This window comes from Streptomyces sp. NPDC006487, from assembly GCF_042870555.1.
Classification (GTDB): domain Bacteria; phylum Actinomycetota; class Actinomycetes; order Streptomycetales; family Streptomycetaceae; genus Streptomyces.
Map to the genome: position 1 here is coordinate 1 of NZ_JBIAHN010000021.1, position 108,823 is coordinate 108,823.

Consider the following 108,823-nt stretch of genomic DNA (forward strand, 5'->3'; position numbering starts at 1 on the left):
CCCCCCCCCCCCCCCCCCCCCCCCCCCCCCCCCCCCCCCCCCCCCCCCCCCCCCCCCCCCCCCCCCCCCCCCCCCCCCCCCCCCCCCCCCCCCCCACCCGCAGCCAGCCCCCGACCCCAGCCCCAACCACACCCCAGCCCCGCCGGCGTCGGCGTCGGCGCCGCACCAGGCGACCGACCCCGGAGGGGGTCAGCGGCGGCGGGACCGCCAGAGGAGGTAGACCGCTGAGGAGACCGCCGCGACCCGCGCCAGCCAGGGCAGCAGGTCCCGGAAGGTACCGCTCAGGGCCTCGTCGGCCAAGGGCGCACCCCACCGGCCGTTCAGACGGCCCCACAACCACCCCACGGCCCCCGCGAAGACCACCCCGGGCAGCCCGAAGACCACCCACTTCCGCTCCGAGGCACCCAGCACACGCGAGGCGTACGCGAGCAGCCAGCCCGCGGCGAGCAGCAGCCAGTAGCCGGAGACGGCCCCCGCGATCAGGGCCACCGCCGCAAGCATCAGGAAGGCGTACGGCTTCCGCTTCGGCGCGGCCGCCACCGGAGCGGCGGTGGCTGCCGCGGCTTCCGCCTTCGCCCGGCGCCGCCGCTCGCGCAGGTGGCCCACGAGCGTGCTCCGCCCGCCCTCCGGACCGGCTCCGGCGGCTCCGGCGGGATCGGCGGCCGCGGCACCGCCAGGTTCGCCCGGCCCCGGAACCGGGCCCTTCAGGAGTTCCGGGATCTCGATCCCGCCCGCGAAGCCCTCCACCGTCGATCCCGGCCCGACCGTCCACCAGTCGGGCTCGAGCTTCTCGCCCGGACCCAGCTCGTCGAGCCCCGCGAGGTGCGGCGGCGCGGCCCCCCGCTGCACGGGCACCGAGGGAGCGGAGGAACCGGAGGGAGCCGACGGCGGGGCGGGAGCCCAGGGAGCCGCATCCGCACCCGCGCCCGCGCCCGCCGCGCCCGCCGCCGGAAGCGTGTCCAGGACCTCCTCCGGCGTGCCGATCCGCTCCAGGATGCGCCGTACCGCCGCCGGCGTCTCCGGTTCGTACGTGGCCCGCCGCCGGTCGATCTCGTCCCGCAGCCCCGCCACCAGCCGCATCCGGTCCCCGGACGACAGCTGCCTGCGCTGCGCCAAGTCCCCGACCCGGCTCAGATATTCGTAGACCAGATGGTCGCTCTCGATCCCCACGCCCCGGCTCCTCCCGTGCCACCTCCAGCGAAGGTAGCGCGTGCGCCCGTGGAGCGGCCGGGGGCGCAGCGGATACCGTTGACCGGATGGGGACCGGCCGACTGACCGGCCGACGCGACCAGGAGGCGACGACCGTGCCTGACCCGAGCACCGCGGGAAGCGCTCCGCGCTCCCTCGCCGAAGCGCTGCGCGCCCGTGACGACGACGGCCTCGGCGCCCTGTTGCGCGCCCGGCCGGACCTGCTGAGCCCGGTCCCCGGAGACGTGACGCAGCTCGCGACGCGGGCCGGGACGCGGGCTTCGGTGGTGCGCGCGCTGGACCGCCTGGACCGCTTCGCCCTGCAGACCGCCGAGGCGCTCGCGGTGGGCCCGGAGCCCTGCCCGTACGCGGTACTGGAGTCCCTGCTCAGCGGTGACACCGGCACCACCTCCGGCGCGGACAACGGGGCCCGCGCCGAACTCCCCCGGGCCCTGGCGACCCTGCGCGAGCAGGCCCTCGTATGGGGCGACGACGAGCGGCTGCGCCTGGTGCGCACCGCCCGCGAGCTGCTCGCCCCCTCCGCTTCGCGGCCCTCCCCCACCGGGCTCGGCCCGACCGTCGCCGAGGCCACAGCGGGCATGTCGCCGACCCGGATCCAGGAGATCGTGGCGGCCGCCGGGCTGCCCGCGACGCACGACCCGGTGTCGGCGGTGACCGCGCTGACGGGCCTGTTCACCGACCCGGAGCGGATGTCGGCGCTGCTCGACGAGGCTCCGGCGGAGGCCCATCAGGTGCTGGGCCGGCTCGTCTGGGGCCCGCCCTACGGGGAGGTGACGCCCCATCCGACGCCTCCGGTGCGCTGGCTGCGCGACCGGGGTCTGTTGCTTCCGGCCACGGCGCGCACGGTGCTGCTGCCGCGCGAGGTGGCGCTGTACCTGCGCGGCGGGCTCGCGCACCGGGCGACGGAGCCGCTGGCCCCGGCCGTTCCCGCGCACCGCGAGCACCGTCCACAGCTTGTGGACGCGAACGCGGCGGGCCAGGCACTGGCCGCGCTGTCGACGGTCGAGGAGCTGGTGAAGTCCTGGGAGCACGCCGGTCCGCCCGTGCTCCGGGCGGGCGGCCTCTCCGTACGCGACCTGAAGCGGGCGGCGGCCACCCTGGACACCGACGAGCCGTCGGCGGCGTTCTGGATCGAGCTGTCCTACGCGGCGGGCCTGTTGGCCAGCGACGGCGAGGCCGACGAGCGGTACGCCCCGACCCCCGCCTTCGACGTCTGGCTGGAACTCCCTCCCGCCGAGCGCTGGTCGGTGCTGGCGGCGGCCTGGCTGACCGCCACCCGAACCCCGGGCCTGGTCGGCGAACAGGACGCGAAGGGCCGCACCCTGTCGGCGCTCGGCGCGGAACTGGACCGCTCCGCCGCCCCCGAAGTGCGCCGCCGCATCCTGAGCCTGCTCGCCGACCTCCCCGAGGGCGGTTCCCCGGACCCGGCCGTGGTCCTGGCCCGCCTGGCGTGGGAGCGGCCGGTGCGCGGTACGAGCGAACTGCGCTCCCGCCTCGCACGCTGGACCCTGACCGAGGCGGAGGTCCTCGGAGTCACCGGCCGGGGAGCGCTCGCCGCGCCCGGCCGGGCGCTGCTGGAGGGGCGCGACCCTGCGCCGCTGCTCGCGCCGCTGCTGCCCGAGCCCGTGGACCACGTACTGCTCCAGGCCGACCTGACGGCGGTGGCCCCCGGGCCGCTGCGGCGGGCGCTCGCCGAGGTGCTGGCCGTGCTGGCGGAGGTGGAGTCCAAGGGCGGGGCCACCGTGTACCGCTTCACGCCCGGGTCGGTGCGCCGCGCCCTGGACGCCGGTCACACCGCCGTCGACCTGCAGTCCTTCCTCACCGAGCACAGCCGGACCCCGGTGCCGCAGCCGCTGTCGTACCTCATCGACGACGTGGCCCGGCGGCACGGACACCTCCGGGTCGGCGCGGCCTCCTCGTACGTGCGCTGCGACGACGACGGCATGCTGAACGAGATCCTCGCCGACAAGCGGTCCGCCGGCCTCGGGCTGCGCCGCCTCGCCCCGACCGTCCTGGCCGCGCAGGCCGAACCGACCGCGCTGCTCGACGGGTTGCGGGCCATGGGGTACGCCCCGGCCGCGGAATCCCGTACGGGAGACGTTCTGGTCTCCCGCGCCGACGCCCACCGCACCCCCGCCCGCGCCCTGCCCGTACCGGTCCCCGACGGGCCGCCGGTCCCGGACAGGACGCTGCTGGGGGCGGCCGTACGGGCGATCCGCGCGGGCGACCTGGCGGCGACGGCGGTCCGCAAGGAGCCGGCCCCCTCCGGCGCCCCGGGTGTCCCCGGTGAACTCCCGCGCACGAGCGCGGCGGAGACCCTGGCGACCGTGCAGGCGGCGGCGCTCACCGGGTCGGCGGTGTGGATCGGCTACGTCAACGCCGACGGCGCCGCGAGCCAGCGGGTCATCGCCCCGGTCCGGGTGGAGGGCGGCTTCGTCACCGGCTACGACCACACGGCGGACGAGGTACGGACCTTCGCGCTGCACCGGATCACGGGGGTCGCCGAACTGGCGGAGGACCAGGTCTAGTCGGGGCCGCCCGAGGGAAGCGCCGAGGGCGTCCGGGGAGAAATCCGCTGGCCTCGGCGGAGCGTCGGCCCGCACCCTGGAGCCATGTCCGACGCAACCCCCACCGGCCCCATTGGCACCACCGGCCCTATTGGCACCACCGGCCCCATCAGCCCCGCCGGCCAGGTACCCCGTCATCAGATCCGCGCCTCGTACACCGCCGACACGCTCACCGTGTACCAGGCGTACCACCCGCGGATCGGGGTGCCGGCCGCCCGTGAGGGCCGCTTCCCGCCCGTCTGGAAGCGCGAGCGGATGACCTGGGTCAAGCCCTCGTTCCTGTGGATGATGTACCGCTGCGGCTGGGCCACCAAGGCCGACCAGGAGACGGTCCTGGCCGTCGAGATCACCCGTGCGGGCTTCGACCGCGCGCTGAGCGAGGCCTGCCTGTCGCACTACGCCCCGGACGTGCACGCCGACCGCGAGGCCTGGAGCCGGGCGCTGCGCGCCTCCCCGGCCCGCGTCCAGTGGGACCCGGAGCGGGACCTGCACCTGAACCCGCTGCCCTACCGCTCGCTCCAACTGGGCCTGTCCGGGCCCGCGTCGCGGGCCTACGCCGACGAGTGGACGGTCTCCATCCGCGATGTCACCCCGCTGGTGCGGGAGGTCCACGGCCTGCTCCGCGCGGGCGAGGAGGAAGCGGCGCGGGCCCTGCTGCCGGTGGAGACGCCCTATCCGGCGGAGCCGCCAAAACACCTGGTCAGGTAGCGGAAAACAGGCTGCGAGAGCTTTTTTTCCTGTTGCACGGCGGTGACATTCCGGCGACGGATTGGGGATGCGATCTGTGTGAGGATCAGCTCATCGCAGGAAGCGACCGGGGGGAAATAACCGGAACGCCGGCGAGAACCAAGCACCATCGGACCGGCCTTCAGTAGCCGGCCACCTCGCGCAGCCTCGCTTTTCTCTGCCTCACCTCCGCACTGCCTCTGCATTGCCTCCGCACTGCCTCCGCACTGCCTCTCGGCCTTCTCGGCCTCTCGGCCTCTCGGCCTCCACTTGTGTTCTTGATGATTCCTGGGGGGAATCCGCCATGTCCGCTCGCTCCGCCGTCTTCCGCTCCGCCGCCCTCCGCTCCGCCACCCTGCGCACCGGCTCGGCCGCCGTGGTCGCCGCCGCCGTCGCCGGCACCTTCCTGGCGCCTCTGTCGGCCTCCGCCGACGAGGGCAACCCGAAGGCCCTGAAGACCGCGATGAGCGCGCCGGTCCCGAGCGGACCGCTGACCCGGGGCGGGGCCACGGAGACCTTCGACCTGACGGTGACCAACACGACGGACAAGTCCTCCTCCTACCACCCGTGGATGCTCCTCGACCCCACCGGCGCCAGCCCGCTCCAGAAGGCCGACGTGATCTACAAGGTCGAACCGGTGAGCGCCCCGGCGACCTCCTTCTCGATCGGCCAGCAGGACAACGGATGGCAGGGCATGTTCTACCCGGCGGGCACGAACTCCTCACAGGGCTTCGAGATCCCGGCCGGCGGCAAGCTGGTCTGGAAGGTCACCATCGGCCTCGGCAAGAGCTACCCGACGATCAACGGCGACTTCACCCTGCGGGCGGCGAGCTTCCAGAACGAGATCGCGGACGGCGGCATGGGTTCCCTCACCTTCAAGACCAGCCCGGCGGGCAAGCCCGGTGCGCTGGAGACCTGGTTCGACAAGGCCGCCCCCTGCGCGGACGGCGCGTCCCCCGACTGCCGGGAGCTGGACCTGCACTACCGGGTCACCGGTGACGGCGTGTTCGGCTCCGGGCTCGGCACCTGGCTCGAGGTGGCCACGGCCGACCTCGACCAGCAGCCGGCAGCCGACCTCCGGACCCGCATCAAGGTCGACGGCGCCTGGAAGGACCTGAAGGGCACCAGCGGCAGCCTGCCCGTCATCGCCAAGGGCTTCGGCGCCGCCTCCGGCGACCACATCGTGCGCTTGCAGGTCAAGCTCGGCCCGAAGGCGACGCTCAAGAAGCTCACCCCGATCAAGGTGATCACCGACGTCGGCCTGGCCGAGGGCAACACCTACCCCTTCCAGTCCGCCGAGGGGAAGTTCGAGCTCGGCCCGAAGACCACCACCCCGCCCACCACCCCGGCGCCCACCTCTCCGGCCCCGACCTCCCCGGCGCCCACCACCCCGGCCCCGGCCTCCCCCACGACCACCGCTCCCGCGGCCACGACGACCCCGGCCACGGGGAACACCCCCGCGCCGACCGGCTCCCTCGCGCACACCGGATCGGACTCGAACACCGGCCTGTACTCCGGCCTGGCCGTCGTCCTCATCGGTCTCGGCGGCGCGGCCGCCTGGTTCGCCCGCCGCCGGCGTACCGTCCGCGGATAGTCATCCCGCACCACCACCCCGAAGGGGCCCGGCCCGTGCACCGCACGGACCGGGCCCCTTCGGGCGTGCTCACCTCGCCGCGTACGCGATGCGCTCCGCGTCGAACGGCCAGACCGTGGCGAGCCAGCGCGCAACGGTCTCGTACACCGTCTTGTCGAGCGCGGCCCGGTCGGCGCGCACCCAGGAAGTGACGTGCACGCGCCCCGGGTCCGCCTTCGCGGGGTAGATGTAGAGGCACCCGATGACCTCGCCCTCCCCGTCCCGCTCCCCCTCCAGCACGCTGTACGTGAATCCCCGCCGCTCGGCGAAGTCCCGTGCGTGGCGCACCAGGTCGGCGAGGTTGGCCTCGGGGGTCATGCCCTCCTGCGGAGGCCAGTCCCCCAGGAATCCGGGCGTCGCCCGCACGTGCGCGATGCTCCCGCTCCAGGCGGCGAGGTCGCCCTCGTTGTGCTGGGGCCCGAGGGGCTCCAGCCGGAAGCCCTCCCCGACGAGCCGGACGGGCACCTCGAACTCCTCGGCCGGCGGTACGAAGCTCTGCTGATCGCTACTCATGCGGCGACCCTACGCAGACGTTCCCCCGGCACCCACGGGATTTCGGGCCGCCGCCAGCCGGAGCAGCTCGTCGACGGACCACTGGTCGTAGACGTGCTCCCCGTACTTGGCGGCCAGCACCCTGCCGTCCCGCCCGATCAGCAGGTCGGCGGGCAGCCCGAGCCGTCCGTTCGGCTGCCGCGGGGAGGGAAGCCGCTCCCGGCCGCGCCCCACCTCGGCGGCCGACCGGGCGATCGCCCACAGCACCGGCCCCCAGGCGCGCGGGTCCAGCAGGGAGCGCGGGGAGGACTCGACGCCGAACTCCCGGTACAGCCGCTGCCGCGGATCGGCGATCACGGCGAAGGGGAAGTCGGCGACGTGCGGGCGGAGTTCCTCCGCGGAGGAGTGGAAGAGCACGACCTCGCGGATCCCGGCGGCCTCGATCTCCGCATGGCGCCGGACGACGGACCGCAGGTGGAGGTGGCAGACGGGGCAGCCGGCGAAGCGCCGGAACTGGAGGTGGACGAGCCGCTCCGGGTCGGGGACGGGGACGGAAACAGATGCGGAGACGGAGGCGGCCCCTGCCGCAGGGTGGGTGACGGACGTGAGCAGGCGTGCGGGTACCACGGAACCGGGTTCGAACATGGGAAACCCTCCCTCGACAGGCGTAGGCGTATGCCGTACGCCTACCTCTCCAGCGTAGGCGTATGTCGTACGCTGTCAACCGTCATGCCGCGCCCCCGCTCGCACACTCCGGACCAACTGGCCGCCGCCGCCCTCGCCGTCATCGACCGCGACGGGCTCCCCGGCCTCTCCATGCGCGCCGTCGCCACCGAGCTCGGCATCAGCCCCATGGCCCTGTACCGCTACGTCCCGAGCCGCGAGGAACTCGAAGCGCTCGTCGTCGAACTCGTCCTCAGCGCCGTCGACACCACCCCGCCGCCCCCGGGCCCCTGGCACGGCCGGATCACGGTCCTGGCCCGCCGCCTGCGCGACACCATGACCGCCCACCCGGCGACGCTGCCGCTCACCCTGACCCACCGGCACCGCTCGCCGAGCGGGCTGCGCTGGTCGGAAACGGTGCTCGGAGTCCTCACCGAGGCCGGCATCGAGGCCGAGGAGCGGGTCCTCGCGCTGCGTGCCCTCGTCGCGTACGTGATCGGCGCCACGCAGCTGGAACACCTCGGGCCGCTGTCCGGCCCCGGAACCACCGCCATCGCCGGTCTCCCCCCGCAGGAGTTCCCGTACATGACGGCGACCGCCCGCGACGCCCGCTCGGTCACCCCGGACCGGGAGTTCGAGGGCGGCCTGCAGCTGCTCCTGCGCGGCCTGGCATGATCCGCCGGTGACCACCGCGACTTCTCCCGCCCGATACGTCCTGTTCGATGTCGACGGCACCCTCGTCGACGCCGTCGCCAACCAGCGCCGGGTCTGGGCGGTCTGGGCCGCCCGCCACGGACTGGACCCGGACGCGGTGTACGCCGTGGCCCTGCGGACCCGCCCGATGGAAACCTTCGCGGCCGTCGCCCCGGACCGGGACCCGCACGCGTGCCTGGCCGCGCTGCACGAGCTGGAGGACGAGGACGTCCGCTCCGGCACCTATTCCGCCTTCGACGGCGCGGCCGAGCTGCTGACGGCCCTGCCCCCGGGGAGCTGGGGACTGGTCACCTCCAACTACGCGCACCGGGTGCGCGGCCGCTTCGCCCGCACCGGTCTGCCCGTCCCCGAGGTCCTCGTGGACGCCGCGTCCGTGGCGGAGGGCAAGCCCTCCCCGGTCCCGTACCTGCTGGGCGCCGAGCGCCTCGGCGCGGCCCCGCCGGACTGTCTCGTCATCGAGGACGCCCCCTCGGGCGTCAGGTCGGGCCTCCGGGCCGGCATGACGGTGTGGTCCGTCAACGTCCCCGCCCCGCCCCCGGGCACCCACCGCCACTTCGCGACGCTCCGCGAGGCGGCCCCCGCCGTCCTCGCCTTCGTCACCGGCGGAGCCTGACCGCGAGCGGAGCCCCGGCAACCGCACCGCACGGCACCGCACCGACGGGACCCCGCGCAGCCCAGAACCGCCCGGCCCGCGGAGCGATACGGCAGACTGGAGGTTTGGCCGCCCGCGTCCGGGCGGTCCTCCCCCGCAGGAAAGGACGCGCGTGAACGGGCCCCTGATCGTCCAGAGCGACAAGACGCTCCTCCTCGAGATCGACCACGAGCTCTCCGCGGCCGCACGGCGTGCCATCGCGCCCTTCGCCGAGCTGGAGCGTGCTCCCGAGCACATCCACACGTACCGGATCACGCCGCTCGGGCTGTGGAACGCGCGGGCCGCCGGGCACGACGCCGAGCAGGTCGTGGACGCGCTCGTGGAGTTCTCGCGCTACCCCGTCCCGCACGCGCTGCTCGTCGACGTCGCCGAGACCATGGCCCGGTACGGCCGGCTCACCCTCTCCAAGCACCCCGTCCACGGGCTGGTGCTGACCAGCACCGACCGGCCGGTGCTTGAGGAGATCCTGCGGTCGAAGCGGGTCGCCCCGCTGGTCGGTGCGCGCCTGGACGCCGACACCGTCGCCGTGCACCCCTCCGAGCGCGGGCAGATCAAGCAGACCCTGCTCAAGCTGGGCTGGCCGGCCGAGGACCTCGCCGGGTACGTGGACGGCGAAGCGCACCCGATCGAGCTCGACGAGACCGGCTGGGCACTGCGCCCCTACCAGCAGCAGGCCGTCGAGGGCTTCTGGCACGGCGGCTCCGGCGTGGTCGTGCTGCCCTGCGGCGCCGGCAAGACGCTGGTCGGCGCCGGTGCGATGGCCAAGGCCAAGGCGACCACTCTGATCCTGGTCACGAACACCGTCTCCGCCCGCCAGTGGAAGCACGAGCTGATCAAGCGGACCTCGCTGACCGAGGAGGAGATCGGCGAGTACTCCGGTACGCGCAAGGAGATCCGGCCCGTCACGATCGCCACGTACCAGGTCCTGACCACGAAGCGGAAGGGCATCTACCCGCACCTGGAGCTCTTCGACTCCCGGGACTGGGGCCTGATCCTCTACGACGAGGTGCACCTGCTGCCGGCTCCGGTGTTCAAGTTCACCGCGGACCTGCAGGCACGGCGGCGGCTCGGACTGACGGCGACGCTGGTGCGCGAGGACGGCCGCGAGTCGGACGTGTTCTCGCTGATCGGGCCCAAGCGGTTCGACGCCCCGTGGAAGGAGATCGAGGCCCAGGGCTACATCGCCCCGGCCGACTGCGTCGAGGTCCGGGTGAACCTCACGGAATCGGAGCGCCTCGCCTACGCGACCGCGGAGACGGAGGAGAAGTACCGCTTCTGCGCGACCACCGCCACCAAGCGGAAGGTCACCGAAGCGCTGGTGCGCAAGCACGCGGGCGAGCAGACGCTGGTCATCGGGCAGTACATCGACCAGCTCGACGAACTCGGCGAGCACCTCGACGCTCCCGTCATCAAGGGCGAGACCTCCAACGCGCAGCGCGAAAAGCTCTTCAACGCCTTCCGCGAGGGCGAGATCAGCGTGCTGGTCGTCTCGAAGGTCGCGAACTTCTCCATCGACCTGCCCGAGGCCACGGTCGCCATCCAGGTGTCCGGCACCTTCGGCTCCCGCCAGGAGGAGGCACAGCGGCTCGGCCGGGTGCTGCGCCCGAAGGCGGACGGCCACGAGGCGCGCTTCTACTCGGTCGTCGCGCGCGACACCATCGACCAGGACTTCGCCGCGCACCGCCAGCGCTTCCTGGCCGAACAGGGCTACGCCTACCGGATCATGGACGCCGACGAGCTGCTGGCCGGGGACTGACGGACGGGATGGCCGGGAACTACGCTGGTCGTATGCCCCACCAGGAGATCTACGAGGTCCTCTTCACGGAGTCCGCTGGCAGGGATCGGGACCAGCTCGAACCCGTGCGCCGCGCCTCCTTCGAGAAGGCGCTCGAAATCCTGGCCCGCGACCCGTACACGGAGCTGTCCCGGCCGACAGGAGCGGGCGAGCAGGACCGGGAGATCCGGCTCACCTCACAGATCGTGGCCGAGTACGTGGTGTCGCGCGGTCGGCTGCTGCTCGTGGTGCTGCGGGTCTTCGACGACGCGGACATCTTGCTGCCCGAAGGGTGAGCGCAGGCGCAGGACGGCGGCGAGCAGGGCCGTGAGCAGCGGGACGGTCCAGACCCACAGGTGGGGCCAGTCCAGCAGGAGCGAGCGGCCGCCCGCGGGCGGGTGCCGGGACCAGAACTCGGCGGAGGCACCCGGCAGAACCAGCAGCCCGAGCAGGCCGCTGCCCGCGAAGGCGCCCAACGCGGTCAGCCCGGCCCTGACCCGGCCGGTCAGCAGGAGGTACGGGATCAGCAGCGCCGGGGTCAGGGTGATCCCGGCGGCCGTGCCCAGCACGAAGCCCTTGCCGAGCGCGCCGCGCGGCCGGTGCAGGTCCCACAGGACGGAGCAGGCCAGGGCCAGCGCGATCTGGCCCGACAGCGGGGTCTGGAACAGCGGCTCCAGCCACAGCCCGGCGACGGTGGCGGCCAGCACGGGGCCCGGCCGGGCCCGCAGTCCCACCGGCCGGCACGAGAGCAGGATCAGCAGGGCGAACAGACCGGCGCTGCCCACCACCAGGACGGCCTTCAGTACGCCGGTCGGCAGCCAGGCGGCCGGGGCGAAGAGGATGGCCGCGAAAGGCGGATACGCGGCGGGCGGGCTCCACTCGGCCGCGGAGAGGCCGGGGGCGAGGGCATCGGCCACCGGGATGCGCAGGGCGACGCAGAGCACGCCGAGCACGAGCAGCAGGCCCGCGAGCAGCACACCGGCGCGGGGCGACGGAGAGCGGCTGGGCTCGGAACTCCGGGTCACGGCGCGACCCTAGTGGATCAACGCCCCGGGACCCGCGCGGAGTCCTCCGGCTCCGGCTCGGCGCCGGGCCTCAGCCGCGCGTTCAGTGACGTATGACGCCCGCGTCCTCGGCGTATTCACCGAGGACGACCACGCTCACGGCGGTCGCAGCGAAGACCTTGGCCGCGCGCAGGACGCCGCCGACGCTGTGGCGGGGACGGGAGACGGAAGTGGCGGTGGCGCCGCGAGGGCGGCGACCCTGGACCGGGGTGTAGGTTGCGGTGCTCATGTATCCATGGTCGGTTTTCGACCGGCTCGGCACATCGCCCTGAGGACTGAACCTCCAGGTCCCCCGCCTCCTCCTCCCGGCCCATGCCTCCCCCTACGGGCTCTGTCCGAAGGAGGACACGGACCGAACACCCCCCGTACGGGGCCACCGCCCCGAGGGACTTCCGGCCCCCTTAAATCCATTCGCGCAGCGCCCTCGCGATGGCTAGAATCTCCGCTCTTGCCGCCTCCCGCCGCGTCACCGGGAGCGCCGCCCGCCGCTCGGCAACCGGCGGGCCCGTCCGCCCGCATCACGCAGGTCCTCAGCAGATGGAGGCAGTTCCGTGCCCGCGCACGCCCACGTCACCGACCCCGACGCCGACCCCGACGCCGACCCTTACGCCGACGCGGCCGCCGCCACCGACCCCCTGGGTCGCGAGCGGGCCCACCTCGCCGCCTCCCGGTCCGCGCTCCGCGCGATGCGCGAGGACGTCCAGAACCTCGACATCCGCGACGTCACCGCGAACTGGGTCAACGCGATCGTCCTCCAGGCCCAGATCGACGACCGGATCAAGGCCCTCGCCGACCTCGCCCACACCCCCCTCTTCTTCGGCCGCCTCAACTACCTTCACGCGCCCGGCGCGGAGCTCGCCGAGGGCGCGGAGGGCGAACAGTTCTACATCGGCCGCCGCCACGTCCACGACGCGGGCGGCGACCCCATGGTGATCGACTGGCGTGCGCCGGTCTCCCAGCCCTTCTACCGGGCCTCGAAGAACGATCCGCAGGACATCGGGCTGCGCCGCCGCTTCGGTTACACGGGCGGCGAGCTGACCGCGTACGAGGACGAGCACCTCTCCGACCCGGCCGAGGCGGCGGCCGTCAGCAAGCTGCTCCAGCAGGAGATCGAGCGCCCGCGCGTCGGCCCCATGCGCGACATCGTGGCGACGATCCAGCCCGAGCAGGACGAGATCGTCCGTTCCGGCCTGTCGGGCTCCGTCTGCGTGCAGGGCGGTCCCGGCACCGGAAAGACGGCCGTCGGCCTGCACCGTGTCGCGTACCTCCTGTACGCGCACCGCGACCGGCTCGCCCGCACCGGCACCCTGGTCATCGGGCCGAACCGTTCCTTCCTGCACTACATCGAGCAGGTCCTGCCCGCCCTCGGCGAGCTGGAGGTGAAGCAGGCCACCGTCGACGACCTGGTGGCCCGCGCGGACCTGGAGGTACGCGGCGTGGACGCCGCCGAAACCGCAGTGGTCAAGGGCGATGCCCGGATGGCGGAGGTACTGCGCCGCGCGGTTCACTCGCACGTGTCGGAGCCCGTCGAACCGCTGATGGTGGTCCGCGGATCGCGCCGCTGGCGGGTGCCCGCGTACGAGATCGCCGAGATCGTCGCCGAGCTCCAGAACCGCGACATCCGCTACGGAGCCGCCCGCGACGCCCTCCCGCAGCGGATCTCGCACGCCGTTCTCGTCCGCATGGAGCAGGCGGGCGAGGCGCCCGACGACCGGGTGCAGGACGCGGTGGCGCGCACCCCCGCCGTGAAGGCCGTGGTCAAGGCCGTGTGGCCACTGGTCGAACCGGCCAAGCTGGTGCTGCGCCTCCTCTCCGACGCGGAGTTCCTCGCGGAGCACGCGGAGGGGATCCTGTCGGAGCAGGAGCAGCGGCTGCTGCTGTGGGCCAAGCCGGCGCGCAGCGTGAAGTCGGTGAAGTGGTCGGCGGCGGACCTGGTCCTCATCGACGAGGCGACCGACCTGGTGGAGCGCACGCACTCGCTCGGCCACGTCGTCATCGACGAGGCGCAGGACCTCTCCCCGATGCAGTACCGGGCGGTCGGCCGGCGCTGCACGACCGGCTCGGCGACGGTCCTCGGGGACCTCGCGCAGGGCACGACTCCGTGGGCGACGCGCAGCTGGGACGAGGCGCTGGGGCATCTGGGCAAGCCGGGTGCGGTGCTGGAGGAACTGACGGCGGGCTTCCGCGTGCCGCGCGAGGTCATCGCCTACGCCTCGCGGCTGCTGCCGGCGATCTCGCCGGGCCTGTCGCCGGTCTCCTCGGTCCGCGAGACCCCGGGCTCGCTGATCGTCTCCCCCGTCGACTCCCCCTCCGCCCTTCCGGCGGCGGTGATCGCGGCCTGCCGGGCCTCTCTCGAGCACGAGGGGTCGATCGGGCTGATCGCGGCGGACGCGTGGATCCCGGAGCTGGCGGAGGCGCTGCTGGCGGCGGGCCTGCCCTACCTCTCGCCCGGCGAGGAGACGACTGCGCAGTCGCGGCTGACGCTGGTGCCGGCGTCGCTCGCGAAGGGTCTGGAGTACGACTACGTCGTGCTCCACGAGCCGGCGGACGTGGTGGCGGGCGAGCCCGACGAACGCACCGGCCTGCGGCGCCTCTACGTCTGCCTCACCCGAGCCGTCTCGGGCCTCACCCTCCTCCACACGGCTCCCCTGCCGGGGGCTCTGGCGTAGCCCTGCGGGGCTGTCCCCTCCCCGCCCTTCGCCCGTTCCCCGGGCTCTGCCCGGACCCGGTCCTCAAACGCCGGACGGGCTGGAAAGATCCAGCCCGTCCGGCGTTTGACGCGCGGGGTCCGGGGCGGAGCCCCAGGGGGTCCGGGGCACAGCCCCGGGGAACGGTGGAAGGGCGGGTAGGGGACAGCCCCGCAGGGCCGACCCCCTCGCCCGTCCGGTCAGGACAGGGCTGCGCGCCATTCGGCGACGGCCGCCGCCGAGGCCGGGCAGTTCCACCCGTCAGGCCGAGCCGCGCTGCCGATGTGGAAGGCGTCGATGCCCGCCTCGCGCAGCGCGGGAAGGTGGGAGAGGGCCAGGCCGCCGCCCACCAGGATGCGCGGCTCGTAGCCGGGGGCACCCGCCTTCGCCGCCTCCGCCAACAGCACCGGCAGACCCTCGTCGACCCCGCCCGCCGCGCCCGCGGTGAGGTAGGTGTCGAGCCCGGGCAGGTCCGCGACCGCCTTGCGGAGCTGGTCCCGGTCCGCCGCGCGGTCGATCGCCCGGTGGAACGTCCACCCGCAGCCGCCGAGCTCCGCCACGACCGCCTCGACGGCGGTGAGGTCGGGGCTGCCGTCGGGGTTCAGGAAGCCCAGGACGAACTCCTCCGCTCCCTCCGCACGCAGCGCCCGCGCCTCCTCCACCAGGCGTTCCACGTCCTGCGCGGAGCCCGCCGAGAAGCCGTCGGCCTTCCGGAGCATCACGCGCAGCCGGATGTCGACCGCCGCCCGGATCGCCGCGAAGGTCTCGCGCGACGGGGTGAGCCCGTCGGCGGCCATGTCGGTGACCAGTTCGAGTCGGTCCGCCCCACCGGCCTGGGCCGCGACCGCGTCCTCCACGTCGAGGGCGATCACCTCCAGGAGCGCACGGTTGCTCATGTAATCCCATCCTTCGTCCCGCATTGCAAAATAGGTCTAGTCCAATATCCAGGGTACGGGCCTCCGCCCACCCTCCACCAGCACAATCACGCCACCACCACAATGTGCGCATGACATCCGCCATGACTTCCGACACGCACCGCGAGCAGAGCCTGCGCGCCCGCTGGCAGGCCACCACCGCCGCCGCCGGAGCCACCCCAGGCCTCGACCCCGCCCCCTACGCCGACCGCCTCCTCACCGCCTGGGCGGAGCCGCAGCGCAGGTACCACACCACCGCGCACCTGGCCGACGTACTCGCACGCATCGACGTACTCGCGGACGCGGCGGCGAACAGGGCCGAACAGGCACCGGACCGCCCCGCCGTCGAGCTCGCCGCCTGGTTCCACGACGCCGTCTACCGCCCCGACCGCTCCGAGAACGAGGAGCGCAGTGCCGCCCTCGCCGAGCGCGCCCTGCCCGAGCTCGGCATCGACGAGGCCCGCACCGTCGAGGTGGCCCGCCTCGTCCGGCTCACGATCACCCACGACCCCGCGCCCGGTGACGCCAACGGCGAGCTGCTCTGCGACGCCGACCTGGGCGTCCTCGCGGGCACGGCGCAGGAGTACGCCGCCTACGCGGCAGCCGTGCGCGCCGAGTACGGCTTCGTCCCCGACGAGGCCTTCCGCGCCGGCCGGGCCGCCGTGCTGCGCCGGCTGCTGGAGCTGCCCCGCCTCTTCCGCACCGCCTACGGAGCCGCGCACTGGGAGGCCCCAGCCCGCGCGAACCTGGCCGCGGAGCTGGCCGACCTCGGCGAGGCGGACCTCGGCGAGAGCGGCGCCACCCGGCCACCGGGAATGTGATCCCGTTCGCCGTGGTTGAGGTAGTTCATGCCCGCAGCAGCCGAACGCACCCGTATGCCCGTTGCCGTCTACATCCTCGGCCTCTCCGTCTTCGCACTCGGTACCAGCGAGTTCATGCTCTCCGGGCTGCTGCCACCCATCGCCGAGGACATGGGCGTCACCATCCCCCAGGCGGGCCTGCTCATATCCGCCTTCGCGATCGGCATGGTCGTCGGTGCGCCCCTGCTCGCCGTCGCCACGCTGCGGCTGCCCCGGCGCACCACGCTGCTGTCCCTGATCAGCCTCTTCGGTCTGGGGCAGGTCGCGGGCGCGCTGGCCCCCTCGTACGAGCTGCTCTTCGCCTCCCGCATCGTCTCCGCGCTCGCCTGCGCCGGCTTCTGGGCGGTCGGCGCCGCCGTGGCCATCGCCATGGTCGAGCAGCACCAGCGGGCCCGGGCCATGGCCGTCATGATCGGCGGACTGTCCATCGCCAACGTCCTCGGCGTCCCGGCCGGCGCGTTCCTCGGTGAGCACCTGGGCTGGCGTTCCGCGTTCTGGGCGGTCGGCGCGGCCTCCGCCGTCGCGCTGGTCGGCATCCTCGCGCTGATCCCGAAGATCCCGCTGCCTGCCGCGAGGCCGACGCTCGCGCGCGAGCTGCGCATCTACCGCGACCGCCAGGTGTGGCTGTCGATCGGCGTCACGGCGCTGGCCGCGGGCGGCGTCTTCTGCGCCTTCAGCTACCTGTCCCCGCTGCTCACCGACGTGGCCGGGCTCGATTCGAAGTGGGTCCCCTGGATCCTCGGCCTCTTCGGGATCGGCGCGCTGGTGGGCACCACGGTGGGCGGGCGGATCGCCGACGCGCACCTGTTCGGGGTGATGCTGTGGGGCATCACCGCCTCCACCGTCTTCCTGGCGGCGCTGGCCCTGCTGGCCTCCACGGCAGCGGCCGCGATCGCCCTCTCGTTCCTGATCGGCTTCTCGGCGTTCTTCACCGCCCCGGCGCTCAACGCCCGCATGTTCAACGTCGCGGGCGCCGCCCCGACCCTGGCCGGCGCGACCACCACGGCCGCCTTCAACCTCGGCAACACCGGCGGCCCGTGGCTCGGCGGCACCGTCATCGACGCCGGGTACGGATACTCCGCCACCGCCTGGGCGGGCGGCGCGATGACCGTCACCGCCATCGCCCTGGGCCTCGTAGCGCTGCGCCTGGACCGTCGTACGGGGTCCCGCGCGGCCCGCCCGACCCGCGTGGTGGCCGCCTCGTCCCCGGCCCCGACCCGCTCGGGCGCGACCGAGAAGGTCTGAGGGGCCGGCGGGCCGCCGCTCAGCGGCAGAGCTCGAAGAGGTCGTCCTCGAAGGTCGCGAACTCCGCCTGCGCCTCCGCGACGATCTCGCGGGCGGGCCTGCGCGGGGTCGTCGCGTGCCGCCCGGCGAGCTCGGCCAGGGCCGCGTCCGGACGGGCTTCCCGGTCCGGGTGCAGGGCCGCTTCGAGCGGCCCGAAACCGTCCGCCAGCACCCACAGGAAGTCCGACAGGTTCCCTGCCACCACGCCGACCTCGCCCTCCGAGCCCATGAACACCACGGGCTGCGCGTCGAGCGGCAGTCCCGGCCGGACGCACCAGATCGCGGCGAGGCCGCCGGTGCCGTCCTGGCCGAAGACCCGGTAGGCGTCGCCGTCGAGCTCGTGGTTCGCCGTCCAGTGACGCAGCCAGTCGGTGGTCTCCGCGGCGGGGCAGAAGGCCTCGTAGGGCTCGAAGTCGACGCCCTCGCCCTCGTCGCCGTAGTCGAACGCGACCCGGGACACGTCGGCCAGGGCGGGCGGGAAGCGGCGGTCGTCGCCGATGATCGTCTCTGTCACCGCCGCAGGCTACTCGGCGCCACTGACATCGCTCCCGGCCGGCAGCACGGGGGGAACCAGCAGCCGGCACACCCGCGGCACCCGCGGCACCCGCAGCGAACAGCGCCTACGCCGGCCGCCCCTTGGGCCGCCGCAGCCCGGCGGCCGTGATCCTCCGGACCAGCTCCTTGCTGCCGATCTCCACCGCGCCCGCACCCACCGCGTCCGCGTACCGCTGCTCCGGGACGTCGTAGTGGTCGCGTTCGAAGGCCTTGGGCGGGCAGCCGATCGATGCCGCGAAGGCGTGCAGTTCCTCGAACGAGGTGTCGCTGACCAGGTGCGACCACATGCGGCCGTGACCCGGCCAGTCGGGCGGGTCGATGTACACCGTCACCGGTGGCTCATTCGCCGTACCCGAAGGCCGAGCCGCTGCCGGAGCCGCCGCCGGAATCGCTCCCGGAGCCGAGGCCGCCGAGAACCGGTGCGAGGCCGCCCACCGGCGCCACCCGCACGCCGGCCTCCGAGCACACCCACATCGGGTCCGGTCCGAGCTCGGGCTCCACGTCCAGCGCGTGCGGCTCACCGTGGTTGCAGACCGGGCACAGCGGCCAGCGCCCGTACTTCTCCAGCAGCGCGTCCTTCACGTCCTGGGCGACGAGTCCGGCGAGGTAGTCGACACCCTCCGGCCACTCCTCCACCCACCAGCGGCGGTGGGTGACCGCGTCCTCGACGAGGGAGACGACATCGGCCTCGGCGACCTCGCCCGCGACGAGATCGGCGAGTACCAGGGCGCGTGCGGCGTGCAGCGCCTGTTCCAGGGGGGTCGCGTGGTCCATGGACACATTGTGGACCCGGACGGGCCCCGTGGCGAAGGTCCCCTTCCACCGGTGACTTATGGCGTCTTGACGTTCCCGCCCCTCTGAAAATAAGTTTCAAGCGTGAGCAAGAACGTGAAAGAAACCTTCAGCGGCGACGTGGACACGACGGTCCCCGTCCCCGTCCCGGCCCCCGCCGCCCTGCGGGCCCGCGTCCGCAGCCTCGGCCCCTCGATGACCCGCTCCATGCAGGCCGTCGCCGAGGCCGTCGCGGAGGACCCCGCGGCCTGCGCGGCGCTCACCGTCAGCGACCTCGCCGCCCGCACCGGCACCAGCGAGGCCACCGTCGTCCGCACCGCCCGCCTCCTCGGCTACCCCGGCTACCGCGACCTGCGCCTCGCGCTCGCCGCCCTCGCCGCCCAGCAGGAGTCCGGCGCGGCCCCCGCCGTCACCGTGGACATAGCCGTCGACGACTCCCTCGCGGACGTGGTCGCCAAGCTGGCCCAGGAGGAGGCGCAGACCCTCACCGACACCGCCGCCGGACTCGACGTCGCCGCCCTCGGATCGGCCGTCGCCGCCCTCGCGGGCGCCCGCCGCATCGAGATCTACGGCGTCGGCGCCTCCGGCCTCGTCGCCCAGGACCTCGCGCAGAAGCTGTCGCGCATCGGGCTCATCGCCCACGCACACAACGACCCGCACCTGGCCGTCACCACCGCCGTGCTGCTGCGCCCCGGCGACGTGGCCGTCGCCATCACCCACTCCGGCGGCACCGGCGACGTCATCGAGCCGCTGCGGACCGCCTTCGAGCACGGAGCCACCACCCTCGCGCTCACGGCCCGCGCCAACTCCCCCGTCGTCCACTACGCCGACCTCGTGCTGGCCACCTCCGCCGCCCGCGAGACCCAGCTGCGCCCGGCGGCCATGTCGAGCCGGACCAGCCAGCTCCTCGTCGTCGACTGCCTGTTCGTGGGCGTCGCCCAGCAGACCTACGAGACCGCGGCGCCCGCGCTCGCGGCCTCCTACGAGGCGCTCGCGCCCCGCCACCACACCCCCGTACCCACCGCCAAGCGCAACAGCACCACCCGTTAGCAGCCAGTAGCCCAGGAGCCGAAGCCCATGACCGCGTACGCCGAACTCCGCGCCCAGCTCGCCACCTTGACCACCGAGGCCTTCCGCCCCGAACTGGCCGAGATCGATCAGCTGCCCACCCTCGAGATCGCCCGCCTGATGAACGCCGAGGACGCCACCGTCCCGGCCGCCGTCGCCGGCGAGCTGGAGACGATCGCCGCCGCCATCGACGGGATCGCCGAGCGGATGGCCCGCGGCGGACGCCTGATCTACGCGGGCGCCGGCACCGCCGGCCGGATGGGCGTACTGGACGCCAGCGAATGCCCGCCCACCTTCAACACCGACCCCTCGGAGGTCGTGGGCCTGATCGCGGGCGGCCCCTCCGCCATGGTCAAGGCCGTCGAAGGCGCCGAGGACTCCAAGGAACTGGCCGCCGGGGACCTGGCCGCGCTGGCCCTGACCGCCGAGGACACCGTCATCGGGATCTCCGCCTCCGGGCGCACCCCGTACGCGATCGGCGCCGTCGAGTTCGCCCGCGACCGCGGCGCGCTCACCGTCGGCCTGTCCTGCAACGCCGGTTCCGCGCTCGCCGCCGCCGCCGACCACGGCATCGAGGTCGTCGTCGGCCCCGAACTCCTCACCGGGTCCACCCGGCTGAAGGCCGGCACCGCGCAGAAGCTCGTCCTCAACCTCATCTCGACCCTCACGATGATCCGGCTCGGCAAGACGTACGGAAACCTGATGGTCGACATGCGCTCCTCCAACGAGAAGCTGCGCGCCCGCGCCCGCCGCATCGTCTCCCTGGCCACCGGCGCCCCCGACGCCGAGATCGAGGCCGCGCTCACCGCGTCCGGCGGCGAGGTCAAGCAGGCCATCCTCGTCATCCTCGGCGCAGTGGACGGCCCCACGGCCGGCGAACTGCTCACCGCCTCCAAGGGCCACCTCCGGGCCGCCCTCGCCCGGACACCGCGCTGACCCACCCCTGCCACCAGGCCACCCCCGCTGACCCCCAGCAGCAAGGCGAACACCACATGTCCACTGACAAGAACCGCGCCACAGCCGCCGCGATCCTTCCCCTGGTCGGCGGTCCGGACAACATCCTCTCCATCGCGCACTGCATGACCCGCCTGCGGATCACCCTGCGCGACCGCTCCCTGGTCCAGGACGAGGCCCTCAAGGCCGTCCCCGCCGTGATGGGCGTCGTCGAGGACGACACGTACCAGATCGTGCTGGGACCGGGCACCGTCGCCCGCGTCACCCCCGAGTTCGAGGCCCTGGTCGCGGAAGGCCGCTCGACCGCCCCGGCGCCCGCCGCCCCCGCCACCCCCCACACCGTGACGGCCGACGAGCTCGCCGCCCAGGGCGCGGCCATCAAGAACGCCCGGAAGGCGAAGAACTCCACCCCCTTCAAGCTGTTCCTGCGCCGCATCGCGAACATCTTCGTCCCGCTGATCCCGGCCCTGATCGGCTGCGGCATCATCGCCGGCCTCAACGGGTTCCTCACCAACATGGGCTGGGTGCCGGCCGTGGTCCCCGCCCTCGCCGCGATGGCGAGCGGCTTCATGTCCCTGATCGCGGTCTTCGTCGGCTACAACACGGCCAAGGAGTTCGGCGGCACCGCCATCCTCGGCGGCGCGGTCGCCGCGATCATCGTCTTCCCCGGCGTCGCGAAGATCGACGCCTTCGGCCAGCAGCTCTCCCCCGGCCAGGGCGGCGTACTCGGCGCGCTGGCGGCCGCGCTGCTCGCCGTCCAGGTGGAGAAGTGGTGCCGCAAGTGGGTCCCGGAGGCGCTCGACGTCCTGGTCACCCCCACCCTCACCGTGCTGATCTCCGGCCTGGTCACCATCTTCGGCCTGATGTTCGTCGCCGGTGAGGTCTCCACGGCCATCGGCACCTTCGCCACCTGGCTGCTCGCCACCGGCGGCGCCTTCGCGGGCCTGGTCCTCGGCGGGCTCTTCCTCCCGCTGGTCATGCTGGGCCTCCACCAGGCCCTGATCCCCATCCACACCACCCTGATCGAGCAGACCGGCTACACCGTGCTGCTCCCCATCCTCGCCATGGCGGGCGCGGGCCAGGTCGGCGCGGCCATCGCCGTCTACTACAAGCTCCCGCGCAACCGCTCGATCCGCGCCACCATCAAGTCCGCCCTCCCGGCCGGCTTCCTGGGCGTGGGCGAACCCCTCATCTACGGCGTCTCCCTCCCCCTGGGCCGCCCCTTCGTCACCGCTTGCATCGGCGGCGCCGCGGGCGGAGCCTTCGTAGGCCTGTTCAACCAGCTGGGCACCGCCTTCGGGTCCACCGCCATCGGCCCCTCCGGCTGGGCGCTGTTCCCCCTGCTGGACGGCAAGTCGGGCATGGGGATGACCATCGCGATCTACGCGGGCGGCCTGGCCGTCGGCTACCTCGTGGGCTTCGCCGCCACCTACTTCTTCGGCTTCACCCGGCAGATGCTGACCGAGTTCAACGCCGCCCCGGACGCCGAGCCGGGGCAGGCCCGTGACGCGGAGCCCGCGAAGGAACCGGCCCTGGCCTGACGGACGGCCTGACGGCACGAGGCTCCCGGCCGGTGGACCCACACCGGCCGGGAGCCTTCGCTGCTTCACGTCACGTAAGGCAGTTCACATCACGGGCAGTTGGACGGAGCGGGCTTGCCCGCGAAGCGGTCCGCGATCCAGCCCAGGTACTCCGGCTCCGCGACGTTGGGGATCGTCTGGTGCGTCGCCCCCTGGTACTTCGTGTACTCGACCGGCTTGCCGAACCGGCAGGCCCGCTTCACGTACTCGTCCGTGGAGTTCGGGTTGATGACCGTGTCGGCCGTGCCCTGCATCACCAGGATCGGCGCCACCGAGGCGACCAGGCCCGCGGTGTTCTCGCGGAAGCGCTGGTGCCAGATCTCCGGCACCACGCTCAGCGGCTGGAACAGCGTGTCCAGCTGCCCCGCGTTGCCCACGTTGTTCTGGATCACGTCGGCGAGGTGCTCGATGCACATCACCCCGTCCCCGCGCAGCGCCTCCAAACCGGCCGGCTTCAGCACGTCCTCGGCCTTCAGCCCGGGGTAGGCGGCGAGGAAGCCCCGGTAGACGTTGACGCGCAGCGCCGCGTTGTGGGAGGGCGAGGTCGGGGACGTCGGGCCGGGCAGCACCAGGCCGCGGAAGTCCGGCCCCAGGTTGGCGGCGGGCGCCAGCGCCGCGATGCCGACCAGCTTGGTCTCCGGGGTGTACGCCTTGTAGTTCTGGGCGATGAACGCCGCCGCGCCGCCACCCTGCGACCAGCCCAGGACGGCCGCCTTGTCGTTCGCGCGGGTGTCGGTGATCTGGCGGGCCGCGCGGACGGAGTCCAGGACGTTGTTCGTCTCGGTCACCGCGACCGTGTACTGGTGCACGCCGGGAGTGCCCAGGCCCTGGTAGTCCGTACCGACCACGACGTCACCCGAGTCGAGGAACTGCGTCAGCGCCGGCACGCCGACGTCGATGCCCCACGGGCTGTCGTAGGTGTAGTAGCCGACGAGGTCGGTCGCCGGGTTCGGCACCGCGGAGGGCGCGCACTGGCGCGGTCCGCCCACGGTCCCGTGCGCCCAGGCCACGACGTTGCGGCCGCTGCGCGGCGCGGGGGCGTCGGGCCAGGCCACGATGCCCGAGACGGCGACACGGGTACCGGTCTGCAGGGTCGACAGGTACAGGATCCGGCAGGCGCGCGCACCGTCGGGGGCGTCGACGCGGCGGGCCCAGATCAGGTCCCCGTGATCCCCCTCGGGCAGCGGGGACGGCGGGTCGTAGAACTTCTCGCCCTCCGGGCCGATCGGAACGCCCGGGGCGCACTGCCCCTTGCCGCCCTTGCCGCCGTCCGGGTTGGTGCTCGCCGTCGCGGTCGCGGCCGTTCCGCCGCCCAGCGCGAGGATCGCGGCCACACCGGCCGCGGTGATCGCGGAAAGCCGTCGTCTCATCTCATCGTCCATTTCGCTCGGTCACTCGGTACCGGGACGTGAGACTAGGAAGAAAGGGATGAAATGTCGCTTACCGTGACGAAGTGTCCGTCAGTTGTTACGGCCGCCAGGGCGACCGGCCCCCAATGGCCGCACCCCGGCCCGGCCCGGCCCGGCCACGCCCCGGCCACGCCCCGGCCACGCCGCGGGCACGCCGACGGCCCGACAATGACCCGATGATCGACTCGATACCGGCCGTCGTGCCGTCCGGCCGGATGGCCGCGCTCACCCAGCCCTCGTACGACCTCCCCTGCGGGTTGCGCCTGCGCCCCTGGGAACCCCACGACGCCCCCGCGCTCGTGGCCGCGTACGCCGACCCCGACATCCGCCACTGGAACCGCCCCGACCCGCTCACCGAGGACGGGGCCGTCACCCGCATCGGCCGCTGGCGCGAGCGCTGGCAGGCCGAAGCCTCGGCGGTCTGGGCCCTGGCCCCCGCCGACGGCGCCCCCGCGGTCGGCCTGATCGCCCTCGCCGACATTGACCTGCGCGGCGGCAGCGCCGAGTTCGTGTACTGGCTCCTCCCGGCCGGCCGCGGCGCCGGAGCCACCGCCGAAGGCCTGGCCGTCCTGACCCCCTGGGCCTTCGGGGAACTCGGCCTGCACCGCCTGTACATCACCCACTCCACGGCCAACCCGGCCTCCTGCCGCGTCGCCACGACCTCCGGCTACCCCCTGGAAGGCACCATGCGCGGCGCCCTCCTCCACGCGGACGGCTGGCACGACGAACACCTCCACGCCCGGCTGAGCACGGACTGAGGGCGGGCCGTCACCCCATCGAGCGAACCCGGCGCGAAAAGGCACCCAGAGGTGTGCATATGCCTAGAGCCTATGCACATGTACCTCTACGCCCCACACGCCGAACACGGCGGTGGCATCGGAAGTAGCATGGGTGGCATGAGCGATGCCACCCAGAAGTACTCCATCTCGATGCCCCGCGACATCGCCGAGGCCGCTCGCGCCCGCAGCGGCCCGTCCGGCCTCTCCGCCTACGTCACGGCCGCCGTGGCCCGCCAGATCGAACGGGACAACCTGGCGGAGCTCGTCGCCGTGGCGGAGGCGGAGCACGGACCGATCACCGCGGAAGAGATCGACGCGACCCGGGAAGAATTCCGCCGCGCCCACGGAGACCCGTCCGACAGCGGCGCCGAGAAGAGGGACGTCGCATGACGCCGAAGCCGACCAAGCCCGGAGGCACCCTCGTGCTGGACAGCGAGGGACTCGCAAAGGCGGTACTGCGGGATCGCACGATCACTCGCTGGCTCGCCCTCGCCCTCGCTGACGACATGCGCGTCATCACCAGCACCGCCACCCTCGTCGAGGTGGTCCACCCGAAGATCAACATGCCCGCCCTCATGTGGGCGCTGTCCCGGGTGGTGGTCGAACCCGTCACCGAGGAGATCGCCCACGCCGCGACGGCCCTGCTCCGCGAGGCCGGCCTGCACGGGCACAAGTACGCCATCGACGCGATGCTGGCCGCCACCGCACTCGCGGCGCCCGGCCCGGTCACCGTCCTCACCTCCGACCCCGAGGACCTCACCGCACTCTGCGGCACGCGCCTCGCCGCCGTGCAGGTCTAGCGGTCTCCGCTCGCCGGATTCACGGCGTCTCGGACGCGCCCGGGGGCCGGTAGCGGATCCGTTCGGCCTTGCGCAGGGCGTCCAGGGTGTCCTCGACGCTCAGGAGGACCGTCGTCTCGAACGAGCCGAGCGCACCGCCGCCGCTGATCGCCAGGGCGACCGCGGCCATGGACACGTCGTCCGGTGCCTCCCACAGGTTGTAGCCGTCGTGCGTGCCGAAGGCGTACCAGAAGCCGTGCAGCTTCCCGCCGACGGACTCGATGTACGACCGGGCGGCCTGCGAGCGGTCCTCCGGGTGGGCCGTCAGCCTCGCCCAGGTCTCCGGCGTGTAGCTGAACCTCGACAGATACAGCGGCATCGCGTCACCTTCTTTCGTCGCGTCGACGATGCCCATGCCGGACGGCGGAAGGGGCGGACCGGATCGCGGCCGTTCCCCCGAACGGCCGGGGACGGCCACCGCCACGGCCCAACGCGGCTGGGCCGTCTCTTCCTAGGCCACCGCCGCCGGTGTGTGGATCCCGGTGGCACCCGCCGTGAGGGCACGGTGGGCGGCGGCCAGGCGGCGGACGGCCTCGGTGAGCCGGGCCGGCGGGAGCGTGTACGGGAGGCGGACATGGCGCTCGAACGCGCCGCCGACCCCGAACCGCGGCCCCGCCGCGATCGTCACCCCGTGGTCCGGCGCGATCGCCGCCAGCCGCGATCCGACCGGCTCCGGGAACCGTGCCCACAGCGTCACGCCGCCCGCCGCCCGCGGCGCGTGGACCTCGGGGAGATGCTCGGCCAGCGCCCCCAGCAAGGCGTCCTGCTGCGTCCGCAGGTGGAGCAGCGCCTCGGGCCGCCTGGTCTGACCGCCGTCCAGGAGCACGGCCGTGGCCAGCTGTTCCACCACCGGGGTACCGAGATCCGTCGCCGGGCGGGCCCCCGCCACGCGCTCAAGCAGCACGGGGACGGCGCGGATCCAGCCGATGCGCAGGCCGCCCCAGATGCTCTTGGACACCGAGCCGACGCTGATGGCGGTGGAGTGGGTCGCGGCGAAGGGTTGCGCGGCCGGGTCCACGGCCGGGTCCGGGTCCGCCGCCTCCGGCCCCAGGTCCGCCAGGGTCTCGTCGATGATCGTGGGGCAGGCCGGCCGCAGGCTCCGGCGCACGCTCGCGGGCATGTACATCCCGGTGGGGTTGTGGAAGTCCGGGATCAGGTAAGCCAGTTGCGCGGACCGTGCCGCCGCGAGGAGCTGCGGCACGTCCCAGCCGGACGGGCCCAACGCCACCGGCAGCAGCCGGGCGCGCGCGTCGGTGAACGCCCTGATCGCGTGCGGATAGGTGGGGTGGTCGATCAGCACCTTGTCGCGCGGCGACAGCAGCGTGCGCGCGAGCAGACCGATCGCGTTCTGCGCACCATTGGTGATCATGACGTGGTCGGGCGAGGTGGGCAGCCCCCTGCGGCCGTACCACCCGGCGACCGCCTCGCGCAGTTCCGCCGTGCCGTACCGGTCGTACCCGTGCCGCTCGAAGTGGAGCGGCAGCCGCTCCAGCGCCGTCGCGAAAGCGGCGTGGAGGATCTCGGAGGGCGCGGGAGGCGCGGCGAAGGACAGGTCGATGCCCTCCGAGTCCCCGCCCGCGTCCGCACCGTCCCCGCGCCGCCCGGCGGGCGCGTCCTCGTGCGGGAGCCGTACGGTCGCCCGCGCGCGCTCCCTCGTGGCCAGGTAGCCGTGGTCCACCAGCGTGCGGTACGCGGCCCCGACCGTGGTCCTGCTCGTACCGAGCGCGGTGGCCAGGTCCCGTTCGCCCGGCAGCGCAGCCCCGAGGCAGAGCCGCCCGTCCAGGATCAGCAGCCGCAGCCGGTCGGAGAGCCGCTGGTGCGCCGGCCCGGGCCCCTCCCGCCAGGTCCCCACCATGCGTCCGACCGCGTGCGCGCTGATCTTCATCCGGCCAGCGTAAGCAATCTGGCTATCGAATCCGGGTCCAGATCGAGGCGAAGCTGAGGCCATGCCCCGCATGAACGCCTACGGCCGGCTCCGGGCGGGCCGCACCGCACGCCGCGTCCCCCAGCTCCTCCTCGGCCTGGCGGGCTACGGCGCCGCCGTCATGACGCTCGTCGAGTCCGGCCTCGGCACGGCGAGCTGGAGCGTGCTCACCGACGGCACGGCCAAGTCCCTCGGCATCTCCTTCGGCTGGGCGACGAACCTGATCTCGCTCCTGGTGCTCCTCGCCTGGATCCCGCTGCGCGAGCTCCCCGGGCTCGGCACCGTCCTCAACGTCGCGATCGTCGGCTTCGCCGCCGACGCCACCGCAGCCGTACTCCCCGCCCCCGAGGGGACGCTCGCCGCCCTCGCGTACCTCGCCCTCGGCCTGGTCGCCCTCGGCTTCTTCGACGCGCTCTACCTCGGCGCGCAGTACGGCTCGGGCCCGCGCGACGGCATCATGACCGGCCTCGTCCGCCTGACCCGCCTGCCGGTCGCGGCCGTACGCACCGGCATCGACGTGACCGTGGCCGGCCTCGGCTGGCTGCTCGGCGGCACCCTCGGCCCCGGCACCGTGCTCGTCGCCCTGGGTACGGGCCCCCTGGTCGGCTGGTTCCTCCCGCGCCTGACGGTCCGCCTCGAGGATCCCTCAGGGGTGCGCCCGCTCGTGCAGTACGGCGGCCAGCCGTAGCGCGGTGTCCAGGTTGCAGCGCCCCAGATCGACCAGCGGCAGCCCGTACGACCCGGCCGCCGACACCCCGTCCACCCCGAGCGAGGGGAACACCACCCCTACGTCCGTCAGCGCGGCCTTCAACTGCCCCACGGCCTCCTCGGCCGCCAGCATGCGCTCCATCGGCGTGAGCACCATGACATGTCACCTTTCGCTCTGAGTAATCGCGTTCAGCACTCAGCGTGGCGACGCACTGACTAGCCTGCAAGGGTCGCTCTACAACAACCGAACCTGTTGTCAGGGGAGTTGCCGTGCCCGATTCCGGAGGCGTCGACCCGTTCTCCTCACCCCGCACCATGCTCGGCTCCGAACTGCGCGTCGCCCGCAAAAGGGCCGGCCTCAGCCAGGACAAACTCGGCGAGCCCCTCTTCGTCAGCGGGTCCTTCATCGGCCAACTCGAAGCGGGCACCCGCCGGATGACCCCGGAACTGGGTCGCGAGATGGACAAGATCCTCGGCACGGATGACTTCTTCACCCGCAACTGCCAAGCGGTGACGAAGTTCAAGTACCCCGACCACTTCACGGAGGCCGCCGAGGCCGAGGGCCTGGCGAAGGCCATCCGGGAGTACGCTCCCCTGCTGATCCCGGGCCTGCTCCAGAAGGAGGCCTACGCCCGGGCCATCTTCCGCGCCTACCAGCCGACGGCGACGGAGTCGGCCATCGACGCCCTGGTCGAAGCCCGACTGGCCCGCGCGGCCCTGCTCGCAGAGCCAACAACCCCGTTGTTGTGGTGCGTGCTCGACGAGGCGGTGCTGCGTCGCGTCGTCGGGAGCCGGTCGGTGATGGCCGAGGCGCTGCGGCACCTCGCGGACCTGATCCGGTCCCACCGGATCATCCTTCAGGTGCTGCCGTTCAGTGCGGGGGCGCATGCGGCTTTGGGAGGTCCGCTCAAGCTAATGGCCTTCGAGGACGCACCGCCACTTGCCTACGTGACGGCCCTCGGCACAAGCCAGTTGCTGGACGATCCGGCCACAGTCACCCACCACACCCTGACCTACGATCTCCTCACGGCCAGCGCGCTGTCACCACGCGAATCACTGGCCCTGATCCAATCCGTGGCGGAGGATTACGCACATGACGAGCACGTCTGAGTACGACCTGTCGACGGCCAGCTGGCACAAGTCCAGCTACAGCGCGGGCGACGGAAGTGACTGCCTGGAGATGGCCACCTGGCGCAAGTCCACCTACAGCGACGGCACCGGCGGCGACTGCCTCGAAGTCGCCGATGGCCACCCCAACCTCGTCCCCGTCCGCGACTCCAAGGTCCCCGACGGCCCCCACCTCACCTTCGGCGCCCCCGCCTGGTCCGCCTTCATCGCCGCCCTCGCCTAGACAAGGACCCGGGCGGGCGTTCCGCGACCCTTTTCCCGGAAGGGCGTCCCGAGGCCGTCCTTACCGATCAGACTGTTGTCATGCCCGAGACATCATGGTCGGACTCCCGGATAGGCCCGTACGTCCTGCTGAAACAACTGGGCGGCGGCGGCATGGGGGACGTGTACCTGGGGCGCTCACCGGGCGGGCGGCTGGTCGCCGTCAAGGTCGTACGGCCGCATCTCGCAAAGGCTCCGGAGTTCCGGCGCCGGTTCGCCGCCGAGGTGGCGGCAGCCCGGCAGGTCGGCGGTTTCTACACGGCGATGGTGGTCGATGCCGATGTGACGGCCGACGTACCGTGGCTGGCGACGGCGTACGTGCCCGGACCGTCCCTGCAAGAGGCGGTGGACGCCTACGGGCCGCTGCCGGCCGGAACGGTGGCCGCGCTCGGCGCCGGACTCGCCGAGGGGCTCATCGCGATCCACTCCCACGGCCTGGTCCACCGCGACCTCAAGCCCGGAAACGTCATCCTCGCCGAGGACGGCCCCCGCATCATCGACTTCGGCATCGCCCGTGCCCTGGACGCGGCCACCCGCCTCACCGCGCACGGAGTGATCGGCACCCCCGCCTTCATGTCTCCGGAGCAGGCCACCGACGGAGAAGTCGGCCCGAAATCAGACGTGTTCAGCCTGGCCGGCCTCCTGGCGTACGCCGCCACCGGACGCAGCCCGTTCGGCGGCGTCGCCACCTTCGCGGTCCTGCACCGCGTCGTCCACGAAGAACCCGACCTGACCGGCGTCCCGTCCGAACTCGCCGAGCTGCTTCTGCCCTGCCTTCACAAAGACCCGGCGCAACGACCTACGACAGCACAGCTGTTGAGGCGGTTCGCGGCAGCGGCGGAGTCGTACGCGCCCGCCGCACGCCGGAACCCCGATCAGATCACCACGATGATCGTGGAAAGGGGTGTGCTGGCGGCGACCTGGATCATGGACGAGCCGGCCGGAGCCCCGGTCTCGGCGGACGAGCGCGTGCGCTGGGCGCTGCTGGCCGAGGTCGCCGACGCGATGGGCGCGCTGTACGCGAGGAGAGCGAGCGCGGACCGGATCGTACCGGTGGTCCTGCCGTCGCTGCCGGGGGAACTGGCAGGGGCGGACCGGGTGACGGTGACCCGCTGGCACAAACGGCCCGGAGAGACGGTCGCGACGGGAGAGGCGCTCTTCTCGGTGACCGACGGGCGGCTGCGCGCGGAGGTCGTCTCCCCGGCCGCGGGCGAACTGCGGGAGACCGGCCCGGTGGCCGGGGAAACCGTACGGGTCGGTGACCTGGTGGGGGTGGTGAGGGGACCGAAGGCTGCCAGGCCCGCTGCCAAGAGCAAGAAGGCGACAACGGCCAGGCCGAAGGCCCGGCCCAGAACGCCGACGAAGGCGCCGACGAAGCCCGAGCCAAGGGTGGGGGCGATGCCGACCTCGATGCCTGGGCTGGGAATGCCCCCGAGACCGGCCTTGAGGTTCGAGCCAACCCCGACCCCGACCCCGACGCTGAAGCGCGACGACAGGGTGGGGTGCCTCGGCTACGGGCTCATCGCCCTGTTCATCGGGAGCCTCCTCTACGTGTTCGGTGGCGCGTTGTACTCGCAAGACATCTTCGAGGCCGAGGCGGGCGACTGCGTCCGCATGGAGGACGGCGAAAAGGGCGGTGCCTACGTCGAGCCCTGCGACTTCCCCATCTGGTGGAACAAGACGTACAAGGTGCTCTCGGTCGGCGAGACGCGCTGCACCGGCGGCCAGGTGCTGTCCTGGGCGAACGACGACGAGAAGAAGTCGATCACGCTGTGCCTCCCGGAGGTCAGCCCCTGGGACGGCGAGCCCGTCACCTGATCCGCCGTTTCGCGGCCGTAGTCCGCGTAGTGGGTGGCGGGGGCGTCGGGGTACCGGATCTGCGCATCCGCCCGCCTCCGCCAGTCGGTGTTCGGAACCTTGCGGTACCGGACCGCGCCGTTCTCACAACGGGCTCCCCCATCAGTCAGATTCATGACTTCCGGCTGCTCGACTCGCCACGAACACCGATGGTCGTCCTGCGGATCTAAGGCCGCTCCACCGGCGGCGCCACCCGCGCGAAGTGGCGGGCCGTCGGCACCATCGCCGCGGCCGCCGGTACGAGGAAGCACGCGGCCGCGCACACGCCGAGGACGGGCGTGACGCCGAAGGCGTCGATGGCCGGTGCGATCAGGGCGAGGCCGACCGGGGCCAGGCCGTAGGAGACGAGGAAATCCAGCGAGGAGACGCGGGCCAGCCGGTCCGGGGCGACTTCGCGCTGGGTGGCGGTGAACCAGGGCACGTTGAAGAGCTCGATCCCGATCCCGGCGACGGCGTAGGCGGCGACGACCACCCCCGGGTGCACGGGCAGCGCCAGGCTCAACGGGGCGCATCCGTACGCCGCCAGCCCCGCGAAGGCGGCCCAGCCCTGTGAGCGCGGCCGCCGGCGGGCGATGACCAGGGCCCCGCCGAGCGCGCCCACTATGTACGCCGTCATGGCCGCGGCGAGCACCCATTCGCTGTCGTAGCGGTCCCGGCTGATCAGGGGCAGGGCGACGCTGGTGGCGGAGTAGCCGAGGGCGATGACCGCGACGAGGGCGGCCAGTCCCGCGAGGAACCAGGGGTGGCGGCGGGCCTCCCGCACGCCGTCCACGAACTCGGCGCGGAAACTCGGGCGCGGCGCGGGGACGGCGCCGCCGGCCGTGCCCTGCCCCTCGCCCGGGACGAGCGCGGCGACCAGCCAGAGCAGCCCGATGCCGAGCAGCAGGGTCCAGACGTCGAGGAAGGCCGCGAGCAGCGCGGTCAGGGCGGGGCCGGCGAGCGTGGAACCCCGTACGGCCATGGTCATGGCGGCATTGGCCTGCTGGCGCCGCCCGGGGTCGACGGTCTCGGCGGTCAGCGCCTGGAACGCCGGTCGGCAGGCGCCCTGTCCGGCTCCGGCGAGGGCGGCGGCGGCCGTCATCAGCAGGAGCGAGCGGCCCAGTCCGGCCGCGAGGAGGGGGGCCGCGACCGCCGCCGCCAGGGCCGACCAGAGGACGACCGCGCGGCGGGAGTGCCGGTCGGCCAGGACGCCGCCGACGGTGACGGCGGCGAGGAATCCGACCGTACGCGCGGCGAGGACCAGGCCGAGCCCGGCGGCGCTCAGGTCGCGGTGGAGTACGGCGAGCCCGAGGACGAAGGGCAGGGCCCAGGTCGCGAGGCCGGAGGCGGTGGTGCCCGCCCACAGGCGCAGGAACGGGACGTCGAGAAGGACCGAACGGGCGGGCGGGTCATCGGTCTTGGGCGCCGGGGGCATGGGTGTGGTCGCCACGGTGTGGTTGCTCCTTGGGGGTGGAGTGGGGGCCCGGTGAACCGCCCCCCGGGGTTCTTAATGAAAATGAATACCATTACAGTACCCTTCGAACGCGGCGGCCTTGCCCGGTGCACGACAACGCCCGCATTCGCTCCATCCGCCTGCCCAGACCGGAGAACCCATGCGCCACCCCGCTCGCCTCGGCATCGCCCTGACCATCGCCCTCGCCACCGCCGCCTGTTCCGCACCCGCCGGCGGCGGCTCCGAGGCGGACGGCGCCAAGCCGTCCACCCAGGACTCTTCCCTCACGAGCTGCGGCCGCCAGGCGACCTTCGCCGCGCCGCCCAAGCGGACCGTCGCCCTGGACCAGACCTCGACCGAGACCCTGCTGGCTCTCGGACTCCAGGACTCGATGGCGGGAACCGCCAACCTCAAGACGAAGATCCCCGCCCCCTACCGGGCCGCGTACGCCAAGGTCCCGGTCATCGCCCCGAAGATCGCGACCGGCGAGCAACTGCGTGCCGCCACCCCCGACTTCGTCGTCGGCGGCTCCGCCGACCTCTTCACCGAGGACCGGGCCGGCACCCGCGAGGAACTGGAGGCCCTCAAGGTCCCGACCTTCGTCAGCGCCGTGGACTGCCCCGAACAGAACCCGGCCGGCCGGACCCCCTTCGAGCTCCTCTTCTCCGACTACGAGAACCTCGGCAAGGTCTTCGGCGCCGAGGAGCGGGCCGCCGAACTCGCCGCCGACCAGCGCACCGCCGTCGCCAAGGCCGGGGAGAACGCCGCCAGGGTTCCCAAAGGCGCCGAACAGCCCACCGTGGTCTACCTCTACTCCGTCTTCAACGGCATGCCGTACGTGGCGGGCAGGACCGGCCTGCCCAGCGAGATGAGCCGGATCGTCGGCGCGAAGAACGCCTTCGACGACGTCGACGAGGACTGGCCGGAGGTCTCCTGGGAGGAAGTCGCCAAACGGGACCCCGACTTCATCGTGATCGGCGACCTGTCCGAGCGCGGCCGGCCCGGCGACAGCGCCGCCGAGAAGCGCGCCACCATGACCGGGCACCCGGTCGTCTCCAGGCTCGCCGCGGTCCGCGACGACAAGATCCTCGAAGTGCCCGGCATCGAACTGGACCCTTCCGTGCGCTCGGTGCACGCCCTGGGACTGCTGGCGGCGGGCATGAAGGACCTCGGGTATGTCCGCTGACACGGTGGCCCCGAGCGGGCCCGTGCCGGCCGTTCACCGGTCCGCGGCCACCGGGGCGGGCCTCTTCCTCCTCGCCACCGCCGTCCTGGCGGTCTCGGTGGCGGCGGCCGTACGGATCGGCGTCGCCGACGTGGGCTGGGCCGGCCTCGGCCGCGTCTTCGGCTCCCGGCTCGGCCTGGACGTCGCACCGTTGCCCCCGCTGCTGGACTCGCTCGTCTGGGACCTGCGGCTGCCGCGCGTGCTGATGGCCGCCCTCGTCGGAGCCTCGCTCGCCGTGTGCGGAGCGGTGCTCCAGGCGGTCACGCGCAACGCCCTCGCCGATCCCTACCTGCTGGGCGTCTCCTCGGGCGCGTCCGCGGGAGCCGTCACCGTGGTCGTCCTCGGGATCGGCGCGAACACGCTCGGGGTCACCGGCGGAGCGCTCGCCGGCGCACTGCTCTCCTTCGGGCTGCTCCTGCTGCTCCTGCGGCGCACCGGGCTGGACTCGGTCCGCATCGTCCTGACCGGCGTGGTCATCGGGCAGCTCTTCACCGCGCTGACCTCGCTCGTCCTGATGGCCTCCGCGGACGCCGACACCACGCGGGCCGTCACCCACTGGCTCCTGGGCTCGATGGCACCCGCCCGCTGGGACACCGTCGCGGTCTGCGCGGTCGTCACCCCGCTGGGGCTGGCCGCGGCCTGGCTCCGCTCGAACGCCCTCGACGGGCTCGCCTTCGGCGCCGACACCGCCGCCTCCCTCGGGATCGACGTGCGGCACACGCGGATGCTGCTGCTCGTGGTCACCGCCGTGCTCACCGCGGTGGCGGTGGCCACCGTCGGCGCCATCGGCTTCGTCGGACTGATCGTCCCCCACGGGATCCGGTTCCTCGTCGGGCCGCTGCACCGGGTGCTGTTGCCGTACACGGCGCTGGCGGGCGCGGTGTTCCTGGTGTGGACGGACGCGCTGGCCCGGGTCGCCTTCGGACCGCGCGAGGTTCCCGTCGGCGTGATCACCGCACTGCTCGGCGTACCGATCTTCCTCCTGGTCCTGCGCAAGCGGGGGGAGCTGTGAGGATCACCGCCGAAGCCGTGAGCTGGTCGATCGCGGGCACCCCGGTCGTACGGGACGTCAGCGCCGACATCACCTCCGGCGAGACCGTCGGGCTGCTCGGCCCCAACGGCTCGGGCAAGTCCTCGCTGCTGCGCTGCCTGGCCGGCCTGCGCGCTCCCGACACGGGCGCGGTCCGGTACGACGGGGAGTCCGTACGCGGCTGGAGTGCGCGCCGGATCGCCCGGCAGGTGGCCTTCGTCGCCCAGGACGCGGGCGCGGACAGCGATCTGGCGGTCGCGGACATCGCCGGCCTGGGGCGGACCCCGTTCCGCGACCGCTGGCGCGGGCCGGACGCCGCCGACCGGGCCGTGGTCGCCGCCGCGCTGGAACGCGTAGGACTCACCGCACTCGCCGACCGCCCCTGGAAGGCCCTTTCGGGCGGGGAACGGCAACGCACGCACATCGCCCGCGCGCTGGCCCAGCGGCCGTCCGCCCTCCTGCTCGACGAGCCCACCAACCACCTCGACGTGAAGCACCGGCTCGAACTGATGGAGCTGCTGTCCGGCACCGGTCAGACCGTCCTGGTCGCGCTGCACGACCTGTCCCTCGCCGCCCGGTACTGCGACCGGCTGCTGCTCCTGCACCACGGCCGCCTGATCGCCTCCGGCCCGCCCGCCGCCGTCCTGACGGCGCAGCGGCTCGCCGAGGTCTTCGAGGTGGACGCCGAACTCACCGCCGACGCCCTCGGCCACCCGCAGGTCGGCTATCGCGGACCGCTCCGCGCGCGGACACCGGCACCGACACCGACACCCGTTCCGTGAAGAGGAAACCCATGACTCCGACCACCGCCCCCGCTCCCGCCCCCTCCGTCGACGCGCTCATCGGAGCCGTACTGGCCGGCGAGCACGGCCCGCTGCCCTCCTCGCTCGTCGCGACCAGCGTGTTCTGGATCCACCACGGCACCCGCCTGGCCGGCGGCGACACCACCTACCTCAACCAGTACGTCCTGGTCCGCCTCGGCGGCTCCTTCGGCGGCTGCGCCTTCGAGGCCGGGGAGATGGACCCGTCGATCTGCCGCGACTCTTCCGGCACCCCGCTCGACGTCCTCCTGCGCGAGGCCCCGCGCCCGCTGCGCATCGCCGCCCTCGACGCCTACCTCTCCGAGACCCGCCCGCACCGCGTGGCGGCCGAGCAGGGCGACTCCGAACCCGTCACCCTCCCCACCGGTACCCCGGAGATCCGCGCCCGGGCCCGCGACGCGGCCATCGCCGGACTGCTGGACATCGAGGAGGGCGCCGAGGTCGGACTCATCGGCGTCGTCAACCCGCTGGTCGCGGCCATCCGCGAGCGCGGCGGCCGGCCGCTGCCCTGCGACCTCAACCTCAAGGCCACCCAGTGGGGCGACCCCGTCACCGACGACATGCGCAAGGTGCTGGACCGCGCGCAGGCCGTCGTCGCCACCGGAATGACCCTGAGCAACGGCACCTTCGACACCATCCTGGAGCGCTGCCGGGCCCGGGGCATCCCGCTGGTCGTCTACGCGCAGACCGGCAGCGCCGTCGCCCGCGCCTTCCTCGGCTCCGGGGTGACCGCCCTGTCCGCGGAGCCCTTCCCCTTCTCCCAGTTCAGCGCCGAGGAGACGGTGCTGTACCGCTACCGGACGGCGGGCGGCGCGTGATTCCCGGCGCTCCCCGCGCCGGCACCGGGCAGGCACCCTGCCACCACGGCGAGATCCTCCAGGGCGTCTTCCTCGACGACACCGGACGCCGGTGCGCGGGACTGGTCACCCTCCCCATGGCGGGCCCCGGCAGCAGCGCCGCGTTCGTCCGCCGCCCCGGCGCGGCGCCGGAGGCGCTGACCGTCGTACCCGCCGACCGCACGAAGGCGGCGCGGGCCGCGGCCCTCGCGGTCGCCGAGTGCGCGCGGCGGACCGGTCAGCCGCTCTGCGGCGGGGAGTTGCGGCTCACCGGTGAGATACCGGTGGGCCTGGGCATGGGCAGCTCCAGCAGCGACGTGATCGCAGCCGTGCGCGCGGTCGCGGACTCGTACGGGCTGCGGCTGGACCCCGCGACGGTCGCCGGGCTTGCCGTACGCGCCGAGCTGGCCTCCGATCCCCTGATGCTGGGCGGCCGGCCCGTGCTGTTCGCCCAGCGGGAGGGCCGGGTCCTGGAGGTCCTCGGCCCGGCCCTGCCTCCGCTGGTCGTGGTGGGCTGCGCCCTCGGCGGGGGCACGCCCGTCGACACCCTGGCGCTGCCGGCCACCGCCGTTGACGACGGCGAGGTACGGGCCTACGAGCGGCTGCGCGGCCTGCTGCGCCGGGCCGTCGCCACCGGCGACGCGGAGCTGCTCGGCGCGGTCGCCACCGCCAGCGCACGGCGCGGCCAGCGGGTGCTCGGCCACCCGGAGTTCGACGCGCTGACCGCCCTCGCCCGCCGGGCCGGAGCCGTCGGCGTGCAGATCGCGCACAGCGGCGCGGTGGCGGGCGTGCTCTTCGATCCGGCCGCCCCCGGGCTTCGCCACCGCGTCCGCGGCTGCCTGCGCGCCCTGGAGGCCCGCGGCATCCCCGCGACCCGCACCTTCACGACCGGCACCACCCCTGCGAAGGAGATCCCCCACCATGGACCAGCACATCGCGGAGTCGATCGGCCGGCCGGACCTGATACGCCTCGACGACCGGCTCGTCTGCCTGCGCTTTGAAACGATGAAGGTGGTCTCCGCCCTCGCGGCGGTACGCCACCTCCTCGACACCGGAGTCGTACGCCGCGGGGACACCCTGCTGGACAGCTCCAGCGGCATCTACGCGTACGCCCTCGCCCTGACCTGCCACCGGTACGGCCTGCGCTGCCACATCGTCGGCTCCGCCACCGTGGACCACACCCTGCGGACCCAACTGGCCGTCCTCGGAGCGACGCTGGAGCGGATGGAACCGTGCGACGACCTGAAGCTCGACCAGAAGCGGCGCGTCGAGCGGATCCACGAGATCCTCGCCGCACACCCCGAGTACCACTGGATGCGCCAGTACCACGACGACGTCCACTACCTCGGGTACCGCGCGATCGCCGACCGGATCCGGGCGGCCACCGGCACGGCGGACGGGCTCACCGTCGTCGGCGGGGTCGGATCCGGCGCATCGACCGGCGCCCTGGCCCGCTACCTCCGCGAGGACGCGGGTGAGGGCGGTGACGTCGAACTCGTCGGCGTCCAGCCGTACGGCAGCGTCACCTTCGGCTCCGAACACGTCACCGACCCCGAGATGATCATCGCCGGGATCGGCAGCTCCATCCCCTTCGGGAACGTCTCGCACGAGCTGTACGACGCCCTGCACTGGGTCTCCTTCGACGCGGCCCTCGCCGGCAGCGTCGACCTGCTGCGCCGGCACGCGGTCTTCGCCGGCCTGTCGACCGGCGCCGGCTACCTGGCGGCGCGCCACGAGCGCGAGCGCTCACCCCACCGCACGGTCCTCTTCATCGCCCCCGACACCGGCCACCGCTACGTCGACACCGTCTACGCGAGGCACCGCGAGGCCGCCCCGATCGCGGACCTCGCCCCGCGCGAGGTGACGGACCGGAGCGAGCTGGCCCTGCCGTGGTCGCGGATGCAGTGGGGCCGCGCGGCGGCGTGAGCGCTACGCCCTCGTGCCCGCGGTCAGAGGCCGCCGGTGAACAGCAGCTGGTTCGCGGTGCCCTTGCTGATGTTCGTCAGGACGTCCTTCGTGGATTCGCTGTCCAGGTATTCGGCGATGCTCTCCGGCGTGGCGGCCGGATTCGCCTGCTTGTAGAGGACGGCCGCGCCGGTGACGTGCGGCGCGGCCATGGAGGTGCCGCTCTCGGTGATGCTGCCGCCGCCCAGCTTCGCGGAGACGATCTGCTCGCCGGGCGCGTACAGGGACACACACGTGCCGAAGTTGGAGAAGCTGGTCTCCTCGTCGTACCGGTTGCTGGCCGCCACCGTCACTACCTTGCCGGCCGAGGCGGGCGATACCTGGCACGCGTCCTTCGAGGAGTTGCCCGCCGCGATGATCGGCAGGACGCCCGCCTCCATCACGGCGTTCGCCGCCTCGTTCACGACGTCGGACTTGTCCCCGCCCAGGGAGCCGTTGAGGACCGCGGGCTGCTTGGCATTCTTGGCCACCCAGTCCAGGCCCGCGATGATTCCGGAGGAGTCGCCCGTGCCCTCGCAGTTCAGGACGCGGACGCTGACCAGGTTCGCCTTGCGCGCCACCCCGTACGTCTTCCCGGCGATCGTGCCCGCGACGTGCGTGCCGTGGCCGTTGCAGTCCTGGCCGTTTCGGCCGTCGCCGATCGCGTCGAAGCCGAAGGTGGCCCGCCCGCCGAACTCCTCGTGCGCGTAGTCGATGCCCGTGTCGAGGACGTACGCGGTCACCCCGGCGCCGTTGCCCTGGGTGGTGAAGGTGTTGTCGAGCGGCAGCTCCTTCTGGTCGATCCGGTCCAGGCCCCAGGAGGTGGACGGCCCGCGCAGGGCGGTGGACGCCGTCGGCACGTTCGACGGGGCCGAGACCTTCGCGTCCGACGCGACCGACTTCACGCCCAGGGCGACGCGGGCGATCTCCAGCTGGAGCTTGGTCATGGGGACGGCGAAGCCGTTCATGGCCTTGGTGTAGAGGAACTTCGGCTTGAGGCCCAGCCGCTCCGCCACCTTGGCCGGTTCGTAGCCCGGCTCCAGCGTCACGATGTACTGGCCGGGGATGGCGTTGGCCGAGACGGTCAGCGGCACCGGGGTGGGCTCGGGCGCGGCGGCGGAGGCGGAGCCGACGGCCACCGGGGTGACGGCGATCAGGGCGGCCGTGGCGGCGCGGGCGAGCAGGCGCATGGACATCGAGGGGACTCCCGAAGGGTGGAGGGCGGCATGCGGAAGCCGCCTCCGTTCGACGGGGAACGCGTCCCGGAGTGCGGCCCTCCCCTACATCGGCGGGCCGGCCACGGGCCTTGACCGGGCCGACCCGGCTGTCCGGCCGCGCCGCGGGCCGCTGCGGGCTGATGCTCGTACCGACTGAAGAAAGGATTCCGCCCTCGCGGTTCCCCGCCCCGCCCGACCTGCGCGACCACCTCGCGCGCCTCCGGCGCGGGCCGGCAGGTTCACCCGTACGGAAGGCACCGCGCGCGCATCCGGCGAGGGGCGCGTTCACGGTTCCCGCGGTTCACTCCCGCCCGCGACCGCCGCGCCGCCGAAGGTCGTTGACCGGAGCGGCCGTACGTGGTCGCCTCGCCGTCATGCGTACCCGTACGAGCTGGACCCTGCCGACGACCCTCGCCGCCCTCGCCCTGGCGGCCTCGGCCGCGCTGCCCGCGCACGCCGCCGTCCCCTCCCCCACACCCAGCCCCGAGGCTCCCGCATCCCGTACGGCCCCGGCCGAGTGGCCGGCGTACATCGTCACCGTGCACCCCGGCCTCGACCCGGCCGCCGTCGCGGACGCGTACGGGATCACCCCGGTCCACGTGTACCGCCACGCCCTGAACGGCTTCAGCGCCCGCCTCTCCCCCGACCAGGTCGAGTCGCTGCGGGCGACGGCGGTCGTGACCTCGGTCGAGCCGGACGGCCCGGTCGCCGTCTCCGGCCCGGCGTTCTAGCAGTCCTGCCCTGCCCCGGTTCAGTGCGGGAAGCTCCCCGTGTCCAGCGTGAGCGCGAAGGGCTCGGGGAGCCGCAACTCGTCGCCGAAGGCGACGCGGACGGCGTGCTTGTACGCGCCGTTCTGGGGTTCGGTGAACAGGCTGGCCGTCGGGCCGTGCTCGTCGAAGCGGTCGATGAGCAGGTAGACCGGGACGGGGGAGCCGGCGTAGGCCCAGAGGTTGGCATATGCCGGCGAGCGTAGACAGACGGTTTCGCGGCACGTGGCCGCTTCGTTCAGCGTCCCACGATCGAGTGGCGCACGCAGCAACCTCCGCGCGCCCGCGACCCCCTACACCCGCTCCGGAGCTGCCGCCGACGGGACCGTCGTGCGGATCGGGTCCCAGCACTGGATGCCCTTCAGGTCCGGCATGCGGTCCCGGGTGAAGACCGGTTCCAGGCCCGCCCGGCGCTGGGCGAGGTAGTCGTCCAGGAGGCGGAAGGCGATGGCGGACAGCGGGATGATCGCGGCGAGGTTGATCAGGGCCATGAGGCCCATGAACACGTCGGCCAGGTTCCAGACGATCGACACCGAGCCGAGCGAGCCCAGGACGACCGCCGACAGGACCAGCGCCCGGTACCCCGGCAGGACCCACCGCTTGCGGGTGATGAACTGGATGTTGGTCTCGCCGTAGTAGTAGTTCCCGATCATGCTGCTGAAGGCGAGCATGAAGACCACCACGGTCAGGAGGTGTCCGGCCCACCCGCCCAGCGTGTCGCTCAGCGCCGTCTGCGTCAGGTCCGCGCCCTGGCGGCCCGACAGCTCCGGGTTGCTGACGAGGACGATGAAGGCCGTCATCGTGCACACGAGGAGCGTGTCGAAGAAGACGCCCAGGGACTGTACGAGGCCCTGCTTGACCGGGTGCGAGACCTCGGCGGCGGCGCCCGCGTTCGGGGCGGAGCCGAGGCCCGCCTCGTTGGAGAACATGCCGCGCCGGATGCCCTGCTGGATCGCCGCGCCGATGCCGCCGGCCGCCAGCTCGCGGAAGCCGAAGGCGCCGCCGACGATGTCCGCGATGACCCGGGGGAACTCGGTGATGTTGAGGAGGACCACCGCCGCGCCGAGGAGGAGGTAGACGATCGCCATCACCGGTACCAGGACCGTGGTGACGGACGAGATCCGCTTGACCCCGCCGAAGACGGCCAGGCCCAACAGGGCGGCCAGCAGCACGCCGAGGGAGGGTCCGAACCAGTTCGCCCCGTCCGCGTCGGCGAGGGAGCCCGAAGCCACGGCGGTGATGGTGTTGGCCTGTACGGCGTTGAAGACGAAGCCGAAGGTGACGGTGATCGTCACCGCGAAGAGCACCCCGAGCCAGCGTTTGCCGAGCGCCCGCTGCATGTAGTACGCCGGGCCGCCCCGATAGGCGCCGTCGGCGTTGCGCACCTTGTAGAGCTGGGCGAGGGCCGATTCCACGAAGGCGGAGGCCGCGCCGATCAGCGCCATCATCCACATCCAGAAGACGGCGCCCGCGCCGCCCAGGGTGATGGCGGCGGCCACACCGGCGATGTTGCCGGTACCGACGCGCGCGGCGGCGGAGATCGTGAAGGCGCCGAAGGACGAGACCTGCTTGCGGCCGTCGGCGCGCGGCGGGGTCTTCTCCTTCACCACCCGGAACATCTCGGGAAGCAGGCGCAGCTGCACACCCCGGGAGCGGACCGTGAAGTACAGGCCCGCACCGACCACCAGCGGAATCAGCAGGTAGGTCCAGAGGTGATCGTTGACGTTGACGATCACCGAATCCAGAGTGTCCATGCTGGGAAGTCTCCCCGGGGCGGAAGGCCCGCCGAAAGGGACCTACGTCCGCCGCCGGAGGGTCCGAAGACCCCCGTCGCCCGCCCTTGGCCCTGTCCTCGCCGCCCGGGACAACCTGCTCGGCAACCGGCTCACCCCCACAGCCCGTGCCGCCCCGCCCAGTCCCGTACCGCCGCCGCCGCGACCAGCAGCGGGTGGTCCTCGGGGGTGTGGTGGCCGGCGGGCACCTCGTCGTGCCGGGCGAGTTCCACGCCCGCGATGTTCGCCACGCACCAGTCGACGGTCTGCGCTCCCTGCATCGCCCCGGGCCCCGGGGCGAAGGTCAGCAGCAGCTCGGGCACGTCCGGGCTCGCCGCGAGCCACTCGCCGTACGCCGCCACGCGGGCCACCACCTCGGCGGGCTCCCCGCCCAGCGGCATCGAGCGGGCCCACCGGAGCAACGGGCGCCGGCTCTCCCGCGTCGGGTACGGGGCCCTGTACGCGTCCAGGTCGCGAGGGTCCAGCGAGCGGGCGACACTGCCGGGCAGGGGGCGACGGGGGGACCGGGGTTCCGGGAGGGGGGCCGGTCAGCGGAAGGCCGCTGCCGTGCGGTCCGCCCAGGCCGCGAAGGGGCGCGGGGCCCGGCCGAGGATCCGCTCGACGGCCGGGCTGACGGCCCGTTCGGCGGCGACCGGCGCGCCCAGGATCGCCAGGGTGCCCGCCACGGCCGGCTCGGGCATGAAGGTCAGCATCTGCGCCCGGGCCTCCTCGGGGCTCTGCTCCACGAAGCGCACCGGTTCGCCGATCGCCCCGGCTATGGCCTCGGCCCGCTCGCGCGGGGTGACCGGGGCCGGGCCGGTCAGGTCGTACGTGCGGCCCGCGTGCCCGGTGTCCCGCAGGACGGCCGCCGCGACCTCGGCGACGTCGGCCGGGTCGACCGTCGGCAGCCCGACGTCCCCGAAGGGCGCGGCGGCCGTGCGGTGCGTACGGATCGACTCGGCCCAGGCGAAGGCGTTGGAGTCGAGCCCGCCCGAGCGCAGGACCGTCCACTCCATGCCCGACCGGCGGACGGCCTCCTCGAAGGCGGCCGGGTGCCCGTACTGCTCGGGCCGGGTCCCGACCCCCTGCGAGGAGAGCAGCACGACCCTGCGTACGCCGGCCTCCGCGGCCAGGTGGAGGACCGCCTGCGGGTCTTCGCCGGCGACCAGCAGGAACAGGGCCGCGGCCCCGGTGAGGGCGGGCCGCAGGCTCTGCGGCTCCGCGAGGTCGGCCCGGTGGTGGCGAACTCCTCCGGGCAGGGCGTCCTCCGGCGCCCGGCGGGAGACCGCCGTGACCCGCTCTCCCGCCGCCGCAAGGATCCGTACCAGCTCGCTGCCGACGTTTCCGGTCGCACCCGTGATGACGATCATGAAAGGCTCCCACCCGTGAAGTGAGTTAGTCGACTGGCTAACTCCCGGGATGACCATAGCCCTCCGGGGCGTCGCCCGTCTACACTTAGTCAGGTGACTTACTCAGATGCTGTCGAAGCGGTCCCGGAATCCCGACCGGACCGCCCGAAGGCCAAGCGCGGCGGCAAGCGCGAACGCCTCGCCGCGGCCGCGGCCCGGGTCCTGCACGAACAGGGCATGGAGAAGACGACGATCGCCGACATCGCGCGCGCGGCCGACGTCCCGCTCGGCAACGTCTACTACTACTTCAAGACCAAGGACCAGCTCGTCGAAGCGGCCATCGACTCCCACGCGCAGCACCTGGCCGGTCTGATCGACGCCCTGGACGCGCTCCCCACCCCCCAGGACCGGCTGAAGGCCCTCGTCTCGGGCTGGGTCGACCAGCGCGAGCTCACCGCCCGCTACGGCTGCCCCACCGGCTCGCTCGCCTCCGAGCTCGACAAGCGCGACGACGGCCTCGACCAGTCCCTGGCCACCGTCATGCGGGTGCTGCTCGACTGGGCCGAGCAGCAGTTCCTCGCACTGGGCCGCACCGAGGACGCCCGTGAGCTCGCGGTCGCCCTGATCGCCTCGTACCAGGGCGTCTCGCTGCTCACGAACACCTTCCGCGACCCGGAGATGATGGCCTCGGAGGGCCGGCGTCTGGAGCGGTGGATCGACTCGCTCGCCTGACGCCCCGCTCAGCCGGTGGGCTTCGGGACCACCTCGAAGGGGGCATTGCCGGTGTACTCGAAGGTGCCCGCGGGCAGGCAGTTCTCCTCCTCGACCGTGCCGAGGCCGTCGCAGTGCTGCGCCTTGAGCGTGAACAGGACGATGGTGGTGTGCGTACCGAGGTCCAGCGCCTTGAACGGCGGCGAGATCGCGATCGAGTACGGACGGCCGTCGGGGCCGAAGAGGCCGGTGCGCAGGACACGGCTCTTCTTGTAGGTGAAGCGCTGCTCCTGCGGCGTGCCGAGGTCGTGGATGTAGGTGGCGCTGACGAACTTGGAGTCGAAGTCGTCGATCGGATCGGGGCGCTCCGGCGTGTAGCCGGCCGGGTAGACGGCCTCCGCGGCGCTCGGCGCCGTGCCCCAGCCCGGCGCGATCCTGACCCACTTCGCCTTGGCGTAGGTCTCGCGACAGGGGGCCGGACCGATGATGCGGTCCTTCACGTCGAACAGCTCGTTGAGATCCCCGTCGGAGGGGGTGACACAGTGCGGGACCGGGGGCTTCGGATCGGGCAGCGGAGCGGCCGTGGCCGCGCTGCCGAGCGCGGCCACCAGCAGGGACGGGACGACAGCCGCGGCGGCGGCGGCGAGGCAACGTGCTCGTTTCACGGGGACCGGCTTTCGAGGTGGGCGATGGGCCGTCGGACAGCCGACCATCCCGGGCGGCCCGGTCCACGCAGACACCTGCGGCGAGCGGCCGGACGGCGCAGCGCATCCACACGCCCGGCCCCCGGCCCCGGGCTGCGCCCAGGGCTCCGCGCCTCGCACGCCGGACGGTCAAAGGCGCCGGGCCGCCGCGATGAAGGCGCGGATGAGGTCCGGGGACTTCACCCCGCGCTCGCTCTCCACACCGCTGGACACGTCCACGCCCCACGCGCCGGTGACCGCGACGGCCTCCCCGACGTTGGCCGGGGTCAGCCCGCCCGCCAGCAGCCAGCGGCCGGCCGGGGCGGTGAACTCCGCCGAGCCCCAGTTCCACGGTTTGCCGGAGCCGGGGTCCGGGGCGTCGAGGAGCAGCAGGTCCTCGCCGTACTCCCCGCAGCGCTCCACGGGCAGCGCCGTGGCCCGCAGCAGGGTGCGGCCCTCGGCGCGCAGCGCCGCGAAGTCTTCCGGGCCCTCCTCGCCGTGCAGCTGCACGCCCCGTACGCCGCTCTCCTCGGCGAACCGCCGCACCTCGGCGACGGACTGCCCCCGGAACACGCCGACGGTCAGCACCCCGTCCGGCACCCCGGCGGCCAGCTCCCGCGCGGTGGCGGCGTCGACCGTACGCGGACTGCCGGGCGCGAACACGAAGCCGACGGCATCGGCTCCGGCTGTCACGGCGACCTCGACGTCGTGCGCGGTCTTGAGCCCGCAGATCTTGACGAACACATCAGTCATGCCTGCAGTCAACCAAAGGTCGGGGGGCTGGGGCGGTCCGTCCCATAGGCCGGGCACGGCGGTCTGCCCGCCGCTAGCCTGGGACGAGGCACACATTCAGGCTCCAAGCTGCGCCACTCCCGTCGCATGCGTCTCCTGCGAGAGCAGCTCCAGGCACACGTCCCCGAGGGGCACTTCGCGGACACCTCACCCTTCCTCTTCCGGTTCGCGGCGGCCGAGCGCGGCTATGGTCCGGACCTGTACGTCGCGGACGAGGCGGCCTTCGAAGCAGAGGGACTCCACGCGGACGGAGCGGCACTGTCGACATGCAGCACTCGGAGATCACCTGCTTCTGGGACCCCTCCCCTCACGGATACCGCTCCCGCAAGACGGTCTCGTTCGGCCGGCCCCTGCACGTCCCGGAGCCGTTCGACTTCGACATCGACACCACCGGCTTCTAGGCCCGCGCAAACGCCCGAGGGCGGCACCCCCAGCTGGGGGTGCCGCCCTCGGTACGTGATGCGAACAGCCGATCTACCTTCGGGCCGGAGCCCGGGGGTGGATCAGAAGTCCATGTCGCCGCCCGGCATGCCGCCGCCGGCAGCGGCGCCGGCCTTCTCGGGCTTGTCGGCGATGACGGCCTCGGTGGTGAGGAAGAGAGCCGCGATGGACGCCGCGTTCTGCAGGGCGGAGCGGGTGACCTTCGCCGGGTCGATGATGCCCTCGGCGATCATGTCCACGTACTCGCCGGTCGCGGCGTTCAGGCCCCAACCGATCTGCAGGTTGCGGACCTTCTCCACGACGACGCCACCCTCGAGACCACCATTGACGGCGATCTGCTTGAGCGGGGCCTCCAGCGCGAGCTTGACGGCGTTGGCGCCGGTCGCCTCGTCGCCGGTGAGCTCGAGCTTGTCGAAGACCGAGGAGGCCTGCAGCAGGGCCACGCCGCCACCGGCGACGATGCCCTCTTCGACGGCCGCCTTCGCGTTGCGAACGGCGTCCTCGATGCGGTGCTTGCGCTCCTTGAGCTCGACCTCGGTCGCGGCTCCGGCCTTGATGACCGCAACACCGCCGGCGAGCTTCGCCAGGCGCTCCTGCAGCTTCTCGCGGTCGTAGTCCGAGTCGGAGTTCTCGATCTCGGCGCGGATCTGGTTGACGCGACCCTGGACCTGGTCGCTGTCACCGGAACCGTCGACGATGGTGGTCTCGTCCTTGGTGATGACGACCTTGCGGGCGCGGCCGAGCAGGTCGAGACCGGCGTTCTCGAGCTTGAGGCCGACCTCCTCGGAGATGACCGTGCCGCCCGTGAGGATGGCGATGTCGCCGAGCATGGCCTTGCGACGGTCACCGAAGCCCGGGGCCTTGACGGCGACGGACTTGAAGGTGCCGCGGATCTTGTTGACGACGAGGGTGGAGAGCGCCTCGCCCTCGACGTCCTCGGCGATGATCAGCAGCGGCTTGCCGGACTGCATGACCTTCTCCAGGAGCGGCAGCAGGTCCTTGACCGAGCCGATCTTGGAGTTGACGATCAGGATGTACGGGTCGTCGAGGGACGACTCCATGCGCTCCATGTCGGTGGCGAAGTACGCCGAGATGTAGCCCTTGTCGAAGCGCATGCCCTCGGTGAGCTCGAGCTCCAGGCCGAAGGTCTGCGACTCCTCGACCGTGATGACGCCTTCCTTGCCGACCTTGTCCATGGCCTCGGCGATGAGCTCGCCGATCTGGGTGTCGGCGGCGGAGATGGAGGCCGTCGAAGCGATCTGCTCCTTGGTCTCGACATCCTTGGCCTGCGCCAGCAGGGCGGCGGAGACGGCCTCGACGGCCTTCTCGATACCGCGCTTGAGGGCCATCGGGTTCGCACCGGCGGCCACGTTGCGCAGGCCCTCGCGGACGAGCGCCTGGGCGAGAACGGTGGCGGTGGTCGTACCGTCGCCGGCGACGTCGTCCGTCTTCTTGGCGACTTCCTTGACCAGCTCGGCGCCGATCTTCTCGTACGGGTCCTCGAGCTCGATCTCCTTGGCGATGGAGACACCATCGTTGGTGATCGTGGGGGCGCCCCACTTCTTCTCAAGGACGACGTTGCGACCCTTGGGGCCAAGGGTGACCTTGACGGCGTCGGCGAGCTGGTTCATGCCTCGCTCGAGACCGCGCCGGGCCTCCTCGTTGAACGCAATGATCTTGGCCATCTGAAGTGGTCCTCCCGGACAGCGGTGGATTGCTCCCGGACCGCGCCCGCGCCCGCGACGGACGGCCTGCGTGCCCGGCGGTTTCTTCCCGCCGGACCCCGTGGGCCTCACTGACCCGGTCCTCGTATAGGTAGCACTCTCACCAGGAGAGTGCTAACGCCAATGATTAGCACTCGACCCCCTCGAGTGCAAGCGGCTTCGGGCAACCCGGGATGAACAGCCGGGCGCGCCAAGGGTGCCGGAGCCGCCACGCACGAGGGGCCCGCATCCCGTGTCCAGGATGTGGGCCCCTCGTACATATGCCGTTGTGCCGTCGCACGCGGCCGCTGTGCGTGGCCCGTACGTGTCGGTGGTCGATCGCGGTCGGACTAGCCGGCGGCGAGCTTGACCATGTCCGCCTGCGGACCCTTCTGGCCCTGCGAGATCTCGAACTCGACCCGCTGACCCTCTTCAAGGGTGCGGTACCCGTCCATCTGGATGGCGCTGTAGTGGACGAACACATCCGCACCACCGTCGACCGCGATGAAGCCGTAGCCCTTCTCCGCGTTGAACCACTTGACGGTGCCCTGAGCCATGCCTAACTCCCCTATTACTGGCCCTTGCGCAGGACCGCACTTCGCGGTCCCGGGTCAGAACTTGCGCCGGAACGCCTCGACCGGGGCTGAATGTATCCGCACCGCTGCTGTCTGCAACAGGTCATTCCGACGAGAATTCTGGACACAGTAAAAGATTGAAATAGGGTGAAAACTCGGAATATTCCAGGGCAACTCGGGCCGGACAAACCACGCCAAGGACCCATAGCGCACTTGCATGTTGACTCAATGTCAACCCTCTCGCGGCCCGCTCATATGCGGCGGGCAAGAACAGCGGAGGGGACTTCCCCAACTCTACCGCGCCCAACCCAGCAGAATTGCCCCCTCCGTTTGGTAACGGAGGGGGCAATTCAGTTTCTACGAGGTCTCGCGCAAGCCGTACGAGGGCTCAGCAGCCGCCCGCGACGGCGGGAATGATCGAGATGCCGGCGCCGTCCGGGGTGGAGGTCTGCAGCCCGCCCTCGAAGCGCACGTCGTCGTCGTTCACGTAGACGTTGACGAAGCGGCGCAGCTTGCCCTGGTCGTCCAGGACGCGCGCGGCGATGCCGGGGTGGCTGGCCTCCAGGGACCGGATGACCTCTTCGAGGGTCGCGCCCTCGGCGGGGACCTCGGCCTGGCCGCCGGTGTAGGTGCGCAGGATGGTGGGGATGCGGACGTTGACGCTCATGGCGCTACTGCCTTTCCGGTGTGCAGGGAGAAGAGGATCAGGCCAGGTTGGCGGCGCGGAACGCGTCCAGGCTCGGGCGGATGGTGGCGGTCTGGCCACCACCTTCGGCCACCGCCTCCAGGGTCTTGAGGCCGTCACCGGTGTTCAGGACCACGGTGGTCAGCGCGGGGTCGAGCTGCCCGTTCTCGATGAGCTTCTTCGTCACGCCGACGGTCACGCCGCCCGCGGTCTCGGCGAAGATGCCCTCGGTCTGGGCGAGGAGCTTGATGGCCTCGACGACCTGCTCGTCGTTGACGTCCTCGACGAAGCCGCCGGTACGGCGCGCGATGTCCAGGACGTACGGGCCGTCCGCCGGGTTGCCGATGGCCAGCGACTTGGCGATGGTGTTCGGCTTCTGCGGGCGGACCACCTCGTGACCGGCCTTGAAGGCGGTCGAGACGGGCGAGCAGCCCTCGGCCTGGGCACCGAAGATCTTGTACGGCTTGTCCTCGACGAGGCCGAGCTTGATCAGCTCCTGCAGACCCTTGTCGATCTTCGTGAGCTGCGAGCCGGAGGCGATCGGGATGACGATCTGGTCGGGCAGCTGCCAGCCGAGCTGCTCGCAGATCTCGTACGCCAGGGTCTTGGAGCCCTCGCCGTAGTACGGGCGCAGGTTGACGTTGACGAAGCCCCAGCCCTCGCCCAGCGGGTCGCCGATGAGCTCGGAGCAGAAGCGGTTGACGTCGTCGTAGTTGCCCTCGATGCCGACGAGGTCGCCACCGTAGACACCGGCCATGACGACCTTGCCCTGCTCCAGGTCGTGCGGGATGAACACGCAGGAGCGGAAGCCGGCGCGGGCGGCCGCGGCGCCGACGGCGCCGGCCAGGTTGCCGGTGGAGGAGCAGGAGAGGGTGGTGAAGCCGAAGGCGCGGGCGGCCTCGACGGCGATGGCCACGACGCGGTCCTTGAAGGAGTGCGTCGGGTTGCCGGAGTCGTCCTTGACGTACAGCTTGCCGGTGACGCCGAGCTCCTTGGCCAGGTTGGCCGCGTCCACGAGCTTGGTGAAGCCGGGGTTCAGGCTCGGCTTGGAGGCCACGTCCGCCGGGACGGGCAGCAGCGGCGCGTAGCGCCAGATGTTGTTGGGGCCGGCCTCGATGGCGGCGCGCAGGGCTTCCGGGTCGCCCAGCGGCAGCTCGTAGGCGACTTCGAGCGGTCCGAAGCACTCGGCGCAGGCGAAGATCGGGCCGAGCTCGAAGCGGGTACCGCACTCACGACAGGAAAGGCCGGTGGCGGGACCGAGATCGACAGAGGTGCCGGAAGCGCTGGTTTCAACGGTTTCGGCAGAGGTTGCGACAGACTGTGCAGCCATGATGGCGAGGCCCTTTCTCCTCATCTTCCCCATGGCGCACTTCGCCATGAGACGGAATTGGCACCTTCCCTAGCCGGGGACCTCGCTGGCGGCGCTGGTGTGCGCGATCGCGAGAACCGACTGGAGGGTTGCCGGGGCTTCAACGGGCCGTGTCCCTCTGCCCCTCTGGATGAGCGGTATGGCACCGGCACACGCGCTCTGTGGCGCGCCGGTGCGTTTGTACGCGGGGACCCCCGGCATGCGGTGGACCTTCGCGTTGTTCAAGACTGTAACCGAAGGCCCGGGTGGTTGAGACAGCCGTCCGAACCGCGAGATGGATCACAATTCGGTCCAAACCACTGATGAACCCGATGATGAACCAGGGAGTGCTGAAGGTGCTGGAAGAGGTGGAGCGCTGGTTGGCAGACCGCTCCTGGTCAGCCGCCGACCGACCGCTCGGCCAGCTGCTTTCGGCCAAGCGGGCAGCGGGCACCACGGTGAGCGTGGTGCTGCCGGCGCTGAACGAGGAGGCGACGGTCGGCGAGATCGTCGAGGTGATCCGGCGCGATCTGATCGAGGGCCTGCCGGTGCCCCTGGTGGACGAGCTCGTCGTGATCGACTCGGGCTCCACGGACCGCACCGCCGAGGTCGCGGCCAAGGCCGGGGCCCGGGTGGTGCACCGCGACGAGGTCCTGCGGCGGATCCCGGCGCTGCCCGGCAAGGGCGAGGTGCTGTGGCGCTCGCTGCTCGTCACGAGCGGCGACATCGTCTGCTTCGTGGACGCGGACCTGCGCGATTTCTCGGCCGACTTCGTCTCGGGGATCGTCGGCCCGCTGCTGACCGATCCGGACGTGCGGTTCGTCAAGGCCATGTACGACCGGCCCCTCGGCCAGGAGTTCGGCGACCCGGCCGGCCCGGCCTCCGCCAAGGCCAACGGGCAGGGCGGCCGGGTCACGGAGCTGGTGGCCCGTCCGCTGCTCAACCTCCACTGGCCGCAGCTGGCCGGCTTCGTCCAGCCGCTGGGCGGCGAGTACGCCGTACGCCGCGAGCTGCTGGAGCGGCTGCCGTTCCCCGTGGGCTACGGAGTCGAGCTGGGCCTGCTGGTGGACGCGCTGCACACGGCCGGGCTGGACGCGCTGGCCCAGGTGGACGTGGGCGTACGGCTGCACCGCCACCAGGACGGCCAGGCGCTGGGGCGGATGGCCGCGGCGATCTACCGCACGGCGCAGGCCAGGCTCGCGCGCGGGCACCTCGTACGCCCGGAGCTGACGCAGTTCGAGCGGGGCCCGGAGGGGTTCGTACCGCACACCTACGCCGTGGACACCGAGGAGCGGCCCCCGATGCTCGACATCGAGGAGTACGCGCGCCGTCGCGTGGCGTGAAGGCACCGGCCTCGAGGTGTGGTCTTCCTCTCGGTCGGGCGCACACGCGGGCGGCGACGTTTGACCGGAGGCGGGGCGGGCTAGGTTCGCCGCATGGCTTCCCAGGTGCTCGTCGCCGCGAATCGCGGCCCCCTCTCGTACGCCCTCGCCGACGACGGAACGCTCAGTGCCCGACGCGGCGGGGGCGGTCTCGTCTCCGGCCTCTCCACCGCCCTCGCGCAGCAGCCGGGGGCGCTGTGGGTCTGCGCGGCCCTGTCCGACGCGGACCGGGAGGCGGTACGGCGCGGGGTCCGCGAGCCGGGCGTACGGATGCTGCCCATCGACCCGGAGGTCTACGACGGCGCGTACAACGGCATCGCGAACTCGGTGCTGTGGTTCCTCCACCACCACCTGTACGAGATCCCGCGCGAGCCGGTCTTCGACGCGGAGTTCCGGCGGCAGTGGGGCTCGTACGTCACCTACAACGAGGCCTTCGCGGCGGCGCTGGCGCAGGAGGCGGCCGAGGGGGCGACGGTCCTGATCCAGGACTACCACCTGGCCCTCGCCCCCGGAATGCTCCGGGAGCTCCGCCCGGACCTGCGGATCGGGCACTTCACGCACACGCCGTGGGCCTCGCGGGAGTTCCTGGAGATGCTCCCGGCGGACATCCGGAGCCAGCTGCTGTGGGGGATGCTCGGGGCGGACAGGCTCGGCTTCCACACGTGGGAGTGGGCCCACAACTTCATCGCCGGCGCACACTTCGATGACACGAGCGGCATCGCGGACCCCTACTTTCCCCGGGACGGGAAGCCCGGAGTATGGCACCGCAAGCTGCTCGCGGACGTTCAGAAGTACGAGGAGAAGCGGTTCGCCGCGGTGGCGCACTACCCCCTCGGCGTGGACGGGGACGAGCTGCGCGCGCTCGCGCACCGGCCCGAGGTGGACGACAAGCTGGCGGCGCTGCGGGCGGAGGTCGGCGGGCTGAAGACGATCGTCCGGGTGGACCGGACGGAGCTGTCGAAGAACATCCTGCGGGGGCTGCTGGCGTACCGGGAGCTGCTGGTCACGCACCCCGAGTGGCGGGAGCGGGTGGTCCACCTGGCCTCCGCGTACCCGTCCCGGCAGGACCTGACCGTCTACCGGGAGTACACCGAGTCGGTGCGGGAGCTGGCGGCCTCGATCAACGCGGAGTTCGGCACGGCCGGCTGGCAGCCGGTCCTGGTCTCGGTCGAGGACGACTTCGCGCGGTCGCTGGCGGCGTACCGGCTGGCCGACGTGGCACTGGTCAATCCCGTGCGGGACGGCATGAACCTCGTCGCGAAGGAGATCCCGGTGGTGTCGGAGGCGGGGTGCGCGCTGGTGCTGTCCACCGGGGCGGGGGCGTACGAGGAGCTCCGGGCGGATGCGCTGACGGTGAACCCGTACGACGTGACGGCGACGGCGGAGGCCTTGCACGCGGCCCTCTCCATGCCGGCGGCGGAGCGGGCGGACCGTACGAAGCGCCTGGCCGCGGCGGCGACGGCCCTCCCGCCCGCCCAATGGCTCAACTCCCAGCTGGACGCCCTCCGCGCCTGACCGGGCCGCCGCGCGGGGCTGGGGCAATCCAGCCCCGCCGGCGTTCGAGGCGCGGGCTCTGGGGCAATCCAGCCCCGCCGGCGTTCGAGGCGCGGGCTCTGGGGCAATCCAGCCCCGCCGGCGTTTGAGGCGCGGGGTCCGGGGCGGAGCCCCGGGGAACGGTGGAAGGGCGGGTAGGGGACGGCCCCGCAGGGCCGCGCCGAGCCGCACCCGCCCACCGGGCACGCAGGCACGCAGGCAGGCGTCAAAACCTAGGCACGCACCGCCCCGGCCAACGCCGCCAGGAAGGCGACGACCTCCGACGGACCGGACAGCGTCAGGTCCGCGCGGGCGGCGAGCTCCGGAACCTCCGCGGAGCCACTGCACAGCAGCAGCCCCGGCATCCCCCCGGCCCGCAGCTTCTCCACCGCCGAGTACGCCGCGAGGTCCCCCAGGTCGTCCCCGGCGTAGAGCACGGCCTCCGCCCCCACCTCCGCGAGGTATTCCGTGAGGGCGACTCCCTTGTCCATCCCCGGCGGCCGCAGCTCCAGTACGGCCCGGCCCGGTTCGACCATCAGGCCGTGCCGGGCCGCCAGCCCCGCCAGGGGCTCGCGCAGGGCCGCGAAGGCCGCTTCCGGGTCGGCCGCGCGGCGGGTGTGGACGGCCAGCGCCTGGCCCTTCTCCTCGATCCAGGTACCGCGCCACGCACCGATCGCGTCCAGGAACCCGGGCAGCTCCGCCCGGACCGCCGCCACCCCCGGATGCTCGGCCGGAGCGTGCACGATGCCGCTCACGGCGTCCCAGCGCTCGGCCCCGTAGTGCCCGAGCACCACCAGGTGTTCGAGTCCCGGGACCCCGGCGAAGCCCCCGTAGCGGACGGCGACCCCGGCCGGCCGACCGGTGACGACGGCGATGGAGCCGACCTCGGGGGCGAGCGCGGCGAGCGCGGGAACGGCTCCGGGGTGGGCTCGTGCCTGGTCGGGGTCGGGGACGATGTCGGCGAGGGTGCCGTCGAAGTCGAGGGCGACGACGGAGCGGCGCGGTGCACGGAGGAGGGCTTCGAGTCCCTCGCGTCCGGCGGTGGTGACGGGCATCGGCAGATCGTGCGGATGGCTCCCCATACGCTCGACCCTAACGGCCCGGCCGGGCCACGGCTATGGCGCGGGCCACGGCTCCGGCCACGACCCGCCACGGATCCGCCACGGCCCGTACATCCCGGCCACAGCCCCGCCGCTACCGTCTCGCCCGCTGGGCCTCGCGGATGCGCCGCAGACGGTTCACGGTGCCCGGCGCGTGCTGGAGCGCCCTGGGGTCGTCCATCAGCGCGTTGAGCAGCTGGTAGTACCGGACCGGGGGCATCCCCAGTCCTTCCCTTATGGCCCGCTCCTTGGCGCCCGGCCCGGGCCAGGTGCGTCCCTCGTAGGCCAGTACGGCCGCCTCGTCGGCGCTCAGCCCGGCCGGCGGCCTCTCGTCCGCGTCCGTCATACGGCCAGATTAACTCCGCCCTACGACAGCCACGACGGCTACGACAGCCCCCGCTCGGCGGCCCGGACCGGCCTGCGCCCGGACCGGCGCGCGTCCGGCGCGGATCAGCGGGCGTCCGCCTTGCGCGCCATCTCCGTGAGATCCGCCAGGGTCTTCGCGGGCTGTCCGCCCGGCTGCACGGTCTTACCGATGTTCTTCTTGACATCCTCGCTCACGGCCGCCCAGGACTTCTTGCCCACCGGGTAGAGCCGCGCGTTGGGCAGCGCGTGCAGGAAGGTCTTCAGCTCGGCCGAGGAGGCCCCCTTGGAGGCGTCCATGGCCCGGGAGCCGCTGGTGGTGACCGGGAGCAGGTCGTACTTCTCGGTGAAGGCCGTCACGTTGTCCGCCTCGTACAGGAAGTCCAGGAACTTCCCGGACTGCATCTGGTGGCCGGTCTTGAAGGCCATCACCCAGTCGGCGACGCCCATCGTCGGGTGGGGCACCCCGTCGGAGGTCGGCATGGGGGTCATGCCGTACTGCACGCCCTTGGCGGCAGCCTGCTTGAGCAGGGTCGGGTGCCCGTTGAGCATGCCGACCTCGCCGCGCGAGAAGGAGTCGAAGGCGGCCTGGCGGTCCAGCTTGGCCGGGGCGACGGGGCCGGTCAGGCCCTCGCCGACGAGCTTGTCGCGCAGGAACTCCAGGGTCTTGATGTTGGCCGGGGAGTCGATCGCGTACGCGTCCTCGTTGTCGGCGTAGCCGCCGCCGCCCGAGAGGAGCCACTGCATGGTCTCGGCCTGCGCCTCCTCGCGGCCCAGGGGCAGTGCGAAGGGCGTCGGGACTCCGTCCGCCTTGAGTTTCTTGGCGGCGGACTCCAGATCGGCCCAGCTCTTGGGCTGCCAGGGGGTCTTGCCGTCCTTGGGGATGATTCCGGCGTCGGCGAACAGCTTCTCGTTGTAGAACATCAGCCGGGTGCTGGCCACGAAGGGCATGCCGTACTGGACGCGCCGGACCTTGCCGGCTTCGGCGAGCGGTTCGAGGAAGTCGGCCTGGGTGTTCACGGAGAGCAGCTCGTCGGCGGAGTAGAGCTTGCCCTCCGCCGCGTAGTCGGCGTAGGCGCCGATCTGGGCGATGTCGGGGGCATCGCCGGCCTTGACCATCTCGGCGACCTTGGCGTCGACCTCGGACCAGGAGTAGACCTCGACCTGGACCTTGATGCCGGGGTGGCCCTTCTCGAAGGACGCGGCGAGGTCCTTCCAGTAGGGCTTGGAGGAGTTTTCCGGTTTGTCCCCGTAGTCGGCCGCCACGACCTTCAGGGTGACCTCGTTGTCCCCGGTGAGGCCCGACACGGCGCCGCAACCGGTCAGCGTCACGGTGGTCAGGCACAGTGCGAGACCGGACGCGGCGAGGTTCAGCTTTCTGGCCTGGACAGTTCGCGCCTTCAAAGTTCTCGTTCCACCCCAGGTTGTTCCGTACGATTCGCGTAAAGGTCTACACCACTTTTCGGCCTGGTCAACATCCAGGCCCAAACGTGCACACAGCCTGCACGCGCACACGCGTACGGACCCGTGTAGCGGCCCGCCCGCCGACGAAGGTCCCGAATTTGTATGGCTACTCAACAATCCCTCCCAGTGGACTAGACCTTTGCCCTCCGATCACGCGAGACTGTCACCCGTGAAACCCGTGAAACACGTCATCGCCCTCGATGTGGGCGGCACTGGGATGAAGGCCGCCCTCGTCGCCGCCGACGGCACCCTGCTCCACGAGGCGCGCCGCGCCACCGGCCGTGAGCGGGGCGCCGAAGCCGTCGTCGAGACGATCCAGGACTTCGCCGCCGAGCTCCTCGACCTCGGCCGGGAGCGCTTCGCCACCACCGCCTCCGCGGCCGGCGTGGCCGTCCCCGGCATCGTCGACGCCGAGAACGGGATCGCCGTCTACGCGGCGAACCTGGGCTGGCGCGACGTCCCCATGCGCGAACTGCTCGGCAGACGCCTCGGCGGGATCCCGGTCGCGCTGGGCCACGACGTCCGCACGGGCGGACTCGCCGAAGGCCGCATCGGCGCGGGCCGCGGCGCCGACCGCTTCCTGTTCGTCCCGCTCGGCACCGGCATCGCCGGAGCCATCGGCATCGCCGGCCGCATCGAGGCCGGCGCGCACGGCTACGCGGGCGAGATCGGCCACATCGTGGTCCGCCCCGGCGGCCCCGCCTGCGGCTGCGGCCAGCGCGGCTGCCTGGAGACCCTCGCCTCCGCCTCCGCCGTCAGCCGCGCCTGGGCGGCCGCCTCCGGCGACCCCGACGCGGACGCCGCGGACTGCGCCAAGGCCGTCGAATCCGGCGACGAGCGTGCCCTGGAGGTCTGGCTCGCCGCCATCGGCGCCCTCGCGGACGGGCTGGTCACCGCGATCACCCTGCTGGACCCGCGCACGCTGATCATCGGTGGCGGGCTGGCCGAGGCCGGGGAAACCTTGTTCACACCACTACGGACGGCCGTCGAGGAACGCGTGACGTTCCAGCGGCTGCCCCACATCGTCCCGGCGGCCCTCGGGGACACCGCCGGATGCCTGGGCGCAGGGCTGCTCGCCTGGGATCTACTCGCCACGGAGGTACCTGCCTGATGTCCGGAAGCGCACATGTGGGCCGCAGCACCGTTCTCTCCGGCGCCGACGTGGTGCTGCCCACGGGCATCGTCAAGGGCGGACGCCTCATCGTCGACGGCGAGCGCATCGCCGGCGCCGCGGAGGAGAACGCGGCCGTCGTCGACCTCTCCGGGTGCCTGATCGTCCCCGGCTTCGTCGACATGCACAACCACGGCGGCGGCGGCGCCTCCTTCACCTCCGGCACCGCCGAGGAGGTGCTCAAGGGCGTACGGACCCACCGCGAGCACGGCACCACCACCCTGGTCGCCTCCACCGTCACCGGGGACCTGGACGAACTGGCCCGCCGCGCCGGACTGCTCGCCGAGCTGACCCAGCAGGGCGACATCGCGGGCATCCACTTCGAGGGCCCGTTCATCAACCCCTGCCGCAAGGGCGCGCACAAGGAAGACCTCCTGCGCGACCCCGACCCGGCCGAGGTCCGCAAGCTGATCGACGCCTCGCACGGCGCCGCCCGCATGTTCACCCTCGCCACCGAACTCCCCGGCGGCCTGGACTCCGTACGGCTGCTGGCCGAGCACGGGGTCATCGCCGCGATCGGCCACACGGACTCCACGTACGAGCAGACCCTCGAAGCCATCGACGCGGGCGCGACCGTCGCCACCCACCTCTACAACGCGATGCCGGGCATGGAGCACCGCGCCCCCGGCCCCATCGCGGCCCTGCTGGAGGACGAGCGGGTCACCGTCGAGCTGATCAACGACGGCACCCACCTGCACCCCGCCATGCTGGAGCTGGCCTTCCACCACGCGGGCGCGAACCGGGTGGCGCTGATCACCGACGCGATGGACGCGGCCGGCTTCGGCGACGGGATCTACCACCTCGGCCCGCTGGAGGTCGAGGTCAAGGAGGGCGTCGCCCGCCTCGTCGAGGGCGGCTCCATCGCGGGCTCCACCCTCACCCTGGACACCGCCTTCAAGCGGTCGGTCACCCTCGACAAGCTCCCCGTCGAGTCCGTGGTCCAGGCGATCTCCGCCAACCCGGCCAAGCTGATCGGCGTCTACGACCAGGTCGGCTCACTGGAGCCCGGCAAGTACGCGGACCTCGTCGTCCTCGACTCCGCCTTCGACGTCCGGGGCGTCATGCGGCGCGGCGAATGGATCGTGAACCCGCTCGCGGCGGGGAACTGACCGCGGCCGCGAGCGAAAGCGGTCGGCCCCGGGTACTGGGCCGACCGCTCCTGCGTTTGGCATGCTGTTGCCCCGCCCGAGGCGGCACACACCGAGACCGGGGCCCGCCAATGATCCTGACCGTGACGCTCAACACCGCACTCGACGTCACCTACCGCGTACCGCGCCTGCTCGCGCACGCCTCCCACCGCGTCACCGAGGTCACCGAACGCCCCGGAGGCAAAGGCCTCAACGTGGCCCGCGTGCTCGCCGCGATCGGCCACGAGGTCACCGCGACCGGCTTCGCGGGCGGCCCCACGGGAACCCTCGTACGCGCACTGCTCGCCGGCTCCCCCGGCGTCCGCGACGAACTGGTCCCCTGCGCGGGCACCACCCGCCGCACCCTGGCCGTCGTCGACGAGGCCTCCGGGGACACCACGCAGTTCAACGAACCGGGCCCACTGATCACCGCCGCCGAGTGGTCCGCGTTCCTCACCCGCTACGAGGCCCTGCTGGCGGGCGGCGCCCGCGCGGTGGCCCTGTGCGGCAGCCTGCCCCCGGGCGTACCCATAGGGGCTTACGCGGCCCTCGTGCGGACGGCCCGCTCGGCCGGCGTGCCCGTCCTGCTCGACACCAGCGGCGAGGCACTGCGCCGCGGGGTCGCCGCCCGCCCCGACGTGATCAAACCGAACGCCGCCGAGCTCGCCGAGCTGACCGGGTCCCGCGACCCGCTGCCCGCCACCCGCGACGCCCGCCGGCGCGGGGCCCACGCCGTGGTCACCTCGCTCGGACCGGAAGGGCTGCTCGCCGCCACCGCCCTGGGCACCTGGCGGGCGGCCCCTCCCCGCACCCTGGCGGGCAACCCCACCGGCGCGGGCGACTCCGCGGTCGCGGGCCTGCTCTCGGCCCTCACCGAGGGCCTGGACTGGCCGGACCGCCTGACCCGCGCGGTGGCCCTGTCCGCGGCCACGGTGGCGGCCCCCACGGCGGGAGACTTCGACCCCCGCACCTACGAGGAGGTACGGGGGTCGGTGAAGGTCACGGCGGGCTAGGACGGCCCGGGCCCGCATGCCGGCGTGCGCCGGGCCGGTCAGCGCTTCTCGAGGATGAACTGGTCGATGACCGCTTCGCAGGAGTTCCCCGCCTCGCAGGAGATCTTGATGGTGTTCGATCCCTGCTTGAGGTTCACGTAGGAGTAGGTGTTGGTCCAGCCCTTGGCCCAGTCACCCTCGCCGGCCTTCGCGAAGTTCTTCATGTTGATCGCCCGGGTCTGCTTTTCGCCGTTGATCGTCAGCGTCATGTTGGCGTCCTTGCCGGGCACGCCGTAGTACATCCGGAAGGTGTACTCGGCGCTCTTGGGGACGTCCAGCGTCCAGGTCACGGCGGCACCGGACTGGTTGAACTGGCCCACGTACTGACCGCCCGAGCTCTTGGCCCCCGGCACCGTGCTCTCCAGGGCCGCGCCACCGCTGATCACCATGCCGGAGCCGCCCGCGTCGCCCTTCGGCAGCGGAGCGTCCGCCGGCGCGGAGTCGCTCGGCTTGCCCGAAGGGGTGTTCTGGGCGGGCGCCGACGGGCTCTGGCCCGTGTTCGCGTTGTTCTTGCCCTTGTCGGCGTCGTCGTCCTTGCCGAAGATCACCGCCGCGCTGATGCCGATCGCCACCGCGGCGACCACCGCGACGGCCGCGATGAGCATGCCCCTGCGGCTGGACCCGCCGCCGTGCCCGCCCCCGTGGCCGCCGCCGCGCCCGCCGCCGGAGCCCGGCAGCGGAAGGGACTGGGTGTACTGCGGGGGCTGCTGCTGCGACGGAACGCCGTAACCGCCGGCCTGCAGCGCTTCGGGGGCCTGGTACTGCGCCTGGTAGGCGGGGGGCTGCTGCTGCGGGCCCTGCTGATAGGGAACGGGCCCGCGCGGGCCGCCGTAGGGCCGGTCACCGACCGTGCGGACCTGGTTGTACGAGGTCCGGGGCACACCCGGCTGACCGCCGGCCGTGGGTCCCGGGTAGCCGTACCCGCCGCCCTGCCCGGGCGGGGTGGCCCCCGCGGCCTGGCCGTCCTCGTAGAGGTAGCCGAACGGGTCGTCATCCTCGGGCTTGTTCGCCCCGTTGTTCGGGCCGTGGTTCGCGGGCGTCGTCATCGCAGGTCACTCCTTTCGACCCCGGGGAGCCTACCCCGAACAGGTGCGCCCACGGGCGGCCCGAGAGTTTACCCGGCCCTGCGGTGTGCCTTCGAACGAGAGCGCTTCTCGATGTACATGCGCTGGTCGGCGGAGCGCAGCACCTCGTCCGCAGACATGCCGCAGCTCGCCCAGCCGATCCCGAAACTGGCTCCCACGCGGACCGCGCGGCCGTCCACCCGGATCGGCGGGATGATCGCGTTGCGCAGCCGCACGGCGAGGTCGGCGGCGTCGGCGGCGCCCAGCCCGTCGGCGAGGACGACGAACTCGTCACCACCCAGCCGGGCCACCGTGTCCCCGTCCCGGACGCCGGTCGTCAGCCGCCGGGCCACCTCGATCAGGACCGCGTCGCCGGTGTGGTGCCCGAACCGGTCGTTGATCGACTTGAACCCGTCGAGGTCGCAGAAGAGCACCGCGAGCCCCTTCGTGCCGTCGTCGATGTCGGTCGCCGGCGCGACCGTGTGCACGTGGTGGTCGTACGGGCCCGCCGCGGCCGAACCGTTGGGGCCGCCCATGCCGCCCATGCCGCCCGGGAACTCGAAGGGCTCGGGAAAACCGTCGGGCCGGAAACCGTGCCCGCCGTGCCCGCCGTGGCCGCCGGGTGTCCCCTCCGCCGCGGGGCGGGTCTCGAAGGCGGCGTCCAGCGCCTCCACGGCGGTGGCGCGCACCGACTGCGGGCGGCGACAGAGCCGGGCCCCGAGCCGGGAGCGCAGCTCGGCGCTGTTGGGCAGGCCGGTCAGCGAGTCGTGGCTGGCCCGGTGGGCGAGCTGGAGCTCGTGCCGCTTGCGCTCCTCGATGTCCTCGACGTGCGTGAGCAGGAAGCGCGGCCCGTCGGCGGCATCGGCGACGACGGAGTTGCGCAGCGAGACCCAGACGTACGTACCGTCGCGCCGGCCGAGTCTGAGCTCGGCCCGGCCGCCCTCGGCGGAGGTCCGCAGCAGGGTGCCGATGTCCTCGGGGTGCACGAGGTCGGAGAAGGAGTACCGGCGCAGCACGGAGGCGGGCCGGCCCAGCAGCCGGCACAGCGCGTCGTTGGTGCGCAGCAGGCGGCCGTGCTGGTCGCCGCCCATCTCGGCGATGGCCATGCCGCTCGGCGCGTACTCGAAGGCCTGGCGGAACGACTCTTCACTGGCGCGCAGGGCCTGCTGTTCGCGCTCCAGCCGGACCAGGGCCCGCTGCATGTTCGCCCGGAGCCGGGCGTTGCTGATCGCAATCGCGGCCTGGAACGCATACATCTGGAGCGCTTCGCGGCCCCACGCCCCGGGCCGGCGGCCGTTGCGCGGACGGTCCACGGAGACCACGCCGAGCAGTTCGCCGCCGGAGGCGTACATGGGTGCGTACAGCCGGTCCTCGGGGTGCCACTCGTCCTCGAACCGCGGATCGGGGCCATCGGTGTGCCACTGCGGGACGTCGTCCTCGACGAGGACCCAGCCCTCGGTGTGCGGGATGAAGCGCAGTCCGTCCCAGTTCTCGCCCATCGTCAGGCGGCGTTCCCAGGAGGCGCGCGAGCCGACGCGGCCGGTGATCAGGGCTTCTGCGGCGGCGTCTCCCGCGAAGGCGGCGACGACCAGATCACCGTCGGGGCGAACGAGGTTGACACAGGCGAGTTCGTAGCCGAGGCCGACGACGATGCCGTCCACGACGGTCTGCAAGGTGTCAGCCAGGCTCCGGGCCGTATTGAGCTCGGCCACCACCCGGTGCAGCTGCCGCAGGGTCGCAAGACGGACGTACGGCTCCGACTCGGTCTCCATTGCTCGCTCTCCCCGAGACCTCGACAGCAACTCCAGGTTTGTCATCGGCGCTTCGTTGCGGTGTCCCGTCCACTGAATCACAGTGAGCTGTGCGGCAGGTACACAGGGTCAACAAATCTTGCTCTCTGTGACTCAAGTCACATGAGATGAATAAGGGTGCCCGCCGCGCCGCCCCACTCGGGTCCGTTCCGACCGGTTCGTCCAACCCGTTCTCGGGCGCAAACGCCGCGCCCGGGTCCGGGGCGGACCGGGTCCGTGCGGGGCCGCCCGGCCCGGCGTAGGCCGATGGGAGGGGCCGCGCCTGGGACCTCCGCCCGATGCGCGGCGCGAGGGGTGACAGTAGCGTCCCGACCGTGCCCCCAACGAGCCCCGTGACACCACTTTCCGCACCCGCACCCCATGCTGAGGGGGTGAGCAACGACGAGTTCCGGGCCGCGATGTCCCGACTGGCGGCGGGCGTGTGCCTGATCACCGCCCAGGAACCCCCGCTGGCGGCCGGCGGCCCGCGCGGCGAGGACGTCGGCATGACGGCGACCGCCTTCATGTCCGTGTCCCTGGAGCCGCCCCTGGTCCTCGTCAGCGTGCGCGAGGGTTCCCGGATGGACGACCTGCTGGCCGAGCAGCCCCTGTGGTCGGTGTCGGTGCTCGCCGACCACCAGCTCCAGATCGCGAGCCGGTTCTCGATGAAGAACCGCATCAGCGACCGCCTGCTCTTCGCGGACCTCCCCTACACGCGCGGCGGCGTCTCCGGCGCCCCGCTGCTCTCGGGGGCACTGGCCACCCTGGAGTGCCGTACGGAGAACCGCGTCGAGGCGGGCGACCACACCCTGGTCATCGGCCACGTCCTCACCGCCACCCAGCCGGCGCCGGACTCCCCGCCGCTGACGTACTTCCGGGGGCGCTACCGGCACCTGGCGCCCTGAGCGCGGGCTCGGGCTACCAGTCCCGCGCGTTGCGGCCCCGCTTGGTCTCGCCGCGGGCCTTCTTCTCGCGCAGCCGCCGCTCGTTGATGCCCCGGGGGATCTTCGTCGCCCGCCGCGCCTTCGGCGGCGGCGCCGTGGCCTCGGCCAGCAGCGCGGTGAGCCGGACCAGCGCCATCTCCCGGTTGCGGAACTGCGAGCGGTGCTCGGAGGCCCGTACGGTCACCACCCCGTCGACCAGCCGGGACGCGAGGCGCTCCAGCGCCCGCTCCTTCCACACGTCGGGCAGCGACTTCGTCGCCGCGACGTCGAAGAGCAGCTCCACGCGCGAGTCCGAGGTGTTCACGTGCTGGCCGCCCGGCCCGGAGGACCGCGAAAAGCGCCAGGCGAGCTCGCCCTCGGGGAGCACGACCGAACCGCGGATGACATAGGGACCAGGCATGCCCCCTATGATCCGTGCCCGCAGGGGCCCCGTCACCCGCATTTCCGCCCGCATCGCGGACATTTCCCCGAATGCGGAACCCGGCGCCCCTCTCCCCGCGTTATGAAGGACAGCGGTAACTTGGGCACTCTCACGGTCGATACGACAAGTGAGACCAAGTGAGACTAGGAAGGGACACCAGTCACCATGGCAGTAAGCCTCTCCAAGGGCGGAAACGTCTCGCTCAGCAAGGAGGCCCCGGGCCTCGCGGCCGTCACCGTCGGCCTCGGCTGGGACACCCGCACGACCACCGGTGTCGACTTCGACCTGGACGCCTCCGCCATCGCGGTCAACGCGCTCGGCAAGGTCGTCTCCGACGGCCACTTCGTCTTCTTCAACAACAAGTCCACCCCGGACCAGACCATCGTGCACACCGGTGACAACCGCACCGGCGAGGGCGCGGGCGACGACGAGGCCATCAACGTCAACCTCGCGGGCCTGCCCGCCGACGTCGACAAGATCGTCTTCCCGGTCTCCATCTACGACGCCGAGACCCGCAGCCAGAACTTCGGCCAGGTCCGCAACGCCTACATCCGCGTGGTGAACCAGGCCGGCGGCGTCGAGATCGCCCGCTACGACCTCTCCGAGGACGCCGCGACCGAGACCGCCATGGTCTTCGGCGAGCTCTACCGCAACGGCGCCGAGTGGAAGTTCCGCGCCGTGGGCCAGGGTTACGCCTCCGGCCTGACCGGCATCGCCCAGGACTTCGGCGTCAACGTCTGATCCTGAGCGCCCGCGTCCACGGACGCGTCTCGGCTGAAGCCCCCTCCCGGCCGTCCGGGGAGGGGGCTTCGCTACCGTTCGGGACGTGATCCTCCTGCCGCTCGCTCCCCTCGAGGACGGCGCCCTGCCGGGCCCGGTCCTCACCGAAATCGCCACGCTCTACGCGACGAACCACGCGTTCTTCGAGCTCAGCGGCGATTTCCCCGACCCCGGCCGCATCACGGTCGAGCAGGTCGCCGCCGCCCTCGCCGACGAGCTCGCCCACCAGGGCGCCGAGGTCCTCCTCGCCCGCTCCGCCGGACGCCTCGTCGGCCTGGCCGCCACCCTCTCCCAACACCCGGATCCGGCGTCCGAGGACCCCGACCCGTGGATCGGCCTGCTGCTCATCGACGCCACCGCGCACCGCGAGGGGTACGGCCGCACCGTGGTCGCCCTGGTCGAGGACCGCTTCCGCGCCGCCGGACGGTCGGGCGTACGGCTCGCCGTGCTCGACGGCAACGAGAAGGCCCTCGCCTTCTGGCAGTCCCAGGGCTACGACTTCCTGCGCCGGAGCGCCGACCGCGAGGCGGGCCGCCCGTGCACGGTCCTGCGCAAGGCCCTGTAGCCGGGGCTACGGCGCCTTCGGGGCCTCGGGCGTGCGCGGCGCCGTCGGGGCCTTGAGCGCCTTGGGCGCCTTGGGACGGTCCTTCCCGTACAGCCACACGTCCCAGACCTCCGTCAGGTCACGGCCGGTCTTCTCCTCCGCGTAGGCGGTGAAGTCGGCCGTGCTCGCGTTCCCGTGCCGGTGCTCGGCGGCCCAGCCGCGCACCAGGGCGAAGAACTTCTCGTCGCCGGCCTCCTGCCGGATCCGCTGCAGGACCATCGCCCCGCGCCCGTACACCGGGGACCCGGAGATCTCCTCCGCGTTGCGCGGGGCGGCCGGCGGGAAGGCTCCCCAGTCCGAGCCCGCCTCCCCGTCGACGCGGGTGTCCCCGGCGAGGTAGGCGTCGAAGTGCTGCTGCGCGCTCGGCCCGCCGTGGTCCTCGGACCACAGCCACTCGGCGTAGGTAGCGAAACCCTCGTTGAGCCACATGTCCTTCCAGGACTTCGGCGACACCGAGTCCCCGAACCACTGGTGCGCCAGCTCGTGCAGCACCAGCTCCTCACTGCCGGGCGCCCCCGAGAACACCGGCCGGGTCTGCGTCTCCAGCGCGTAGCCGAGGCTGTGCGCGGGCAGCACGATCGCACCGGTCGTGGAGAAGGGGTACGGGCCGAACCGCCCGATGCCCCACTCCACCATCTCGGGCAGCCGCGCCAGCGCGGCCTCGCTCGCCGCCGCCTCGCCGGGCGCCACCGCCGTGTAGACGGGGATCCCGGAGGCGGTCCGCCCGGTCGTCACCTCGAACTTCCCGACGGCCAGGGTCGCCAGGTAGCTCGCCATCGGCTCCGCGGAGTGCCAGGCGAACACCGTCCGCCCGTCGTCGTCCTCCGTACGGGAACGCAGCTCGCCGTTGGACACGGCCTCGTACCCCCGGGGGACGGTCACCGTGATGTCGTACGTGGCCTTGTCGCTCGGGTGGTGGTTCCCCGGGAACCAAGCCATCGACCCGACGGGTTCGCCGACCGCGACCGCGCCCTCGCCGCCCGGGGTGACGATCCACCCCTCCCGCGACCCGTCGGGGTCGGTCACCGTCCTGGGCCGGCCGGAGTAGTCGACCTCCGTACGGAAGACCTCCCCGCGCTCCAGATCCTCGGCGGGGCGCACCGTCACCTCGTTGCCGGTGCGGTTGAAGCGGGCCCCGACGCCCTGCACGCTCACGCCCTCCACCTCGAGTCCGCTCAGATCGAGGTTGAAGGAGCTGAGTCCCTGCTCGGCACGGGCGGTGATGACGGCGGTGGCGTGCAGCCGCCCGTCGGCCGGGTCGTAGTCGAGGTCCAGGGAGTAGTGCTCGACCTGGTAACCGCCGTTGCCGGCCTTGGGGAAGAACGGGTCGCGCACCCCCGACGCACCCGGCCGCCCGTGCACGGTCTCCCCCGTGCAGCCCGTGAGGGCGAGCAGGGCGGCGACGGCAGGGGCGGCGAGGCGGAAGAGAAAGCGGTGATCCACGCGTCCGAGACTACGTCCCGCGGCGCTTCACCCCTCTCCTTGCTCCTTGCTACTTGGCGAGGGCGTCCACGCCGGCCTTGGCGAACTTCTCGTCCAGGTCACCGCTCGGGGCGCCGGCCACGCCGACGCCCGCGACCGGGGCGCCCTCGGCCTGAACCGGGGTGCCGCCGCCGAGGAAGAGGGTGCCGGGGATGTCCTTCAGGTTCGGGGTCTGCGCGAGGCGGCCGGCGAGCACGGAGGTCGGGGCGTTCCAGGACACGGCGGTGTAGGCCTTGCGCTGCGCCGACTCGTAGGACTGCGGGCCCGCGCCGTCGCCGCGCAGCGTGACGATGGTGTTGCCGTTGCGGTCGACGACGGCGACGGTCACCTTCTGGTTCTCGCTCTCGGCGGCGTCCAGCGCGGCCTGGGCGGCGCGGGTCGCGGCGTCGATGGTGAGGTGCGTGGAGGTGGTGAAGTTCTTCTTGTCGCCGTCCTTCTTCGCGACGGCGGCCGTGGCGGAGGCCGGAGCGGAGGCCGGGGCCGCGTTGGCGCTGACGGCGCCGAGGGCTCCGGCGCCGAGGACGACGGCGAGGGCGGTACCGGTGAGAACGCGGGTGCGGGTGTTCATGTCTGCTGCTCCTGTGAACGTCGGCACGGCGGGCTGTCCTGCCGTTGCTCCAAGCCTCGCCCCGCCATCCCCTCCACCCCGTCCCCGTACCGGCTCCGAAGCCGACCCCCACCGGTTGACCCGGGGGTCAACCGATCGGCTGATGCGGCCCGACCCGCCGGGACGCTTACCTGGCCCTTCCAGCCTGTCGGGCCCCTTCCCCGAGCCCCTTCCAGCCGTCCGGGGCTCAATCCAGCCGTCCGGCGTTTGAGGACCGGGGTCTGGGGCGGAGCCCCAGGGGTTCCGGGCGGAGCCCTGGACCCCACGGGTCAGGGCGGAGCCCTGGGAACGGTGGAAGGGTGGGTAGGGGACGGCCCCGCGCAGCGCCACCCACCCGCACCACACACCAAACCGGCACCATGGACAAACCGCACCACCCCAGGAGCACCCCGTGACCACCGCGCCCCCGACGAGCCCGCCGGGCCCGGCACCCCCGCCACCGGCGGCCCCGCCGAGCCCGGCAACCACCCCACCACCCCAAGACACCCGCGCCCTGTCCACGGTCATGCACACCGCGTTCTTCCTCCTCCTGGGCGCCTCCGTGGCCCGCTTCCTCCTCCGCCACCCCGGCGAACCCCGCACCCCGTGGATCATCGCCCTCGGCATCACCCTGGCCCTGCTCTACGTACTGGGCCCCGCCCTCGGCGCCGCCCCCACCCTGCGCCGCCTCCTGTGGCTCGGTCTGGTCGTCGCCGTCTGGGTGGTCCTCGTCGTCCTCGCGCCGAGCTTCGCCTGGTGCGCCGTGCCGCTCTTCTACACGGCCCTGCGCACCCTCCCGCCCCGCGCGGCCACCGTCCTCGTGGCCCTGCTCACCGTGTTCGTCGTAGCGGCCCAGCTCCGCCTCGCCCAGGCCTCCGGCTCCGAGCCCTTCGACCCCAACCTGCTGCTCGCCCCGCCCGCCGTCGCCGCGCTCGCCACCGCCGTCTTCGTCCACATGGAGCGCCAGGCGACGGCCCAGCGCACCCTGATCGACGACCTGATCCGCACCCGCCGGGAACTGGCCGCCACCGAACGCCGCGCCGGCACCCTCGCCGAACGCCAGCGGCTCTCGATGGAGATCCACGACACCCTGGCCCAGCACCTGTCCAGCCAGCAGATGCTCCTCCAAGCCGCGGACCGCACCTGGGACACCGACCCGGGCACCGCCCGCGCGCACGTCCGCACCGCCACCGACATCGCCGCCCGCGGCCTCGCCGAGGCCCGCCGCCTGGTGCACGACCTCGCGCCGCCCGAACTCGCCGGCGGCGCCGGCCTCCCCGACGCCCTGCGCGCGCTGGACGCGGGCGGCCCGGACATCGAGGTCCGCTTCCACCTGGAGGGCGCACCGGTCCCCCTCCCCGACCGCGCGGAGCAGGCGCTGCTGCGCATCGCGCAGGGAGCGCTGGCGAACGTACGCGAGCACTCGGGGGCCCGTACCGCGGCCCTCACCCTGAGCTTCCTGGGCAACCAGGTCGTCCTGGACGTCGCCGACGACGGCCACGGCTTCACCCAGACCCGTCCCGCCGCCGGGGAACGCGGCCACGGCCTCCCCGCGATGCGCGCCCGCGTCCGCCAGCTCGGCGGCACCCTGACCATCGAATCCACCGCGGGCGAGGGCACGGTCCTGTCGGCGTCGATCCCCCTGGAGCCCACCCCATGACCCCGAACGAGAACCCGGCCGCCAAGAAGGCGACCACCATCCTCCTCTGCGACGACCACGTCGTGGTCCGCGCCGGACTGCTGGCCCTGCTCGGCAGCGAGCCGGACATCGAGGTGCTCGGCGAGGCGGGCAGCGGCGAGGAGGCGGTCGCGCTGGCGGCCAAACTCCGCCCCGACGTGGTCCTGATGGACCTCCAGCTCGGCGACGGCATCGACGGCGTGGAGGCCACCCGCCGCATCACCGCCGCCCCGAACCCCCCGCACGTCCTGGTCCTGACCACGTACGACACCGACGCGGACATCACCCGGGCCATCGGCGCGGGCGCCACCGGCTACCTCCTGAAGGCCGAACGCCCGGAGGAGCTGTTCGCCGCGATCCACTCCGCCGCCCAGGGCCGCACCACGCTCTCCGCCCCCGTGGCCAGCCGCGTGATGGCCCACATGCGCGGCACCCGGCCCACCCTGACCGACCGTGAGCTCGACATCCTCGGCCAGCTCGCCCGCGGCCTCGGCAACCGGGACATCGCCCGCGCCCTGTTCATCAGCGAGGCCACCGTCAAGACCCACCTGGGCCGCATCTACGACAAGCTCGGCGTCGACACCCGCGCGGGCGCGGTCTCGGTGGCCAAGGAGCAGCGCCTCCTTCCCTGAGGCGGGGGCCGTCGGCATCGTCCATCCGTACGAGATCGCGCTCGTACGCCGCGCCGATCCCCCGCGGGCGGCCACACGACAGGCTCGTCAGTGCCCGGACCACCCGAGCCGGCCCGGGCGCCACCAGCCGTGTCGAGAGGAACCCGCCATGCCGACCACCGATTTCGTCCCGGAACGCCGCCGCATGCTGACCATGCTGGGCACCGGCGCCGCCGTAGCCGGGCTCGGGGCACTCGCCTCCACGGCGCCCGCCACGGCCGCCTCCACCGCCGTCTCCTCCGAGGAGCTGTCGACCGCCTCCTACGGCCCCGGCCCGGCCGGTTCGGCGGAGGACGAGCTGGCGATCAACCGGCTGCTGGAGACCTACCTCTTCGCCGTGGACACCAAGGACAAGACGGTCTTCCGGACCCTCTTCACCGACGACGCCGTCCTCACCGTGATGGCCCACCCCGACGGCACCGCCGGCATCGTCAAATCCGGCATCGAGGCGGTCGTCGCCAACCTCGACGGCGCGGCGGCCTGGGGGTACTCCACCCACGTCACAGCCAACGCCCTCGTCCGCGTCACCGGCCGCTACACCGCGACCGGCGACAGCCACGCCACCGCCCAGCTCGTGTACCCGGCCACCGCCACCGCCCCGGAGACCGTCGTCGTACGCGGCATCCGCTACCGCGACGAGTACGTGAAGTCCGCGGGCGTCTGGAAGATCCGCAAGCGCGTCTTCTCCCCGCTCTGGCAGTACAACGGCACGGCGGTCCCGATCAACTACCCGAACTGACGCCACTGAAGCCGCTGACGCGCCTGACGCGCCTGACGCGGCCACCCGGGGTCACTCCAGCCCGATGAGCCCCCGGTCGACGGCCGCGCGCACGGCCGCCGTACGGTTCTCCACCCCGAGCTTCTCGTAGACGTGCACGAGGTGGGTCTTGACCGTGGTCCCGCTGATGAAGAGCGCCGAGCCGATCTCCCGGTTGGAGCGGCCCGTCGCGATCAGCTCCAGGATCTCGGTCTCCCGGGCCGTCAGCGCCGCACTCGGCGCCCGGTACCGGCTCATCAGCCGCGAGACCACCGAGGGCGACAGCGCCGACTCCCCCGCCGCCACCGTCCGCAGCGCCTGGAACAGCAGGTCGGGCGGGGACCCCTTCAGCAGGTACCCCGCCACACCCGCCTCGACGGCCCGTACGACGTACGCGTCGGACTCGTAGCTGCTGAGCACGACCACCCGGGGCGGCGCGGGCAGCCGCCCGATCCGCCGCGTGGTCTCCACCCCGCACATCCCCGGACCCATCCGGATGTCCATCAACACCAGTTCGGGCCGCAGCTCGCACACCATCCGCAGGGCGGCGCCCCCGTCCGCGGCCTCCCCGCACACCTCGAACTCGGGACACCCGCCCAACAGCGCCCGCAGCCCCGCCCGCACGACGGGATGGTCGTCCACCAGAAGGATCCGGACCGGTGTCATCCCGACCGCGACCCCGGCACCGCTCTCGCCTCCGTCTCCGCGGCCGGCACCGGCACCGGCACCGGCACGCAGACCGACACCACCGTCCCTCCCCCACCCGGGCTGCTCTCCACCGTGGCCGTACCCCCCAGGTACGCGATGCGGCGGCGCAGCAGCCGCAGCCCGTCCCCGCCCGGATGCCCGTGCCCGCCCGGATGCCCGTGCCCGGCAACCGCGGCCGGGTCGAACCCGACGCCGTCGTCCCACACGTCCAGGGCGAGTACGTACGGCTGGTAGGTCAGCGTCACCACGACGACCGAGGCCCGCGCGTGCCGGCGTACGTTGGCCAGGGCCCCCTGGGCCGCCCGCAGCAGTGCGCCCTCGACCCTGCCCGGCACCGGCCGGGGTTCGCCCTCCAGCCGGAACCGGGCCCCGTCCTCCCCGGCGCACAGCTCGCGCAGCACATCGGCCAGGGCCCCCCGCTCCAGCTCGGCCGGAGCCAGGTCACGGATGATCCGCCGGGCCTCGGCAAGGTTCTCGCGCGCCGTGGCGGCCGCCTGCCGGACCAGCAGCCGGGCCCGCCCCGGCTCCCGGGTCCACTCCCGGTCGGCCGCGTCGAGCAGCAGGTGCATGCTGGTCAGCCCCTGGGCCACGGTGTCGTGCAGCTCGGCCGCGAGCCGGTCGCGCTCCCGCAGCACCCCGGCCGCCACGGCCTCGCCCTGCCCCCCGGCTCCCCCCACGCCCGTCCCCTCTCGCCACGACCCCCCGGACGCGCCGAGCTTAATCCGGCGGACCCGACACCCCCGGGGGGCATCAGGAACTCTGATCCGCGCGCCCGCACCGCCCGCGGGGCGCCGTACGGGACCCCCCGTCAGGCCGCGCGGGAGACCCCCCGCCCCGCACGTGACACCATCGGATACGTGCTCGACATCGGCTACTCCCTCTCCCGGCGCTTCCCCGACCCCCCGCAGACCGACTACCGCTCGGCGGACGTCCACTCGCTGCGCCACGACCTGTTCTGCGGGGACGTCTACCTCGCCGACACCAACGCGGACCGGGAAGTGTCCACGGCCTGGGGATGGGTGCCCGTCCTGGACTTCGCCTGGGCGCTGTGCGACATCGTCGAGCAGCTCGACCAAGACCCCCGCGGCAGCCGCGCCGCCAACCGGCAGTACGCCGAGATCGACTTCACCGAGTCCTCGGACCGCATGCTCTTCGAGCGCCGCTTCGGGTGGGTCGACGTCGAGGCCGACTGGATGCCGTCCGAGGAAGCCCCCCTCACCTTCAGCCACCGCCTGCTGCGCCGCGAAGCACGGGACTTCCTGCACGACGTGATCGCGGACCTCGTCGACATGCACGACGGCCTGGGCGACAACCCGGTCATCTGGACCCTGCAGTCCCGCTTCCCCCGAGTCCCGGCCTGACCCGCTGCCCCACGACCGGCCACCCCACGGGCCACACCCCGCCGGGCCGCCGGGCCGCCGGGAGCGACCGGCCGGTAGGGTCGCACTCTTCGGGTCGGGACGGCCTGGAGTCCCCGTGAGGCACCGCCGACCATGACCGACCCCGAACACGCCGCCCCCGCGATGTCCGCCGCGGCCGGGGCCCGCGTACGACTCGACCGCGCACTGGCCCACCTGGCCGCCACCTTCCGCGGGATGACCGCCCGGGCCGACGAGCGCCAGTGCGACTGCCACTGGGGCAGCCCGGAGGAACTCGCCCTGCTGAAGCTCCCCGGCACGGACCTCGACCCCGACCTCCTGTACCGCACCTGGAGCGCCCCCGACTGGAGCGACCACGGCGCCGTGCTGCGCCGCGTCCTGCCGCAGTTCGCCCGCGAACTGACCGGCGGCCTCGGCGCCCACGCCTGGGCCATCGACCGGGTCGGCACCCAGCTCCACCGCGGCGCATGGCAGCAGTGGCCCGCACCGCAGAGCGCGGCCGTACGGGAGTTCCTGGACGCCTGGTGGACCCACACCCTCCTCACCCCGGACCCCGCCGTCCCCGTGCACGAACTCCTCCCGCTGTGCGCCGAAGCCTCCGGCGCCATCGGCCCCTGGCTGGCGGTCTGGGAGGACCTGCGCCATCCAGTCGCCGACCAGCACCTCGCCGACACGGTCGACGCATGGGAACGGGACCTCCTGTGTGACGCACTCCCCTGGTCGACGTGGTTCGTCTGGTCGGACGAGGAGACGGAAGCCGTACGGGTGGAACTGACCGACTGGCTCGCCGGCCGGGCGCCCGCACGCCTGCGCGCCCACGGCGCCCCCGAAGAGGTCCTCCACACCGTGCGGCTGCTCGGCCTCCACGACGCCGACCGCTGGAACGACCCGCACTGGCCGTACCCGTGACCAGCCTGACGGCGCCCGCTACGGGACCACCCGCAGCCCCAGCTGCGCGGCCATCGCCGGCGCCAGGCCGATGAGCTGCGCCGGACTGATCACCGCCCCCGCCAGCGCGTCCACCCCCCGCGCGATCTCCAGCTCCGCGACCCCCCTCAGGTCCACGTCCGCCATGCGCGCCCCCGTGAAGTCCACCGCCCGCAGCTCACAGTCCCGGAACTCCACCCGCTCCAGCACGGCCCCCGCGAAGTCCGGCTCCACCAGCACGCACCCCTCGAAGACCACGTCCTTGAGCCGCGCCGTACGCAGGTTCAGGTAGTCGATCTTGCCCCCGCGTACGAGCACCCGCTCCAGCACCGCCCCGTGCAGCTGCACCCCGCCCAGCCGGGCGTCCAGCAGTTCCACATCGCGCAGCGAGGCCTCCGACAGGTCCGTCCCCACCCCCCGGACGCCCTCCAGCACCGAGTCCAGGATGCGCGCCTTGGCCAGCCCCGTCTCGTCCAGCACGCAGCGCCGCAGCGCGCAGTCCATGAACCGGGCCCCGCGTCCGTCCCCGCCCGCCAGATCCACCTCGACGAGCTCCAGCCCGTCGTAGTCCCCGTCCGGCTCCAGCCCCGGCCCCGCGTCCTCCCACCCGCTCAGCTCCGGCAACCGCACCTCCGGCCGCCGCGCCGCCTTCACCGTCTGCTGCTGCCCGTTTCGCGCCATCCCCCCATCCTGGCCGACCCCACCGACAAACCCTTGACCTCAACCCCGCTTGAGGTCGGAACCTGTCCCCATGACCACCACCACGGCCACCACCCCGGCCCACACCCCAACCGCCCCCGCCGCCATGCGCGCCGTCCGCCTCCACGCCTTCGGCCCCGCCGAGAACCTCACCTACGAGTCCGTCCCCCGCCCCGTCCCCGCCCCCGGCCAGGTCCGCATCGCCGTGGCCGCCGCAGGCGTCCACCTCCTCGACACCGCCCTGCGCCGCGGCGTCCAGGGCCCGCCCGCACCCCTGCCCGAGCTGCCGACCGTCCCGGGCCGCGAAGTCGCCGGCACCGTCGACGCACTCGGCCCCGGCACGGACACCGGATGGCTCGGGCAGACCGTCGTCGTCCACCTCGGATTCACCCCCGGCGGCTACGCCGAGTACGCCGTCGCCGACGCCGCCCGACTGCACGTCGTCCCGGACGGCCTCGACCCCGCCACCGCCGTCGCCATGATCGGCACGGGCCGCACCACCCTCGGCATCCTCGGGTTCGCCGAGCTCGGCCCCGGCTCAGTCGCCCTGGTCCCCGCCGCCGCGGGCGGCATCGGCACCCTGCTGGTCCAGTACGCCAAGCACGCCGGAGCCACCGTCGTCGCCCTCGCCGGCGGGCCCGCCAAAACCGCCCGCGCCGCCGCCAACGGCGCCGACCTCGCCCTCGACTACACCACCCCGGACTGGGCCGACACCCTCCGCGCCCACCACCCCGACGGCGCCACCGTCCTCTTCGACTCCGTCGGCGGCGCCGTCGCCCGCACCGCCCTCGGCCTGCTCCGCGACGGCGCCCTCCACCTCGTCTTCGGCTGGTCCGGCGGCCCCCTCTCCCTCACCGACACCGAGCAGGCCGGCCTGGACGCCCGCGGCATCACCACGCAGCACGTCCTCGGCCCCGCCATGCTCCGCCGCGCCGGAGGCGACGACCCCCTGCGCCTCCTCGAAACCCGCGCCCTCGCCGAAGCCGCCACCGGCCGCCTGCGCCCCGCCCTCCAGCGCTACCCCCTCGCCGAAGCCGCCGCCGCCCACCACGACCTGGAAACCCGGGCCACCACCGGCAAGGTCGTCCTGGAACCCTGAGGCCCCCGGCCCGGCCCGCCGGACCTACGCGCCCCCGAGCTCCGCCAGCGCCCCATCGGTCAGCCGGTACACCGACCACTCGTCCTGCGGCCGCGCACCCAGGGCCTCGTAGAAGGCGATCGTCGGCTCGTTCCACTTCAGGACCGACCACTCCAGCCGCTCGTACCCGCGCTCCCGGCAGATCCGCGCCAACTCGCGCAGCAGCGCCTTCCCGTGGCCACCGCCGCGCACGCCCGGGCGGACGTACAAGTCCTCCAGATAGATCCCGTGCACCCCGCGCCACGTCGAGAAGCTGAGGAACCACAACGAGAACCCGACCGCCTCGCCCTCCTCCGTCACCGCGAGGTGCGCGAACGCCGCCGGCCGCTCCCCGAAGAGCGCCTCCCGCAACTGCTCCTCGGTGGCGCGCGCCTCGTGCGGCACCTTCTCGTACTCCGCGAGCTCGCGGATCATGGCGTGGATGACGGGTACGTCGCTGACGACGGCGCTACGGATCATGCCTGCACCCTACGAGTCACCGCGCCGGCCCCGCCCGTTGCCTCAGCCCGGCCCGTTGCCTCAGCCCGGCCCGTTGCCTCCGCCCCGCCCCAACAGCGACTCCGCGACCCTCAGCTGCACCGCCGCCGGCCGGTCCCCGTCCTCCACGTCCCACAGACAGTTCTGCAGCACCCGCCCCAGCGTCCACGCCCGCGCCCGCTCCCGGTCCGCCCCCACCGCCTCCGCGAGCGACTCGAAGCGCCACCGCACCTCCCGCGCACGGAAGTTGTCGACCAGCGCCGGCAGCAACTCGAATCCCGGATCACCGGCGAGCGGCTTCGGATCGATCGCCAGCCACGGCTCGCGCCCGCCCGCCAGAACGTTGTCGTAGTGCAGGTCCCAGTGCAGCAGCCGGTCCCCCGGCTCCCCCGCCACCTCCGCCAGCGCCGCCGCGCAATCCGCGACCAGCCCCCGCTCCCGGCCGTCCCCCAGCCGCGCCAACGCCCCCGGCACCGCCTCCAGCATCGCCGCCGCCACGTCCCCGAGCCGCCGCATCCCGGCCGGCGCCGGCACCGCCGTCAGCCGCGCCAGCAACCCTCCGACGACCTCCACCGCCCGCCCGGAGTCCCGTACGGCCAGCGCCGACAGGTGCCTGCTCTCGTCGAGGCGCTCCAGCAGCAGCGTGCCGGTCTCCGCATCGTCCGCCAGCAGCCGTACGCAGCCCTCCCCGGCCCACGCGCGCAGCGCGAGCGCCTCCCCCGCGTTCTCCTCGTCCAGCGCCGGCAACTTCAGTGCCGCCGCCGTCCCGTCGGCCCGCACCACCGGCAGCACCAGGGCGGTCTCCCCGTGCATCCCGGGCCCGGTCACCCGTAGCTCCCACCGCTCCAGGAAAGCGGCCACCCGCCCGGGCAGCGCCTCGACGAACTCCCGCCCCGCCGCGCCGTCGTCCCGCACCTGCGCCCGCGCGAACCGTGCGGGAACCCCGCCGAACCCACGACCACCCGAGCCGCCCGAACCACCGGCGCCCGCACCCGCGCCGCCCGCCGCACCCGCCGTAGCACCGTCCATGGCCCGACCCTAGGCCCACGGGCCGCTACAGGCCCCGGGCCGCGGCCCCGATCCCGACACCCTTCAACGCCTGCGTGAACGCCCCCGCATCGAACAGCGACCCGTCCTTCGACCCGACCGGCTCCCCCTCCACCAGCACCAACGGCGTCGCCTGCGCACCCGTCGCCTCGAAGCCCTTCTCCGCCTCGGCGACCCACCCCTTGTACTTCTGCTCCCTCACCGCCGCGTCGAACTCCGCCCCGCGCAGCCCCGGCACCCGGTCCGCGATCCTCAGGAGCAGCTCGTCGGTGAACTTGCCCTGGGGCTGACTGGCGAAGACCGCCGCATGGAACTCCGCGAACTTCCCGCAGTCCGCCGACGCACGCAGCGCGTTGACCGCCTTCACCGAACCGCTCGCCCCGCCCCGGTCCAGGAACGAGGCCAGCAGGTACTCGATCTTCACCTGACCGGCCACCGCCAGCTTCAGCAGCGATTCACCACCGGCCTCCTCGAACCGCGCGCAGTAACCGCACTTGGGATCCACCAGCACCTGCGCGGTACGCGGCGCGTCCGCCCTCCCCACGACGATCTTCGCCCCGTCCACCGCCGTGGGCAGCCCCGCGAGCCGTCCGGCGATCGGGCTGGTCCGCACCGGAACCTCGGAGGCGGCCACGGCCTTCCCCGCACCCGCCCCGGAACCGCATCCGACGACCGCCCCACCCAACAGGGCCACGGACGCGACCGCCGCGACCAGCCGCCCTGCCACCACAACCCGCGCCATACGAACCAGTACCTCTCACAAAAAAACCTGACAAAATCCCCGCCCCACCCTAAGGAGCAATCCACACCCCCACATCAGCCATCCGGCCACCCCTCAGCCCCCAAAACCCGACGTCACGCCCCTGGACACCCGGCCAAAACCCCGTGTACCAACTCCCCCATGACGATCAACGGCGGAATTTCCTTCTGGTACGCGACGGACGAGACCGCCCCCGCACACCCACCCCGCGCCCCGCTCACCGGCAACACCACGGCCGACGTCGTCATCGTCGGCGGCGGCTACACCGGCCTGTGGACCGCGTACTACCTCAAGACCGCCGCCCCCGACCTGCGCGTCACCGTCCTGGAGCAGAAGTTCTGCGGCTACGGAGCCTCCGGCCGCAACGGCGGCTGGCTCTACAACGGCATCGCCGGCCGCGACCGCTACGCCGCCCTCCACGGCCACCAGGCCGCCCAGCGCCTCCAGCACGCCATGAACGAGACCGTCACCGAGGTCATCGACACCGCCGCCAAGGAAGGCATCGACGCCGACATCCACCGCGGCGGAGTCCTCGAAGTGGCCCGCACCCCCGCCCAGCTCTCCCGCCTCAAGGCCTTCCACACCGCCGAACTCGCCTTCGGAGAAACGGACCGCGAGCTCTACGACGCCACCGACACCCGCGCCCGCATCAACGTCGCGGACGCCGTGGGCTCCTCCTGGACCCCGCACGGAGCCCGCATCCACCCCCTCAAACTGGTCAAGGGCCTGGCCGCCGCCTGCGAACGCCTCGGCGTCGTCATCCACGAGTCCACCCCCGTCACGGAGATCGCACCGCGCCGCGCCCTCACCCCGTACGGCACCGTCCGCGCCCCCTACGTCCTGCGCTGCACCGAGGGATTCACCGCCGCCCTCAAGGGCCAGAAGCGCTCCTGGCTCCCGATGAACTCCTCGATGATCGCGACCGCCCCCCTCCCCCCGGAGACGTGGTCCCAGATCGGCTGGTCCGACGCCTCCACCCTCGGCGACATGGCCCACGCCTACATGTACGCCCAGCGCACGGCCGACGACCGCATCGCCATCGGCGGCCGCGGCGTCCCCTACCGCTACGGCTCCCGCACCGACAACGACGGCCGCACCCAGCCCGCCACGATCACGGCCCTCACGAACCTCCTGGAGTCCTTCTTCCCGGCCCTCACCGGCGTGGAGATCACCCACGCCTGGTCGGGCGTCCTGGGCGTCCCCCGCGACTGGTGCGCCACGGTCACCCTGGACGCGGCCTCGGGCCTCGGCTGGGCCGGCGGCTACGTGGGCTCCGGCGTGGCCACGGCCAACCTCGCGGCACGCACCCTCCGCGATCTGGTCCTGGGAGACCGCACGGACCTCACGACCCTCCCCTGGGTCAACCACCGCGTCCGCCGCTGGGAGCCGGAACCCTTCCGCTGGCTCGGCGTCCAGGCCCTCTACGCCGCCTACCGCGAAGCGGACCGCCGCGAATCCACCACCCACACCCCCACGACAACCCCCCTGGCCCGCCTGGCAGACCGCATCTCGGGCCGCCACTGAGGGCATGCAAAAGGCCCCGGGTGATCACCCGGGGCCTTCCGCTTTCGTTCGAATCCACCTGGCCAACATGCCTCTGACCTGGGATTAGAGCCGCCTGTCGGAATCGAACCGACGACCTTCGTATTACAAGTACGGCGCTCTACCAACTGAGCTAAGGCGGCACACGTGACACTGCACAGCGCACAGAATCGCCTTCACTCTACACAGCCGCCAGACCCCGCCGCGAAGAACTTTCCGGCGTCCGCAACCCCTCGCCCGCCCCCTCGGCTTCGCCGAGACCTCCCGCGCGCTGACCGGCTGGCGCCGGGCCCCGGAGACCCCGTGGCTGCAGGACGTGCAAGGCCCCGCCTGCCCTCATCCGCGCATCGGAACTACGGGAGTGCGTCATGACCGCGTAGGCCGTGCACACGCAACAGGCCGACGGGCTGTCGGTCTTCAAGCCTGTGGAGTCCGCGTCAGACCGCCCGGTGCATCCCTCAGGGCTGCACCGGTCGGCAGCGGACGGTGAAGCAGGAAGCGTCGCCCGCGAGGGCGACACCAGGGTCAAAAGTCAAGCGCTCTGCCCCGCAAGGCCGAAAGAACGGGACTCTGGTCCCTCCAAGTCAAAAGCGGGTTGCTCTACCCACCCTCAAACCCCCGGATACCCCGCCCGGGCCACCCTCGGCTCCACCGCCGCCAGCGGCAGCCCCGGGTTGAGTGCGTCCACCACGGCTTGCGTCAGGGGGCGCAGCTCCCAGACGTGGCGGATCGCCTCCAGGGGGAGGTCCGTCTCGTAGTAGTCCTCGGCGAAGTCGCGGTAGGCCTCCGGGGTGCCGGCCACGAGGAGCTCGAAGAGGTAGTCCGCGCCGTCCGCGTCGGGCCTGCCCTCCGGGAACTCCACCCGGCCCGCGCGCCACTGGGTGTCGCCGGTCTCGCGCCAGAAGACGGCGGTGGCGTTGAGCACGCCGTCCACGCAGAACGCCGGCTCCGTGAGGTACGGCCGGAAGGCCTCGGGTATGCCGTCGGTCAGGCCCGGCCGGCCGTCCTCGTCGCCGGTGTCCGCCCAGGGGCTCATGACCGACTCGTGGTCGAAGCCGTGTCCGAAGACGCCCGCGGCCGTGAAGACGATCGCGTAGTCGTCGCCGGAGCCGTTGTCCATCAGTGCCGCTTCCTCGCCCGGGCCCCACTCCGGGTCGTAGGCGAAGTAGCCGTCGTCCTCCTCGCCGCTGATCACCAGTTCCAGCGCCGCCATCGCCCGGCAGCGGTCGCGCAGCGTCGCAATGTCGGGCAGCGCGCGGGTCACGTCGTAGATGGTCATGGCCGTGATCAAAGCAGCCGCCTCTGACAGCCTGCCCCGACGTGTGGAAACGCCCTGGAACTCACTCCCGTCCAGGTGCTGACAGGAGCGGCTCGGGCGGGTAGCGTCGACCGAGTCCAGGTCACTGGACTAGACCTTCCACTCGGATCGTCCGGCACGTTCCTGCCGGTAGAAGGGATTCATCACCATGGCTTCTGTCACTTTCGACAAGGCGACCCGTCTGTACCCCGGCGGCGACAAGCCCGCCGTCGACCAGCTGGAGCTGGAGATCGCGGACGGCGAGTTCCTCGTCCTCGTCGGCCCCTCCGGCTGCGGCAAGTCCACCTCGCTGCGCATGCTGGCCGGCCTGGAGGACGTGAACGGCGGTGCCATCCGCATCGGTGACCGCGACGTCACGCACCTGCCGCCCAAGGACCGGGACATCGCGATGGTGTTCCAGAACTACGCGCTCTACCCGCACATGTCCGTCGCCGACAACATGGGCTTCGCGCTCAAGATCGCCGGCGAGGACAAGGCCACCATCCGCAAGAAGGTGGAGGACGCGGCGAAGATGCTGGACCTGACCCAGTACCTCGACCGCAAGCCGAAGGCGCTCTCCGGCGGTCAGCGCCAGCGCGTGGCGATGGGCCGCGCGATCGTGCGCAAGCCGCAGGTGTTCCTCATGGACGAGCCGCTGTCGAACCTCGACGCCAAGCTCCGCGTGTCCACCCGTACCCAGATCGCGGCCCTCCAGCGCGACCTCGGCATCACCACGGTCTACGTCACCCACGACCAGGTCGAGGCCATGACGATGGGCGACCGCGTGGCGGTGCTGAAGGACGGTCTGCTGCAGCAGGTCGACACCCCCCGCAACATGTACGACCGCCCGGCGAACCTCTTCGTCGCCGGCTTCATCGGCTCGCCGGCCATGAACCTCGTCGAGGTCCCGATCACCGACGGCGGCGTGAAGTTCGGCGACAGCGTCGTCCCGGTGTCGCGCGAGGCCCTGACCGCGGCCGCCGACGCGGGCGACCGCACGGTCACCGTGGGCGTGCGCCCCGAGCACTTCGACATCGGCGAGACGGGCGGCCTGGAAATCACCGTGAACGTCGTCGAGGAGCTGGGCGCCGACGGGTACGTCTACGGTTCGACCTCGCACTCCGAGGGCTCGCAGGACATCGTGGTGCGCGTGAACGGCCGCCAGGTGCCCGAGAAGGGCTCCACGCTGCACGTGGTGCCGCGCGGCAACGAGATCCACGTCTTCTCCACGTCTTCGGGTGCCCGCCTCTCCGGCTGACCCGAACGCACGCAGTCGTCGAAGGGGCGTCCCGTCAAGGGGCGCCCCTTCGGCGTGAGTTCCGGCGCGAGTTCCGGCGCGAGGCCGGATGCGAAGTCCGGTGCGAGTTCCGGCAGATCGGGCCATTCGGCCCCAAGCGTCAACCCTTAATTCGAAAAGCCACGTCGAACCATCCCCCGACCGGGTGACTAAATGTCGCCATATCTTCACCGAGCGCTACTCTCGCCCTCGTGACCCACACTGCCCGCCGTATCGGCCGATCCCTCGCCCTGGTCCTGCCCGTCGTCCTGGTCCTGTCCGGGACCCTCGCGGTCACCATGGTCCCCTGGGCGGACAACACCCCCTCCCAGATCCTGACCGCGTCCGCCGAGGACGTCTCCGTCCCCGCGAAGCCGCGCGCCGCCCAGGACGTGCTGCGCGACAAGCTGTTGACCGAGATCCAGCAGGGCGAGCAGCCGGGTGACGTCCTCACCCACCTCCAGCAGGAGGTCGACCGGCGGCCGTCCCTCGCCGAGCACTGCGTGGGCATCGCCCGCGCCCTCGGGCGGGCGGCGGTGGACGCCTACGGGCCCACGAAGGCCCAGTCGTTCGCGCGGCCGGTGTGCGACACCGCGTACGCGTCCGGCGTCGCCTCCATGGGCTGACGGCCGCCGCCGCACGCCCTTCCTCCGCACCGGACACGACGACAACGACATGACCGATTCCGAGCGTTCCGACAGCTCCGACAGCTCCGAGCGTTCCGACCGACCCCACGCGGCCGCGTTCCCGGCCTCCCCGACCCAGGCGGTTGTCCTGGCGGGGGGCCAGGGTTCGCGGCTGCGGCCGTACACGGACGACCGCCCCAAGCCGATGGTGGAGATTCCCGGAACGGGGATGCCGATCATCGGGCACCAGCTCGCGTGGCTGGCTTCCGAGGGGGTGACGGACGCCGTGGTCTCCTGCGGGCACCTCGCCGAAGTGCTCCAGCAGTGGCTGGCCGAGGCCGCGTTGCCGCTGCGGGTGACCACCGTCGTGGAGAACGAGCCGCTGGGCCGCGGCGGCGGTCTGAAGTACGCCGCCCGGCACCTCCCGCATCCCGACCGGGCCTGGTACGCGACCAACGGCGACGTGTGGACCCGCTTCTCGCTGCGCGAGATGGCCGCCTTCCATGCCGAACGCGGTGCCACGGCCACCCTCGCGCTGGCCCGGCCGCGCATTCCGTGGGGGGTCGTGGAGATCAACGAGTACGGGCACGTGCTGGACTTCATCGAGGCGCCGCAGTCCCCGTACCCGGTCAATGCCGGCGTGTACGTCTTCGGGCCCGAATTCGCCGCCCTGCTGCCGGATTTGGGCGACCACGAGCGGACCACCTTCCCGCGCCTCGCCCGTGAGCGGCGCCTCGCGGGCTTCCCGCTGCCCCAGGGGGCCTACTGGCGGGCGATCGACACGGCGAAGGACCTCACCGAGGCGGCACGGGAGTTGGCCGCGCAGAACGCCCCGTAGCGCCTCCCCACGCCTGTACGGGCCCACAGGCGCCCGTACAGGCCCTTCACGGCCCCGCACGCCCCGCACGGCCCCGCACACCAGGAGGGCCCGGCACGCTCTCGCGTACCGGGCCCTTGGCCTTCGCCTTCGCCTTCGCCGTGCCCGTCAGCCGCCGAGGAGTCCGCCCAGGAGGTCGGGCTGCTTCGGTGCGGTGCTCCCCGTTCCTCCGGTGGAGCCCCCGGTGCGCGTTCCGGTGGAGCTGGCCGGGGGCTTCTGGGGAGTGGACTGGCGGGGGGTGCTGCGCGGGGTCTGGCTGCCGCTGGTGGTGCCGCGGGTCGCGGTGGGCGAGCCGGAGCCGGCCGTCGGGGAGGTCGAACCGGTCGCTCCGCGCCCGGTCTTGGCCGCCGGCGAGGAGGCTCCGGCCGAGGGCTTCACGGCCCGCTTCGACGTCTGACCGGGGCTGGGGCTGACGGGCTGCTGCTGCGGGGAGCGCGGCAGGGGCCGCCCGGGGAGGTAGTTGCTCGGGGCCTCGCCCGGTCCGGGCACGGTGACCACGGTGGTGGAGCGGACGGCGCCGCCGAGGAGGGAGCCGATGAGCAGGGTGAGTCCGCAGATGACGCCGGCCATGATGGCGCCGCGCCGCAGGACCCGGCGGCGCAGCCGCCAGACCTCGGAGCGCGGGCCGAGCGTGCGCCAGGCCTCGCTCGCGAGGCGGCCGTCCAGGGAGTAGACGGGGGCGCCGGCGATGATCAGCGGGCTCCAGGCGGCGAGGTAGATGATGTCGGGCGCGTCGTAGGCGGGGACGGTCTTCCAGCTCACCGTCATCAGCAGGGCGGCGGACAGCAGGGCGCCGAAGCAGGCGGCGAACCGCTGCCACAGGCCGAAGACCGTCAGTACGCCCACGATGACCTGGAGGAAGGCCACGCTGAGACCGGCGCCGACCGGGTGGGCGAGTGCGAAGTCGCGCAGTGGTTCGGCGAGCGCCCAGGGCTGCAGGGTCTGCAGCCAGGTGACCATGGAGCCGCGCTCGCCGCCGTCGAAGTAGACGGGGTCGCACAGCTTGCCCATGCCGGCGTAGATGGAGATGAAGCCGAGGAAGACGCGCAGCGGGAGCAGCACGACGCCGAGGTTCATGCGGCGGCCGGGGTAGTACGAGGCCTGCGCGCGGGCGTCGCCCTGGGCCCGGCGGGAGTCCGCGGATCCGGTGCCTTCGGAGTGGGCGGCGTCGTAGGCCTCGTGCGGGTGGGAGAGGCCCCCCACGACGGGCTGCAGCCGGGTGTCTTCGGCATCGCCGTAGCTGCGCTGGCCGATGACGGTCGGGGTGGCGAGGGTGTCGTCCGCGAGGTCGTGGGCGAGGTCGATGCGCGGGATGACCTGGGTGGCTCCGCCGTCGTACTCCGCGTGGCCGTCGTGGGCGCGCCCGTGATCGCGCACGGCCTGGAGCAGGCCGCCCATCGCGGCGCTGGCGGCGGCGTCGCCGGGGGCGGACTTGCCGCTCCAGACGACGGGGCGGCGGCGGGCGACGCCGGCTCCGGCGGCCGCGAGGGCCCCGCCGAGTGCCGGGGCGAGCCCGGAGGCGCCCGAGGGCCTGGGACGCGCGCTGGGGCTCGGTGCGAGCCGCACGCGGAAGCTGGCGTGGTTGACGATGACCTGTGCGGGGTCGCACGGCACCTTGACCATGCTCAGCGCGGGCTGGTCGTCGAACCCTGGCGTTCTGGTGTCCACACTCATCTAACCGAGTGATGAGTGTTTAGGACACTGCCTTGACATCAGGGATGTGTCCGAGACCCGTCAAATCAAGCCACCCCGCCCGTGAGGGGCGGGGTGGCACGCTCACGGGTCACGTCCGATGAGCCAAGTGGATCAAGCGGCGGCCGCGGTGGTGCTCAGACGGCTGCTGCGGGTGGTGCTCAGGCGCGGCCGCGGGTGGCGCGGCGGCGGGAGGCCTCGTAGAGGACGACGCCCGCGGCGACACCGGCGTTGAGCGACTCGGCGCCGCCCGGCATCGGGATGCGCACGAGGTAGTCGCAGTTCTCGCCGACGAGGCGGCCGAGGCCCTTGCCCTCGGAGCCGACGACGATGACGACGGGGCCGCCGAGCGCTTCGAGCTCGTGGACCTCGTGGGTGCCTTCGGCGGCGAGGCCGACGACGGTGATGCCGGCCTTCTTGTACTCCTGGATGGCGCGGGTCAGGTTGGTGACCCGGGAGACCGGGGTACGGGCGGCGGTGCCGGCCGAGGACTTCCACGCACCGGCGGTCATGCCGGCGGCGCGGCGCTCGGGGATGACCACGCCGTGGCCGCCGAAGGCGGAGACGGAGCGGACGATCGCGCCGAGGTTGCGGGGGTCGGTGACGCCGTCGAGGGCGACGATGAGGGGGTCCTCGTGGTTCTCGTACGCGGCGGCGGTGAGGTCCTCCGGGTGCGCGTACTCGTAGGGCGGGACCTGGAGGACCAGGCCCTGGTGGTTGAGCCCGTTGGTGAGGCGGTCGAGCTCGGGGCGCGGGGCTTCCATCAGGTTGATGTTGCCGCGCTCGGCCGCGAGCTGGAGGGCCTCGCGGACGCGCTCGTCGTTGTCGATGAACTGCTGTACGTACAGGGTGACGGCCGGCACGCCGTCGCGCAGCGCCTCGAAGACCGGGTTGCGGCCGACGACCATCTCGCTGGTGCCCTTGGGGCCGCCGCGGCGGGGAGCCGGACGGCGCTTGGCGGCCTGGCGGGCCATGGCGTTGCTGATGCGGTTGGCCTTGTGCTTCTTGCGGTCCTCGGCCTTGGGCGTGGGGCCCTTGCCTTCGAGGCCCTTGCGCCGCTGGCCACCGCTGCCGACCGTCGCGCCCTTCTTGTTGGACGTGCGGCGGTTCCTGCGCTGGCTGTTCCCGGCCATGACCTCTACCTGATTTCGTTGGTTCTGCGATATGTACGTATGAAGAGTGTGCCGCCCGGGATGCCGGGCAGCCCAATCCGAGTGCTCCAGTGGGACTGCGCCGGTGTGCTCAGCGGGGGCCGAGCGTCCATCGGGGTCCGGTGGGGCTGTCCTCGATGACCAGGCCCGACTGCTGGAGCTGGTCGCGGATGGCGTCGGCGGTGGCCCAGTCCTTGCGGGCGCGAGCCGACTCGCGCTGCTCCAGGACCAGGCGCACGAGGGTGTCCACGGCTCCGTGGAGGTCCTCCCCGCGGTCCGTCTCGCCGGCCCAGTGCGGGTCGAGGGGGTCGAGTCCGAGGACACCGAGCATGGCCCGTACCTCCGACAGGCGCGCGATGGCCGCGTCCTTGTCGTCGGCGGCGAGCGCGCTGTTGCCCTGGCGGACGGTGGTGTGGATGATCGCGAGCGCCTGCGGGACGCCCAGGTCGTCGTCCATGGCCTCGGCGAAGGCGGGCGGGACCTCGGCGGCGGGCTCGACGGACCCGCCGGCCTTCTCGATGACGCGCTGGATGAACCCCTCGATGCGCGCGAAGCCGGACTCGGCCTCGCGCAGGGACTCCACGCTGTACTCGATCATCGAGCGGTAGTGCGGGGTGCCGAGGTAGTAGCGCAGCACGATCGGGCGCCAGACCTTGAGCATCTCGGAGACGAGGACGGAGTTGCCCAGCGACTTGGACATCTTCTCGCCGGAGAGGGTGACCCAGGCGTTGTGCATCCAGTACTTCGCGAACTCGTCGCCGTAGGCCTTGGCCTGGGCGATCTCGTTCTCGTGGTGCGGGAAGATCAGGTCGAGCCCGCCGCCGTGGATGTCGAAGGCGCTGCCGAGGTACTTGTGCGCCATCGCGGAGCACTCCAGGTGCCAGCCGGGACGGCCGCGGCCCCACGGGGTCTCCCAGTCGGGCTCGCCCGGCTTGGAGGCCTTCCACATGGCGAAGTCGCGCGGGTCGCGCTTGCCGGAGACGCCCTCGTCGGGCTGGCGCAGGTCGTCGATGTTCTGGTTCGACAGCTCCAGGTACCCGGGGAAGGAGCGGACGTCGAAGTAGACGCTGCCGTCGGCCTCGTACGCGTGTCCGCGCTCGATGAGGCCGCGCATCATCTCGATCATCTCGGGCACGTGGCCGGTGGCGCGCGGCTCGTACGTGGGCGGGAGGCAGCCCAGCGCGTTGTAGCCGTCGTTGAAGGCGCGCTCGTTCTCGTAGCCGATGGACCACCAGGGGCGGCCCTGCTCGCCGGACTTCCCGATGATCTTGTCGTCGATGTCGGTGACGTTGCGGATGAAGGTGACGTCGAGCCCGCGGTGGGTGAACCAGCGGCGCGCGATGTCGAAGTTCAGGTACGAGCGGACGTGCCCGATGTGCGGAGCCGCCTGCACGGTGGCGCCACAGAGGTAGATCGAGACGCAGCCCGGGACGAGCGGGGTGAAGTCACGGATCTGCCGGGCGCTGGTGTCGTACAGGCGAATAGTCACGGCAACCAGGGTAGTGCGCCTGTAGCAGTGCCCCGCGACCCTTTCGGCACGCGGGGCCCGCTTTGTTGTCGAAGTGCCGCGGGAGCGGTGTGGGCGTACGGGGTACTAGGCCCGGTTCGTCCGGTAGACGAGGGCCGTGGCGATGGCGGCGAGGCCTTCGGCGCGGCCGGTGAGGCCCAGTCCGTCCGTGGTGGTGCCGGAGACGGAGACGGGGGCGCCCGCCGCCGCGCCGAGCGCCTTCTGCGCCTCTTCGCGCCGCTTGCCGATCTTCGGGCGTACGCCGATCACCTGGACGGCGATGTTGCCGATCTCGAAGCCTTCGGCGCGAACGATCCGGGCCGCTTCCGCCAGAAGGGTGATTCCGGCGGCGCCGGACCATTCGGGGCGGGAGGTGCCGAAGTGTGCGCCGAGGTCTCCGACGCCGGCGGCGGAGAAGAGGGCGTCGCAGGCGGCGTGCGCGGCGACGTCCCCGTCGGAGTGCCCGGCGAGGCCGTCCTCGCCCTCCCAGAGCAGGCCGGCGCACCACAGCTCGCGGCCGGTCTCGAAGGCGTGCACGTCGGTGCCGATGCCGACGAGCGGCATCAGCGGGGCCGCGGGGGCGGCGTCGGGGGCCGGGGCGGCGGTGGGACTAGTAGGCATCGGTGGCCCTCCGGCGGGCGAGTACGGCCTCGGCGAGGACCAGGTCGAGCGGGCGGGTGACCTTGAAGGCCTCTTCGTGGCCGGGGATCACCACGACGGTGACGCCGAGCTGTTCCACCATGCCGGCGTCGTCCGTGGCGCCCTCGCCGTCGGCCGTGCCCGCCGCGAGCTTCTCGTGCGCGAGGCGGAGCGTGGCGAGGTCGAAGCCCTGCGGGGTCTGCACGGCGCGCAGCCGGGCCCGTACGGGGGTGGCGACGACCGGCTCGGGCTCGCCGGGCCGGCCGGGCTCGACCTCCTTGACGGTGTCGGCCAGCGGCAGGGCGGGGACGACGGCGGGTGCGCCGTCGCGAACGGCCTCGACGACGGAGTCGACGGTGTCCACGGGGACCAGGGGGCGGGCCGCGTCGTGGATGAGGACGGTGGTGATGTCGGCCGGGAGCGCGTCCAGGCCGGCGCGCACGGATTCCTGCCGGGTCTCCCCGCCGGGGACGACCAGGATCTCGGTGCGCTCGGGCAGGGCGTGCTCGTCGATCAGCCGGCGCACCTCGGCGGTGCCGTCGGCCGGGGCCACGACGACGACGAGGGAGATCGCACGGGAGCGCGCCATGGCGCGGACGGCGTGGATGAGCATGGGGGTGCCGCCCAGGGTCCGCAGGGCCTTGGGGGCGCCGGGACCGAGACGGACCCCGCGGCCGGCGGCCGGGATCACCGCGGCGGTGCGGTGGGGGCGCGATTCGTCAGACATCAGTAGCTCCGAGCCAGGTTTGTGACTTCGGCCGACATGGGTATGGCCTGAAGGGTGCCGGGTGCGACGCCCCTCGCCCCTTCCGTGACGACCGGTCGAGTCGGCTGCCCGGACCCGGCACGCCAGTGAGTACAGGCATCGGCAAGTACAGGCATCAGCGAGTACCGGCATGGGTCCAGACATGCCGCAGCGCCCGGCAACAAGTCTCCTTGTCAGCGGGCACCGCGGCACAACTGTGTACGACAAAGCGTACGAATGATCGCGTCAGGACGCGAGCACTTCGTCGAGGAGGGCCTCGGCCTTGTCCTCGTTGGTGTTCTCGGCGAGCGCGAGCTCGCTCACCAGGATTTGGCGCGCCTTTGCGAGCATGCGCTTCTCACCTGCGGAAAGCCCACGCTCACGCTCACGACGCCACAGGTCACGCACAACTTCGGCGACCTTGATGACATCGCCAGAAGCGAGCTTTTCCAGATTTGCCTTGTAGCGCCGGGACCAGTTCGTCGGCTCTTCGGCGTACGGTGCGCGGAGCACCTCGAAGACCCGGTCCAGCCCGTCCTGGCCGACTACGTCGCGAACGCCTACGAACTCCGCATTGTCCGCAGGAACGCGAACGGTCAGGTCACCCTGGGCGACCTTGAGCACCAAGTAGGTCTTGTCCACGCCTTTGATCTGGCGAGTTTCGATGGCCTCGATCAGCGCGGCCCCGTGATGGGGATAGACCACGGTGTCGCCAACCTTGAACGTCATGTGACAGGTACCCCTTCCGTGGCTATCCAGGGTAACACGAGAATCGACCGTTATGAATGGCGTTTTCGCAGGTCAGGGCCCATCTCAGGGCTTGACAACAGCAACAGGAACGTGCTGCGGGAGGCTTGCGGAAGGGGGTATTCGCAGGTCGGAGGCACTGCGCGGACCAGGCGAAACGGCTAGGTTACACCTGTCCGGGAGCCCCGACGATGTGGCGTACGTCCCGTTTTGACGGTTTCCGAGGTGGGAAACCGAAGTACTCCGTTCGACTGGCGGCCACCCGTACGGCGTCCGTTCCGGCCCAATCCTGAATTGATCACCGGCGGTGTTCGAGGAAATCCGGAAATTGATCACCGGAGCCGCGCCGGCCTTTGCGGGCGGCCCTTTTGTGAATGGAAGATCACCCGGCCCCGGCGGGGCGGCGGCGCAACGCGCCGGTGCGGGGGCGGGACCCCGCGCAGGGCCCGGCCCCACGCTGCGGAGGGTCGGGTGCGGGGGCGGGGCGGCGGCTCGGTAACCTAAGCGCGCTGACACATCCTTAGAGCGGCTTTACTTCGCCGCTCCGAGGCGTCCACCCTTCCGTTCCGTACGTCCAAGGAGTTGCCTCCCCCGTGAGCCGCAGCCTTCGACGCGGCGCCCTCGCCGCCACCGCCGTCGTGTTCTCGATCGTCTCGCTGGGCGCCTGCGCCGCGGGCCACGACGCTCCGACTCTCCAGGTCAAGCCGGACAATGCCGCCGTGACCAAGGGCGACATCAAGATCCAGAACGCTCTGGTGATCACCCAGGAGAAGGACAAGAAGGGCCCGGCCGCGGTCTCCGCGACGGTGTTCAACACCGGCACCAAGGAGCAGACGCTCGAGGGCATCACCCTTCCGGGCGGCAAGGCCGTCGTGACGCTGAAGCCCGCGGGCAGCGGCTCCAAGATCGTCATCCCGGCCGGCGGCTCCGTCCTCCTGGGCGGCAAGGGCAACGCCTCCGCCGTGATCGCCGGCGGGGACTCCGTCATGGACGGCAACGTCCAGAAGGTCTCCTTCCAGCTGAGCACCACGGGTGACGTCGAGCTCGACGCCTTCGTCGTCCCGGCCACCGGCATCTACGAGGGCTACGGCCCGACCGCCGCGGCGGCCGTCCCGTCGGGAAGCCCCTCGGGCTCGCCCTCCGGCTCCCCCTCGGGCTCGCCGTCGCCGTCCGGGTCCCCCTCGGGCTCGCCCGCGAGCAGCCCGTCCGGATCCCCCTCCGGATCCGCGTCCGCCGGTCACTGAGGCGCGAAGCACCGTACTCAACGGGAACGGCCCCCGTCCGCTCGATGCGGACGGGGGCCGTTGCCGTGTTCGGGGCCGGTTTACGGCTCGAACTTGTAGCCGAGGCCACGGACCGTGACCAGGTAGCGGGGCGCGCCCGGGTCCGGCTCGATCTTGGCGCGCAGGCGCTTCACGTGGACGTCGAGGGTCTTGGTGTCGCCGACGTAGTCGGCGCCCCAGACCCGGTCGATGAGCTGCATGCGGGTCAGTACGCGGCCCGCGTTGCGCAGCAGCATCTCGAGCAGGTCGAACTCCTTCAGCGGGAGGTCCACCTTGGCTCCGGCGACGGTGACCACGTGGCGGTCGACGTCCATCCGGACGGGGCCCGCTTCCAGGGCCGCCGGGGTGACCTCTTCCGGCTCGCCGCGGCGGCGCAGGACCGCGCGGATGCGGGCGACCAGCTCCCGCGAGGAGAAGGGCTTCGTGACGTAGTCGTCTGCTCCTATCTCCAGCCCGACGACCTTGTCGATCTCGCTGTCCTTGGCGGTCACCATGATCACGGGAACGTTGGAGCGGCCGCGGAGCTGCCGGCAGACCTCCGTGCCGGGCAGGCCGGGGAGCATCAGGTCGAGGAGGACGAGGTCGGCGCCGTTGCGCTCGAACTCGTCGAGCCCGTCGGGCCCGGTCGCGGCGATCGCGACCTCGAAGCCCTCCTTGCGGAGCATGTAGGACAGGGCGTCGCTGAAGGATTCCTCATCCTCGACGACGAGCACTCGGGTCACGGAAGGACCTCCGGGGCAGGGATGGCTGGTGCGGTGTGAGGTTCGAGCAGGGTGTTGGCGGGTGCGGAGGCCGTCGCCGGGACCGGCGCGGCCGCTTCGGGGAGTCGCAGGGTGAACGTGGAACCCTGACCCTCCGAGCTCCATACCGACACCTCCCCGCCGTGCGAAGCCGCTACGTGCTTCACGATCGCAAGGCCCAGGCCGGTTCCTCCCGTGGCGCGGGAGCGGGCCGGGTCCACACGGTAGAAGCGTTCGAAGATGCGCTCGCGGTCCTTTTCCGGGATGCCGATGCCCTGGTCGGTCACGGCTATCTCGATCAAGTCTCCACCCGGCGCGGTGACCCGGCGCGCGGCGATGCCGACGCGGGTGCGGGCGGGGCTGTAGTTGACGGCGTTCTCGACCAGGTTTCCGAGGGCGGCCGCGAGCTGCCCCCGGTTGCCCCATACCCGCAGGTCGGCGGTGCCGCCGGCGGCCATGGTGATCTGTTTCGCGGAGGCCGTGTGGCGGCAGCGGTCTATGGCCTCGGCCACGAGCGTGTCCACCCGCATCGGCTCCGCGTCCTCCAGGGGGTCGTCGTTCTGTACCCGGGAGAGGTCGATGAGTTCTTGTACGAGGTTGATCAGGCGGGTGGCCTCGATCTGCATGCGGCCGGCGAAGCGGTGCACCGCCTCGGGGTCGTCCGAGGCGTCCATGACGGCTTCGGAGAGCAGGGAGATCGCGCCGACCGGGGTCTTGAGCTCGTGCGACACGTTCGCGACGAAGTCGCGGCGCACGGCCTCGATGCGGCGGGCCTCGGTGAGGTCCTCCACGAGGAGGAGCACCAGGCGGGAGCCGAGCGGGGCGACGCGCGCCGACACGGCGAGCGCCTCGCCGCGGCCGGTGCCGCGCCGGGGCAGGTCGAGCTCGACCTGCCGTATCTCCCCGTCGCGCCGGGTGTCGCGGGCCATGTGGAGCATGGGCTCGACGGCCAGCTTGCCGCCGCGGACCAGGCCGAGGGCATATGCCGCCGAGCTGGCCTTGACCACCGCGTCCCCCTCGTCGAGTACGACGGCGGAGGAGCGGAGTACGGAGAGGACGGTGTCCACTCCGGGTGGGAGCACCGCGTTGATGTCGGGGCGCATGGAGCTCCGGGTGGGGCGGGCTTGGTCGCGCTCGCTCCAGCGGAACGCCAGCATCGCGATCACACCGGTGCAAAGACCGGCAATCGCTGCAGCTGCGGCGACCGCCGCGTTCACGTCCATGACTCCAGGTTAAGCAGGCCGGGGGACACTTCCACAGCCGTTCGGGTGGCACCTCGAACAGTCGTCGCCCAGAGTTCACCCTGACGACCGTGCTGATTCACTTGGGATGCCGGAGTCGGTCGCGTTCGAGGTTCACCGTGGCAACGTGGGGCCGATGGCCGCACCGGCCCGCTCCCCGGGCAGTTACTTGCAGTAGGCAGTAGTAGGTCGAGAGAGGGACACGAGAATGCGTGACGCGTACCACGAGGAACTGGACTCGATCGGTGAAGGCCTGGTCGAAATGGCCCGGCTGGTCGGCTCCGCCATCGGGCGGGCCACGACCTCCATGCTCGACGCCGACCTGAAGCTCGCCGAGAGCGTCATCGCCGCCGACCAGAAGGTGGACGACCTCCAGCACGACCTGGAGGCCCGTGCGATCGCGCTGCTCGCGCGCCAGCAGCCGGTCGCCACCGATCTGCGCATCGTCGTCACCTCGCTGCGCATGAGCGCGGACCTGGAGCGCTCCGGCGACCTGGCACAGCACGTCGCCAAGCTCGCGCGGCTGCGCTTCCCGGACACGGCGGTCCCGCGCGACCTGCACGCGACCATCCTGGAGATGGGGCAGCTCGCGCAGCGGCTGATGGCGAAGGCCGCCGAGGTCATCATCACCAAGGACGTCGACCTGGCGCTCCAGCTGGAGCAGGACGACGACGAGATGGACCAGCTGCACCGCACGCTGTTCCAGCACCTGATGGACGACCGCTGGAAGCACGGCATCGAGACGGCCGTCGACGTGACCCTGCTGGGCCGCTACTACGAGCGCTTCGCGGACCACGCCGTGTCGGTCGCCAAGCGCGTGGTCTACCTGGTGACGGGTGAGCACGCGGACGAGCTCCAGGCCCCCACGCAGGTCGAGGGCGTCTGAGCCGGAGGGCCGGGGCCGGCGGGGGCTCGGTCAACGCCGCCGGGGGCTCGATCAACAACGAGCCCCCAATGCGCCGTTGACGCGGGGGCCGGGCTGGGCATGAATGAGGGCGAAGGCACAACGCCTACGAGGAGGATCCATGCCCGATTCCCCCGTCCCCATCACCCCGGAGCAGGAAGCGCAGCCCCCGGAGGGCCTGCGCCTGCGCTTGCCCCTGCTCGCGGCCTGCGGCTGCGGCTCGGGCTGCGGCTGCGGCTGCCAGTCCGGTGCCCCCTGCCAGTGCGGCGGCTGAGGCCGCCCGCCCGGCCACCCGTACGCGAAGGGCCCCGTCCGACTCCCGTCGGCCGGGGCCCTTCGCATCGGTCCCATCGAGTCGGTTCCATCGAAGAGGAGGCGGACACGGCCATGCGCTTCGACGGCAGCAACGCGGCGGCCTGGCGCGCGGAGATGGACCGCAGGATCGCCGAACGCGGTGCGCGGCCCCGCCGGCCGGCTGCGGCCGAATGACCGCTCCGATCGCATGTCCGCCCCCAAGTCCGCTGTTGGGCCGGGACGGTTGTACGAGTTCCCACGCCGGTTCGCGCCCGGTCCCACCGCGGGCCCGGGACAGACGAATGCCCCCGATCCGCGCCGTCTGCGCAGGTCGGGGGCGTGATCGCTTGTGTTACTTCTTCTTGCCCTGGTTCTTGACGGCCTCGATGGCGGCCGCCGCGGCGTCCGGGTCGAGGTAGGTGCCGCCCGGGTTGAGGGGCTTGAAGTCGGCGTCCAGCTCGTAGGAGAGCGGGATGCCGGTCGGGATGTTCAGGCCCGCGATGTCCTCGTCGGAGATGCCGTCGAGGTGCTTGACCAGCGCGCGCAGGGAGTTGCCGTGCGCGGCGACCAGGACGGTGTGGCCGTCCAGCAGGTCCGGGACGATCGAGTCGTACCAGTACGGGAGCATGCGGACGACGACGTCCTTGAGGCACTCGGTACGGGGGCGCAGCTCCGGCGGGATGGAGGCGTAGCGCGGGTCCCCGGACTGCGAGAACTCGGTACCGTCTTCGAGCGCCGGCGGCGGGGTGTCGTACGAGCGGCGCCACAGCATGAACTGCTCCTCGCCGAACTCGGCGAGGGTCTGGGCCTTGTCCTTGCCCTGGAGGGCGCCGTAGTGGCGCTCGTTGAGGCGCCAGGAGCGGTGGACCGGGATCCAGTGGCGGTCGGCGGCCTCCAGCGCGAGCTGGGAGGTGCGGATCGCCCGCTTCTGGAGGGACGTGTGAACCACGTCGGGGAGAAGTCCGGCGTCCTTCAGGAGTTCGCCACCGCGGACTGCCTCCTTCTCGCCCTTCTCGTTGAGATTGACGTCCACCCAGCCGGTGAACAGGTTCTTCGCGTTCCATTCGCTCTCGCCGTGGCGGAGGAGGATCAGCTTGTACGGTGCGTCGGCCATGCGTACGAGCCTAATGGACGCACCCGCCCGCCCGCGCGCGGTGTGTACGGCATGTGGGACGGTCCCCGATTGACGGCAGACGTCAATCGAGTGGCTCTGGAGGGCCGCTATATGTAGGTTCCGAAGGAGCAGAGGGACGCTTACATCTCGGGGGGATTCCGTATGTCCGTTGCCAGTGTGAGACGGGCCGCCCGCGAGAGCGTGGCGGGTCTGCCCCGGGAGTTCTGGTGGCTCTGGACGAGCACGCTGGTCAACAGGCTCGGGGCCTTCGTCGCCACATTCATGACCTTGTACCTGACCCTGGAACGGGGCTATTCGGCCTCCTTCGTGGGACTTGTGGTGGCCCTGCACGGGCTCGGCGGAGTGGTGTCCTCGCTCGTCGCCGGGGTGCTCACGGACCGGCTGGGCCGGCGGCCCACGCTGATGGCGGCGCAGACGTCGACCGCGTTCTCGGTTGCACTGCTCGGGTTCATGGAGCACCCGGCGGCGATCGCCGCGGTGGCGCTGCTGGTCGGCATGACCTCCAACGCCTCGCGGCCGGCGGTGCAGGCGATGATGGCGGACATCGTCCGCCCCGAGGACCGGGTACGGGCCTTCGCGCTGAACTACTGGGCCATCAACCTGGGCTTCGCCGTCAGCTCGACCGTGGCGGGCTTCGTCGCGGAGTACAGCTACCTGGCCGGGTTCCTCGGCGAGGCGGCCCTGACGCTGGTCTGCGCGGTGCTCGTCTACCTCAAGCTGCCGGAGTCCCGGCCGGAGAAGACGGCGGCGGAGAAGGCGGCCGCCGAGCCGGAGATCGGCATGGGGACCGTGCTGCGGGACGGGCGGTTCATGGGTGTGGTCGGGCTGTCGTTCCTGATCTCGCTGATCTTCATGCAGGGCTCGTTCGGGCTGCCGCTCGCGATGGGCGCGGCCGGTTTCTCCACCGTCGACTACGGGCTGGTCGCCGCCGTGAACGGCGTGCTGATCGTGGTGCTGCAGATCCCGGTCACCCGGTTCATCGAGCACCGCGATCCGCAGAAGCTGCTGGTGATCTCGGCGCTGCTGGCCGGGTACGGGTTCGGGCTGACGGCCTTCGGCGGCTCGGTCTGGAGCCTCGCGCTGACCGTCTGCGTGTGGACGCTGGCCGAGATCGTCAACTCGCCGACCCAGATGGGCCTGGTGGCGCGGCTCTCCCCGCTGCACGGGCGCGGCCGCTACCAGGGCATGTACACGATGTCGTGGGCGGTGGCCTCGCTGATCGCCCCGCTGATGGCGGGCTTCGCGATCGAGCACTTCGGCGCGGCCTGGCTGTGGGGTGCGACGGCGGTCCTGGGGACCATCGCCGCGGGTGGCTACTGGCTGCTGATGAGGGGGCTCGCGCAGGACGAAGCCGGCCCGGTGGAGACGGTCGTCGAGGCGTTCGCGGAGCCGGTCGCGGAGGCTGTCGTGGGGGTCGCCGCCCCGGCGAAGGCGCGGACGAAGGATCCGGTGGCTCCGGCCGCCTGACCCGCCTACTCCGGCTGCGCCGCCGCCCCCGACGGCTGCGTCAGGTTCTTGAAGGCGTCCAGGTTGCGCGTGGACTCGCCCCGCGAGACCCGCCACTCGTACTCCCGCCGGATCGCGCTCGCGAAACCCAGCTCCAGCAGGGTGTTGAAAGCCCCGTCGGCCGCCTCCAGGACCGTGCCGAGCAGCCGGTCCAGATCGTCGGGGGTGATCACCGACAGGGGGAGGCGGGCCGTCAGGTAGACGTCGCCGAGCGCGTCGACCGCGTAGGCCATGCCGTAGAGCTTGAGGTTGCGCTCCAGGAGCCAGCGGTGGACGCCGGCCGCGTTCTCGTCCGGGTGGCGGATCACGAAGGCGTTGACCGACAGGGAGTGTTTCCCGGCCTTGAGCGAGCAGGTGGTGCTCAGCTTGCGGGTGCCGGGGAGCTGGACCACGTACGAGCCCGGCTCCGGGCTCTCCCAGCTCAGTTCCGCGCCGGTCAGCGTCGCTTCGATGATCGCGGCGGCGTCGGTGCCTTCGGTGCCGGTGCCTGCGGTGGGGTCAGCGTCAGCCATGGTGGGAGCGTACGTGACGGCGGTGATCGTGCATCGCCCCCGTGTACACGTCGGCCGTGCCGCTCGCTGCGGTGTCCCAGCCGAAGAACTGCGCGTGCCGCGCGGCCGCCTCGCCCATCCGGTCCGACAGTCCCGGCTCGTCCACGAAGCGCCGTAGCTCGCGGGCGTAGTCCACCGGATCGTGGCCGGGTACGAGGATCCCCGTGACCCCGTCGTTGACGGCGACCGGCAGCCCGCCGACGGCAGCGGCCAGCACCGGCGTGCCGGTGGCCTGCGCCTCTATCGCGACCAGCCCGAAGGACTCGCTGTACGAGGGCATGACCAGCACGGACGCCGCCCGGAACCAGTCCGCGAGCGCGTCCTGCGCCACCGGCGGGTGGAAGTGCACGAGGTCCGCGATGCCGAGCTTCGCGGCGAGCTTCTGCAGCCCCTCCGGCTTCGCGAGCCCGCTGCCGCTCGGCCCGCCGACGACGGGCACGAACAGGCGGGTGCGCAGCGCCGGCTCGCGGTCCACCAGTTCCGCGACGGCCCGCAGCAGGATGTCGGGGGCCTTGAGCGGCTGGATGCGGCCCGCGAAGAGCGGGATGACGGCGTCTTGCGGCAGTCCGAGGCGGGCGCGGGCAGCAGCGCGGCCGTCGGCGACGGTGAAGCGCTCGAGGTTCACGCCGGGGTGGACGACGGCGACCTTGCCGGGGTCGGCCGCGTAGTGGCGGACGAGCTCGTCGGCTTCCTCGGCGGTGTTGGCGATGAGCCGGTCCGCGGCGTCGACGATCTGCGTCTCGCCGATGACGCGGGCGGCGGGCTCGGGCGTGTCGCCCTCGGCGAGCGCCGCGTTCTTGACCTTGGCCATGGTGTGCATGGCGTGCACGAGCGGGACGCCCCAGCGCTCGGCCGCGAGCCAGCCGACGTGACCGGAGAGCCAGTAGTGGGAGTGGACCAGGTCGTAGTAGCCGGGGCGGTGGCGGGCCCACGCCTGCATGACGCCGTGGGTGAAGGCGCACAGCTGGGCCGGCAGCTCCTCCTTGGCGAGGCCCTCGTACGGGCCCGCGTCCACGTGCCGTACGAGGACGCCGGGCGCGAGCTCGACCACGGGCGGCAGGCCGCCGGTGGTGGCACGGGTGAAGATCTCGACCTCGATGTTGATCGCGGCGAGGCGCCGGGCCAGCTCGACGATGTAGACGTTCATGCCGCCGGCGTCGCCGGTGCCGGGCTGGTGCAGCGGTGAGGTGTGCACGCTGAGCATGGCGACGCGCCGCGGCTTGCGGTGCCCGCCGACGCCGGCGGGCAGGCGCAGGCGCGGCGGCTCGTGGCGGGTGCCGGAACGGGCCGCGGCGAAGCGGCCGCCGATGCTGCCGCCGATGCGGGACACGTACTGGCTCAAGGGAGCAGTTCCTCTCGCTCGGACGGCATGACACGGAGAGCGCTGTCGGCGCTCTTCTAGGAGTGCAACCCGGACGGCCGTCCCCCGCATTCCGGGACGGGCGGATTTCCTGCTGCCGCGCCGGATTTTTATCGCGCGGGAACGCTCCGCTTACTCTCTGCACATGGCCTCCCGCTCCACCCCTCCCCCTCGTCGCCCCGTCGGCACGGTGACCCGCGGGACGACGAACCCGAACCGCCTGCGCCGCATGGACCGCTGGATCGCGGCGACGCACGGAGCGGCGCTGCGGCGCGCGGACGACCCCGTCGCGGTGGACCTCGGCTACGGGGCCGCGCCCTGGACCGCGGTGGAACTGCTGGCACGGCTGCGGGAGGCGGCCCCGCGGGTGCGGGTGGTCGGCATCGAGATCGAGCCGGCGCGGGTCGCGGGCGCGAAGCCGTACGAGCGGGAAGGCCTGAGCTTCCGGCACGGCGGCTTCGAGGTGCCGCTGGAGGGCGGGGTCCGGCCCGCGCTGATCCGGGCGGCGAACGTGCTGCGCCAGTACGACGAGGAGCAGGTCGAGGCGGTGTGGGAGCGGTTGTGTGCCCGGCTCGCTCCCGGCGGGCTGCTGGTGGAGGGGACCTGCGACGAGATCGGGCGGCGCCACGTCTGGGTCGCGCTGGGGCCCGAAGGGGCGCGCACGGTGACCTTCGCGACCCGGCTGGGCTCCCTGGAGCGCCCCTCGGACCTGGCGGAACGGCTGCCGAAGGCGCTGATCCACCGCAACGTGCCGGGCGAGCCGGTGCACGCGTTCCTGCGCGACTTCGACCGGGCGTGGGCGGCGGCGGCTCCGTTCGCCTCCTACGGGGCGCGGCAGCGCTGGATCCGGACGGCGCGGGCGCTGGCCGGGGAGTGGCCGCTGGTGGACGGGCCGGTGCGGTGGCGTCAGGGGGAACTGACGGTGCGGTGGGAAGCGTTGAGGCCTTCGGGGTGACGTCCCCGGGGTGACGGTGACCGCCGGGGCCAGGGGGGCCGCGGGGGCGATCGGGACGCATCGGAGGGATATCCACAAGGGTGTTGGAATTCACCGACTCGTGGCACCATCCCGAAGGCAATCACAAGTTACTGACGATTAATCAATCCTGTGTCTGGGGGGACCATGAGGAAACGACGACGGGGTTCGATCGCCCTCACTCTGCTCTGCGCGATGGCGCTGCTGTCCGCGCCCGGCGCGCTGGCCGGTACCGCCTTCGCTGCGCCGGAGCCCCAGCAGGGCAAGTCCCTGGAGCAGGTCCGCAAGGAAATAGAGGGTCTCTACCGCGAGGCGGGCGCCGCCACGGACGCCTTCAACCTCGCGGAGAGCGAGACCAAGACGCAGTCCGACAAGATCGTGGAGATCGCCAACCTGGTCCTCGCGGGCCAGGACCGCATCACCGCCCTGAAGGGCCGCGCGGGCGCCGCCGCCCGCGCCCAGTACCGCTCGGGCGGACTGCCGCCCGGCGCGCAGCTGGCCCTGAGCAACAACCCGACGCAGTTCCTCGACGGCAACGACCGGCTGCGCCAGGGCGAGAAGGCCACCTCGGACCTGCTCTCCGAACTGAACCGCACCCAGAGCGACTTGCAGCAGTACGCGAGGGATGCGAGCGCCCGCTGGGAGACCCTGGAAGCCAACCGGGTCAAGCAGGAAGCCGCGAAGAAGCAGGTCGAGGACAAGATCAAGGCGGCGGAGGAGCTCGAGAGCAAGCTGGAGGCCGAGCAGAAGGCCCGGCTGCTGGAGCTCGAGGCGGAAGCGCAGCGCAAGGCGCAGACCGACTGGCTGTCCACGGGCGCGATGACCGGCTCCGCGGGCGCCGCGGCCACCGACGCGGGCAAGCGGGCCGTGCAGTTCGCGGCCGCCCAGATGGGGAAGCCGTACGTGTGGGGCGCGGAGGGACCCGGTTCCTTCGACTGCTCCGGGCTGACCTCGCAGGCCTGGCTCGCGGCGGGCAAGAGGATCCCGCGCACCTCGCAGGAGCAGCTGCGGCTGCCGAAGGTCGCGGTCAAGGACATGCGGCCGGGCGACCTGATCATCTACTTCGGCGACGCGAGCCACGTCGGGATATACGTCGGGGACGGCGCGATGATCCACGCCCCCCGCCCCGGCCGCAACGTCACCATGGCGGGCGCGGGCTCCATGCCGATCAAGGCCGTGGTCAGGCCGGACGCGTAGCGACGGCCCCCTCACCGACAGGCAGCGGCTCCGCGCACGGCCCACCGCCAGGAAGGGCGCGCCGTCGGCGGCGGTACGTCTCGGTGGGCGGGATGTCATACCCCCGCGCCGTGACGTTGGTCATTCGCCGACGCGGACTTTCCCACCCGATAACGGCATATGCCGGAGCCCCGCGCCGGACCCGCCATTCCGCTTCCCTCGTCCCGCCGCTAGGGTCGCCGGACGAGCGAACCCCCGAGGGGGCGGGAAGGAACCGGAGACGATGCCCGTACCCGTACCGCGGCAGAGGGACATCCCGGGCACCGAGAGCGGACCGGGCGGCACGTCATCGCTCACCCTGCTGGTGATCGAGGACGACCCCGCCGGCGGCCTCACCGTCCCCGAGATCCTCGACGCCGACGGCCACCGCATCCGGCTGCGCAGCGCCCGCAACCTCACGGAGGCGGCCCGGCTGCTCACCCCCGACGTGAACTGCGTCCTGCTCGACCTCGCGCTCCCGCACGGCGGCGCGGGCTCCGGCGACGCCGCCGACCCGTTCGGCGCGCTGCGCGAGGTGCTCCGCATCGCCCCGCGGCACGCCGTCCTCGTGCTCACCTCCGAGGAGGACGCGGAGCGCGCCGCGGACGCCGTACGCGTGGGGGCCCAGGACTTCCTGTTCCGCGACGAGCTCGACGGGCGGCTGCTCAGCCGCGCCATCCGCTACGCGGTGGAGAGAAAACGGGCGGACATCGCCCAGTACAAGCTCGCAGAATCGAAACTTCGGGCCCAGGAGAACGCCCGCCTGGAGCGCGGACTGCTCCCGCACCCGCTCCTGGAGGGTTCCGACCTCCGTTTCGCGGCCCGCTACCGCCCCGGCCGCAGCCGCGCGCTCCTCGGCGGGGACTTCTACGACACCGTCCGCACCCCCGACGGCACCGTCCACGCGATGATCGGCGACGTCTGCGGCCACGGCCCGGACGAGGCCGCCCTCGGCGTCGAGCTGCGCATCGCCTGGCGGGCGCTGACCCTGGCCGGCCTGTGCGGCGACGACCTGCTCGCCACCCTCCAGGAGGTCCTCGAGGTCGAGCGCCCCTGCGAGGAGATCTTCGCGACGCTCTGCACGGTGGACATCGCCCCCGACGGCCGGCGCGCGGGCCTGTGCCTGGCGGGCCACCCGGCGCCGCTGATTTCCCGGCCGGGCCGCCCCGCGCGACTGCTCCCGTACGAGAACAGCGGTCCGGCGCTCGGCCTGCTGCCGCGGGCCCGCTGGCCGCGCCGCCAGGTGGAGCTGGGCGGCACGTGGAGCCTGATGCTCTACACCGACGGCCTGATCGAGGGCCGGATCGGCCAGGGCAAGGAACGGCTGGGACAGGACGGCATGGTCGACATGATCAACCGCCACCTGGCCGACGGGCTGAGCGGCGAAGGCCTGCTCGAAGCCTCCGTGACCGAGGCCCGCCGCCTCAACGGCGGGGAGCTGACGGACGACGTCGCCGTCGTCCTCCTCTCCCGCGCCGAGGGCTGAAGTCCAGGCCGCCGGCCGCGGGCTTCCGCCTGACGCCTAGCGTCCGCCGTTGTAGGGCCCGTACGGCCCGTCGCTGCTGCTACCGCCCCGCCGTCCACCACCGCCGCCGCCCGAGACCTGCTTGAGGGCGGGGCGCACGTCGACGAAGAACACGATGCTGGCGACCAGCCCGGCGATCTGCAGGAAGAGCATCCCGAGGAAGAAGTCCACGACCACGGTGATGCCGAGGATGACCAGCCAGAAGGTCTTGGTCTGCTTGCCGGCCGCCCGGTACGCGTCCTCGCGCGCCGTCAGTGCCAGCACGAAGGCCACCACGGCAAGCCCGAGCATGGCGAACCCGAGCAACGGGAGCACTCCTTCGTCGAACCCGTTCATCAACATCGCCTGACCGCCTTCTCACGCCTCGCTCGCCGGATTCCACCTGCCTCCACGCTACCGGCAGAGCCCCTTTCCCAAACCACAACGGACCGGACGCCCCGCGGGTGCCCGGTCCGCAGCGCGGATCTCAGCTCTCGTCGGCCGGCTGGGCGGCGGCCTTCTTGGCCGCGGCCTTACGAGCCGGAGCCTTCTTCGGCGCGGGCTCCGCGGTGGGCTCGGCGGCGGACTCCGCCACCGGCTCGGCGGCCTCCGGCTCCACGACCACGGCGATGTCGACGATCTCCTCGGAGACCTCGCCGCGCCATGCCCGTACGGTCTGCTCACCGTGCTCGGCGACCTTGTCGTAGGCCTCCTTGGCCTTGACCGCGTACTCGGCGGCCACGCCGACCCCGCGCAGCGCCAGGTCCTGGGCGGTTTCCCCGAGCTTCTTCGCGTCGATCGACCCGAACACCTCGGCGACGGTGGCGGTGACCGCCTCCTGCGCCTCCCTGGCCTTCTCCTTGGCCTTCTCCTGCACGGCCTTCGTGTCGGTGTTCTTCACGGCCTCGATGCGCGCGGGGGCCTCGGCGCGCAGCTGCTCGATCAGCCCGGGCACCTTCTTGGCCTGCTGCACGGCGAGGTCGGCGGTGCCGGCGGCGAAGTAGAGGGGGGTCGGGTCGGTGAGGGTCTTCTTCAGGTCATCGGCGATGGCCATGTGGTGGTCCTCCCGGATCACGGTCTCAGTTCGTGCTCAGTGCGTGCTCAGTGCGTATGCGTCTCGGCATCGCCACCACCACCGTCGGCAGCGGCTCCCGCTGCGGCCTCGGCCTCGGCGGCGTTCTCCTTGCGGAAGGAGGCGTAGATCTGGAGCAGCACCTGCTTCTGCTGCTCGCTGATGGACGGATCGGCGAGGATCACGGCCGTCGTCTCCACGGCGTCCCGGTCCCGCTCGTCCAGGATTCCGGCCTGCACGTACAGCGTCTCGGCGGAGATCCGCAGCGCCTTGGCGAGCTGCTGCAGGATGTCCGCGCTCGGCTTGCGCAGCCCGCGTTCGATCTGACTGAGGTACGGATTCGACACCCCCGCCGCATCGGCCAGCTGCCGCAGCGAAAGCTGCGCCTGCCGCCGCTGCTCGCGCAGGTACTCGCCGAGATTCCCGACGTTGAGCGATGCCATGACCCGATCCTGCCGCACCTTGCTAACTATTGCAAGCAGCTGCTTGCAATAACTCCCACTCCTGCGCGCACCCCCCGCGACGGGCAGCGATCACCGCTACAGACGTGTCGCCGTCCGGACGAGGTCGGCGACCGCTCTGGACCGGCTGTGCGGGGGCCAGGCGATGACGGTGGTGACCGCCGGCGCGTCCAGCACGGGCACGGTGGCGAGGTCATCGGGCAGCTGGGCCCGGCACGACTCCGGTGCGACCGCGCAGGCGCGGCCGAGCGCGACGAGCTGCAGCAACTGCGCCTGGTCGCGGACTTGTGGGCCGGGGCCGGGCGGGTAGGTGCCGTCGGGGTCGGGCCAGCGCGGCAGGGGCAGGCCGGGCAGGGCGGTGATGTCGGCCACGTGCACATGGGGGCGGACGGTGAGCGGGTGCCCGGCCGGCAGGACCACGACCTGGCCCTCCGTGCCGAGTTCCTCGGTGTGGAACCCGGCTGTCGAGTCGAACGGCCGGTGCAGCAGCGCCACGTCGGCCCGGCCCTCGCGCAGGAGCCGTTGCTGCTCCGCAGGGCCGCACAAGATGACGTCCACGGGAACCGCGCCGGGTTCGGCTGCGTACGCGTCGAGCAGTTCGGCCAGCAGTTCCCGGGACGCGCTGGCCTTCGTGACCAGGGCCAGGCCCGGCCGGCCGGCCGCGGAAAGGCCTGCGCGGCGGGTCCGGCGCTCGGCGGCGTCGACCGCGTCGAGGGCCGCCCGGCCCTCGGCCAACAGCACGGAGCCGGCCGCGGTCAGCGTGACGGCGCGGCTGGTCCGGTCCAGCAGTGCCGCCCCGAGCCGGCGTTCGAGCTGCTGGATCGCCCGCGACAGAGGCGGCTGCGCGATCCCGAGCCGCTGCGCGGCCCGCCCGAAGTGCAGCTCCTCGGCGACGGCGACGAAACAACGCCGCCATCACCGGCGGGATGCCACAGGAGCCCACCCGGGTCGATCCCGCCACCATCCGGACGGTCGTGGAGACCAACGTGATCGGCGCCGTGCGCGTCACCAATGCGATGCTGCCGCTGCTGCGCCGCTCCGCCTCGCCGCGGATCGTGAACATGTCCAGCAGTGTCGGATCCCTCGCCCGGCAGTCAGGACCCGCCCCCGAGCAGACGGCAGGTCCGGTGTCCGTGGCGTACGCGCCGTCGAAGGCGTTCCTGAACGCCGTCACCCTCCAGTACGCCCGGGAGCTGAGCGGCACGAACATCCTGATCAATGCCGGCTGCCCCGGGTATGTCGCGACCGACCTCAACGGCTTCCGCGGCGTGCGCACCCCCGAACAGGGTGCGGCGATCGCCATCCAGCTCGCGACCCTGGCGGACGGCGGCCCGACCGGCAGGTTCTTCGACGACGCCGGCGTGGTGCCCTGGTGATGCGCACGGCGGTCATCGGGCCGCAGACGCGGCCAGGGACCTGTCCGCCCCGGCTACGGCGCCGTCGCGATGACCACCGTCGCGTAGTACTCCTCGGAGGTCGCGGCGCGGACCGACAGGCCGGCCGCCGTCAGGGCCGCGGCTGTGACGGGGGCCTGGCGGGCGCTCGTTTCGATCAGCAGGCTGCCGCCCGGTGCGAGCCAGGGCGGGGCGCCGGCGGCCACCCGGCGGTGGACGTCCAGGCCGTCCGTCCCGCCGTCCAGGGAGACGGGCGGTTCGTGGTCGCGGGCCTCCGCCGGCAGCAGGGCGATCTCCCCGGTCGGGACGTACGGGGCGTTGACCACCAGGACGTCGACCCGGCCCCGGAGCCCGGCGGGCAGGGGTGAGTAGAGGTCGCCCTCCCACACCCGGCCGCCGTACGGGGCCACGTTGCGCCGGGCGTAGGCGAGTGCGGCCGGGTCGATGTCCGCCGCGTGCAGTTCGGCTCCCGGCACCTGCGCGGCCACGGCGGCGCCGAGCGCGCCCACCCCGCAGCACAGGTCCACCACCACGGCGCCGGGCCGGGCGGCCTCCACCGCCTCCCGCGCGAGGAACTCGCTGCGCCGGCGCGGCACGAAGGCCCCCTCGCCGACCGCCATCCGCAGCCCGCAGAACTCCGCCCAGCCGATGACGTGTTCCAGCGGTTCGCCCGCCACCCGCCGGGCCAGCAGCCCCTCCAGGTGCCCCGCGTCCTCGGCGGCGGCCTCCAACAGCTCCGCCTCCTCCTCCGCGAAGACGCAGCCGGCCGCCCGCAGGGTTTCCACCAGTGTCGCCACGTACCTCAGTCCTCGTGTTTCCCGTTGCAGTTCCGGTGCCGGCACCGGTTCCGGCACCGGTTTCCGGTTCGCCCGCTCAGAAGATGTCCGGGCACCACGGCCGCCGGGCCGTGCGGAACACCGCGTCCGCGAGCGCGAGCGCCCCGGGGCGCTCCTGCGTGATCGCGCCGAGCGCCGCCAGCCGCACCGCCGACTCGTCGCCCAGGTACAGCGCCCCCAGTGTGCCCACGTCCAGGCGCAGATCGGCGGGCTCCTCCGTGCGCACGCAGTCCCCCTTGCCCGCGTCGAGCCGGTAGCGCCCGCCCGCCGGCCCCGACGGGTCCGCGACCTCCAGGACGAGGACCCCGGGGACGGCGTACGTCCGCGCGCCGAGGGCCCGTTCGACGTCCAGCAGCCGCACCCACAGCCAGTCCGCCGAGGTCACCGTCCGGGCGGCGCGCGGGTCGGGCAGCAGCCGGGTGACGAGGTCGTCGGGGGCGCGGTAGCCGGTGCGGACCTTCACCACCCAGTCGATGGAACACAGGAACCGCCACAGCGCCCGCTCCGCCTCCGGGGTGACGGCGAGCAACTGCCGTACCTGCACGGTGTTCTGCGGCACCTTGGCATCGGTCCAGTGGTCGTCGGCGGTGTACCGGACCAGGCCGGCCACCTCGCCCCGCGCGGTGCGGTACACGGCGTGGAACGACGGCGTGTACGGGTTGTGGGACATCGTTTCCACACCCGTGGTCACCCGCCACCAGCGGGCGTCGCGGCTCACCGCGCCGGGCGTGGCGGCCCGCACCCGCTCGTGCAGGGCCGGGCCCAGCTCCCGCACCTCGGCCTCGTCCACGAGGTCGATCCTTCCGCCGTCGCCGCAGACGCCGGCGCGCGGGTCGAGTCCGGTGCGCGGTACGTCGATCTCCCACTCCGAGGCGGAGGTGGCGGGCCCGTACCCGTACCGCCCGTAGATCGGATACTCGGCGGCGATCAGCGTCGACACCACGTCGCCGCGCGCGTGGGCGGCGGCCAGCTCGGCGGCCATCATCCGGGTCAGCAGACCCTGCCTGCGGTGCGTGGGCGACACGGTCACGTTCGTGACGGCGCTCGACGGGACGAACTCCCCTCCGGGCACGGTCAGTTCCTGCGCGAAGGACCGGAAGGTCGCCACGCACCGCCCGGTGTCCGTGTCGAACCCGCCCTGGGCCCGGGCGCAGTCGACGTGCCCGGCCGCCTGTGCGTGGTCCTCGGCCGTGGGATGCTTCGCGTTCAGGAAACCGGTCTGCTGGGCACGCAGCCACTCGGGAAGCTCGGATGCGGCGATCGGCCGGACGTCAGCGCTCATAGCCACCCACGCTAATCGGCCCGGCCCGCCCCCGTCGCCCGTATTTTCCGCGGGCGCCGCACCCCCCGCCCCCTCAGGCCAGCAGGTCGTCCACCTGGGCCTCGCCCTCCCGGTAGCGCCGGGTGATCTCCGCACTGCAGTCGTCGGCCGTGCGCTGGAGCTGCTGGCGGCGCCGCGAGACCTGCTGCTCGTAGCGCACCAACCGGCCCATGCCCTCGTGGAGTTCCGCGTCCGTGCGCGCTCCCAGGTCCGACAGCTCCACGTCGGAGAGCATCTCGGCCGCCAGCAGCCGGTACTCCTCCCCGTGCGGGGTGCCGAGCGTGACGTGCCGGGCGGAGGCGCTGCGGCTGGAGGGGGCGTCCGCGAGGATCTCCGAGAGCCGGTCCACCACCGGCGCCTCGGGGTCCGTACGCCGGGCGAGCTCGGCGCGCAGGATGTCGATGCGGCCCTGGAGCAGCCGGCGCACGTAGCTCAGGTCGGCCTCGTCGCGCTGCGCGTCGCGGCGCAGCCCGCGCAGCTCCGGCAGGCCGAGCGCGGTGGCCGGCGTCGGCGGGGCGTCCGCGGTCCCGGTCCGCTGCGCGGGCGGGCGCGGCGCCGAGGTCTCGGCGGACACCGCTGGTGCGACGGGCGCGCCGGATCCCACGGTTCCGATGGGCGCAGAAGCAGGTGCGGAGGTACCAGAAGTATTCATGCGTTCGTGTCCGTCCCCTCGACCGGTGCTGGGGGCACCGCCTGCGTGCATCGTGCCACTCCCCGTGGTACCGACGCAGTCCCACTCCACCCGATCGGCCCCGGACGGGTGCAAGCCTGGTACACAGGTGTTATGCGAGCAGTGGTGCAGAGGGTGGACGGCGCGAGCGTCGTGGTGGCCGGCGAGACCGTCGGGGAGATCGTCGGGGAGGGGCTGTGCGTGCTCGTGGGGGTGACCCACGACGACACCCCGGAGAAGGCGGAGCTGCTGGCGCGCAAGCTCTGGTCCGTGCGGATCCTGGAGGCCGAGAAGTCCTGCAGCGACGTGGACGCGCCACTGCTGGTGATCTCCCAGTTCACCCTCTACGGAGACGCCCGCAAGGGCCGCCGCCCCACGTGGAACGCGGCCGCCGGCGGGGACTTCGCCGAGCCGCTCGTGGACGCGGTCGTGGCGCAGCTGCGGGCGCTGGGCGCGACGGTGGAGACGGGCCGGTTCGGCGCGGACATGCGGGTCTCGCTGACCAACCACGGCCCGTTCACCATCGTCATCGACATCTAGACCGACGTCCGGACGGACGCCTGGACCGACGTCCGGCGCGCGGCGGTCACGGCTCTACGACGACCTCCTGCGCGGCGGCGGTCTTGCCCACCAGCAGCGGGGCGTCCACCGGAACGTTCCGCTTGACCAGCGCGAGCGCGATCGGGCCCAGCTCGTGGTGGCGGACCGAAGTGGTCACGAAGCCCAGCTGGCGGCC

114 protein-coding genes, 1 tRNA gene, 1 pseudogene and 1 riboswitch (1 of these 117 cut by a window edge) are annotated in these 108,823 nt (G+C 72.6%); of the genes and pseudogenes, 56 read left to right on the forward strand and 60 right to left on the reverse strand.

The window, feature by feature from the left end; translation table 11 throughout:
• Nucleotides 1–189 precede the first annotated feature (189 nt).
• The gene (locus ACFYM0_RS31920; RefSeq protein ID WP_388507428.1) at nt 190–1,170 is read right to left on the reverse strand and encodes a hypothetical protein; all 981 of its coding nucleotides are present in this window, start codon (nt 1,168–1,170) and stop codon (nt 190–192) included.
• Nucleotides 1,171–1,256: 86 nt separating this feature from the next.
• Between ACFYM0_RS31920 and ACFYM0_RS31925 the strand changes: the two genes are divergently transcribed.
• The 3 genes from ACFYM0_RS31925 (at nt 1,257) to ACFYM0_RS31935 (ending at nt 6,096) form a co-directional block, all read left to right on the forward strand.
• Nucleotides 1,257–3,737: a helicase-associated domain-containing protein gene (locus ACFYM0_RS31925; RefSeq protein WP_388507431.1), complete on the forward strand. Its 2,481-nt coding sequence runs from the start codon at nt 1,257–1,259 to the stop codon at nt 3,735–3,737.
• Between the two features lie 84 nt (nt 3,738–3,821).
• Nucleotides 3,822–4,484 (forward strand): DUF4291 domain-containing protein, encoded by a 663-nt coding sequence (locus tag ACFYM0_RS31930; protein ID WP_388507432.1) that lies wholly within the window; start codon nt 3,822–3,824, stop codon nt 4,482–4,484.
• 322 nt (nt 4,485–4,806) lie between these two features.
• Nucleotides 4,807–6,096 carry an LAETG motif-containing sortase-dependent surface protein gene (locus ACFYM0_RS31935; protein WP_388507435.1) on the forward strand — a complete coding sequence of 430 codons (1,290 nt, stop codon included), beginning with the start codon at nt 4,807–4,809 and terminating at the stop codon, nt 6,094–6,096.
• A gap of 69 nt (nt 6,097–6,165) precedes the next feature.
• Here ACFYM0_RS31935 and ACFYM0_RS31940 read toward each other — a convergent pair whose 3' ends face one another.
• Together ACFYM0_RS31940 and ACFYM0_RS31945 are read right to left on the reverse strand one after the other, a co-directional pair.
• The gene (locus ACFYM0_RS31940) at nt 6,166–6,648 is read right to left on the reverse strand and encodes an N-acetyltransferase (protein ID WP_388507438.1); all 483 of its coding nucleotides are present in this window, start codon (nt 6,646–6,648) and stop codon (nt 6,166–6,168) included.
• A 9-nt stretch (nt 6,649–6,657) separates the two neighbouring features.
• Nucleotides 6,658–7,272 carry a peroxiredoxin-like family protein gene (locus ACFYM0_RS31945; protein WP_388507440.1) on the reverse strand — a complete coding sequence of 205 codons (615 nt, stop codon included), beginning with the start codon at nt 7,270–7,272 and terminating at the stop codon, nt 6,658–6,660.
• A gap of 84 nt (nt 7,273–7,356) precedes the next feature.
• Here ACFYM0_RS31945 and ACFYM0_RS31950 point away from each other — a divergent pair, with 84 nt between their 5' ends.
• The 4 genes from ACFYM0_RS31950 (at nt 7,357) to ACFYM0_RS31965 (ending at nt 10,726) form a co-directional block, all read left to right on the forward strand.
• On the forward strand, nt 7,357–7,965 hold the full coding sequence (locus ACFYM0_RS31950; RefSeq protein WP_388507443.1) for a TetR/AcrR family transcriptional regulator: 609 nt from the start codon (nt 7,357–7,359) through the stop codon (nt 7,963–7,965).
• A 7-nt stretch (nt 7,966–7,972) separates the two neighbouring features.
• Nucleotides 7,973–8,617 (forward strand): HAD family hydrolase, encoded by a 645-nt coding sequence (locus ACFYM0_RS31955; RefSeq protein ID WP_388507445.1) that lies wholly within the window; start codon nt 7,973–7,975, stop codon nt 8,615–8,617.
• A 151-nt stretch (nt 8,618–8,768) separates the two neighbouring features.
• Complete coding sequence (locus ACFYM0_RS31960; RefSeq protein WP_327253467.1) at nt 8,769–10,412, forward strand: DNA repair helicase XPB; 1,644 nt, start codon at nt 8,769–8,771, stop codon at nt 10,410–10,412.
• 32 nt (nt 10,413–10,444) lie between these two features.
• The gene (locus ACFYM0_RS31965) at nt 10,445–10,726 is read left to right on the forward strand and encodes a type II toxin-antitoxin system RelE/ParE family toxin (protein WP_388507449.1); all 282 of its coding nucleotides are present in this window, start codon (nt 10,445–10,447) and stop codon (nt 10,724–10,726) included.
• On the opposite strand, the gene ACFYM0_RS31970 is transcribed toward ACFYM0_RS31965, so the two are convergent.
• The gene (locus ACFYM0_RS31970; RefSeq protein WP_388507452.1) at nt 10,628–11,455 is read right to left on the reverse strand and encodes a glycosyltransferase family 87 protein; all 828 of its coding nucleotides are present in this window, start codon (nt 11,453–11,455) and stop codon (nt 10,628–10,630) included. The two genes, ACFYM0_RS31965 and ACFYM0_RS31970, sit on opposite strands and share 99 nt — an antisense overlap.
• An 82-nt stretch (nt 11,456–11,537) precedes the next feature.
• On the reverse strand, nt 11,538–11,723 hold the full coding sequence (locus tag ACFYM0_RS31975; RefSeq protein ID WP_388507455.1) for a hypothetical protein: 186 nt from the start codon (nt 11,721–11,723) through the stop codon (nt 11,538–11,540).
• A 322-nt stretch (nt 11,724–12,045) separates the two neighbouring features.
• Between ACFYM0_RS31975 and ACFYM0_RS31980 the strand changes: the two genes are divergently transcribed.
• Entirely contained in the window at nt 12,046–14,163 is a 2,118-nt protein-coding gene (locus tag ACFYM0_RS31980) for a HelD family protein (RefSeq protein WP_388507458.1), read from the forward strand.
• Nucleotides 14,164–14,381: 218 nt separating this feature from the next.
• Here the strand turns inward: ACFYM0_RS31980 and ACFYM0_RS31985 are convergent, their stop codons facing one another.
• Nucleotides 14,382–15,077 (reverse strand): copper homeostasis protein CutC, encoded by a 696-nt coding sequence (locus ACFYM0_RS31985; RefSeq protein WP_388507460.1) that lies wholly within the window; start codon nt 15,075–15,077, stop codon nt 14,382–14,384.
• Between the two features lie 110 nt (nt 15,078–15,187).
• Here ACFYM0_RS31985 and ACFYM0_RS31990 point away from each other — a divergent pair, with 110 nt between their 5' ends.
• Together ACFYM0_RS31990 and ACFYM0_RS31995 are read left to right on the forward strand one after the other, a co-directional pair.
• Nucleotides 15,188–15,916, forward strand: coding sequence for a hypothetical protein (locus ACFYM0_RS31990; protein WP_388507463.1), 729 nt, complete (start codon nt 15,188–15,190; stop codon nt 15,914–15,916).
• Nucleotides 15,917–15,970: 54 nt separating this feature from the next.
• The gene (locus ACFYM0_RS31995; RefSeq protein ID WP_388507784.1) at nt 15,971–17,200 is read left to right on the forward strand and encodes a Cmx/CmrA family chloramphenicol efflux MFS transporter; all 1,230 of its coding nucleotides are present in this window, start codon (nt 15,971–15,973) and stop codon (nt 17,198–17,200) included.
• Nucleotides 17,201–17,219: 19 nt separating this feature from the next.
• On the opposite strand, the gene ACFYM0_RS32000 is transcribed toward ACFYM0_RS31995, so the two are convergent.
• The 3 genes from ACFYM0_RS32000 to ACFYM0_RS32010 all read right to left on the reverse strand — a co-directional run bounded on the left by ACFYM0_RS32000 (nt 17,220) and on the right by ACFYM0_RS32010 (nt 18,568).
• Nucleotides 17,220–17,753 (reverse strand): SMI1/KNR4 family protein, encoded by a 534-nt coding sequence (locus ACFYM0_RS32000; protein WP_388507466.1) that lies wholly within the window; start codon nt 17,751–17,753, stop codon nt 17,220–17,222.
• Between the two features lie 106 nt (nt 17,754–17,859).
• A complete protein-coding gene (locus ACFYM0_RS32005; RefSeq protein WP_388507469.1) occupies nt 17,860–18,126 on the reverse strand; it encodes a DUF4031 domain-containing protein in 267 nt (88 codons plus the stop codon).
• 7 nt (nt 18,127–18,133) lie between these two features.
• On the reverse strand, nt 18,134–18,568 hold the full coding sequence (locus ACFYM0_RS32010; protein ID WP_388507472.1) for a hypothetical protein: 435 nt from the start codon (nt 18,566–18,568) through the stop codon (nt 18,134–18,136).
• A 114-nt stretch (nt 18,569–18,682) separates the two neighbouring features.
• On the opposite strand from ACFYM0_RS32010, the gene ACFYM0_RS32015 reads away from it, so the two are divergent.
• Genes ACFYM0_RS32015 through ACFYM0_RS32025 form a run of 3 tightly spaced genes read left to right on the forward strand, consistent with a single transcriptional unit; the run spans nt 18,683 to nt 22,149 of the window.
• Nucleotides 18,683–19,636, forward strand: a complete 954-nt coding sequence (locus tag ACFYM0_RS32015) for a MurR/RpiR family transcriptional regulator (RefSeq protein WP_388507786.1) — start codon at nt 18,683–18,685, stop codon at nt 19,634–19,636.
• 27 nt (nt 19,637–19,663) lie between these two features.
• Nucleotides 19,664–20,590 (forward strand): N-acetylmuramic acid 6-phosphate etherase, encoded by a 927-nt coding sequence (gene murQ, locus ACFYM0_RS32020; protein WP_388507474.1) that lies wholly within the window; start codon nt 19,664–19,666, stop codon nt 20,588–20,590.
• A gap of 56 nt (nt 20,591–20,646) precedes the next feature.
• Nucleotides 20,647–22,149, forward strand: coding sequence for a PTS transporter subunit EIIC (locus ACFYM0_RS32025; protein WP_388507477.1), 1,503 nt, complete (start codon nt 20,647–20,649; stop codon nt 22,147–22,149).
• 89 nt (nt 22,150–22,238) lie between these two features.
• On the opposite strand, the gene ACFYM0_RS32030 is transcribed toward ACFYM0_RS32025, so the two are convergent.
• On the reverse strand, nt 22,239–23,558 hold the full coding sequence (locus ACFYM0_RS32030; RefSeq protein WP_388507479.1) for a lipase family protein: 1,320 nt from the start codon (nt 23,556–23,558) through the stop codon (nt 22,239–22,241).
• Between the two features lie 215 nt (nt 23,559–23,773).
• On the opposite strand from ACFYM0_RS32030, the gene ACFYM0_RS32035 reads away from it, so the two are divergent.
• The 3 genes from ACFYM0_RS32035 (at nt 23,774) to ACFYM0_RS32045 (ending at nt 25,176) form a co-directional block, all read left to right on the forward strand.
• The gene (locus ACFYM0_RS32035) at nt 23,774–24,355 is read left to right on the forward strand and encodes a GNAT family N-acetyltransferase (RefSeq protein ID WP_388507482.1); all 582 of its coding nucleotides are present in this window, start codon (nt 23,774–23,776) and stop codon (nt 24,353–24,355) included.
• A 138-nt stretch (nt 24,356–24,493) separates the two neighbouring features.
• Nucleotides 24,494–24,766 (forward strand): CopG family transcriptional regulator, encoded by a 273-nt coding sequence (locus tag ACFYM0_RS32040; protein WP_388507485.1) that lies wholly within the window; start codon nt 24,494–24,496, stop codon nt 24,764–24,766.
• Nucleotides 24,763–25,176: a PIN domain-containing protein gene (locus ACFYM0_RS32045; RefSeq protein WP_388507488.1), complete on the forward strand. Its 414-nt coding sequence runs from the start codon at nt 24,763–24,765 to the stop codon at nt 25,174–25,176. Before ACFYM0_RS32040 ends, ACFYM0_RS32045 begins: the two co-directional genes overlap by 4 nt.
• A gap of 19 nt (nt 25,177–25,195) precedes the next feature.
• On the opposite strand, the gene ACFYM0_RS32050 is transcribed toward ACFYM0_RS32045, so the two are convergent.
• Nucleotides 25,196–25,534, reverse strand: coding sequence for a GYD domain-containing protein (locus ACFYM0_RS32050; RefSeq protein ID WP_388507491.1), 339 nt, complete (start codon nt 25,532–25,534; stop codon nt 25,196–25,198).
• Between the two features lie 132 nt (nt 25,535–25,666).
• The gene (locus ACFYM0_RS32055) at nt 25,667–27,100 is read right to left on the reverse strand and encodes a PLP-dependent aminotransferase family protein (RefSeq protein WP_388507494.1); all 1,434 of its coding nucleotides are present in this window, start codon (nt 27,098–27,100) and stop codon (nt 25,667–25,669) included.
• Nucleotides 27,101–27,161: 61 nt separating this feature from the next.
• Between ACFYM0_RS32055 and ACFYM0_RS32060 the strand changes: the two genes are divergently transcribed.
• Nucleotides 27,162–27,827, forward strand: coding sequence for a YitT family protein (locus ACFYM0_RS32060; protein WP_388507497.1), 666 nt, complete (start codon nt 27,162–27,164; stop codon nt 27,825–27,827).
• Here the strand turns inward: ACFYM0_RS32060 and ACFYM0_RS32065 are convergent.
• Nucleotides 27,786–28,004, reverse strand: coding sequence for a hypothetical protein (locus tag ACFYM0_RS32065; RefSeq protein WP_274548266.1), 219 nt, complete (start codon nt 28,002–28,004; stop codon nt 27,786–27,788). The two genes, ACFYM0_RS32060 and ACFYM0_RS32065, sit on opposite strands and share 42 nt — an antisense overlap.
• 113 nt (nt 28,005–28,117) lie before the next feature.
• Between ACFYM0_RS32065 and ACFYM0_RS32070 the strand changes: the two genes are divergently transcribed.
• From ACFYM0_RS32070 to ACFYM0_RS32080, 3 genes are all read left to right on the forward strand, one after another.
• Entirely contained in the window at nt 28,118–28,957 is an 840-nt protein-coding gene (locus ACFYM0_RS32070; RefSeq protein ID WP_388507501.1) for a Scr1 family TA system antitoxin-like transcriptional regulator, read from the forward strand.
• Entirely contained in the window at nt 28,941–29,198 is a 258-nt protein-coding gene (locus tag ACFYM0_RS32075; protein ID WP_388507504.1) for a DUF397 domain-containing protein, read from the forward strand. Before ACFYM0_RS32070 ends, ACFYM0_RS32075 begins: the two co-directional genes overlap by 17 nt.
• An 80-nt stretch (nt 29,199–29,278) precedes the next feature.
• The gene (locus ACFYM0_RS32080) at nt 29,279–31,054 is read left to right on the forward strand and encodes a protein kinase (protein WP_388507507.1); all 1,776 of its coding nucleotides are present in this window, start codon (nt 29,279–29,281) and stop codon (nt 31,052–31,054) included.
• A gap of 205 nt (nt 31,055–31,259) precedes the next feature.
• On the opposite strand, the gene ACFYM0_RS32085 is transcribed toward ACFYM0_RS32080, so the two are convergent.
• Nucleotides 31,260–32,522: an MFS transporter gene (locus tag ACFYM0_RS32085; protein WP_388507510.1), complete on the reverse strand. Its 1,263-nt coding sequence runs from the start codon at nt 32,520–32,522 to the stop codon at nt 31,260–31,262.
• Nucleotides 32,523–32,685: 163 nt separating this feature from the next.
• Here ACFYM0_RS32085 and ACFYM0_RS32090 point away from each other — a divergent pair, with 163 nt between their 5' ends.
• Genes ACFYM0_RS32090 through ACFYM0_RS32115 form a run of 6 tightly spaced genes read left to right on the forward strand, consistent with a single transcriptional unit; the run spans nt 32,686 to nt 38,363 of the window.
• Nucleotides 32,686–33,711, forward strand: a complete 1,026-nt coding sequence (locus ACFYM0_RS32090) for an ABC transporter substrate-binding protein (RefSeq protein WP_388507512.1) — start codon at nt 32,686–32,688, stop codon at nt 33,709–33,711.
• A complete protein-coding gene (locus ACFYM0_RS32095; protein ID WP_388507515.1) occupies nt 33,701–34,762 on the forward strand; it encodes a FecCD family ABC transporter permease in 1,062 nt (353 codons plus the stop codon). Before ACFYM0_RS32090 ends, ACFYM0_RS32095 begins: the two co-directional genes overlap by 11 nt.
• The gene (locus ACFYM0_RS32100; protein ID WP_388507517.1) at nt 34,759–35,562 is read left to right on the forward strand and encodes an ABC transporter ATP-binding protein; all 804 of its coding nucleotides are present in this window, start codon (nt 34,759–34,761) and stop codon (nt 35,560–35,562) included. Before ACFYM0_RS32095 ends, ACFYM0_RS32100 begins: the two co-directional genes overlap by 4 nt.
• Nucleotides 35,563–35,573: 11 nt before the next feature.
• Nucleotides 35,574–36,419 carry a Rossmann-like domain-containing protein gene (locus ACFYM0_RS32105; RefSeq protein ID WP_388507519.1) on the forward strand — a complete coding sequence of 282 codons (846 nt, stop codon included), beginning with the start codon at nt 35,574–35,576 and terminating at the stop codon, nt 36,417–36,419.
• A complete protein-coding gene (locus ACFYM0_RS32110) occupies nt 36,416–37,438 on the forward strand; it encodes a GHMP kinase (RefSeq protein ID WP_388507522.1) in 1,023 nt (340 codons plus the stop codon). Before ACFYM0_RS32105 ends, ACFYM0_RS32110 begins: the two co-directional genes overlap by 4 nt.
• On the forward strand, nt 37,359–38,363 hold the full coding sequence (locus ACFYM0_RS32115; RefSeq protein ID WP_388507525.1) for a pyridoxal-phosphate dependent enzyme: 1,005 nt from the start codon (nt 37,359–37,361) through the stop codon (nt 38,361–38,363). The genes ACFYM0_RS32110 and ACFYM0_RS32115 overlap by 80 nt, the downstream gene beginning before the upstream one ends.
• A gap of 23 nt (nt 38,364–38,386) precedes the next feature.
• On the opposite strand, the gene ACFYM0_RS32120 is transcribed toward ACFYM0_RS32115, so the two are convergent.
• Complete coding sequence (locus tag ACFYM0_RS32120; protein ID WP_388507789.1) at nt 38,387–39,571, reverse strand: S8 family peptidase; 1,185 nt, start codon at nt 39,569–39,571, stop codon at nt 38,387–38,389.
• 401 nt (nt 39,572–39,972) lie between these two features.
• On the opposite strand from ACFYM0_RS32120, the gene ACFYM0_RS32125 reads away from it, so the two are divergent.
• Nucleotides 39,973–40,329 carry a protease inhibitor I9 family protein gene (locus tag ACFYM0_RS32125; RefSeq protein WP_388507526.1) on the forward strand — a complete coding sequence of 119 codons (357 nt, stop codon included), beginning with the start codon at nt 39,973–39,975 and terminating at the stop codon, nt 40,327–40,329.
• A gap of 20 nt (nt 40,330–40,349) precedes the next feature.
• On the opposite strand, the gene ACFYM0_RS32130 is transcribed toward ACFYM0_RS32125, so the two are convergent.
• The 4 genes from ACFYM0_RS32130 to ACFYM0_RS32145 form a co-directional block, all read right to left on the reverse strand.
• On the reverse strand, nt 40,350–40,637 hold the full coding sequence (locus tag ACFYM0_RS32130; protein ID WP_388507529.1) for a hypothetical protein: 288 nt from the start codon (nt 40,635–40,637) through the stop codon (nt 40,350–40,352).
• A gap of 21 nt (nt 40,638–40,658) precedes the next feature.
• Nucleotides 40,659–42,119, reverse strand: a complete 1,461-nt coding sequence (locus tag ACFYM0_RS32135; protein ID WP_388507531.1) for an alanine/glycine:cation symporter family protein — start codon at nt 42,117–42,119, stop codon at nt 40,659–40,661.
• Nucleotides 42,120–42,250: 131 nt separating this feature from the next.
• On the reverse strand, nt 42,251–42,559 hold the full coding sequence (locus ACFYM0_RS32140; RefSeq protein WP_388507533.1) for a hypothetical protein: 309 nt from the start codon (nt 42,557–42,559) through the stop codon (nt 42,251–42,253).
• Between the two features lie 126 nt (nt 42,560–42,685).
• A complete protein-coding gene (locus tag ACFYM0_RS32145; RefSeq protein ID WP_388507535.1) occupies nt 42,686–43,507 on the reverse strand; it encodes an SDR family oxidoreductase in 822 nt (273 codons plus the stop codon).
• Nucleotides 43,508–43,600: 93 nt separating this feature from the next.
• Between ACFYM0_RS32145 and ACFYM0_RS32150 the strand changes: the two genes are divergently transcribed.
• Nucleotides 43,601–44,218, forward strand: coding sequence for a TetR/AcrR family transcriptional regulator (locus tag ACFYM0_RS32150; protein ID WP_388507537.1), 618 nt, complete (start codon nt 43,601–43,603; stop codon nt 44,216–44,218).
• A gap of 8 nt (nt 44,219–44,226) precedes the next feature.
• On the opposite strand, the gene ACFYM0_RS32155 is transcribed toward ACFYM0_RS32150, so the two are convergent.
• Together ACFYM0_RS32155 and ACFYM0_RS32160 are read right to left on the reverse strand one after the other, a co-directional pair.
• Nucleotides 44,227–44,862, reverse strand: a complete 636-nt coding sequence (locus ACFYM0_RS32155) for a hypothetical protein (RefSeq protein WP_388507540.1) — start codon at nt 44,860–44,862, stop codon at nt 44,227–44,229.
• 168 nt (nt 44,863–45,030) lie between these two features.
• Nucleotides 45,031–45,633 carry a phosphoribosylanthranilate isomerase gene (locus ACFYM0_RS32160; RefSeq protein WP_388507542.1) on the reverse strand — a complete coding sequence of 201 codons (603 nt, stop codon included), beginning with the start codon at nt 45,631–45,633 and terminating at the stop codon, nt 45,031–45,033.
• A gap of 305 nt (nt 45,634–45,938) precedes the next feature.
• Here ACFYM0_RS32160 and ACFYM0_RS32165 point away from each other — a divergent pair, with 305 nt between their 5' ends.
• Nucleotides 45,939–46,073, forward strand: a complete 135-nt coding sequence (locus ACFYM0_RS32165) for a hypothetical protein (protein ID WP_388507545.1) — start codon at nt 45,939–45,941, stop codon at nt 46,071–46,073.
• A gap of 102 nt (nt 46,074–46,175) precedes the next feature.
• On the opposite strand, the gene groL is transcribed toward ACFYM0_RS32165, so the two are convergent.
• The 4 genes from groL to thrC form a co-directional block, all read right to left on the reverse strand.
• On the reverse strand, nt 46,176–47,798 hold the full coding sequence (gene groL / locus ACFYM0_RS32170) for a chaperonin GroEL (protein ID WP_327253499.1): 1,623 nt from the start codon (nt 47,796–47,798) through the stop codon (nt 46,176–46,178).
• A 368-nt stretch (nt 47,799–48,166) separates the two neighbouring features.
• Complete coding sequence (locus tag ACFYM0_RS32175; RefSeq protein WP_008743607.1) at nt 48,167–48,373, reverse strand: cold-shock protein; 207 nt, start codon at nt 48,371–48,373, stop codon at nt 48,167–48,169.
• Between the two features lie 406 nt (nt 48,374–48,779).
• Nucleotides 48,780–49,058 (reverse strand): MoaD/ThiS family protein, encoded by a 279-nt coding sequence (locus tag ACFYM0_RS32180; RefSeq protein ID WP_388507548.1) that lies wholly within the window; start codon nt 49,056–49,058, stop codon nt 48,780–48,782.
• 37 nt (nt 49,059–49,095) lie between these two features.
• Nucleotides 49,096–50,406 carry a threonine synthase gene (gene thrC, locus ACFYM0_RS32185; protein WP_388507550.1) on the reverse strand — a complete coding sequence of 437 codons (1,311 nt, stop codon included), beginning with the start codon at nt 50,404–50,406 and terminating at the stop codon, nt 49,096–49,098.
• 17 nt (nt 50,407–50,423) lie between these two features.
• A riboswitch (SAM riboswitch) is annotated at nt 50,424–50,582 on the reverse strand.
• Nucleotides 50,583–50,780: 198 nt separating this feature from the next.
• On the opposite strand from thrC, the gene ACFYM0_RS32190 reads away from it, so the two are divergent.
• Entirely contained in the window at nt 50,781–51,767 is a 987-nt protein-coding gene (locus ACFYM0_RS32190; RefSeq protein WP_388507792.1) for a glucosyl-3-phosphoglycerate synthase, read from the forward strand.
• A 93-nt stretch (nt 51,768–51,860) separates the two neighbouring features.
• Nucleotides 51,861–53,321 (forward strand): trehalose-6-phosphate synthase, encoded by a 1,461-nt coding sequence (locus ACFYM0_RS32195; RefSeq protein WP_388507553.1) that lies wholly within the window; start codon nt 51,861–51,863, stop codon nt 53,319–53,321.
• 251 nt (nt 53,322–53,572) lie between these two features.
• On the opposite strand, the gene otsB is transcribed toward ACFYM0_RS32195, so the two are convergent.
• The 3 genes from otsB to ACFYM0_RS32210 form a co-directional block, all read right to left on the reverse strand.
• The gene (otsB, locus tag ACFYM0_RS32200; protein ID WP_388507555.1) at nt 53,573–54,421 is read right to left on the reverse strand and encodes a trehalose-phosphatase; all 849 of its coding nucleotides are present in this window, start codon (nt 54,419–54,421) and stop codon (nt 53,573–53,575) included.
• A gap of 112 nt (nt 54,422–54,533) precedes the next feature.
• Entirely contained in the window at nt 54,534–54,785 is a 252-nt protein-coding gene (locus ACFYM0_RS32205; RefSeq protein WP_243339532.1) for a DUF3263 domain-containing protein, read from the reverse strand.
• Nucleotides 54,786–54,889: 104 nt separating this feature from the next.
• The gene (locus tag ACFYM0_RS32210) at nt 54,890–56,206 is read right to left on the reverse strand and encodes an extracellular solute-binding protein (protein WP_388507559.1); all 1,317 of its coding nucleotides are present in this window, start codon (nt 56,204–56,206) and stop codon (nt 54,890–54,892) included.
• A gap of 277 nt (nt 56,207–56,483) precedes the next feature.
• Between ACFYM0_RS32210 and ACFYM0_RS32215 the strand changes: the two genes are divergently transcribed.
• From ACFYM0_RS32215 to ACFYM0_RS32225, 3 genes are all read left to right on the forward strand, one after another.
• Nucleotides 56,484–57,377, forward strand: coding sequence for an ROK family protein (locus ACFYM0_RS32215; RefSeq protein ID WP_243339592.1), 894 nt, complete (start codon nt 56,484–56,486; stop codon nt 57,375–57,377).
• Complete coding sequence (gene nagA, locus ACFYM0_RS32220) at nt 57,377–58,546, forward strand: N-acetylglucosamine-6-phosphate deacetylase (protein ID WP_388507562.1); 1,170 nt, start codon at nt 57,377–57,379, stop codon at nt 58,544–58,546. The genes ACFYM0_RS32215 and nagA overlap by 1 nt, the downstream gene beginning before the upstream one ends.
• Nucleotides 58,547–58,656: 110 nt before the next feature.
• Nucleotides 58,657–59,577 (forward strand): 1-phosphofructokinase family hexose kinase, encoded by a 921-nt coding sequence (locus tag ACFYM0_RS32225; RefSeq protein ID WP_388507564.1) that lies wholly within the window; start codon nt 58,657–58,659, stop codon nt 59,575–59,577.
• 38 nt (nt 59,578–59,615) lie between these two features.
• Here the strand turns inward: ACFYM0_RS32225 and ACFYM0_RS32230 are convergent, their stop codons facing one another.
• Both ACFYM0_RS32230 and cdgB read right to left on the reverse strand, forming a co-directional pair.
• Nucleotides 59,616–60,662, reverse strand: a complete 1,047-nt coding sequence (locus ACFYM0_RS32230; protein ID WP_388507567.1) for a CBM35 domain-containing protein — start codon at nt 60,660–60,662, stop codon at nt 59,616–59,618.
• 68 nt (nt 60,663–60,730) lie between these two features.
• A complete protein-coding gene (gene cdgB, locus ACFYM0_RS32235) occupies nt 60,731–62,452 on the reverse strand; it encodes a diguanylate cyclase CdgB (RefSeq protein WP_388507570.1) in 1,722 nt (573 codons plus the stop codon).
• Between the two features lie 317 nt (nt 62,453–62,769).
• Here cdgB and ACFYM0_RS32240 point away from each other — a divergent pair, with 317 nt between their 5' ends.
• Nucleotides 62,770–63,375 (forward strand): flavin reductase family protein, encoded by a 606-nt coding sequence (locus tag ACFYM0_RS32240; protein WP_388507572.1) that lies wholly within the window; start codon nt 62,770–62,772, stop codon nt 63,373–63,375.
• A gap of 13 nt (nt 63,376–63,388) precedes the next feature.
• On the opposite strand, the gene arfB is transcribed toward ACFYM0_RS32240, so the two are convergent.
• Nucleotides 63,389–63,814: an alternative ribosome rescue aminoacyl-tRNA hydrolase ArfB gene (gene arfB, locus ACFYM0_RS32245; RefSeq protein WP_243339524.1), complete on the reverse strand. Its 426-nt coding sequence runs from the start codon at nt 63,812–63,814 to the stop codon at nt 63,389–63,391.
• Between the two features lie 186 nt (nt 63,815–64,000).
• On the opposite strand from arfB, the gene ACFYM0_RS32250 reads away from it, so the two are divergent.
• Nucleotides 64,001–64,576, forward strand: coding sequence for a TerD family protein (locus ACFYM0_RS32250; protein WP_250744549.1), 576 nt, complete (start codon nt 64,001–64,003; stop codon nt 64,574–64,576).
• An 85-nt stretch (nt 64,577–64,661) separates the two neighbouring features.
• Nucleotides 64,662–65,180 (forward strand): GNAT family N-acetyltransferase, encoded by a 519-nt coding sequence (locus ACFYM0_RS32255; RefSeq protein ID WP_388507575.1) that lies wholly within the window; start codon nt 64,662–64,664, stop codon nt 65,178–65,180.
• A gap of 6 nt (nt 65,181–65,186) precedes the next feature.
• Here ACFYM0_RS32255 and ACFYM0_RS32260 read toward each other — a convergent pair whose 3' ends face one another.
• Entirely contained in the window at nt 65,187–66,662 is a 1,476-nt protein-coding gene (locus ACFYM0_RS32260; RefSeq protein WP_388507577.1) for a M1 family metallopeptidase, read from the reverse strand.
• A gap of 49 nt (nt 66,663–66,711) precedes the next feature.
• The gene (locus tag ACFYM0_RS32265; protein WP_388507580.1) at nt 66,712–67,269 is read right to left on the reverse strand and encodes a heme-binding protein; all 558 of its coding nucleotides are present in this window, start codon (nt 67,267–67,269) and stop codon (nt 66,712–66,714) included.
• A 544-nt stretch (nt 67,270–67,813) separates the two neighbouring features.
• Here ACFYM0_RS32265 and ACFYM0_RS32270 point away from each other — a divergent pair.
• The 3 genes from ACFYM0_RS32270 (at nt 67,814) to ACFYM0_RS32280 (ending at nt 70,375) form a co-directional block, all read left to right on the forward strand.
• A complete protein-coding gene (locus ACFYM0_RS32270) occupies nt 67,814–68,947 on the forward strand; it encodes a sensor histidine kinase (RefSeq protein ID WP_388507795.1) in 1,134 nt (377 codons plus the stop codon).
• The gene (locus tag ACFYM0_RS32275; protein WP_388507583.1) at nt 68,944–69,597 is read left to right on the forward strand and encodes a response regulator; all 654 of its coding nucleotides are present in this window, start codon (nt 68,944–68,946) and stop codon (nt 69,595–69,597) included. The genes ACFYM0_RS32270 and ACFYM0_RS32275 overlap by 4 nt, the downstream gene beginning before the upstream one ends.
• 148 nt (nt 69,598–69,745) lie before the next feature.
• Nucleotides 69,746–70,375, forward strand: a complete 630-nt coding sequence (locus tag ACFYM0_RS32280) for a nuclear transport factor 2 family protein (protein WP_388507585.1) — start codon at nt 69,746–69,748, stop codon at nt 70,373–70,375.
• 51 nt (nt 70,376–70,426) lie between these two features.
• On the opposite strand, the gene ACFYM0_RS32285 is transcribed toward ACFYM0_RS32280, so the two are convergent.
• Nucleotides 70,427–71,059, reverse strand: a complete 633-nt coding sequence (locus tag ACFYM0_RS32285; protein ID WP_388507587.1) for a response regulator — start codon at nt 71,057–71,059, stop codon at nt 70,427–70,429.
• Nucleotides 71,056–71,778, reverse strand: coding sequence for a sensor histidine kinase (locus ACFYM0_RS32290; RefSeq protein ID WP_388507589.1), 723 nt, complete (start codon nt 71,776–71,778; stop codon nt 71,056–71,058). Before ACFYM0_RS32290 ends, ACFYM0_RS32285 begins: the two co-directional genes overlap by 4 nt.
• A gap of 180 nt (nt 71,779–71,958) precedes the next feature.
• Between ACFYM0_RS32290 and ACFYM0_RS32295 the strand changes: the two genes are divergently transcribed.
• Both ACFYM0_RS32295 and ACFYM0_RS32300 read left to right on the forward strand, forming a co-directional pair.
• Nucleotides 71,959–72,462: a hypothetical protein gene (locus ACFYM0_RS32295; RefSeq protein WP_243339590.1), complete on the forward strand. Its 504-nt coding sequence runs from the start codon at nt 71,959–71,961 to the stop codon at nt 72,460–72,462.
• Between the two features lie 132 nt (nt 72,463–72,594).
• Nucleotides 72,595–73,389: a hypothetical protein gene (locus ACFYM0_RS32300; RefSeq protein WP_388507592.1), complete on the forward strand. Its 795-nt coding sequence runs from the start codon at nt 72,595–72,597 to the stop codon at nt 73,387–73,389.
• A gap of 18 nt (nt 73,390–73,407) precedes the next feature.
• Here the strand turns inward: ACFYM0_RS32300 and ACFYM0_RS32305 are convergent, their stop codons facing one another.
• Nucleotides 73,408–74,088: a pentapeptide repeat-containing protein gene (locus tag ACFYM0_RS32305; protein ID WP_388507594.1), complete on the reverse strand. Its 681-nt coding sequence runs from the start codon at nt 74,086–74,088 to the stop codon at nt 73,408–73,410.
• Nucleotides 74,089–74,212: 124 nt separating this feature from the next.
• Here ACFYM0_RS32305 and ACFYM0_RS32310 point away from each other — a divergent pair, with 124 nt between their 5' ends.
• On the forward strand, nt 74,213–75,205 hold the full coding sequence (locus ACFYM0_RS32310; protein WP_388507798.1) for a zinc-binding dehydrogenase: 993 nt from the start codon (nt 74,213–74,215) through the stop codon (nt 75,203–75,205).
• Nucleotides 75,206–75,229: 24 nt separating this feature from the next.
• On the opposite strand, the gene ACFYM0_RS32315 is transcribed toward ACFYM0_RS32310, so the two are convergent.
• The 3 genes from ACFYM0_RS32315 to ACFYM0_RS32325 are packed head-to-tail and all read right to left on the reverse strand — an operon-like array spanning nt 75,230 to nt 77,510.
• Complete coding sequence (locus ACFYM0_RS32315; protein WP_388507597.1) at nt 75,230–75,703, reverse strand: GNAT family N-acetyltransferase; 474 nt, start codon at nt 75,701–75,703, stop codon at nt 75,230–75,232.
• Between the two features lie 60 nt (nt 75,704–75,763).
• Nucleotides 75,764–76,750: an aminoglycoside phosphotransferase family protein gene (locus ACFYM0_RS32320; protein ID WP_388507599.1), complete on the reverse strand. Its 987-nt coding sequence runs from the start codon at nt 76,748–76,750 to the stop codon at nt 75,764–75,766.
• A 25-nt stretch (nt 76,751–76,775) separates the two neighbouring features.
• Entirely contained in the window at nt 76,776–77,510 is a 735-nt protein-coding gene (locus tag ACFYM0_RS32325) for a DsbA family protein (protein WP_388507601.1), read from the reverse strand.
• A gap of 159 nt (nt 77,511–77,669) precedes the next feature.
• On the opposite strand from ACFYM0_RS32325, the gene ACFYM0_RS32330 reads away from it, so the two are divergent.
• Entirely contained in the window at nt 77,670–79,052 is a 1,383-nt protein-coding gene (locus tag ACFYM0_RS32330; RefSeq protein WP_388507603.1) for an NAD(P)/FAD-dependent oxidoreductase, read from the forward strand.
• Between the two features lie 88 nt (nt 79,053–79,140).
• Here the strand turns inward: ACFYM0_RS32330 and ACFYM0_RS32335 are convergent.
• Nucleotides 79,141–79,213, reverse strand: a tRNA-Thr gene (locus tag ACFYM0_RS32335).
• A 467-nt stretch (nt 79,214–79,680) separates the two neighbouring features.
• The gene (locus ACFYM0_RS32340) at nt 79,681–80,349 is read right to left on the reverse strand and encodes a hypothetical protein (RefSeq protein WP_388507606.1); all 669 of its coding nucleotides are present in this window, start codon (nt 80,347–80,349) and stop codon (nt 79,681–79,683) included.
• Nucleotides 80,350–80,536: 187 nt separating this feature from the next.
• On the opposite strand from ACFYM0_RS32340, the gene ACFYM0_RS32345 reads away from it, so the two are divergent.
• The 3 genes from ACFYM0_RS32345 (at nt 80,537) to ACFYM0_RS32355 (ending at nt 83,107) form a co-directional block, all read left to right on the forward strand.
• Nucleotides 80,537–81,625 (forward strand): ABC transporter ATP-binding protein, encoded by a 1,089-nt coding sequence (locus ACFYM0_RS32345; RefSeq protein WP_388507608.1) that lies wholly within the window; start codon nt 80,537–80,539, stop codon nt 81,623–81,625.
• 230 nt (nt 81,626–81,855) lie between these two features.
• A complete protein-coding gene (locus ACFYM0_RS32350) occupies nt 81,856–82,269 on the forward strand; it encodes a hypothetical protein (RefSeq protein ID WP_388507611.1) in 414 nt (137 codons plus the stop codon).
• 49 nt (nt 82,270–82,318) lie between these two features.
• Entirely contained in the window at nt 82,319–83,107 is a 789-nt protein-coding gene (locus tag ACFYM0_RS32355; RefSeq protein WP_388507614.1) for an NDP-sugar synthase, read from the forward strand.
• Between the two features lie 147 nt (nt 83,108–83,254).
• Here the strand turns inward: ACFYM0_RS32355 and ACFYM0_RS32360 are convergent, their stop codons facing one another.
• From ACFYM0_RS32360 to ACFYM0_RS32385, 6 genes are all read right to left on the reverse strand, one after another.
• The gene (locus ACFYM0_RS32360; RefSeq protein WP_388507616.1) at nt 83,255–84,820 is read right to left on the reverse strand and encodes a DoxX family membrane protein; all 1,566 of its coding nucleotides are present in this window, start codon (nt 84,818–84,820) and stop codon (nt 83,255–83,257) included.
• Between the two features lie 179 nt (nt 84,821–84,999).
• Entirely contained in the window at nt 85,000–85,971 is a 972-nt protein-coding gene (gene rlmB, locus ACFYM0_RS32365; protein ID WP_388507618.1) for a 23S rRNA (guanosine(2251)-2'-O)-methyltransferase RlmB, read from the reverse strand.
• A gap of 109 nt (nt 85,972–86,080) precedes the next feature.
• Nucleotides 86,081–87,478, reverse strand: a complete 1,398-nt coding sequence (gene cysS / locus ACFYM0_RS32370; RefSeq protein ID WP_388507621.1) for a cysteine--tRNA ligase — start codon at nt 87,476–87,478, stop codon at nt 86,081–86,083.
• Between the two features lie 105 nt (nt 87,479–87,583).
• A complete protein-coding gene (gene ispF, locus ACFYM0_RS32375; protein WP_388507623.1) occupies nt 87,584–88,117 on the reverse strand; it encodes a 2-C-methyl-D-erythritol 2,4-cyclodiphosphate synthase in 534 nt (177 codons plus the stop codon).
• On the reverse strand, nt 88,107–88,862 hold the full coding sequence (ispD, locus tag ACFYM0_RS32380) for a 2-C-methyl-D-erythritol 4-phosphate cytidylyltransferase (RefSeq protein WP_388507626.1): 756 nt from the start codon (nt 88,860–88,862) through the stop codon (nt 88,107–88,109). Before ispD ends, ispF begins: the two co-directional genes overlap by 11 nt.
• A 264-nt stretch (nt 88,863–89,126) precedes the next feature.
• Nucleotides 89,127–89,609: a CarD family transcriptional regulator gene (locus ACFYM0_RS32385; RefSeq protein WP_003953493.1), complete on the reverse strand. Its 483-nt coding sequence runs from the start codon at nt 89,607–89,609 to the stop codon at nt 89,127–89,129.
• Between the two features lie 611 nt (nt 89,610–90,220).
• Between ACFYM0_RS32385 and ACFYM0_RS32390 the strand changes: the two genes are divergently transcribed.
• Entirely contained in the window at nt 90,221–90,871 is a 651-nt protein-coding gene (locus ACFYM0_RS32390) for a DUF461 domain-containing protein (RefSeq protein ID WP_388507629.1), read from the forward strand.
• 80 nt (nt 90,872–90,951) lie between these two features.
• On the opposite strand, the gene ACFYM0_RS32395 is transcribed toward ACFYM0_RS32390, so the two are convergent.
• Both ACFYM0_RS32395 and ACFYM0_RS32400 read right to left on the reverse strand, forming a co-directional pair.
• Nucleotides 90,952–91,632 (reverse strand): response regulator transcription factor, encoded by a 681-nt coding sequence (locus tag ACFYM0_RS32395; protein ID WP_007265514.1) that lies wholly within the window; start codon nt 91,630–91,632, stop codon nt 90,952–90,954.
• Nucleotides 91,629–92,873, reverse strand: a complete 1,245-nt coding sequence (locus ACFYM0_RS32400; RefSeq protein ID WP_327253535.1) for an ATP-binding protein — start codon at nt 92,871–92,873, stop codon at nt 91,629–91,631. Before ACFYM0_RS32400 ends, ACFYM0_RS32395 begins: the two co-directional genes overlap by 4 nt.
• A 226-nt stretch (nt 92,874–93,099) precedes the next feature.
• Between ACFYM0_RS32400 and phoU the strand changes: the two genes are divergently transcribed.
• Together phoU and ACFYM0_RS32410 are read left to right on the forward strand one after the other, a co-directional pair.
• A complete protein-coding gene (gene phoU, locus ACFYM0_RS32405) occupies nt 93,100–93,777 on the forward strand; it encodes a phosphate signaling complex protein PhoU (RefSeq protein ID WP_030858619.1) in 678 nt (225 codons plus the stop codon).
• A gap of 139 nt (nt 93,778–93,916) precedes the next feature.
• Nucleotides 93,917–94,069 (forward strand): hypothetical protein, encoded by a 153-nt coding sequence (locus tag ACFYM0_RS32410; protein ID WP_243339483.1) that lies wholly within the window; start codon nt 93,917–93,919, stop codon nt 94,067–94,069.
• A 372-nt stretch (nt 94,070–94,441) separates the two neighbouring features.
• Here the strand turns inward: ACFYM0_RS32410 and ACFYM0_RS32415 are convergent, their stop codons facing one another.
• On the reverse strand, nt 94,442–95,203 hold the full coding sequence (locus ACFYM0_RS32415; protein WP_250744579.1) for a phosphoglyceromutase: 762 nt from the start codon (nt 95,201–95,203) through the stop codon (nt 94,442–94,444).
• 162 nt (nt 95,204–95,365) lie between these two features.
• On the opposite strand from ACFYM0_RS32415, the gene ACFYM0_RS32420 reads away from it, so the two are divergent.
• Nucleotides 95,366–96,691: an MDR family MFS transporter gene (locus tag ACFYM0_RS32420; protein ID WP_388507634.1), complete on the forward strand. Its 1,326-nt coding sequence runs from the start codon at nt 95,366–95,368 to the stop codon at nt 96,689–96,691.
• Between the two features lie 5 nt (nt 96,692–96,696).
• On the opposite strand, the gene ACFYM0_RS32425 is transcribed toward ACFYM0_RS32420, so the two are convergent.
• Together ACFYM0_RS32425 and mshA are read right to left on the reverse strand one after the other, a co-directional pair.
• The gene (locus ACFYM0_RS32425) at nt 96,697–97,242 is read right to left on the reverse strand and encodes a YbjN domain-containing protein (protein ID WP_388507637.1); all 546 of its coding nucleotides are present in this window, start codon (nt 97,240–97,242) and stop codon (nt 96,697–96,699) included.
• Complete coding sequence (gene mshA / locus ACFYM0_RS32430) at nt 97,235–98,623, reverse strand: D-inositol-3-phosphate glycosyltransferase (protein ID WP_388507639.1); 1,389 nt, start codon at nt 98,621–98,623, stop codon at nt 97,235–97,237. Before mshA ends, ACFYM0_RS32425 begins: the two co-directional genes overlap by 8 nt.
• A gap of 163 nt (nt 98,624–98,786) precedes the next feature.
• Between mshA and ACFYM0_RS32435 the strand changes: the two genes are divergently transcribed.
• The 3 genes from ACFYM0_RS32435 to ACFYM0_RS32445 all read left to right on the forward strand — a co-directional run bounded on the left by ACFYM0_RS32435 (nt 98,787) and on the right by ACFYM0_RS32445 (nt 102,315).
• Nucleotides 98,787–99,596 (forward strand): class I SAM-dependent methyltransferase, encoded by an 810-nt coding sequence (locus ACFYM0_RS32435; RefSeq protein WP_388507642.1) that lies wholly within the window; start codon nt 98,787–98,789, stop codon nt 99,594–99,596.
• Between the two features lie 165 nt (nt 99,597–99,761).
• Nucleotides 99,762–100,811, forward strand: coding sequence for an NlpC/P60 family protein (locus ACFYM0_RS32440; RefSeq protein WP_388507645.1), 1,050 nt, complete (start codon nt 99,762–99,764; stop codon nt 100,809–100,811).
• A 262-nt stretch (nt 100,812–101,073) separates the two neighbouring features.
• The gene (locus tag ACFYM0_RS32445; RefSeq protein WP_388507648.1) at nt 101,074–102,315 is read left to right on the forward strand and encodes a PP2C family protein-serine/threonine phosphatase; all 1,242 of its coding nucleotides are present in this window, start codon (nt 101,074–101,076) and stop codon (nt 102,313–102,315) included.
• A gap of 36 nt (nt 102,316–102,351) precedes the next feature.
• On the opposite strand, the gene ACFYM0_RS32450 is transcribed toward ACFYM0_RS32445, so the two are convergent.
• From ACFYM0_RS32450 to ACFYM0_RS32465, 4 genes are all read right to left on the reverse strand, one after another.
• The gene (locus ACFYM0_RS32450) at nt 102,352–102,696 is read right to left on the reverse strand and encodes a DUF2516 family protein (RefSeq protein ID WP_388507651.1); all 345 of its coding nucleotides are present in this window, start codon (nt 102,694–102,696) and stop codon (nt 102,352–102,354) included.
• Between the two features lie 124 nt (nt 102,697–102,820).
• On the reverse strand, nt 102,821–103,387 hold the full coding sequence (locus ACFYM0_RS32455) for a hypothetical protein (protein ID WP_388507654.1): 567 nt from the start codon (nt 103,385–103,387) through the stop codon (nt 102,821–102,823).
• 47 nt (nt 103,388–103,434) lie between these two features.
• Complete coding sequence (locus ACFYM0_RS32460; RefSeq protein WP_388507657.1) at nt 103,435–103,848, reverse strand: helix-turn-helix domain-containing protein; 414 nt, start codon at nt 103,846–103,848, stop codon at nt 103,435–103,437.
• A 96-nt stretch (nt 103,849–103,944) separates the two neighbouring features.
• Entirely contained in the window at nt 103,945–104,748 is an 804-nt protein-coding gene (locus tag ACFYM0_RS32465) for a LysR family transcriptional regulator (RefSeq protein WP_388507801.1), read from the reverse strand.
• 17 nt (nt 104,749–104,765) lie between these two features.
• Here ACFYM0_RS32465 and ACFYM0_RS32470 point away from each other — a divergent pair.
• A pseudogene (locus tag ACFYM0_RS32470) lies at nt 104,766–105,242 on the forward strand (SDR family NAD(P)-dependent oxidoreductase); the annotation flags it as partial.
• Nucleotides 105,243–105,295: 53 nt separating this feature from the next.
• On the opposite strand, the gene ACFYM0_RS32475 reads toward ACFYM0_RS32470, so the two are convergent.
• The 3 genes from ACFYM0_RS32475 to ACFYM0_RS32485 all read right to left on the reverse strand — a co-directional run bounded on the left by ACFYM0_RS32475 (nt 105,296) and on the right by ACFYM0_RS32485 (nt 108,069).
• Entirely contained in the window at nt 105,296–106,057 is a 762-nt protein-coding gene (locus ACFYM0_RS32475) for a putative protein N(5)-glutamine methyltransferase (RefSeq protein WP_388507660.1), read from the reverse strand.
• A 76-nt stretch (nt 106,058–106,133) separates the two neighbouring features.
• Nucleotides 106,134–107,378: a GNAT family N-acetyltransferase gene (locus ACFYM0_RS32480; RefSeq protein WP_388507663.1), complete on the reverse strand. Its 1,245-nt coding sequence runs from the start codon at nt 107,376–107,378 to the stop codon at nt 106,134–106,136.
• A gap of 73 nt (nt 107,379–107,451) precedes the next feature.
• Entirely contained in the window at nt 107,452–108,069 is a 618-nt protein-coding gene (locus ACFYM0_RS32485) for an AmfC protein (RefSeq protein ID WP_388507666.1), read from the reverse strand.
• A gap of 132 nt (nt 108,070–108,201) precedes the next feature.
• Between ACFYM0_RS32485 and dtd the strand changes: the two genes are divergently transcribed.
• Nucleotides 108,202–108,627, forward strand: coding sequence for a D-aminoacyl-tRNA deacylase (gene dtd, locus ACFYM0_RS32490; RefSeq protein ID WP_388507668.1), 426 nt, complete (start codon nt 108,202–108,204; stop codon nt 108,625–108,627).
• Nucleotides 108,628–108,673: 46 nt separating this feature from the next.
• Here the strand turns inward: dtd and ACFYM0_RS32495 are convergent, their stop codons facing one another.
• On the reverse strand, nt 108,674–108,823 hold the 3' portion of the coding sequence (locus tag ACFYM0_RS32495) for a YgfZ/GcvT domain-containing protein (RefSeq protein ID WP_388507671.1). It continues 819 nt past the right edge of the window; the window shows 150 of its 969 coding nt (coding positions 820–969); its start codon lies beyond the right edge, outside the window — the gene reads right to left on this strand; the stop codon is at nt 108,674–108,676.

Bases quoted from the DNA above. Each gene is read 5' to 3' on its own strand.
- ACFYM0_RS31925 (WP_388507431.1), top strand. From the start codon at position 1,257: ATGGGGACCGGCCGACTGACCGGCCGACGCGACCAGGAGGCGACGACC.
- ACFYM0_RS31930 (WP_388507432.1), top strand. From the start codon at position 3,822: ATGTCCGACGCAACCCCCACCGGCCCCATTGGCACCACCGGCCCTATT.
- ACFYM0_RS31935 (WP_388507435.1), top strand. From the start codon at position 4,807: ATGTCCGCTCGCTCCGCCGTCTTCCGCTCCGCCGCCCTCCGCTCCGCC.
- ACFYM0_RS31940 (WP_388507438.1), bottom strand. From the start codon at position 6,648: ATGAGTAGCGATCAGCAGAGCTTCGTACCGCCGGCCGAGGAGTTCGAG.
- ACFYM0_RS31945 (WP_388507440.1), bottom strand. From the start codon at position 7,272: ATGTTCGAACCCGGTTCCGTGGTACCCGCACGCCTGCTCACGTCCGTC.
- ACFYM0_RS31950 (WP_388507443.1), top strand. From the start codon at position 7,357: ATGCCGCGCCCCCGCTCGCACACTCCGGACCAACTGGCCGCCGCCGCC.
- ACFYM0_RS31965 (WP_388507449.1), top strand. From the start codon at position 10,445: ATGCCCCACCAGGAGATCTACGAGGTCCTCTTCACGGAGTCCGCTGGC.
- ACFYM0_RS31975 (WP_388507455.1), bottom strand. From the start codon at position 11,723: ATGAGCACCGCAACCTACACCCCGGTCCAGGGTCGCCGCCCTCGCGGC.
- ACFYM0_RS31985 (WP_388507460.1), bottom strand. From the start codon at position 15,077: ATGAGCAACCGTGCGCTCCTGGAGGTGATCGCCCTCGACGTGGAGGAC.
- ACFYM0_RS31990 (WP_388507463.1), top strand. From the start codon at position 15,188: ATGACATCCGCCATGACTTCCGACACGCACCGCGAGCAGAGCCTGCGC.
- ACFYM0_RS31995 (WP_388507784.1), top strand. From the start codon at position 15,971: ATGCCCGTTGCCGTCTACATCCTCGGCCTCTCCGTCTTCGCACTCGGT.
- ACFYM0_RS32010 (WP_388507472.1), bottom strand. From the start codon at position 18,568: ATGGACCACGCGACCCCCCTGGAACAGGCGCTGCACGCCGCACGCGCC.
- murQ (WP_388507474.1), top strand. From the start codon at position 19,664: ATGACCGCGTACGCCGAACTCCGCGCCCAGCTCGCCACCTTGACCACC.
- ACFYM0_RS32025 (WP_388507477.1), top strand. From the start codon at position 20,647: ATGTCCACTGACAAGAACCGCGCCACAGCCGCCGCGATCCTTCCCCTG.
- ACFYM0_RS32030 (WP_388507479.1), bottom strand. From the start codon at position 23,558: ATGAGACGACGGCTTTCCGCGATCACCGCGGCCGGTGTGGCCGCGATC.
- ACFYM0_RS32035 (WP_388507482.1), top strand. From the start codon at position 23,774: ATGATCGACTCGATACCGGCCGTCGTGCCGTCCGGCCGGATGGCCGCG.
- ACFYM0_RS32040 (WP_388507485.1), top strand. From the start codon at position 24,494: ATGAGCGATGCCACCCAGAAGTACTCCATCTCGATGCCCCGCGACATC.
- ACFYM0_RS32045 (WP_388507488.1), top strand. From the start codon at position 24,763: ATGACGCCGAAGCCGACCAAGCCCGGAGGCACCCTCGTGCTGGACAGC.
- ACFYM0_RS32050 (WP_388507491.1), bottom strand. From the start codon at position 25,534: ATGCCGCTGTATCTGTCGAGGTTCAGCTACACGCCGGAGACCTGGGCG.
- ACFYM0_RS32055 (WP_388507494.1), bottom strand. From the start codon at position 27,100: ATGAAGATCAGCGCGCACGCGGTCGGACGCATGGTGGGGACCTGGCGG.
- ACFYM0_RS32060 (WP_388507497.1), top strand. From the start codon at position 27,162: ATGCCCCGCATGAACGCCTACGGCCGGCTCCGGGCGGGCCGCACCGCA.
- ACFYM0_RS32065 (WP_274548266.1), bottom strand. From the start codon at position 28,004: ATGGTGCTCACGCCGATGGAGCGCATGCTGGCGGCCGAGGAGGCCGTG.
- ACFYM0_RS32075 (WP_388507504.1), top strand. From the start codon at position 28,941: ATGACGAGCACGTCTGAGTACGACCTGTCGACGGCCAGCTGGCACAAG.
- ACFYM0_RS32080 (WP_388507507.1), top strand. From the start codon at position 29,279: ATGCCCGAGACATCATGGTCGGACTCCCGGATAGGCCCGTACGTCCTG.
- ACFYM0_RS32090 (WP_388507512.1), top strand. From the start codon at position 32,686: ATGCGCCACCCCGCTCGCCTCGGCATCGCCCTGACCATCGCCCTCGCC.
- ACFYM0_RS32095 (WP_388507515.1), top strand. From the start codon at position 33,701: ATGTCCGCTGACACGGTGGCCCCGAGCGGGCCCGTGCCGGCCGTTCAC.
- ACFYM0_RS32105 (WP_388507519.1), top strand. From the start codon at position 35,574: ATGACTCCGACCACCGCCCCCGCTCCCGCCCCCTCCGTCGACGCGCTC.
- ACFYM0_RS32115 (WP_388507525.1), top strand. From the start codon at position 37,359: ATGGACCAGCACATCGCGGAGTCGATCGGCCGGCCGGACCTGATACGC.
- ACFYM0_RS32120 (WP_388507789.1), bottom strand. From the start codon at position 39,571: ATGCGCCTGCTCGCCCGCGCCGCCACGGCCGCCCTGATCGCCGTCACC.
- ACFYM0_RS32125 (WP_388507526.1), top strand. From the start codon at position 39,973: ATGCGTACCCGTACGAGCTGGACCCTGCCGACGACCCTCGCCGCCCTC.
- ACFYM0_RS32135 (WP_388507531.1), bottom strand. From the start codon at position 42,119: ATGGACACTCTGGATTCGGTGATCGTCAACGTCAACGATCACCTCTGG.
- ACFYM0_RS32145 (WP_388507535.1), bottom strand. From the start codon at position 43,507: ATGATCGTCATCACGGGTGCGACCGGAAACGTCGGCAGCGAGCTGGTA.
- ACFYM0_RS32160 (WP_388507542.1), bottom strand. From the start codon at position 45,633: ATGACTGATGTGTTCGTCAAGATCTGCGGGCTCAAGACCGCGCACGAC.
- ACFYM0_RS32165 (WP_388507545.1), top strand. From the start codon at position 45,939: ATGCAGCACTCGGAGATCACCTGCTTCTGGGACCCCTCCCCTCACGGA.
- groL (WP_327253499.1), bottom strand. From the start codon at position 47,798: ATGGCCAAGATCATTGCGTTCAACGAGGAGGCCCGGCGCGGTCTCGAG.
- ACFYM0_RS32175 (WP_008743607.1), bottom strand. From the start codon at position 48,373: ATGGCTCAGGGCACCGTCAAGTGGTTCAACGCGGAGAAGGGCTACGGC.
- ACFYM0_RS32180 (WP_388507548.1), bottom strand. From the start codon at position 49,058: ATGAGCGTCAACGTCCGCATCCCCACCATCCTGCGCACCTACACCGGC.
- thrC (WP_388507550.1), bottom strand. From the start codon at position 50,406: ATGGCTGCACAGTCTGTCGCAACCTCTGCCGAAACCGTTGAAACCAGC.
- ACFYM0_RS32195 (WP_388507553.1), top strand. From the start codon at position 51,861: ATGGCTTCCCAGGTGCTCGTCGCCGCGAATCGCGGCCCCCTCTCGTAC.
- otsB (WP_388507555.1), bottom strand. From the start codon at position 54,421: ATGGGGAGCCATCCGCACGATCTGCCGATGCCCGTCACCACCGCCGGA.
- ACFYM0_RS32205 (WP_243339532.1), bottom strand. From the start codon at position 54,785: ATGACGGACGCGGACGAGAGGCCGCCGGCCGGGCTGAGCGCCGACGAG.
- ACFYM0_RS32215 (WP_243339592.1), top strand. From the start codon at position 56,484: ATGAAGGCCGCCCTCGTCGCCGCCGACGGCACCCTGCTCCACGAGGCG.
- nagA (WP_388507562.1), top strand. From the start codon at position 57,377: ATGTCCGGAAGCGCACATGTGGGCCGCAGCACCGTTCTCTCCGGCGCC.
- ACFYM0_RS32225 (WP_388507564.1), top strand. From the start codon at position 58,657: ATGATCCTGACCGTGACGCTCAACACCGCACTCGACGTCACCTACCGC.
- ACFYM0_RS32230 (WP_388507567.1), bottom strand. From the start codon at position 60,662: ATGACGACGCCCGCGAACCACGGCCCGAACAACGGGGCGAACAAGCCC.
- cdgB (WP_388507570.1), bottom strand. From the start codon at position 62,452: ATGGAGACCGAGTCGGAGCCGTACGTCCGTCTTGCGACCCTGCGGCAG.
- ACFYM0_RS32240 (WP_388507572.1), top strand. From the start codon at position 62,770: ATGCGCGGCGCGAGGGGTGACAGTAGCGTCCCGACCGTGCCCCCAACG.
- arfB (WP_243339524.1), bottom strand. From the start codon at position 63,814: ATGCCTGGTCCCTATGTCATCCGCGGTTCGGTCGTGCTCCCCGAGGGC.
- ACFYM0_RS32250 (WP_250744549.1), top strand. From the start codon at position 64,001: ATGGCAGTAAGCCTCTCCAAGGGCGGAAACGTCTCGCTCAGCAAGGAG.
- ACFYM0_RS32265 (WP_388507580.1), bottom strand. From the start codon at position 67,269: ATGAACACCCGCACCCGCGTTCTCACCGGTACCGCCCTCGCCGTCGTC.
- ACFYM0_RS32270 (WP_388507795.1), top strand. From the start codon at position 67,814: ATGCACACCGCGTTCTTCCTCCTCCTGGGCGCCTCCGTGGCCCGCTTC.
- ACFYM0_RS32275 (WP_388507583.1), top strand. From the start codon at position 68,944: ATGACCCCGAACGAGAACCCGGCCGCCAAGAAGGCGACCACCATCCTC.
- ACFYM0_RS32280 (WP_388507585.1), top strand. From the start codon at position 69,746: ATGCCGACCACCGATTTCGTCCCGGAACGCCGCCGCATGCTGACCATG.
- ACFYM0_RS32285 (WP_388507587.1), bottom strand. From the start codon at position 71,059: ATGACACCGGTCCGGATCCTTCTGGTGGACGACCATCCCGTCGTGCGG.
- ACFYM0_RS32300 (WP_388507592.1), top strand. From the start codon at position 72,595: ATGACCGACCCCGAACACGCCGCCCCCGCGATGTCCGCCGCGGCCGGG.
- ACFYM0_RS32305 (WP_388507594.1), bottom strand. From the start codon at position 74,088: ATGGCGCGAAACGGGCAGCAGCAGACGGTGAAGGCGGCGCGGCGGCCG.
- ACFYM0_RS32310 (WP_388507798.1), top strand. From the start codon at position 74,213: ATGCGCGCCGTCCGCCTCCACGCCTTCGGCCCCGCCGAGAACCTCACC.
- ACFYM0_RS32315 (WP_388507597.1), bottom strand. From the start codon at position 75,703: ATGATCCGTAGCGCCGTCGTCAGCGACGTACCCGTCATCCACGCCATG.
- ACFYM0_RS32320 (WP_388507599.1), bottom strand. From the start codon at position 76,750: ATGGACGGTGCTACGGCGGGTGCGGCGGGCGGCGCGGGTGCGGGCGCC.
- ACFYM0_RS32325 (WP_388507601.1), bottom strand. From the start codon at position 77,510: ATGGCGCGGGTTGTGGTGGCAGGGCGGCTGGTCGCGGCGGTCGCGTCC.
- ACFYM0_RS32330 (WP_388507603.1), top strand. From the start codon at position 77,670: ATGACGATCAACGGCGGAATTTCCTTCTGGTACGCGACGGACGAGACC.
- ACFYM0_RS32340 (WP_388507606.1), bottom strand. From the start codon at position 80,349: ATGACCATCTACGACGTGACCCGCGCGCTGCCCGACATTGCGACGCTG.
- ACFYM0_RS32345 (WP_388507608.1), top strand. From the start codon at position 80,537: ATGGCTTCTGTCACTTTCGACAAGGCGACCCGTCTGTACCCCGGCGGC.
- ACFYM0_RS32355 (WP_388507614.1), top strand. From the start codon at position 82,319: ATGACCGATTCCGAGCGTTCCGACAGCTCCGACAGCTCCGAGCGTTCC.
- ACFYM0_RS32360 (WP_388507616.1), bottom strand. From the start codon at position 84,820: ATGAGTGTGGACACCAGAACGCCAGGGTTCGACGACCAGCCCGCGCTG.
- rlmB (WP_388507618.1), bottom strand. From the start codon at position 85,971: ATGGCCGGGAACAGCCAGCGCAGGAACCGCCGCACGTCCAACAAGAAG.
- ispF (WP_388507623.1), bottom strand. From the start codon at position 88,117: ATGCCTACTAGTCCCACCGCCGCCCCGGCCCCCGACGCCGCCCCCGCG.
- ispD (WP_388507626.1), bottom strand. From the start codon at position 88,862: ATGTCTGACGAATCGCGCCCCCACCGCACCGCCGCGGTGATCCCGGCC.
- ACFYM0_RS32385 (WP_003953493.1), bottom strand. From the start codon at position 89,609: ATGACGTTCAAGGTTGGCGACACCGTGGTCTATCCCCATCACGGGGCC.
- ACFYM0_RS32400 (WP_327253535.1), bottom strand. From the start codon at position 92,873: ATGGACGTGAACGCGGCGGTCGCCGCAGCTGCAGCGATTGCCGGTCTT.
- phoU (WP_030858619.1), top strand. From the start codon at position 93,100: ATGCGTGACGCGTACCACGAGGAACTGGACTCGATCGGTGAAGGCCTG.
- ACFYM0_RS32410 (WP_243339483.1), top strand. From the start codon at position 93,917: ATGCCCGATTCCCCCGTCCCCATCACCCCGGAGCAGGAAGCGCAGCCC.
- ACFYM0_RS32415 (WP_250744579.1), bottom strand. From the start codon at position 95,203: ATGGCCGACGCACCGTACAAGCTGATCCTCCTCCGCCACGGCGAGAGC.
- ACFYM0_RS32420 (WP_388507634.1), top strand. From the start codon at position 95,366: ATGTCCGTTGCCAGTGTGAGACGGGCCGCCCGCGAGAGCGTGGCGGGT.
- ACFYM0_RS32425 (WP_388507637.1), bottom strand. From the start codon at position 97,242: ATGGCTGACGCTGACCCCACCGCAGGCACCGGCACCGAAGGCACCGAC.
- ACFYM0_RS32435 (WP_388507642.1), top strand. From the start codon at position 98,787: ATGGCCTCCCGCTCCACCCCTCCCCCTCGTCGCCCCGTCGGCACGGTG.
- ACFYM0_RS32440 (WP_388507645.1), top strand. From the start codon at position 99,762: ATGAGGAAACGACGACGGGGTTCGATCGCCCTCACTCTGCTCTGCGCG.
- ACFYM0_RS32445 (WP_388507648.1), top strand. From the start codon at position 101,074: ATGCCCGTACCCGTACCGCGGCAGAGGGACATCCCGGGCACCGAGAGC.
- ACFYM0_RS32450 (WP_388507651.1), bottom strand. From the start codon at position 102,696: ATGTTGATGAACGGGTTCGACGAAGGAGTGCTCCCGTTGCTCGGGTTC.
- ACFYM0_RS32455 (WP_388507654.1), bottom strand. From the start codon at position 103,387: ATGGCCATCGCCGATGACCTGAAGAAGACCCTCACCGACCCGACCCCC.
- ACFYM0_RS32460 (WP_388507657.1), bottom strand. From the start codon at position 103,848: ATGGCATCGCTCAACGTCGGGAATCTCGGCGAGTACCTGCGCGAGCAG.
- ACFYM0_RS32480 (WP_388507663.1), bottom strand. From the start codon at position 107,378: ATGAGCGCTGACGTCCGGCCGATCGCCGCATCCGAGCTTCCCGAGTGG.
- ACFYM0_RS32485 (WP_388507666.1), bottom strand. From the start codon at position 108,069: ATGAATACTTCTGGTACCTCCGCACCTGCTTCTGCGCCCATCGGAACC.
- dtd (WP_388507668.1), top strand. From the start codon at position 108,202: ATGCGAGCAGTGGTGCAGAGGGTGGACGGCGCGAGCGTCGTGGTGGCC.